We start from the raw sequence: 110,903 nt of genomic DNA, 5'->3' as shown, positions 1-110,903 counted from the left end.
CATGTCGATGCCGCGCGTCGACAACGTCGCCCTGAAGCTGAACAAGCTGCTCGGGCCGGAGCGGGGCTATGCGGCCACGCGCTTCAAGAACATCTGGATGGAGCGCGGCGTCATCGTCGCGCTCCGACGCTTCCCGAACGCAGGGCGCAAGTTCATCCGCCACGACAACGCCAAGCGCCTGCCCAAGGGGTACGACGTCGACAAGCACTTCAACCCGCCGTACAACCCGTGGGACCAGCGGCTGTGCCTGGCCCCGGACGGCGACTTCTTCGAGGTCATCAAGAAGGGCGACGCGTCGGTGGTGACGGACCGGATCCTGCGCTTCAGTGAGCGCGGCATCGTCCTGGAGTCCGGCGAGGAGCTGGAGGCCGACATCATCGTGACCGCCACCGGCCTGAACATGCAGCTCTTCGGCGGCATGCCCATCACGGTCGACGGCGCGAAGGTCGACCTCGCCGACACCGTCGCCTACCGCGGCATGCTGCTGAGCGGCATCCCGAACTGGGCGATGGCGATCGGGTACACGACCTCGTCGTGGACGCTCAAGATCAGCCTGATGTGCCGCTACTTCATCGACCTGGTCAAGCACATGGACAGCAACGGCTACATCGACGCCGTCGCCGTCGCCGATCCCGGCATGGAGCACCGACCGGTCATGGACCTCCAGTCCGGCTACGCCCAGCGGGGGGCGCCGTACCTGCCGAAGCAGGGGCCGTCCGCTCCCTGGCGGATGGCGATGTCCTACCAGGAGGACGCGAAGGCGCTGCGGGGCCCGGTCTTCGACGAGCACCTCAGGTTCGGCGTCCGGCGACGGGCGTCCGCGGGCTCGAGCGACAGGACCCCGGCCAATGTCTGACGAGAACCCGGCCCCCGACCAGTTCACCCAGCTCGCCTCGGGGATCCGCATCTGCTTCCGCGACCACGGCTCGGTCACCGACCCGGTGATCCTGCTCGTCGCGGGCATGGGAGAGGACCAGACCTTCTGGGGCGACGCGTTCGTGTCCGCCCTCGTCTCGCGCGGCTACCGCGTGATCACGATGGACAACCGCGACGTCGGCCAGTCCACGTTCATGGCGGCCCCGCCGCCGGCCGTCTGGCGCCAGCTCCTCGCGCGCCCCCGCAAGGACGCGTACTCCCTGTCCGACATGGCCCAGGACTGCATCGGTGTCCTGGACCACCTCGGCATCGAGGGTGTGCACGTCGTCGGCCGCTCCCTGGGCGGCATGATCGCCCAGACCGTCGCCGCGGCCCAGCCGGCCCGGGTGCTGTCGCTGACGTCGATCTTCTCGACCACGGGCTCGACGAAGGTCGGCCAGCCCGCGAAGTCGACGCTCGGCATCCTGGCGCTCACCCCGCAGGCCAAGACCCGCACCGACGCCGTGCGCGCGCACCTGCGGATCACCCGGCACATCGCCGGTACGTCGTACCCCATCGACGACGCGGCGGAGGCGGCGATCGCCGCCGCCGCGTGGGATCGCAGCGCGGGCGAGCCGGCCGCGGGCGCGGCTCGCCAGATCCAGGCGATCCAGGCCTCCGGGGACCGGACCGCCCAGCTGCGCCGGATCACGGCGCCCACCCTCGTCATCCACGGCGACCGCGACCTGCTGGTCGCGCCCAGCGGCGGCGTGGCCACCGCCGCCGCGATCCCGTCGGCGCAGCACGTCGTGATCCCGGGCATGGGCCACCACATCCCCGACGGACTGGTCGACCCGATCACCCGTTACATCTCAGGACACGCGGACCGCGTGAGTGCAGGAGGAAGTCATGTCGAGATCTCTTGAGGCGAGCGCCGTGCGCACCCGCGTGGACGTCGTGGTCGTCGGAGCAGGATTCGCCGGCCTGAGCGCGGCCGAGCGGCTGACCAGCATGGGAGCGTCCGTCGTGGTCCTCGAGGGCCGCGACCGTGTGGGCGGGCGTTCCTTCTCCGGGGAGGTCGCCGGCGTCAAGGTCGACCTCGGGGCCACCTGGGTGTCCCCGCGTCACACCGCGATCCGCGAGCTCGCGAGGCGGGTCGGGTGCACGACCACACCCCAGTTCGCACAGGGACGCAACGTGCTGTGGATGGACGGCCGCCGGCGTACCTACAAGACGACGATCCCGCCGGTCTCGCCGGCGGGCCTGGTCGACATGGCCCGCGTGCAGATGGCGCTGGAGAAGCTGGTCGCCACGATCGACCCCGACGCCCCCTGGGCCTCACCGGACGCCGAGAGCCTGGACGCCATCTCCTTCGGGGAGTGGCTCGACCACAAGCGTGCCGGCGCGAGCACGCGCGCACTGATGACCATCGTCAGCAAGGTCCAGTGGGGTTGCACCCCCGGTGACGTGTCGATGCTGCACGTGCTGCGCTACATCCGTGCCGTCGGCGACATCGACCACATGCTCGACGTCGAGGGCGGACAGCAGCAGGACCGGATCACCCAGACCACCCAGGAGATCGCCAAGCGCGTGGCGGCCGGGCTCGGCGACCGCGTCGTCGTCGATGCGCCCGTCCGGCGGATCTCCCAGGACCAGGACGGAGTCACCGTCAGCACCGACGCGGTCACGATCGACGCCTCCTACGCCATCGTGACCACGGCTCCGGCGCACCGTGCCGACATCGAGTTCGAGCCCGCCCTGCCGGAGTCGGCCCAGGGACTGATCAGGACCTGGCGGATGGGTGCGCTGAGCAAGGCGTTCGTGGCCTACGACAAGCCGTTCTGGCGGGTCAACGGCCTGTCGGGTGAGTCCGTCACGGACACCGGCGTGGTGTTCGTCACCTTCGACGTCTCACCGGAGCCCACCGGTCCGGGCATCCTGATGACCTTCTGCGATGCGCGGACGTTCGACGCCTTCGACCCGGCCATGCGTCGCAAGCTGGTCCTGAAGCAGCTCGTCGACCTGTACGGCCCGCAGGCGAACGACCCGATCGACTACGTCGACCACTGCTGGGGCACCGACACCTTCGCGCCCGGCGGCCCCAACCCGGCCGTCGCCCCGTACGCCTTGACGACCTACGGGCATGCCCTGACCGAGCCCTTCGGGCGCATCGACTGGGCGGGCACCGAGACGGCCGGCGAGTGGGCCGGCTGCATGAACGGCGCGGTCCTGACCGGGCAGCGGGCCGCCGAGCGGATCGGCGCCCGACTCCGCTCCCAGGAACCGATGCTTGTCTGAGGTCGCCGGGCCCTCCGGATCACGGCACACTGGCGCCATGGACCGACTGTGGCCTGAGCCGAGCCCGGAGGCCGCCGACGTGATCCGGTCGGTGAGCCAGCGGCTCCTGACGGACGCCGAGGAGCTGACCGACACACTCACCGGTCCAGCGCGCACGGCCCAGAACGACCCCGCGCTCTTCGCCGACGCGTCGTTGGCCAAGGAGGACCGCCAGCTCAACCGGTCGGACCTGGTCCAGTGGCTCACGACGAACATCCAGCGACCGGGCAGCCGGGTCGAGCCCTACTTCGGGGCCAGGACGACGGAGTACATCCGTGACCTGGCCTCCCGCGGCATCGCTCCCGACTTCGCCGGGGGCTGGAGAGCGGCGCTCGGCGTCGCCTGGCGGCGCTGGCTCGAGGAGTGCCTGGCGCTGTGCTCGGATCCGGCGCTGCTCGCGGAGATCCTCGACATCTCGGCCCAGTCGATGGCTCAGTACGCCATCGACTGGGTCACCGCGCTGCAGGAAGCCAGCGTGGACGATGCCATGAGCAACGCGAACTCCGGCGCGATCGCGATGATCCAGCTCCTCGCCAGTGGGGCGTCGATCCCGGCCGACTTCGCGGAGAGCCGGCTGAACTACCGGCTTGCGCGATGGCACCGGGCGTTGGTGCTGTGGACCGACGACGTCGACCATCTCGCGGCTCTCGACGAGCTGGTCGCGGCTGTCCGCTCACCCCTGCCGGGCCGCAACTCGCTGGTCGCGCGCGGCAGCGCCACCTCCCGCTGGGTGTGGCTGTCGGGCGCCGCCTCGCCGGACCTGCACCACGTGGAGAAGACGGTGGCGAAGGCCGACGGCGTGCAGGTGAGCCTGGGGCGCGCGGGCCAGGGCCTGGAGGGGTTCCGGTCCTCGCACCAGGAGGCCCTGGCCGCGCAGGCGATGATCGTCCGCCTCGGATCGCAGCGTCGGCTCACGGCGTACGCCGACGTGGAGCTCATCGACACGCTGACCAAGGACCGGGCGAGCGCCCAGCGGTTCGTCACCCACACCCTCGGGCCGCTCGCCGAGGCGGACGAGTCCCTGCGGGAGGCCCTGCTGACCTACGTCCAGTCCGGCTTCAACACCACGCGGGCCGCGGCGACGCTGTACGCCCACCGCAACACCGTGGAACGCCGGGTGTCCCGCGCGAACGAGCTGTCCACGATCAAGGTCGAGGACAACCCCGCCCACGTCGCGGCGGCGCTCCTCGTCCTCGAGGTCGCACCGGACATCACCGTCGCGCCGGGCTCTGCCTAGGCCACGCTCTCCGCGTGCGGCTCCTGCCGGTCGAGTCGCTGGTACCAGCGCAGCGCGGGCATGGTCAGGGCCGTCACCCCCGCCAGGACGACGAAGGCCGTGGCCGAGTGCGTCACCAGGCTCCCGATCACGACCGCGATCACGACCCCGCCCAGGTTGCCGGCCAGCCAGATGAGGCCGGCGGCGGTCCCCTCAGCCTCGGGAGCGTGCTGCTCGGTGAGAGCGAGCACGATGGGGAGGGCCGGGAGGAGCACGAACCCGACGGCGATCAGCATGATGTAGGCCAGGGCCGTGCTCGGGATGATCGCAAGGTGCAGGCATGCCCCTGCCGTGATCGCGATGCCGAGACCCATCAGCTGCACCTCGCGGTGGTGGCGATCGGCCCAGACGGGAACGACCGCACATCCGATGACGCCCGCGATCAGGGTGAAGGCCAGGATCAGGCCCGCGCTCGACTCGGAGACCCCGGCGGGCTCGAGAAGCGGCTGGGCGTAGGTGGCCAGCGCGATGAACGTGCCCATCGGAATCGTCACGGCGACGCACAGCCGGCGGAGGCGACGGTTGCCGAACGCCGCACGGAGGGCGCGGATCCCGTTCGTGGCGGGGATGGAGTCGGCCCCCTGCAGGGGCCGCACGAAGTGGAGCGCGCCGAGGAAGCAGAACCCCGCGTCCATGGCGAGCATGGCGGTGATCAGCGTGAGGGTGTGGATGTGCTGCTGGCCCGGCAGGCAGGCGCCGAGGACGTATCCGACGACCATGCCGGCGAAGGTCGCCGCCGAGGCGATCGCGATCCCCGCGGTGCGGTCCTTGGCGGCCAGGTACACGACGACCAGTCCGGTGATCCCGTTGAGGACGAAGGGCTGCCCGAGGGCCGCGACGACCTGTCCGATCAGGGCCCACGAGTAGTCGTCCGCGACGAGCCTGAGGAACGCACCGGCCGCAGTGAGGACCGCGCCGATGACCAGCGCGGGGCGGAAGAAGCGGTCGAGGACGAGTCCCACCGGGATGGCCAGGATGACGTAGACCAGCGGGAAGACCTGGGACAGCCATCCGATCGCCGCGACGGAGACGCCGAAGTGCAGCGCCGCGTCGTGGGTCACCGGGGCGTAGTTGACCAGGAGCGCCTGCGTGGCGGCGGCCATCACTCCGTACGCGAGGATGACCGACCAGCGGCTCCTGCCCCCGGGCGCGTCGGGAGCCTCCGCCACGGAGGACCCTGCCGGCGCGGTGACGACGGCCGCGGTCGGCGCGGGGCGAGGCCGGAGCCCGAAGGTCTCGTTGCGGCGCTGCGTGCTGCGCTTCACCACGACCGTCGCGACAGCCCCAGCGCCGGCGGCGGCGACCCTCCGGGAGCGCCGCTGGGTGATGGTCAACTGATTCGTCGTCATCTTGATCGTCCTTCCGCGTGACTGACATCACCACTGTCGCGACTCCGCACCGACCCGGCTACGACACCGTGCACCCCGATTCGGACCGGCGTGTGCACGGTGTCGATGGCGACCGGGCCATGCCTGCCGGCCACGGACCTCCGAGGACGTCCCCTGCCCGACCGGGCGGGATTCCGGGCCGGGGCCTTGACACCGAATTCGTACCCTGCGGAAACTGCGGTCATCCGACTCGATCATTTGAACAGATAGGACCACCGTGTCGAACGAGCGCATGCAGAACGACGTCGCCATCCTGGGCTGCGGCAACATGGGGGCTGCGTTCGCGCGCGCCCTTCTCGCGTCCGGACGGAAGGTGGCCGTGTGGAACCGCACCGAGTCCCGCGTCCAGCCCCTGGCAGAGCTCGGCGCAGACGCGCACTCCACCCCGGAGGGCGCAGCCCGCTCCTCCGCCGTGGTGATCGTGTGCGTGGCCACCGCCGCCGATGCGCGCGAGGTCATCGAGAAGGTCGGTGTCGATGAGTTCGGCGACCGGACCGTCCTCAACGTGACGAGCGGGACCCCCGACGAGGCTCGCGAGCTGGGCCGGTGGGCGACCTCGCACGGACTGCGGTACCTCGACGGCGCGATCCTCGCCTACCCCGAGCAGATCGGCGGCGAGAGCACGCGGATCCTGGTGGCCGGCAGCGACGCGCTCTGGCAGGAGAACGAGACGCTGATCCGGACGCTCGGCGGCCTCTCGGCGTACACCAGCGACGACTTCGGGTCCGCTGCCGTGGTCGACACCGGCCTGGTCGGCTCCTTCTACTTCTCGACCCTGGTCGCGTTCATCGAGGCGGTCCGGTACATGACCCACCGCGGTGTTCCGATCTCGCTCCTCACCGACATGCTCGGCGACACCACCACCACGCTGCAGCACCAGCTCGGGCTGCTCCTGCGCCGCATCGAGGCGGACGACTACACCACCGACGAGGCCACCCTGCAGGTCTACGCGATGGCCGCGCAGTCGTTCTCGGCCGCGATGGACGTCGATGGCGGAGCACCGATCTCCCGCCTGGCATCCGAGATCCTCACCAAGGGCGTCGAGGCCGGCTACGGCGAGGTCGACCTCGCGGCGATCTACCAGCTCTGATCCGTACGCCGGGCGGCGGGCGCGATCGTCGCGTCCGCGGCCCGGCTCACGCCGTCTTCTGGCGCTTCCGCCGCCGGAGATAGGCCTCGAGCATGTCGGCCCCCACCTCGGCGTGACGCAGCATCCCCTCGGGATCGGCCTCGGTGATCACCTGCATGGCCAGCCCGTCGACGATGGCCGTGAAGATGCGGGTGAACGACTCCAGGTCGTCCTCATCGGCGATCGTCCCCCGCACCCCACGGAAGACGTCCTTCCACGCGCCGACGAACTTCTCGTACGCGCGGCGCGCCAGCTCGGCGTCGTTGCGCTCCGCCCAGAGCCAGATCTCGAGCTGGGCCCGCGAGTGGTCGCGGTTGCGCAGGCCCCAGGAGACCGTCGCCAGCAGGAGCTGACGCGCCTCCGCGGCGAGGGACTGCCCCGGCCTCTCCAGGCTCTCGAAGTCGGCCCGGAGCAGCTCGGCCAGCTCCTCGAACACCGCCCAGAGCAGGTTCTCCTTGGTCTGGAAGACGTAGTGGAGGGTCGCCAGCGGCGCACCCGCCTGCTCGGCGATGCGCCGCGTGGTCGCACCGTCGACGCCTTCGCGAGCGATCACCTGGACGGCGGCTTCGATGAACTGCTGACGCCGGACGTGGGTCGGCACGTGAGCCACGGTTGCTCCCTTGGGTGACTTGATCACTTGAACAAGTCAGAGAGTAGCAGCAGCGTCTACTTGTCGAACTGCGCGTAGGAGTTGGTGACCTCGGCACCGTCCTGGAGCAGGAAGATCGGGTCGGCCATGGTGCCCTGGTACTCCACGAAGCCCGTGCCGGGCGCGCAGACCGACCAGCCGAGCAGACGCTGGATGTCCTCGTCGAAGCCCTTCACCACCTCGGTCGGGTAGGTCAGGTAGGCGTTCTCCTCCTGCCGCAGGAACCCCAGGTCGAGACCGATGGTGAGCCCGATCCGGTTGCTGTCCGAGGAGTTCGTCCCCCCACCGTGGAACGTGCCGCCGACCCAGATCAGCGCAGAGCCCGCGCTCATCTCCGTCGGGACCGCCTCCTCGACCTTGGGGCCCCGCTCGTCGTCCCACAGGTGACTGCCCGGGACGACCATCGTTCCGCCGTTCTCCGCGGTGAAGTCGGTGACGGCGACCATGATCTGCACCCGCGCCTGGCGGTAGCCCTCGGGGTGACGCCACAGCCACACGCCGTCGTCGCGGTGCAGCGGCTGGGCACCCTCGCCGGGGTGGATGTCGATGATCGAGCTGACCCCCACCTGGTAGCTCGGCGTCAGCTCCATCCGGTACTCGCCGATGTAGCCCGAGCGCGGCACCTCCAGGAAGCGGCTCGCGATGCCGGCGTACATCGGATGCCGTACGGCGGTCGCGGCGTGCCGGGTGTGCTGGAAGATCCCGTACAGCCGCTTGGTGCGGTGCCCGGAGAAGTCGTCCTGGCCCCACGACGCGGGCTCCATCGCGACGTCGATCTCCTTGCGCAGCTCGGCGACGGTGGCGCTGTCGAAGAAGTCCTTGATGATGACCCCGCCGTCGCGCTCGACGATCGCGACCGCCTCGTCGAGCGTCGCACTCGCGTCCAGGGTGGTGAGTCCGGTCATGGCACTGCCTTTCTTGGTGGGGTGAGCCCTCAGAGGCTCGGGAGGACCTTGGCGAACGCGTCCGCGGTCGCTTCGATGTCGTCGCGGGTGTGCGCGGTGCTGAGGAAGACCTTGCCGGGGGGCATGAGCAGGAAGCCCTGCCGCACCATCCCGTCGAGGATGGCGCTCCAGTGCCCGCCGGAGCCCTGCAGCCCGATGGCCTCGGACGCCGGGACGAACTGGAGGAGCGATCCGACGCGGTTGAACCGGCCCACGTCGGGCCGCTCCGCCAGCGCTCCGCCGACCAGTCGCTCGAAGTCGGCGGCGATCGTCTCGAGCTTGTCGTACACGGCCGGGTCGGCGAGCGCCTCCATCGTGGCTCGCACAGCCGCCATGGCGATCGGGTTGCCGTTGAACGTGCCCGCGTGGGTGACGCCCTCGGTGACCTGGTCGATCAGGTCGGCACGCCCCACCACCGCGCTCTGGGTGAAGCCGCCGGCCATGGCCTTGCCGAACACCGACAGATCCGGTCGTACGCCGAACCGCTCCGCCGCGCCGCCGCGCGCGACCCGGAAGCCGGCGATCACCTCGTCGAAGATCATCACCACGCCGTGGCGGGAGCAGCCCTCGCGCACCGCCGCCAGGAACTCCGCGGACGGGGCCTCGGCTCCGGCGTTGCTCATGATCGGGTCCAGCAGGACCGCGGCGATGTCGCGCTCGGCGGCCTCGCCGAGGAGGCGGGTGACCAGCTCGACGTCGTTGAAGCGTCCGATGACGAGGTCGTCGAGCACGCTCGCCGACTGTCCGCGGCTCGCCACGCTCAAGGGTCGGTCGACGTCGACGTCGGCCATGCCGGCGTACACCGAGTCGTGCCAGCCGTGGTAGCTCTTGGCGAACTTGAGGATCCTCCGGCGCCCGGTCGCGGCGCGCGCGAGCCGCAGCGCGACCTGGACCGCCTCGGTGCCGGTGTTGCTCCACAGCAGCTTCTCGCCGTGGGGCACGGCCTCCAGCACGGCCTCCGCGGCGGCGTACTCCAGGACGTGGCTCGTCCCGGCGGTCTGCATCCGCGTGGCGGTGTCCCGCACGGCCTCGACGATGCGGGCGTCGCCGTGGCCGAGGACCAGCGGTCCCCAGGCCATGACGTAGTCGACGTAACGGTCACCGTCCAGGTCCCAGACGTAGGCACCCCGTGCCTCGTGGATGAACAGGGGATGCGGCTGCATCTGGGCGCGCATGCCGGAACCGACGCCGGCGCCGATGCTGCGGCAGGCGCGCTCGTAGGCGATGCGGGAGGACTCGAGGGCCATGGGTCTTCGCTTTCGGATCGTGCTCGGGCTACTCGGCGTCCAGGCCGAGGTAGTCGCCGAGCTCGGCGTAGTCGACCTGCCAGAGGCCGGCCGAGCCGGTCGGGTACTGCGAGCGGAAGCCGAGGATGCGCTGGACGCGCGGGGAGAGCGTCCTCGCGATCTCCTTGTCGACCAGGAACGGGTAGGCCTCCTCGCCGGTGAGGTAGCCGGCGTTCAGCGCGAACGCGACCGCCCGGCGGTACTCGTCCTCGGTGCGGTTGGCACCGCCGCCGTGGACCGTCTTGCCACTGAAGAAGAGCGCGTCCCCGGCCTGCATCTCGGCGGGGATGGTGTCCGCAGGGGTGCCGCGGTCCTCGAAGTCGTCCCAGTGGTTGCTCCCCGGGATCACGCGGGTGGCGCCGTTCTCGTCGGTGAAGTCGGTGAAGGCGATCAGGAAGTTCACGATCGCCTCCGGACCGCTCGGTCCGAGACCGACGAACGGGAACCAGTTCTCCAGGTCGCGGTGGAGGAACTGCGCGTCGTTGCCCGGCCCGATCTCGATGACCTGGGCGGTCGTCATCCAGTACGAGCCCGACTCCTCGAGGAAGGTCGCATCGCAGAGGGCGTGGACCAGGTCGTGCTCGATGATCTCGGCGCGGAAGGTCGGGCTGAGGGTGACCAGGTTCGTCAGGCGCTTGGTGTTGCTGCCGTGGAACGCCGCGATCACCTCGTCCTCATGGGTGGACCCGGGCCGGAGGGCCTGCATCGCCGGCTCGACGTCGGCGTTGAACCGGTCGATCTGGTCCCTGCTCAGGAAGTTCTTGAGGATGACGCCGCCGTCGCGGGCGACGATGGCGAGGATGTCGGCGACCGGGGTGTCCGCCGGGACGGCCTGGAGTGCCGCCGTGGTCGTGCTGGTCATGTCGCTCGTCCTTCTTCCGTCCTCGGCGGTCAGCCGAGCTCGATCCAGGTGGTCTTGGTGGTCGTGAACTTCTCCAGGCCGTGCACGCTGCGGTCCGAGCCGTGGCCGGACAGCTTCTGGCCACCGAAGGGCACCGAGGAGTCGCCCTCCTCATAGCAGTTGACCCACACGAGCCCGGCGTTCACCCGCCGCGAGAGCCGGTGCGCGCGGCTGAGGTCGGCGGTCCAGATGGCCGAGCCGAGGCCGAAGTCGGAGTTGTTGGCGAGGGCGATCGCCTCGTCCTCGTCACCGAAGGTGAGGACGGACAGCACCGGCCCGAAGATCTCGTGCTGCGCGAGCCGGCTGTCGGGATCGACGTCGACGAACACGGCGGGGTCGACGTACAGGCCGTCGGTGCGCGCCTCCTCCGATCCGGCCACCAGGGTCGCACCGTCGGCGACCCCGCGGCGTACCTCGGCGACGACGTCGTCGCGGTGCGAGGCGTAGGCCAGCGGGCCCATCGTGGTGGCGGGATCCAGGGGGTCCCCGATCACGTGCTGGTCCAGGTGCTTGACCACGCGCTCGACGAAGTCGTCGCGGATGTCCTCGTGGACGAGCAGGCGGGAGCCCGCCGTGCACATCTGGCCGCTGTTGAACGAGATCGCCCACGCCGCCACCTCGGCGGCACGCTCCAGATCGGGTGCGTCGGGGAAGACGATGTTGGGAGACTTCCCGCCCAGCTCCAGCCACACCGGCTTGGCGTTGGAGTCGCCGGCGTAGTGCAGCAGCTGCTTGCCGATCTCGGTGGAGCCTGTGAAGGTCAGCGTCGCGACCTCCGGGTGCAGGGCGAGCGCGGAGCCCACGGTCGCGCCGCCGCCGGTGACGACCTGCAGGACGCTCGGCGGCAGGCCGGCCTCCGCGGAGATCCGGGCCGCGAACAGCAGCGAGAGCGGCGTCTGGGTGGCCGGCTTGACGACCACGCTGTTGCCCGCGACGAGCGCGGCGGGGAGCTTGAACATCGCCAGCGTCATGGGGAAGTTCCAGGGCAGGATCGCCCCGACGACGCCGACCGGCTCGCGGGTCACGAGCGCCAGGGATCCGGAACGTCCGCGCGGCGACTCGTCCATCAGCTTGTCGGCCAGCTCGCCGTACCAGCGGATGGTGTTGATCGCCGTGCGCAGCTCGACGTTCCACGCGACCGTGACCGGCTTGCCCATCTCGAGGGCGAGCAGCAGCGCCAGCTCGTCGCGGTGGGCGTCGAGCAGCTCGGCCCAGCGGATGAGGATCTCGCCACGGGCGCGCGGCTCCAGGCCCGACCACACCCCGCTGTCGAAGGCGCGGCGAGCAGCCGTCACCGCGCGATCCACGTCGCTCTCGTCGGCCCGGGCGACCTCCGCGACGGCGAGCCCGTCCCGCGGGCTCACCACCGCGCCGGTCCCACCTCGGCCCTCGGCCCATGCCCCGTCGAGCCACATCCCCTGCGGGATCTCGACGCGGGACCGGAGGTCGAGCCAGTCCTGGTGGGTCGTGAGGTTGCTGGTGCGCACGGCACTCATGCCCATGCCCTTTCGTTGGTGGAGGCGGCCCGCCGCTCGTGCGCGGCGGAGACCAGCCAGTCGATGATGGGATCGGGTTCGGTCGACCACTCCGGGTGCCACTGGACGCCGACGACCGGGCGGCCAGGGATCCCGATGCTCTCGACGACGCCGTCGGGCGTCCGGCCCATCACGGCGAGGTCGCGCCCGAGGGCGTCGACGGCCTGGTGGTGCCAGGAGTTGACGACCCGGGTGGCTCCGTAGACGTCGTACGCCAGCGAGCCGGGGACGAAGGCGACCTCGTGCGCGGCGTCGCCGGCGGACGGTGCCGCGTGCGGGGTGGCGTGGACGATCGGTCCGGCCTCGAGGTGCTCGATCAGGGTCCCGCCCAGGACGACGTTGAGCAGCTGGTGGCCGCGGCACACCCCGAGCAGCGGTACGCCGGCGGCCAGTGCGCCCTCGATCAGGCGCGCCTCGTGGTCGTCGCGCTCGGCGTCGTGCACGTCGTGGTCCCAGCGCGGGTTGGCGGCCGGGTCGACCGGCGCCCGCCCACCCCAGCGCGCGGGGTGGACGTCCTGGCCACCGGTGACCAGCAGCCCGTCGAGGCGGTCGACGACGCCGACCGTGCTCGACACGAACGGGAGCTCGACCGGGATGCCGCCCGCGCGGGCGACGTACTCGGCGAACGCGCTGTAGTAGCTGTCGATCCGCTGCTGACGGAAGCGCTGGTCCGTGCCGGCGAGCATGCCGAGCGTGAGCTGGCGGCCGGTGATGCCGATCAACGGCGCCATGTCACCGGCCCCCGATCCGTGCCACGACGCGGATCTCCGAGCCCGAGGCCAGCGCCTTGAAGCCCTCGTTGATCGTGTCGAGACCGAACTCGGCGGTGACCAGCCCGTCGAGGTCGAGGACGCCGATCCGGTTGAAGTGCGCGTAGAGCGGGATGTCGATCTTGAAGTGGTTCGACCCCATGAACGAGCCCTGGATGCGCTTCTCCTGCAGGAAGAGCGCCGGACCCGAGACCTGGATCTGGTGGGACTCCGGGATCATCCCCATGACGGTGGCCGCGCCGCCGGTCCGCAGCATGGCGAACGCCTGGCTGGCGGTGGCGCCCGACCCGACCGCCTCGAAGGCGTGGTGCACTCCCCCGCCGCTGAGGTCGATCACGGTCGCGACCGGGTCGACCTCGCGTGCGTTGACGACGTCGGTCGCGCCGAACGCGAGCGCCTGCCGCAGCTTCTCCGGTACGACGTCCACCCCGATGATCCGCGCAGCGCCGGCGAGCCGGGCGGCCTGGAGCGCGGCGAAGCCCACGCCGCCCAGGCCCACGACCGCCACGCTCTCGCCCGCGCGCACCCGCGCGCTGTGCAGCACGGCGCCCATGCCGGTGGTGACCGCGCACCCGAGGATGCTGGCGGTCGGGTCCGGCACGTCGGCCGGGATCGCGACGACGCTGTTGTGGTGCACGAGCACCATCTCGGCGAAGCCGCCGACCCCCGCGGTGGCCCGCACGGCCTCCCCGCGGGCGTTGGTCAGCCGGGGTCGCGGCCGGCCCTGCTGCAGCCGGAGCCGGTTCACACAGAGCGTCTGCCGGCCCTGCAGGCAGAGCTCACAGCTGCCGCAGAAGGCGGACAGGCACGTGACCACGCGGTCACCGACGCTGATGTCGACGACACCCCGGCCGACCTCGACGACCTCACCGACGACCTCGTGGCCGAGGACGATGGGGACGGTCGTGTCGAAGGTGCCGTCGATCTCGTGGAGGTCGGAGTGGCACAGCCCGGCGTACGCGACCCTCACCAGCACCTCGTCCGGGCCGGGGTCGTCGATGATCAGCTCCTCGATCTCGAGGACGCCCGGGGCGCGGTTGAGGACCGCGGCGGCGATGCGGGTGCTCATGCGAGCTCGAAGTAGCGATGGAACTCCCAGTCGGTGAGCCCCGCGTCGATGTCGCCCCCACCCATGGTGTGGAACGCCATCCACTCCCACCTGCGCGTGCCGAGCCAGTAGGAGACGAACTCCTCCCCCAGCACCTCGGCGATGAGCTCGTCGTGCTCCAGCGCGTCAGCGGCGCGCCCGATCGTCGTCGGCAGCAGCTCGACGTCGGCCGGGTTGCGCCACGCCATGCCGACGAAGTCCGCCGGCGGCTCGATCTTGTTCCTGACACCGAACAGGCCGGCGCCCAGCACGGCTGCGGCGACCAGGTAGGCGTTGGAGTCCGAGCCCGGCACGCGGTACTCGATGCGCGAGTACTTCGGGTGACCGACCACCGCACGGATCGCGGTGCTCTTGTTGCTGTATCCCCAGGTCACCGTCGTCGGCGGGCCCTCGAGGGGAACGAGGCGGCGGTAGGAGGTGATGAACGGCATCGCGATCGACGTCGTGCCGGGCATGGCCTGCATGACGCCGCCGATGAAGTGCAGCATCACCGGGGAGGCGCCGTCCGCGTCGTAGAACGCATTGCCGTCGGCGTCGGACAGGGAGATGTTGAGGTGCGCGGCCTGCCCCCAGGCAGCGGACCACTTCGCCATGAAGGTGACGGTCCGCCCCAGCTCGAAGGCGACCTCGCGCATGATCTGACGCGTGCGCGCCCAGCCGTCGGCCACCTCGACCACGCCACCGACAGCGACGTTGATCTCGATCTGGCCGGCCGCAGCCTCGTCGTTCCAGGCCTCCCATGCGACGCCCACGGCGCGCAGGCGTGCCTCGACGGCGCCCAGGTACTCCTTCCAGTCGGCCGACTTCGCCAGGACGTACGCCGATCCGGACGTGCCGCCCAACGGGGTGAGGTCGCGGTAGCCGCGAGCGCGCGCCTCCTGCACCGACTCCTCGAAGACGGTCGCCTCGATCTCGATGGCCGCCTTGGCCGTGTAGCCGAGGTCGGCGGCGTCGGCCGCGGCCTTGCGCAGGAGGTTCCGGGGGCAGACGGGGAGCGGCGTGCCCTCCTGGGTCCAGAAGTCGCCGATCACAGCGGCGACGCCGGGCGACCACACGCAGAGCGTGGTCAGGTCCGGCCGCAGGAAGATGTCGTCGAGCTCGCCCCGCCAGGACGGGAAGGCGAACCCCATCGACGGGAAGTTGCCGAGGTCGTTGCCGAACGCGACGTCGGCGAAGGCGTAGCCCTGGTCCAGACCGCCCAGGAACTTGCCGGGCGAGAGCGTCTTGCCCAGCAGCGTCCCGTCCAGGTTCGTGGCCTGGATCTGGATCGAGGTGATGGCGTGGTCCTCCAGCCACTGCTCGACGTCCTGCACCGTCATCTCAGTCATCGAAACGCACCTTCCAATGTGCTCCGCAGATCGCGGACATCTGTGCCGACCGGCCGACGATGGAGACGAAGCCGAGCGCGACGGCGTACAGGAAGTTGTCGCCGTGACCGCTCAGGACCGCCGCGAGCGCGTCCGAGCCTCCGTGGATCTCGAAGGTCTCCTCGCGGTCGCCGAAGCGGAGCTCGGCCCCCTCGTCCGAGCAGACGATCACGAGCCGGCTCGGGAAGCCGCGCGACTCGTGGTTGACCGCCCAGAAGCGGGCCGCTGCCTCCCGCCATCCCGGCAGGGGCGGCGAGAGGAGCCGGGCGGCGGCCTCCGCGAGGGGATCGGTCGTGTCCTCGAGCGTGTACTCGGGGTCGAACCTCAGGCCCACCGGCTCCACGCCCGCGGGCACACCGTGCGCCACGTGGATGGCGCCCTCCTCGAAGCTCAGCGTGGCGGCCTGGGCGTCGACGACCGACGCCAGCGCCAGCAGGCCGTTGCTCCGCTCCGCGAGGTCGCGGAGCTCCGGCACCGCGAGGCTCATGCGCAGGGTGCGCGCGAGCGAGCGGACGAGCGGCGTCGCATCGTCCTCGGTGGTGACCACCGGCGTCGTACTCATGCCTCACTCCCATGTTGGTCTCTCGGGCTGGTCATTCGGTCGCGTTCCATCCACGCGTCCGGAGCGGTCATCGCGGGGCCCTACCGGAATCGCAGGGCCGGGTCGTCCACCTCGGCCAGCAGGCTCTTGGTGGCCTCGTGCACCTGGGGGTTGATCCACGGCGCGTGATCGCCCTGGGCCGGGAACCGGTCCTTGTGGCGCAGCACGTAGCCCGCGGTCACCCCCTCCATCCAGGGCAACCGGGGCATGTCCGCCTCGTCCTCGCGCAGGACCGGGGTCACCTCGGTGGCGCCGAGCTCGTCCATCCGGGTGAGCAGTGCGCTCCAGTACCTGTTGACCAGCTCCAGGCGCAGCGTCCAGGAGGAGTTGAGGTAGCCGAAGGCGACGATCAGGTTCGGTACGCCGCTGTAGCCCACGCCCTTGTAGGTGAACGTGTCGGCGATGTCGATCGGGCGTCCGTCGCAGGACAGGGCGATCTTCCCGAGGTTGACGAGGTTCAGGCCGGTCGCGGTCACGATGACGTCGGCCTTGATCTCCTCACCGGACTCCATCCGGATCCCGGTCTCGGTGAACGTCTCGATCCGGCCGGTGACCACCTCGGCGTCGCCGGAGTTGATCGCGTGGAACAGATCGCCGTTCGGCACCAGGCACAACCGCTGGTCCCACGGCTGGTACGCCGGGGTGAAGTGCTTCTCACGCACCTCCGGACCGACGATCTCGTCGATCGCCTCGAACAGCACCGTCTTCACGCTGTCCGGATCGGCCCGGGCGATCTGGTAGCGCTCCTGCTGGTTGTTCAGGTTGCGGAGCCGGATCTGCTCGAACGCCGCGGAGTCCCCCACCTCGGCCCGGAGCCGGATCGCCTCCTCGTCGACGTCGGCGTCGATCGCGACGTACGTCGGCGAGCGCTGCACCATCGTCACGTGGGCGCCGGCCTCCGCGAGGGCAGGGACCAGCGTGATGGCGGTGGCCCCGGATCCGATCACGGCGACGTGCTTGCCGGCACACTCCAGATCCGCCGGCCACTCCTGCGGGTGGACCAACGTTCCGGTGAACCGCTCCGCTCCGGGGAATTCCGGTGCGTAGCCGCCGTCGTGGTCGTAGTAGCCGGCAGCGGAGTAGAGGAAGGAGCAGGTGGAGGTCTCGGGGCCGTCGGGGCCGTCGGCCTCCAACGTCCATCGGCGGGCCTCGCTGCTCCAGCTCGCGGAGCGGACCTTGCGCTGCAGGCGCAGGTACGGCGCCAGTCCGTACTCCTGCACCGCCTCGTCCAGGTAGTCCAGGATCGCATCCCCCGATGCGATGGACTTCTCGGCCACCCACGGCTTGAACGCGTAGCCGAGCGTGAACATGTCGCTGTCCGATCGGATGCCCGGATAGCGGAAGAGGTCCCACGTGCCACCGAGTCGCGCCCGCTGGTCCAGCACGACGAACGAGCGCTCGGGGTGGTTCGTCGTGAGCTCGACGGCTGCGGCGATTCCGGAGAGCCCGGCTCCGACGATGACGACGTCGGTGTGGCGGGGCTGGGATTCCATCGTCGATCTCCTCGTTCACGGGGGGGGATCAGGTCTCTTGCTCGGAGGACCGGAGTTCAACTACGGTCGAGCGACTTGATCATCTGATCGGCAATCCTATGACCCGGACCACACGGCCCACATCCCCCAACTGGAGGCGTTTTCCGATGTACAGCACCATGCAGGACGAGCCGCTCTCGCTGGCCCGGCTGCTTCTCCACGCCGCCGAGGCGCACGGCGACTCCACCGTCACGACGTGGACCGGGTCGACAGGGCGCAGCACGTCCTTCGCCACGCTCGTGGAGCGCTCGTGCCGGGTCGCGCACGCGCTGCGCGGCCTCGGCGTGGGCCCGTTCGACCGGGTCGCCACCTTCATGTGGAACAACAGCGAGCACATGGAGATCTACACCGCGGTCCCCGCCATGGGAGCGGTCCTCCACGCGCTGAACATCCGCCTCGCCGCCGACCAGCTGACCTTCATCGCCAACCACGCCGAGGATCGCGTCGTGTTCGTCGACGGATCCCTCATCATGTCGTTCGCACCGCTCCTCCCACAGCTCGCGACCGTGCGGCACGTCGTCGTGGTCAACGGCGACCCCGCGTCACTGGATGCACCGGCCGGAGTCACCGTGCACGCGTACGAGGAGCTGCTGAGCGGCGGGGGGACGACGTACGACTTCCCCCTGCTGGACGAGCGCTCGGCCGCGGCGATGTGCTACACCTCCGGCACCACCGGCAACCCGAAGGGTGTCGTCTACTCGCACCGCTCCCTGTACCTGCACGCGATGTACGCCACGACCCCGGCGGCCCTCGGACTCTCCTCGAGCGACACCTGCCTGGCGATCGTGCCGATGTTCCACGTCAACTCCTGGAGCCTGCCCAACGCCGCCCTGCTGTCCGGGGCGTCCCTGCTGCTGCCCGACCAGTACCTGCAGGCCGAGCCGCTCCTGGCGTTCATGGCGGAGGGCCGGCCCACCTGCGCGGCGGCCGTGCCGACCATCTGGACGGGCGTCCTGACCCGCCTCGAGCAGCACCCGCAGGACATCACCCACCTGCGCGACGTCGTGGTGGGCGGCGCGCCCGTCCCGCCCGCGATGATGAGGAGCTTCGAGGAGCAGCAGGGCGTCAAGATCCTGCACGCCTGGGGGATGACCGAGACCTCCTCCCTGGCCACGGTCGCGCACCCGCCAGCGCATGCGACCGGGGAGGAGGCGTGGCGGTACCGCATCACCCAGGGCCAGTTCCCGAGCCTGGTCCGCCACCGCCTGGTGGACGACGCGGGCAACGTCGTACCCCACGACGACCAGGCCCTGGGCGAGGTCCAGGTGCGTGGGCCCTGGATCACGGGCGCCTACTACTCGCCCGAGGGCCCCGTGGCGGACCCGGGCAGCTTCGACGACGGCTGGCTGCGCACCGGCGACGTCGGTCGGATCAGCCCGGACGGCTACCTCACCCTGGTCGACCGCGCCAAGGACGTCATCAAGTCCGGCGGGGAGTGGATCTCCTCGGTCGAGCTGGAGAACGACGTGATGGCGCACCCCGCCGTGGCCGAGGCCGCGGTCTTCGCGGTCCCCGACGAGAAGTGGGACGAGCGGCCCTGCGTCGCGGTGGTGCTCCGCGCGGGGGCGGAGGCGGACGCCACGGTCCTGCGGAGCCATCTCGCCCGTACCTGGGCCAAGTGGCAGCTCCCCGACCACTGGGCCTTCATCGCGGAGGTCCCTCGCACCAGCGTCGGCAAGTTCGACAAGCGGGCCCTGCGCCGTCAGTACGCCGCCGGAGAGCTCCACGTCGTAGCCGCCGACTGACCTCGTGCGCGCGCGACGACCCGTGGGTGGCCGACTCCCCCGATCAGCCGTATTCGCACGGCGGACGAGACCCGGCCGATCAGGCCTCGGCCACGCTGGCGGCGGAGCCCTGATGCGGTGTCGAGGAGGTCGGGTGAGCACGTACGCGGTGGTCGATCCCACGACGGGGAGGACCGTGAGGGAATACCCGCTCCTGACCGATGCGGCACTTGCGGCCAAGCTGGATCTGGCAGCAGCCACCCACCGCCGGTGGGGCACGGCCACGACACCCGCGGAGCGCGCGGAGCTCCTCCGGCGTGCCGCCGCCGCCCTGCGGGAGCGCCGCGAGGAGCTGGCCCTGATCATCAGCGTCGAGATGGGCAAGCCGGTGGCTCAGGGTGTCCGCGAGGTCGACCGGGCGGCCGCGGTCTTCGACCAATGCGCCGATGGCGCCGATTCGCTGCCGGCAGCCGACGGGCTCGCTCCGTGGACCGGCGAGAGCGTCACGATCGTGAGGCACGAGCCGGTCGGCGTGCTGCTCGGCGTGGTGCCGTGGCACTGCCCCTACTACGACGTCGCACGGATCGCGGCCCCCCACCTGGTGGCGGGCAACACGATCGTCCTCAAGCACGCGACGCAGTGCCCCGCGTCGGCCGCCGCGATCGAGTCCCTGCTGCTCGACTCCGGCTTCCCTCCTGGCGCCTACCAGAACCTGTACATCTCCTCGGTCCAGCTGGACGCGGTCATCGCCGATCACCGGGTCCGGGGCATCTGCGTCACCGGCACGGACGCGGCCGGTGTCCAGGCGGCCGAGACGGCGGGGCGTCACCTCAAGCGGGTCGTCCTCGACGTGGCGGGTCCTGATGTCCTCATCGTCCTCAGCACCGACGACCTCCCGGCGACCGTCGGGATCGCCGCGGCCCACCTGTACGTCGATCCCGAGCAACCGTTCGGGGCCCATCGATTCATCGTGGTCGATGAGCTCTACGACGAGTTCCTGGCGGGCCTGACCCGCGTGGCATCGCAGCTCCGGCCGGGCGATCCGTCGCGCGGGGAGACCCTCATCGGCCCGCTGCCCTCCTCTGCCCTCGCGGCCGGCATCGAGGACCACCTGCACCGCGCGGTCGAGCACGGCGCCCGCGTCGCCCACGGAGGCAGCCGCGACGGCTCCTTCTTCGAGCCGACCGTCGTCGTCGACATCACCGCCGACAACCCGGTCGCCCCGGAGGCCTTCGTCGGTCCCTTCGTCCTGCTCTTTCACGCGGCGGGCGAGGAGGACGCGATCCGCTTGGCCAACAACGGCCCGCACGCGCTCAGGCACTCCGTGTTCACCACGGACGCGGCGCAGGCGACCCGCGTCGCCGTACTTCTCGATGCCGGAACGGTGGACGTGAACCCGCGTCGCGCGGGCAGGCCGGAGCGCAGCCACCCGTGCGGCGAGGGGGGCGCGTTCCTCAACCACAAGCTGATCCGGATCGCGCCGTAGGTATCGATCGGTGACCTCGCGGGCGCGCTCGTCGACGGGACGCACCATCATCCGGTGCAGGGGTGAGGACGGCCACATCCTCGGTACAGTCGCCTTGCTGGCAATCAACAGGGCAGGCGACTAGGACTCCATGACCTCCTCATCCTCGAGCGCTCGTCTCCACCTGCCGGCCGAGCTGACGAGCTTCGTCGGGCGTCGCGGCGACGTCGCAGCGATCCGGCGCCTCGCCTCCACCTCCCGCATGGTCACCCTGACCGGCTTCGGAGGACTCGGGAAGACCCGGCTGGCGCTGCACGCCGCCCACGAGATGCGGCGAGCGTTCCGCGACGGCGTGTGCCTGGTCGAGCTGGCGCCGTTGAGCAGCCCGGACCTGCTGCCGCACACCGTCATCGACGCCCTGAGGATGCGCCGTCACAACCAGGACCCGCTCGACGAGCTGTGCGAGGAGCTGTCCCGTCGCAACATCCTCATCGTCCTGGACAACTGCGAGCACCTGATCGACGCCGCGGCGGACCTCGCGGCCGCCGTACTGGTCGCGGCACCCGAGGTCACGATCCTGGCCACCAGCCGGCAACCTCTCCGCATCCCCGGCGAGTACCTCTACCCGGTGGCGCCGCTCCCCCTCCCCGAGGACGACGCCGAGCTCGGACCCGGTACGGCCCTGCAGTACCCCTCGGTCGCACTCCTCGCCGAGCGCACCGCCGCGTCCGTGCCGGGCTTCACGGTGACTCGCGAGAACGAGGCTTCGCTGATCCGGTTGTGCCGTCAGCTCGACGGCATCCCGCTGGCCATCGAGCTGGCGGCGAGCCGCCTCCAGGTCCTCGACATCGACGAGCTCGTCGAGCGGCTCCGGGACCGGTCGGTCACCCTGCGCGAGCGCAACCGGAGCTTCCCCGAGCGACACCGCACGCTCGAGGCCCTCATCGACTGGAGCCACGACCTGTGCTCACCCGGCGAGCGGCTGCTCTGGGCGCGCGCGGCGACGTTCGCCGGCGACTTCAGCCTCCGCGCGCTCGAGGACATCTGCGCCGACGAGCAGCTTCCGGTCGCGGAGGTGGTGGACACCGTCGCGGGCCTGGTGGACCGCTCGATCTTCCTGCGCGAGGAGCAGGGCGGCCACGTGCGCTTCCGGATGCTCGACACCATCCGGGCCTACGGCAGGGACCGGCTGGATGAGGCGGGCGAGACCGAGGAGCTCGCACGACGGCACCGCGACTGGTACGCCCGGATGATCGAGCAGGCAGGTGCGGAGTGGGCCGGTCCGCGTCAGGGCGAATGGGCGCGCATCCTCCGGGTCGAGCACCCCAACGTCCGGGTCGCCCTGGCCTTCAGCATCTCTACCCCGGCCGACGCGGAGATCACGCTGCGCATGGTCGCGGTGACCTGGTTCTGGATGGCGATGGAGAACCACCACGAGGGGAGGCTCTGGCTGGGTCGCGCCCTCGCTGCGGCGCCCGTGCCGTCGCTCGCCCGCGCCTGGGCCCTGGGCACCGACGCCTACCTCGCGGCGTACCAGGGCGACGCGCAGGGCGCCGCGCTCCGCACCCTGGAGCTCGAGCGGGTCGCCGAGGCTCTCGACGACGACAGCGCGCGCGCCTTCGCGGCCCACATGCACGCGGTGCAGGCCAGCATCGGGCCCGAGCCCGCGCGATCCGTGCCGCTGTACCGCAAGGCGCGGGAGCTATACCCGCCCACTGTGGAGGTCCAGCACATCGACGGGCTGCTCGTCGAGATGGGCGCCGCCCTCGCCCTGATGGGCGCGACGGATGAGGCGCGCGGGATCTACGACGACCTCTACCTGCGCTGCTCGGACAACGGGGACCGCTGGCAGTTCAGCTACGCACTCTGGGGCCGCGCGCTGCTGCACCTGCTCGACGGGCGCGTCGCCGAGGCGGAGAGCGAGCTGCGGCAGTCCCTGCGGATCAAGCGCGACTTCCAGGAGACGTTCGGCTTCGCCCTCGTGTGCGAGCTGCTGTCCTGGGCAGCCGCTCTGGAGGGCGAGGACCCGCGCGCCGCTGAGCTCTTCGGCATCGCCAACACCTTCTGGGGCGCGGTGGGGTTCCGACAGCTGGCGGTCCAGCGGGAGCAGTACGAGTCGGCGGTTCGTGGGCGCCTGGGCACGGAGTCGTTCGCCAGGGCCGCAGCGCGCGGGGCCGCGCTGAGCCGGAGCGACGCCATCGGCTTCGCCCTGCGCGAGAAGGCGGAGCCGGCCCACGCCGACGAGGCGCCGACCAGCATCCTGACCAGGCGGCAGCGGGAGGTGGCCGAGCTGGTCGCCGAAGGCCTGCCGAACAAGGAGATCGCCACGAGGCTGGTGATCTCCCTCCGCACGGTCGAGGGACACGTCGAGTCGATCCTGACCAAGCTGGGCTTCAGCAGGCGTACGCAGATCGCGTCGTGGGTGCACCGGCAGTCCCAGGACCGCTGAGCCCCTGCTGCCGTACGGCGCCGCCGCCGATCAGGCCCAGCTCCTGCGCCCGGCTGGCGGCCTCGGCGCGGTTGCGCACCCCCAGCTTCCGGTAGACCGCGCTGGTGTGCTGCTTGACGGTGTGCCGGGAGAGGTTCAGGGTGCTGGCCGTCTCCGGGTTGCTCAGGCCGGCCGCCAGGTGCTGCAGGACGTCGAGCTCACGCCGGGACAGCTGCGTCTGCGGGGCGGGGGGACCCTTGGGGAAGACGCGCCCGCCCTCGGCGACCCGCTTCAGCGCCGCGAGCAGGGCACCGCGCGTCATGTTCTTCGACAGCGCACCCACCGCTCCGAGGGACGCGGCGACCGGTGCCGACAGCGGCCCCTCCCCCGACATCAGGACCACCCGGACGTACGGCATCGTGTCGCGCAGCACCCGGCACAGGTCCGGCCCGCTGCGTCCGGCGAGCGAGGTGCTCACCAGCACCACCTGCGGCCGGTAGCGACGGACGGCCTGCAGGGCGGCCTCCGCCGTACCGGCCACCAGGCACCCCTGCACCCAGGGCGCGGCGTTCAGGACCGACCGGAGGCCGGCCTGCATGAGCTCGAGCTCGTCGACGATCAGGACGCGTTGCGGCCGGCAGCCGTCCGCCCGCTCGTCTGCCGGCACAGCCTCGTGGGTCGCAGTCAGCGTCATGGTCCAGTCACCTCTTCAGCGCGATGTGCTCGAGTCCTTGCCGGACCAATGTCACTGAGAGGCGCACCACACCACACCCGTGGAACTACCCGTGTTCACCACCCGTGGCCGACACGGGTGGTGAGCACGTGGTCGACGGTGGGTCGGGCTACGGCTCCCGGCGCTCGCCGAGCCGGGCGGCGAGCCCGACGCCGATGATGAGCGCGCCACCGTTGACGAAGTTGGAGACGTAGGGCTGCACGCCGGCGAGGTTCAGGCCGCCGTTGAGGACCGCCAGGAAGTAGACGGCCACGAGGACGCCGCCGACGTTGTACCTGCCGGGCCGGATCGCCGCCGCGCTCAGGAAGGCGGCGGCCAGTGCGGGGAGCAGCAGCGGGTTCGCCAGGTTCGGGTTCGCGCCACCCGCCCGTGCCACCTGCAGGACCCCCGCCGCACCACAGAGCGCCCCGGCGAGGAGGAAGGTGCTGCCGATGACGAGCTTGACCCGGATCCCCGCGAGGCGCGCGGCGGAGCGGTTCGACCCGATCGCGTAGAGGTAGCGGCCGAAGGGCGTGTGGTCGACGACGTAGTACACGAGGAGCGCGACGGCGGCCAGGGCGTACACGCTGCGCGGGATCCCGAGCCAGTTGAGCGTCCCGAAGTCGGTCACGGACTGGGGGATGTTGCCGGCCAGCGTCACGCCGCCGGTCTTGAGGCTGATCAGCCCGGTGATGATGATCGAGGTGCCCAGCGTGGTGATGACGGCGTTGACCCCCATACGCGTGATCAGCACGGCGTTGACGATGCCGACGCAGAAGCCGATGGCGACGCCGGCCAGCAACGCGAGGAACGGGTTCATGCCGGCGGTCATGAATGAGGCGACGAACACCGAGCTCAGCGCCGCGGATCCGCCGATCGAGAGGTCCCACTCGTTGCAGATCAGCGGAACCAGCGAGGCCAGCGCGACGATCGCGATCACGGTGTTCGACCCGAACATGATCTGCAGGTTGGCGCTCGTGAGGAACGTCGCCGAGGTCTTGGACCACACGGCGAAGAAGACGAACGCCCCGACCAGGAGGATCAGGAACGCGTAGGCCTCCAGGAGCGAGCGCACGCTGCGTCGGGGACGACGCGGCGCTCGTTCGACGGCCACCCGGTCCTCGATCGTCGTCACACCGCCGGGGGCTGCGTTGTCGGAGAGGGAACTCATAGCGTCACTTCCTTCGATTGACCGTGAGCGAGGCGCTCGACACGACTGCTGGTGAGCTCGCTGCGCGGCACCTCGCCGACGATGCGTCCGTCCCTCAGGACGATGACGCGATCGCAGATCGCCGCCAGCTCTTCGCTGTCCGACGAGGCGACCAGGGCGACCGCGCCGGCCTCGACCGCAGTGCGGACGAGGACGTAGATCTCGTGGCGGGCGCCGACGTCCACGCCCTGCGTCGGCTCGTCGAGCAGCACGACCCGTGGGGAGCGACGGAGCCAGCGCGCCACGACCACCTTCTGCTGGTTGCCACCCGACAACGAGGCGAGCGGGTCCTCGACGGACTCCGCCTTGATGAGGAAGCGACCCAGCAGGCCGGTGGCATCGCGCCGTTGAAGACCGGACCGGACGCGTCCCAGCCTCCAGTAGTCCGGGATCACCGCCACCGAGAGGTTGTCGGTCACGCTCAGCTCGGGGAGTACGGCGTCCTCCGCACGGTTCTCCGGCACGTAGGCGATCCCGGCCCGCATCGCGGCGCGCGGGTTGGTCAGCGAGATCCGCTCCCCGTCGATGGACAGCGACCCCGACCGGAGCGGGAGGACCCCGAAGATCGACTTGAGCAGGCTCGATCGGCCGGATCCGACCAGGCCTGCGATGCCGACCACCTCGCCGGCACGGAGCCGGAGGTCGACCGGGCCCACCGGACCGGCGCAGAGCCCCTTGGCCTCGAGGATGACGTCGCCCGGGACGGCGGACTCGTTCGGGGCGATCTCCTCGATCGCCCGCCCGACGATGAGCTCCACGAGGTCCGACCGGGTGATCGACCCCGGCTCTACCTCAGCGACGAGCTCGCCGTTCCTGAGCAGGATGGCGTTGTCGGCGACGGCGAAGACCTCCTCCAGCCGGTGCGTCACCAGGATCACGGTCTGCCCGCGGTCCGCCTGCCGGCGTACGGCGTCGAGCAGGAGACGCACCTCGGTGTCGGGGAGCGACACGGTGGGCTCGTCCAGCACGAGGATCCCGTCACCCTCGCCGGACTCGAGGGCGCGAGCGATCGCGACCATCGCCTGACGGGCCGGGCCCAGCTCCCCGAGCAGCTGGTCGGGGTGCGCGTCGATCTCGTACTTGGCGAGCATCGTTGCGGCGGCCCGTCGCGCGGCCCGCCACCGCACCCGTCCGCCGGGCGCCACCGGGAAGCCCACGCCGCCGATCGCGAGGTTCTCGGCGACGGTCAGCTCGGGGAAGGTCGATCGCTGCTGGTGGACGAACCGGAACCCGGCCGCCGCGGAGCGCGTCGGCGTCATGTCGGTGAGGTCGATGGTCTGGCCACCGATCTCCACCGATCCGCCGTCGGCCTGCTCGACGCCGGCGAGCAGCTTGATCAGGGTGGACTTCCCCGATCCGTTGCCACCGAGCAGCGCATGGACCTTCCCGGCCGCCAGGGAGAAGCTCACGTCGGCGACGGCCCGGTTGGCGCCGAAGGCCTTGGTGGCATTCGTCAGCGACAGGGCGATGGTGCCCGGTTCAACGCTCACGGCGGTCCTCTCAGACGGTGCTGATCACGGTCAGGACGAGGATCACCGGGAACGCCCCCGGCGACGGGCCGTGAGGCCAACCAACACCCGACTGGGTGATCCGCGACACCGCCGTACCTGGCCCCGGACGTGACAGACGGCCCGCACGGGTGCGGGCCGTCTGTCACGTCACGGTGTCGGATCCGACCGGATCAGCTCAGGCCCCAGAGCTTGAGGTAGGCGGAGCGGAAGTCGATCGGAGGGTTGAACGGCTGACCCTCCGGCGGGAGGTTGTGGTCCTTGTCGCAGACCTGGATCCCGTTGCCCGTGTCGACCGCGTTCGGGTCCTGCTTCAGCAGGATGCGGGCGACCGCGTCGAGGGCGCTGTACGCCTCCCACTCCGCGGCCTGACCCGCACACGCCTGCTCACCGGTCCCCTTGCGGATCTGGTCGATGGCGGCTGCCCCGCCCTCGCCACCGCCGATGGTCAGATTGTGACTCCGGCCTGCGGCCTGGATCGCCTGGGCGCCGCCGCTCTGCGTCATCACCACGTCGTAGGCGGGGATGTACGCGTTCGCCTCGGGGTGCTGCACCAGTGCCTGCTGGATCTTCTGCTGCAGCGCCGGGCCGAGGTCGGTGGCGACGAACGGGGTGTCGACCGCGACGGAGCACTGCGGGCACTTGCTGATCTGGTCCTTGATGCCGACGCTGGCCCGCAGGATCGCCCACGAGTCGGTCTCGGTGTCCATGACGACGTCGGCCTGACCACCGGTCTTCGCGATCACCCAGTCGGCCTGGGCTCGACCCCAGTCCGTGACGTAGTCGGTGAAGGACTCGTGGTGGGCGTAGGTCACCATGTGCGTGAACAGCCCCGGGTCGCACTCCTTGTCCTCGATCCCGACGACAGGGATCCCCGCAGCCTTCGCCTGCTCCAGGCCGTTCTTGATGACCGGGCAGTCGATGGTCACCACCACGATCGCGTCGGGCTTGGCGACGACGGCCTGCTCGATCCCGGTGAGCATCTGGGTCGGGTCGAACTTGGCATCGAAGACGTGGACCGTCCAGCCGAGCTTGGCCGCAGCCTCCTGCGCCGCCGTCTCGGTCCGGGTCGCGTAGTCGCTTCCCAGTCCCGCCTCGACGAGCCAGATCGACGTACCGGACGGCGGCTGGATGGCCGGCCCCTGGGGCTCGGTGTAGGTGCCCTTGTACCAAGCATCGAGCGTCGCCTGGTACTTCGCCGCCTGGGCGGCGCTGACCGTGCCCTTCGCGGCTGATCCACCCTTCGACCCGCAAGCCGCCAGCGTCAGGGCGAGTGTCGTCGCGGCCAGGGCCGCAACGGCCCGTGACCATCGGTTTCGAGATTTCACGTTCTTCTCCTCGTCGGCCTCGTCGCGAGGTCCACACCCGGTGAGCGACCGCTGATCGATCGCGCTGATGTAGGGATCCCATGGATGCGGCCCGCCGCACGCGGACCGCCCGTGGGTTACGCCCGACTGGGGGAACACCGCGCGAGCGAGCCCTCCCCCGGCCGGGGAGGGATCACGCTGAGCGTGGCGGCTCGGCGAGGACGCGGTCGAGCGCCTCGGCCGTCGCGTCGACGTCGGACGCGGTGTGGGCGGTGGAGAGGAAGACCTTGCCCGAGGGCATGAACAGGAAGCCCTCGCGCAGCATGCCGGCGAGGATTTGGTCCCAGAGGCCGCCGGTCCCGTGCAGGCCCGTGCTCCCACCGGCGGGCACGTACTGGAGGAGCGAGCCCACCCGATGGAGCCCACCCCGCTCCTCACCCGCGGCGAGGACGGCGCCGACGCGCTGCTCGAACCGGGCCGAGACCTCGTCGAGCGACGCGTAGACCGACGGGTCGGCGAGTGCCGCCATCGTGGCCTCGACCGCTGCCAGGGCGACCGGGTTGGCGTTGAACGTCCCGGCGTGGACCACGCCGTCGGTGACCTGGTCGATCAGGTCGCTGCGGCCCACCACCGCGCTCTGGGTGAACCCGCCGGCCATCGCCTTGCCGAAGACCGACAGGTCGGGTCGTACGCCGTACTTCTCGGCCGCGCCGCCGCGCGCGATCCGGAAGCCCGCGATGACCTCGTCGAAGATGAGCACCACGCCGTGCCGATCGCACAGCGCGCGCAGGGTCGGCAGGAAGTCCGGCGACGGGGCCTCGACGCCGCCGTTGCTCAGGATCGGGTCCACCAGCACCGCGGCGATGTCACGCTCCACCGCCTCGCCGACCAGGCGCTCGGCCATCGCGGCGTCGTTGAACCGGGAGACCACGAGGTCGTCGAGGGCGGTCGACGACTGGCCCCTGGTGGCGGGGGCGGCCGGCCGGTCGCTGTCGGACTCGTCGAGGCCGGCGTACACGGAGTCGTGCCAGCCGTGGTAGCTCCTCGCGAACTTCAGCACCCGCCGACGCCCCGTCGCCGCCCGCGCCAGGCGCAGCGCGACCTGCACGGCCTCGGTGCCGGTGTTGCTCCACAGCAGCCGCTCACCGTGCGGTACGGCGTCCAGCACCGCCTCGGCGGCCAGGTACTCGAGCTCGTGGCCGGTGCCCACGACCTGCATCCGGGCGATCGCGGCCTGGACGGCCTCGACGATGCGGGGATCGCCGTGCCCGAGGACCATCGGTCCCCACGCCATCACGTAGTCGACGTACCGGTCGCCGTCGAGGTCCCAGAGGTAGGCACCTCGCGCCTCCCGGACGAAGAGGGGGTGCGGCCGCATGGAGGCACGCAGGCCGGAGCCGACGCCGCCGCCCACGCTGCGGCGCGTGCGCTCGAAGGCGTGACGGGATGACGCGAGGGACATGGAGCTCTCTTCCTGGATCTGGTCGGGGTGCCGCTGACGCCCGGATCAGCGGTCGTCGACGGCTCGCCTGAGGTTGCGCAGGCGGTACTGCGTGAGGAGCGCGTAGGACAGGGCGATGAAGCAGACCAGCCCGCCCGCGAGGATGAGCAGGTTGGTGCTGACGAAGACCCCTGAGCGGGTCAAGGCGGCCGAGGAGAGCTGACCCTGGGGCGACATCGCCGTCGCGACGCCGGGCTGGCCGCCGGTGAGCACGGCGGCGTCCGGCGCGGGTTGCGCAGCGCCGCCCGCCGACCCGGCCGGTGGCGCGCCGCCGGCCGAGCCGAGGCCCGCACCGGAGCCCGCACCGGAGCCCGCACCGGAGCCCAGGCTCGTCGTCCCCGCCGCGCTCGCGGTCGGAAGGCTGCTTCCATCCGTGCCCCGCTGGGTCGTGGTCGGCGTCGTCGACGCGCCTGACCCGCCGGTGCCGCCGGTGCCGGCGGCCGGGGCGGTCGAGGTGATCGGGATGCTGGCGATCGCGCTCGGCGCCGAGCCCTGGAGGTAGCAGCTCAGGTCCTCGGCGATGTTGCCGAGCGCCGTCTTGTTGTCCGCGACGCCGTTGAACGCGACGGTCGCCGGGCTCGAGGAGGCCGTGTTCGGTGCCCGTCGCTCGTTCCGCGGCAACGTGAGGGTCAGCGCACCCGAGGCGTTCGCGGGCACGGTGAACGACTGGAGCGTGATCGGAGCACTGATGACGACGGGATCGGTCCACGGGAACGGCGACGTCTGCCAGCGGTTCGCCGCGACGTCCGTGGTCCGGCCGTTGGCCGTGGTGGCCACGGACAGGGTGTTCGAGTAGCCGTCGGCCTCGGTCTCACCGACCTGCTTGCCCTCCTGGTACGCCTTCTCCGGGAACTGGAGGGTGGCCGTCCCCGACAGGGAGATCGTCTGCCCCGGCGCGACCGAGACCGGCGCGGTGAGGGAGATGCGCAGCGTGACGTCGTACGTCTCCGAGGGCAGGCCCTTCGGTTTCGACTGGCAGACGTAGGCGCCCTGACCGACGACTGTGCGGGTCGCCGTCGCATGGGTCGGCACGCTCCAACCGGCTGTGCTGACCGTGATGAGTGCCGCTGACGCAGTGACGACGGCGCCGTTCCTGATCGATGCCTTCATGGTGAACTCCGATGTGGGTGGGCTGGGCTACGGGGCCGGCGGGCTGGTGATCGCCTTCAGCCGACGGCGCTGTACGACGGCGTACGCGACCGCCGCGGCGGGGAAGACGGCGATGAAGAGGGCCAGGATCCAGCCCGGGACGAACGTCTGGTGGGACACCGTCGGGCTGGGGATCGGTGCGCTCGCCAGCTCGGAGGTCTGAGTGATGTCGCCCGGCGAGCTGACAGGGGATGGGGCGTCGCCCGGTGCAGCGGACGCGATGTCCGGGGCCGGCGACGGATCGAGGGGCGCGGACCCGGCGACGTCGGGTTGCGACGTCCCTGCCGGCTGGGCAGCGGGTGCCGGCATACCGCCGGACGCCGGCGGGTCGGTGTCGGACACCGGCCCGGACGACGCGCTCGTCCCCGAGCCGGAGGACGTGGTGAGCGGGACCCGGGCGATCGTCGCGTGACTCCCGAGGTCGTCGGTCCAGCACGCGTAGTCGCGGGTGGGCATCAGCGGGCTGTCCTGCTTCACCTGGGAGGTGAAGGTGACCTTCGCCGGCGCCCCGACGAGCGTCGCGGCCGCGTCCTCGGCCGACGGCATGGTCACGGTCACCGCACCGGTGGCCGAGGCCGGGATGTCCAGGTCCGGGTAGGACACATCGGCGGTCAGCGTGAAGGGCGAGGTGATCCTGGCGGGCGTGCTGATCACCGACGTGGGCTTGAGATCGACCGTCCGGCCCGCGAACGTGACGACGAGGTCGAAGTCGGTCGCGGCGATGCTCGCGTTGTTGGCGAGCAGCAGCTGGGACTCCTGGCGGTCGGTCTCGGCAAGGGTGATGCCGAGGTTCCCACTCAGGGCGAGGGTGTCGCCCGGTCGCACGGACGCCGGCGGGCTGATGAGCGAGAACGTCACCGGCGTCGGTGCGGCCTGGGTGTCGTTGCGGTCCTTGCACTGGTACGACGCCGAGCCGCCCGCCGCGGGAGTGGGAGTCCCGGTCGCGTGCGCCGAGCCGGCCACCACGCCGGAGACCGCGACGGCGAGCGAGCACGTGCCCAGCAGCAGCGCGACTCGTGAGCAGATCCGCAGGTGGTCCTTCACAGCTTCCTCCTTCATGCCTGGGACAGCGCCCGGGACGGCGGGATGTACGACGCGCGCTCGACGGGCACGAGGGCCGCGATCCGCACGGCGACGACCGTCAGCACCACGACGATCGCGATCGGGAGCACCGGGACGACCACGTGCGGCGAGAGCCCGATGGTGTGGGCGACCACGCTGCCGGCGACGACACCGATCAACCCTCCGACCAGGACGCCGAAGCAGGCCGCGACGGTCGCCACCACGGTGAGGCGGATCGCCAGCATCCGCGTGAGGCTGGTGCGCTCCAGGCCGATCGCCCGCAGCATCGCGTGCGTCCGGGCGCGCTCGTTGACCGACAGTGCCGCGGTCGCGGCGGCGCCGATCACGGCGACCAGCACCGCGATCGCCAGGATCGCGATGGCGGCGGCGCGCGCCGTCGCGAAGGCGCTCTCCACCCGAAGGTCCAGGATGGTCGCGCCGCTCACCTGCAGCTGACCGCCCAGGATCGCGATGCCGGTGACCTGGTCGAGCACCCGGGCGCGGTCCGCGCCGGCCGCGAGCTTGAGCCACACCTCGTTGACCGAGGTCGGCCCGGAGACCTTCGCCAGGGTCGCGCGGCTCACCAGGGTCGGCACCGGCAGGTCGTCGACGTACCGGACATGCAGGCCCGCGACGCGACCGTGCGGGCCCACCAGCGCGACGGTCTGCCGGGCGTAGAAGGGCGGGAACCCGCTGGAGAGGATGTAGATCGTGTCGTTGCGCACCGCCGGCACCGGCGAGCCGAAGGGCAGCCCGGCAGCCATCTCCGCGGCGCTGCCGCCGGCGGTTCCGGTCGTCAGCACCACGTGGCCGTCGCTTCCGCGACCCCGCACCGAGATGCCGCTGCCGAAGGTGACGGGGACCGCCGCCGCCACTCCCGGCACCGCGGCGAGCGTCGTGACGGTCTGCTGCGCGATCGGCGCCCCCGTGACGAGACCGACCATGAGGTCCGGCGAGGTCGACCTGTCGAGGCGCGCGGACGTGGCCGCCTGGACCGAGGCCAGGCACACCATGGACATGGCGATCATCCCCACGGCCAGCGTCACGGCGACGGCCTCGATGGTCGCTGCGCGGGGACGTCGTACGACGTCGAGGAGGCCCAGCCGCCGATCCGCTCCGGACACCGCGGTCACCGCGAGCCGCGCGACCCCCATGAGGACGACGGCCAACAGCAGGAGGAAGCCGACGAGCATCGCGACCACACCGAGAGCGGTCGCCGGCCCGGAGCGGGAGTGGGCGCCGACCAGGGCGGCCACCGCTCCCCCGACGGCCACGAGCAGCGCCACCACGATGCGGAGCCTCGAGGGCGGGGCCGCGCGAGGGGCGGTCGCCTGCAGCGCGGCCGAGGGCGGGATGCGCGCCGCGAGCCAGGCCGGCACCACGGCACCGGCCGCTGCCAGCGCGAGGGCGACGCAGAGGGGAACCCAGACCGCGTATCCCGGCACGGTGAACGACGCCGAGCGCAGCGCCGGCAGACCCGGAACGAGCCCGACCAGCGGCGCCGCCGCGCGGGCCAGGCCGACGCCGCCCGCGACCCCGATGACGCCTCCCAGCAGGCCGACGAGCACCGCCTCACCACTGACCATGCCGGCGACATAGCGACGGTCCGCACCGACGCAACGGAGCAGGGCCCAGCTGCGTCGCCGGGCCGCGAGGCTGGCGCCGGCGGTGGTCATCGCGGTGACCGCCGCCACCAGGGAGGCGACACCGGCGAGCCCCGCCACCACGGCGTTCATGGCGTTGATCTGGGTCAGGGCGAGGCTCTTGTCCGCGTTGAGGATGTCGGAGGTCGTCTGCGGAAGGCCGCGCGGTGCGACCGCGTTGATCCGGTTGACCAGCTCCGACATGTCGGTTCCGGGGCGACCCTTGACCAGCAGCAGATTGGGCGCGGAGAGCCCGGACAGGTGCCGGACGGCGCCCGCCGGGGCGACGCCGTACATCGTGCGCTGGTACTGCAGCGCACCCCTGGTGTCGACGACGCCGACGACCCGGAAGATGAACCGTCCGATGCCGGGCTGGCTGATCGCCACCTGGTCGCCGAGCCGGATGCCCAGCTGGCCCAGGGTGTAGGAGGTCAGCCCGATCTCGTCGGAGCTCTGCGGTGGCCGGCCCGATGACCACCCCTGCCACCGGAAGGCGGGGTAGGTGCTCGGCGAGTCGAGGGTGAGGCCGCGGGTCACGTCACCGACCTGGGCGACGGCCACCGAGGTGTACGACGTGCCGTACGCCGCGACCTGGGGCAGCCGACCGATCTTGTGCTGGTCGGTCGCCGAGAACCCCTCGGCGCCCGCGCCGCCCGTGCTGACCGCGTCCTGCCCCGTGGCGACACCCGCCTTGTCGACCACGTCCACGCCGGCGTACTCGACCGTGAGGCCGGTGTTGATCGCGGTCCGCATGCTCGCGCCGAGCACGAAGGCGGTCGCGAGTGCTGCCGCGCCCAGGGCGATCGTGCTCACGGCCACCACGGCGCGGGCGGGCCTTCGACGTACGTCGGCGAGCGCCACGTGCCCGAGCACGCGCAGGATCACGTCCCGGCGCGACGGCGCGGACCGCCCCGGGCTCATCGCGTTCCGTCCAGCGGTCCCATCGCGTGCGCCGGCGCCGTGCGTGCGCGCACCAGCGACAGCCGGCCGGCCGCCATGCGGTAGACCTTGTCGCCCGCCTGCTCCACCTTGGGGTCGTGGCTGATCGCGACGACGGCGTGCCCGTGCTCGTGGGCCACCTCCAGCATCGTCGCGATCATCTGGTCGCCCGACCGCGGATCGAGTGACGCCGTCGGCTCGTCGGCGAAGACGACCTCGGGATCCGACATCAGCGCCCGAACGACGGCGATGCGCTGCTGCTGTCCTCCCGAGAGCTGGGTCGGGTAGTGGTCCAGACGGTCCACCAGCCCGAGCGATGCGGCCAGGTGCTCCATCCGCGCCTGGTCGACCTTCCTCCCGTCGAGCTGCAGGGGCAGGCCGATGTTCTCCCGCGCGGTGAGCGAGTCGATGAGGTTGAAGGACTGGAACACGAAGCCCAGTCGGCGCCGGCGCATCCGGGAGAGCGTCCGGTCACCACCCTTGGTGATGTCCTGATCGCCGATGAAGACCACGCCGCTGTCGGGCCGGTCGAGTCCCGCGAGGACCTGCAGCAGGGTCGACTTGCCCGAGCCGGAGGGACCGGCGATGACGGTGAGCTCACCGCGGTGGACGTCGAGGTCGACGTCGTCGAGCGCATTGAACCGCGAGCCGTCGGGTGCGGTGTAGGTGCGGATCAGGCCGCGCGCCACGACGATGGCGTCGCCCGCCGCCTGGTCCGCATGCTCCGGGACGAGTGGCAGGATCGCGGTCCGGTCCCTGTCGTGCCTGTCGGCGTTCGCCACCGAGGACCGGTTGTCCGATCGGATCATCTGGTGAGGTCTCCTGTTCCAGCGGTGGGGGTTCTGAGCGCCCAGGGAGCGGGCCGGTCCGGTGTCGTCGTCGAGACGGGTCGGGTCAGTACTTGATGACCGAGCGGATGCCGATGCCGCGCTTCATCTCGTCGTAGCCGTCATTGATCTCCTCGAGACCGATCACCCGCGTGACCAGGCCATCGAGGTCGATGCGCTGGTGCATGTAGTGGTCGACGAGCTGCGGGAAGTCGATGGAAGGACGGCTCGATCCGTAGTTCGAGCCGATCAGCTTGAGCTCGGAGTCCGACATCACGAACGGGTCGATGGTGATCGTGAGGCCGTCCGGCACCTGGCCGGCCACGATGGCCCGCCCGCCCCGCGCGAGGGAGGAGTACGCCGCCTCGATCGTCCTGGGCAGGCCGATCGCCTCGATGGCGACCTCGACACCACGCCCGCCGGTGAGTGCCGCGACCCGCGTGGCGAGGTCCTCGGTCGCGGAGTTGATGACCTCGGTGGCACCGAAGTGGCGGGCCTGCTCGAGGCGCTCGTCGGACAGGTCGACGGCGATGATCGTGCGGGCGCCGACCAGACGTGCGCCCTGGATCGCGTTGAGGCCCACGCCGCCACAGCCGAGGACCAGCACGGTCTCGTCGGGTCGGACGTTGGCGGTGTTGATCGCGGCGCCGACCCCGGTGGTGACGGCGCAGCCGACCAGCGAGGCCTGCTCGAAGGGGGCGTCCCGACGTACCGGGATGGCGCCCGACTCGGGCACCATCGCGTACTCGCCGAAGGTGCCCGTGCCCGCGAAGCTGTGGATCTCCTCGCCGTCCAGGGTGGTGATGCGCGTCCGGCCGTCGAAGGACAGGTGGTTGGCGGAGTGCTCGGCGACCTTGTCGCACAGGACCGGCCGGCCGCTCACGCAGTAGCGGCAGCGGCGGCAGGGCGGCGTCCAGGTGAGGATGACGTGGTCACCGACGGCCACGTCGGTCACGCCCTCGCCGATCGCCTCGACGATGCCGGCGCCCTCGTGACCGAGGATCATCGGCGTCGGGACCTCCCACTCCCCGACCACGACGTGCAGGTCGCTGTGGCACAGCCCGCTGGCCTTCATCCGGACGAGCACGTCGCCGGGCGGAGGGGTCGAGGGGATGCGGACCGTCTCGATGCTCATCGGCTCGTGGGGACTGCGGAAGACGGCGGCCTTGAATTCGATCGTCATGATGCTGCCTTTCAGTGGGCGACGCGGATGAGCTTCTTGTTGGCGAACTCCTCGATCCCGAACCGACCGAGCTCGCGGCCCGAACCGGACCGCTTGATGCCACCGAAGGGCAGCTCGACGCCGTCGAGACCGACGCCGTTCACGAAGACCATGCCGGCCTCGATCCGGTTCGCGACCCGGATCGCCTGGTCGGCGTCGGTGGTGAAGACGTAGGAGCCGAGGCCGAAGGCGGTGTCGTTCGCCAGCGCGATCGCCTCGTCCTCGGACGAGGCGCGGTAGACCGTGGCCACCGGGCCGAAGAGCTCCTCCCGGGCCGAGGGCGAGGACGGCGACAGGTCGGAGAGGACGGCGGGCGGGAAGTGGGCGCCCTCGCGCTGGCCCGCGGTCACCAGCTTGGCCCCGTCGGCGACGGCTCGCTGGACCTGCTGCTCCAGACGCTCCGCGGCAGCTGCCGACGACAGCGGGGCCAGCCCGTCCGCGCGCTCCAGGACACCTCGGGTGAAGGCGTCCAGGAAGGCGTCATAGAGGTCGTCGGCGACGATGAACCGCTTGCCGGCGTTGCACGCCTGACCGGCGTTCTCCAGCCGCGCGTCGAGAGCGGCCTGGACGGTGGCATCGAGGTCGTCGGTGGAGAGGAGCACGAACGGGTCCGACCCGCCGAGCTCGAGCACCACCTTCTTCAGGTTGCGGCCCGCGGTCTCCGCGATCGCCGCACCGGCGCGCTCGGAGCCGGTGAAGGAGACGCCCTGGATCCGCGGGTCCGCGATCATGTCGGCGACCTGCCCGTTGGTGGCATAGACGTTGACGTAGGCACCCTCCGGGAAGCCGGCGTCGGCGAAGAGCTGCTCCAGGGCAGCGGCGGACTGAGGGCACTGCGGGGCGTGCTTGAGGACGATGGTGTTGCCGAGTGCGAGGTTGGGGGCGGCGAACCGCGCCACCTGGTAGTAGGGGTAGTTCCAGGGCATGACGCCGAGAAGCGGGCCGATGGCCTGGCGGCGGATGAGCGCGTGGCCCTCGCCGTCCAACAGTTCGATCGGCTCGTCGGCGAGGAACCTCTCGGCGTTGTCGGCGTAGTAGCTGTAGATCGCGGCGCTGAACTCGACCTCGCCGACCGCCTGGTCCAGCGGCTTCCCCATCTCGCGGGCGATGATCCGCGCCAGCTCGTGGCTGCGGGCCTCGTGCAGGGCGGCGACCTGGCGCAGAAGCGAGCTCCGCTGCTCGATCGTGGAGCCGGCCGACCAGCCCCGGAAGGCCTCGGTGGCCGCGGCGAGGGCGGCGTCCACGACCTCATCGGTCGCCCTCGGGTACTCCCGCACGACGACGCCGGTCGCGGGATCGGTGACGGCGTACCTCTCGCTGCTCATGGGCTTCCTCTCGTGATGCTGCCGGGTCCGCGGGGGCGGGCTCGTGTGGCGAACGAATGTTCGTTAGTATGTGAGAGGGAGCGCAGGCCGTCAAGAGGCAGATCGCCCCGACCATCCGACGGTCCGCTCCCGGCGGGCCGTAGCCTGTGCTCGATCGAGGGCCACCTGGAGGACAAGATGACGAGCACGCAGCGCCGACCGCCCGCCTCCGAGCGCCGGGAGAAGGCGGACGCGAGCCTCGACCGCGTCTTCGATCTCGACAACCCCCGCGAGCGGATCCTCGCGGCAGCGATCACGACCGTGGCGGAGCGCGGATTCGGCGGGCTCACCGTCAAGGAGGTCGCCCACGCCGCGGGCATCAAGGCGCCCGGCCTCTACAGCCACTTCCCCTCGCGGGACGCGATCCTCACCGAGGCCGTGTCCCGCGTGCTCACCGACTTCATGGACGCCATCTCCGCAGTGGCGGAGGACGACGCCGAGGCGGCCCTGCGGGAGACCATCCGACGCCACGTGCTCTACCAGATCGAGAACATGCAGATCGCGCGCGTGGCCGACCTCGTCCTGAACACCGCGACCGCCGGCCACTTCCTCTCCTCCGAGGAGTACGACTCACTGCTCGCCGTGCAGCGCTCCCACATCGCGCTGCTCTCCGCCCGGGCGGCCGCCTTCGCGCCCCACCTGCCCTCGAGCGAGGTCGACGTCGCCTCGCTCGCCATCGTCGCCATGTGCGATCGGGTCGCGAACTGGTTCAGCGCCGACGGGACGTACGACGCCGAGGAGCTCGCCGACCTGCACTGGCGGATGGCGCGCTCGATGCTCGCCGGCTGATCCTCTCCACCGCCGGTGTCACGGAGATCCGTTGACACCGTCCGGACGCGCGACTAGCGTCCAACGAACAAACATTCGTTCGCTGTCACGAAGAGGTCCGCCCATGAGCACCGATGAAGACCTGAACCTGCAGCGGCTCGGCTACACCCAGAAGCTCGACCGGGCCGTGACCCCCTTCGCCTCCTTCTGCGTCGGATTCGCGGTGATCAGCGCGACGACCGCCGTGTACGCCGGCTTCGGCTTCGGTCTCAGCAAGGCCGGGCCGGCGTTCGTCTGGACCGTGCCGGTCGTCTTCGCCGTCTTCGCGCTCTGGGCGGTGATCGCGGCGGACCTCGCCGTCAAGCTCCCCCTGGCCGGCTACGCCTACCAGTGGACCAGTCGACTCGTGTCGCCCGGCCTCGGCTGGTTCACCGGCTACCTGGGACTGATCGGGTTCATCTCCGGGTTCACCGGTGTCGCGTACACCTTCTCGCTGTACTTCGCGGGGCTCATCGGATGGGACGCGAGCACTCCCCAGCTGGTCGGCACCACCGCCGCGGTGCTGCTGGTCTGCGTCCTGATCAACGTGTACGGCATCCGTCTCGCGACCGCGATCAACAACCTCGGCGTACTCCTCGAGATCGTGCTGACCGTCGGGATCACCGCGTTCGTGCTCGTCTACGTGGTGCTCGTCAAGCACCACGGCCAGGCGGTCCACTACCTGACCACCCACGAAGGAGTCAGCTCACCCTTCGTCTGGGCATGGCTGGTCTCGAGCCTCGGCACGATCTTCGGTCTGCTCGGCGTCGAGGCCGGGGCGGACATCGCGGAGGAGACCAAGCAGGCGCGCCGCGTCATCCCGCGGACCATGTTCATGGCACTGGGGACGGCCGCCGTGATCGAGTTCTTCATGTACCTGACGTTCCTGCTCGCGACCGGGAACCCGAGCGACGTGAACAGCAGCGCGACGCCGATCCAGGAGATCATCGCCACCCAGATCTCACCGCGCTTCGCGGACCTCGTTGTCGCGATCGCGCTGACCAACATCCTGGTCTGCGTGCTGGCGAACATGCTGGTCGCCACGCGTCTGCTGTACGCCATGTCGCGGGACAACATGACTCCCCTCGCCCGGGTCTTCGGCACCGTGTCCGCCCGGCACAAGGTCCCGATCGCGGCGGTCTGGGGCGTCGGTGCCATCGCCGGCTTCTTCCTGATCACGGCGCTCTTCAGCGAGACCGCGTTCGCCTACATCCTCGGCATGGCCTCGATCGGCTACTTCGGGGTCTACATACTCACCACGATCGGGATGCTGGTGGCCGACGCTCGCGGCACGTTCCCACCGTCCGAGGCCGGCTTCTTCGACCTCGGTCGCCTCCGTCGACCCATCCACATCGTCGGCCTGGTGGCGTTCACGGCGGTGATGGCCGCGCTGGTACTGCTTCCGGACTTCCGGCCGAACGTCAAGCCGCTGCTGCTGTTGCTCGCCCTCGGATTCGCCTGGTGGCTGCTGGTGCTGCGCAAGCGGATCGCCGTCGGCGATGCGGGGCCGCGCGCCCGTGCCGATGCCGTCGCCTCCGAGCCGGCGACGCTGCCCTGATCGGAGTCGCCCCGGCGAGATCCGGGCCTCAACACCGCTGACCGCGGTTGTCGAGGATCACGACGCGTCCCTCCGCCCGGGCCAGCTGCAACCCCGCAGCGGCCTGGGCGGCCAGGTCGCAGACCATGTCGTGCGGGACGTAGATGGCCGCGCCGACGCTCGCCGTCACGAAGCAGGTCTCGGGATAGCCGCGTCCGGAGCCCAGGACGATCGGCGGGGACAGCTCGAACAGCAGCCGGCCGATCAGTGCGCGGAGCGTCGCCGCGTCGAGGTCGCCCGACGCGATGATGCCGAACAGCGACGGGCCCAGCCGCGCGACGCTGTCGTGGGCACGGACGGTCGCGGTCAGCCGCCGCGCGATCTCGACGTCGACGACCTCGGGCGAGACCGGGAGGCGGCCGCCCCGTTCGGGTTCGATGGTGTCGATACCGACGTGCATGAGGGCGACCGGTTCGTGGGTCCGTTGCGCGTGCTTCACCGCCACGTCGAGCCGGTCGCGGAACAGGTCGGGCCCTGGCAGACCGGTGGCGGCGTCGCGCATCTCGATCGCCTCCATCACACGAGCTCCGGGTCGAGGGAGTCCGGGCCCGCGGCGGTCCCCCGGGCGACCTGTCGCTCCTCGAGCACCTGGACCGGGCAGCCCGCGGTGCGGATCACCGCACGGCCGGTGCTGCCCAGGTGTCCCGAGGGGATCCCGTGGTGGCGCCGCACCAGGACGAGCAGGTCGACCTGCCGCGAGACGTCCTCGAGGACGCGTGCCGGTCGGCCGCGGATGAGCCGGATCGCCACGCCGGCGGAAGAACGGTCGACCCCCGCTCTCTCGAGCAGTCGCTCGAAGCGGGCACGCGAGCCGGCGTGCCCGGATCCGGCGCCGGGCCGGGTGGCGACGACGTCGGCGTAGGTCATCGGCAGCTCCCAGGCATGGACGACGTCCAGCGCCGCGTCGCGGTCAGCCGCGATCCGGAACGCCTGCCGTACCGCGTCCTCGGCTCCCTCCGGGTCCCGGACGGCGATCGCCACGCGGCCGTGGCGCACGCCGGCACGCCACGTATCCGGCACCACCACGAGGGGCACCGGTGCGATCCCGGCGAGAGCGGCGACCACTGAGCCGGTGAGCGCCCGCTCGGCCACGGTGCGCCGATGGTGACCGACGACGACGGCCGAGGCGCCGGAGCTGGCGTCGGCGAGTGCCCCCGCGGCGGGGCCGTCCAGGACCCGCGTCCGCACGTCCCAGCCGTCGCCGGCGACCTCGCGCGCCACGGTGCGCGCGTGGTTGAGCATCCGGGTGCTGATGACGCGGTGGTCCGGCGTGCTCACGCGGTACGCCGCCGCCAGCCCGAGCCCGAGCGGACCGAGCTGGGGGGCGGCGTGCACGAGCTCCAGCGCGACGCCGGTCCGCCGGGCCTCCGCCGCGGCGTACCGGACGGCGACGAGCGCGGCGTCGCTGCCGTCGACCCCCACCACGATCCGTGACCCACTCCTCACGGCGCACCCGGCCCGGGCTGGTGAGCGGGCACGCGGCACACCGAGCCGACGGCCTCGGGGCGCGCGAGCAGTGACATGGGGGCTCCTGGGGGGGCGTGGCGGGACTTCACCACTCCACCTCCAGCGGCGCCGCACCGCGAGGGCCCCGAGACCGTCGAGGAGCGGGACCTTCGCCTCTGCTTCACCGCGGCCGCACACGGTGGGCTGGGACCGAGATCCCGATCAAGGAGGAACCGCCATGAAGGCCGCTGTCGTCACCGGGTTCGACGCCCCGCTCACCATCGAGGAGCGCCCGATCCCCCAGCCCGGTCCGGGCCAGGTCCTCGTGCGGATGGAGACGTGCGGGCTGTGCCACACCGACATCCACGCCGCCCACGGGGACTGGCCGGTCAAGCCGGTCACCCCGTTCGTGCCCGGTCACGAGGGTGTCGGCATCGTCACCGCCCTCGGCGCGGGCGTCACCCACCGCCACCTCGGCGACCGGGTCGCCATCGCCTGGTTGGGGCACGCGTGCGGGCATTGCGACCACTGCATCAGCGGCTGGGAGACCCTCTGCGAGTGCCAGCGCAACAGCGGCTACTCGGTGGACGGTGCTTTCGCCGAGTACGCCGTCGCCGACGCCGACTACGTCGTCCCGGTGCCCGCCGGCGTCTCGTCGTTCGACGCCGCCCCCCTGACCTGCGCCGGCGTCACGACGTACAAGGCCGTCAAGGTGGCCCGGATCGTCCCGGGCGAGCGAGTGGCGGTGTTCGGCATCGGAGGACTCGGCCACCTCGCCGTCCAGTACGCCCGCCTCGTGGGCGCCGAGGTCATCGCGGTCGACGTCACCTCCGAGAAGCTCGCGATGGCACGCGAGCTCGGCGCGGACCACGTGGTCAACGCCAGGACCGAGGACCCGGTCGCGGCCATCGCCGAGCTCGGTGGTGCCGACGTCGCCGTCGCGCTGGCGGTGGACCCGCACTCGTTCGAGCAGGCCTTCTCCTCGCTGCGCCGCGGAGGCCGCCTGGTCTGCGTCGCGCTTCCCCCGGAGGCCGCCGGCCCCCTGCACCTGCCGATCTTCGAGCTCGTGCTCAAGGGGATCTCGGTGATCGGCTCGATCGTGGGCACGCGCGAGGACCTGGCCGAGGTGTTCCGCCTGCACGCGCTGGGCCGGACGACCGTCATCGCCGAGCCCCGCAGGCTCGACGACGCCAACGAGGCCATCGACGAGGTGCTGCACGGGAGCACGACCGCACGCCTGGTGTTCGAGTTCTGAGGCTGGAGGCGGTCACGATGATGTACGGCTACTACGGCCCGCACGCAGGGACCGGGGCATGGCTGGCGATGGCGGTGGTCGACCTCGGGTTCTGGGTGCTGCTCGTCGCCGTCATCGTCGGAGTGGTCCGGTCCGTGACGGCCAGGGGTCTCCACCACCCGGGCCGGGTGACGCCGAGCGAGGTGCTGGCCGAGCGCTTCGCCCGCGGCGAGATCGATGCCGAGGAGTACGTCGCCCGGCTGCGCGTCCTCGAGGGCCGGGAGCCCTGACATGGGCCTCGCCGCCCTGGTCGCTGTCGAGCGACATGCAGTGATCGTCGCGGGCGTGATCGCAGCCGGCCTCGAGCACGGAGGCGTCGCCACCCGGGTGCGCTGCCTGGACGGCCCGGCGTCGACGGCCCCGCAGGGCGCCGACCTGGTCGTGCTCGGTGCTCGGATCGGCGCGTACCGCTCGCGCGACGGCGGCGCTGTCCGTTCGTGGCTGACCGGCCGGCGTCCGGAGTCCGCGGCCCAGCTGGCCGCCCTGTTCGACGTACGGATCGGTGCCGTGGAGGAGGCCGGGAGCGACCGCGCAGCGCGCGACCTCCTGGTGGCGCACGGCTTCCGTCTGGCCCTCCCCCACGCCGGGTTCTCGGTGGCGGACCTGGCCGGGCGCCCCGGGCAGGACGAGGCCCTGAGGGCGCTGCGCTGGGGTACGGCGCTGGCGGCGATGGCCTACGAGTGCCACGCTGCCCAGGCATCTCGGGACCTTCGACCCTCCACGCGCGTCCGCGCAGCGGCGATGCTCGTCACGAGCCAAGGAGGATCAGGATGCCGGACCCCACCGACCACCGCCGCACCCGACAGGATCTCGCTGACCGGCTGATCCTGGAGTACGCCGGAGCCGTTCCCGCCGGCCAGGTCCTCGCGATCGTCGTGCGGACCGACCGCCTGCTGCGGACCTGCCACCCCGAGGCCTCCCGCGGTGCCGCGCTGTGCGAGGAGCTGGTGCGTCACCAGCTCGCCGAACACATCGCCGGGCGGCGAGGAGCAGCGCTGGCGCTCTCCTCTTGAGGCGTCGCCACGTCCCGGCGGCCACGGCGCCGTCCGGCACCCTTCCGGCCCACGACCGCTCAGGTCCGGCGCTCCGCGGCCGATGGACACCACAGGCAACGACGGACGGCAGACCCATGGCATCGCTGGAACGCACCCGCTCGGCGCCCACCGGCGCGCGCGAGCTCGAGCGCGCGGACCAGCAGGCCATCTTGGACAACCTGCCCGCGATGATCGCCTACTGGGACCAGGACCTGCGCAACCGGCTGGCCAACAAGGTCTACGTGGAGTACTTCGGCATGACCCCGGAGGAGATCTTCGGGCGCCACATCAGCGAGCTGCTCGGACCGGAGCTCTACCGGCAGAACCTGCCGTACCTGCAGCGGGCACTCGCCGGTCAACGGCAGGAGTTCGACCGCGAGATCCCCACGCCGAACGGCCCGCGGTACACCCAGGCGCTGTACCTGCCGGACATCCATGAGGGCGAGGTGCGCGGCATCTTCGTGCTCGTCACCGACATCAGCGCCCGGCGGCGTGCCGAGGTCGCCCTGACCAACGCGGAGGCGCGCTTCCGCACGTTGTTCGAGGCCGCTCCGTCCGCGACCCTGATGACCGACCTGGCGGGCACGGTCGTCGCCGCCAACCGGGCCGCCGGCCGGCTCTTCGGGTACGACGTCGCCACGCTCGAGGGCATGAAGGCGGCCGATCTGATCCATCCCGAGGACGTCGACTCCTCGGTCGCGATTCGCCAGCAGCTCTTCGACGGCGAGCTGACGCACTTCTCCGAGGAGCGCCACTACCGGCATGCGCTCGGGCACGACATCTGGGCGCAGGCCGATGTCACCCTGGTGCACGGCATCGCCGCCGACGACGACGCGCCGTACCTCCTCGCTCAGCTGCAGGACACCAGTGTGCGCAAGACCTACGAGCGCGAGCTCGAGCTGATGGCCCACCACGACCACCTCACCGGCGTACTGAACCGACGCGGGCTGACCCACGAGCTGGCGCGGTACGCCGAGCTCCCCACCCGGCGCGGGAAGCCGGGCGCCGTCCTGATCTGCGACCTCGACAGGTTCAAGGAGGTCAACGACGAGCTCGGCCACGCCGCAGGCGACGAGCTGCTGGTCCACGTGGCCCGGGTCCTGGAGCACTGCGTCCGCTCCGGCGACGTCGTCGGCCGCCTGGGCGGTGACGAGTTCGCCGTGCTCCTCCCCGGCATCGACCTGGCCGGCGCGCACGCCGCGGCCCGCAAGATCGAGCGCCGCCTGGCGAGCAGCGCTTCCGGTCAGCCCTGGTCGCACCTGGGGGTGTCGGTGTCCATCGGCGCCGCCGAGTTCCGGGCGGACCGGACCGTCGACCAGGTGCTCGGCGACGCGGACCGGGCCATGTACGCGCGCAAGGCGCAGCTCGGCTCCGGGCCGCGCACCCCGACCGACCCGACCCTCACCCGGCGGCGCAACCGCAGCTCGTAGCCGGAACACCCGTCACAGGAGGGACGTTCGATGACCTGGAACCCTTCAACCACGCCCGCCGTGCCGGCCGCGAAGCAGACCGCTCGGCGCGAGCGCCCGCGCTTCACGTTCGCCGGTGCGCTCGACGAGGTGCCGCCCGACATAGCCTCGACCCTCGCCGAGCTGACCAGCATGCTGCTTCGCCATGGCGATCGGCACGGTGGCCGGGGCGAGACCGTCCGGCTGACCCGCGAGTCCGACGAGGTCAACCTCTGGGTCGACGACCCGGAGTGCTCCATCGCGTGTCTGGAGCTGACCGGGCAGCTGCCCGCCATCACGGCCGCAACTGGTGCACCACCGGCCGCCGCACAGCTCGAGATGCGCGACGGGGACGGACTCAGCCTGCACTGGCGACTGGCCCTGCCGGACGCCGTCGCCGCCTACCGCGCCACCGGGTGACATCGCGGCCGGCGGCGCCGCAGGGACCGGCGGCCCCCCGCACGGCCCACCCGCCTCTCCCTCGCGAGCGCGCACCCGCCTGATGCGCCGGAGTACCGTGCGCGCGTGGGTGCGGCGAGATGCAGGGCACTGGTGCGGCATGACGCTCGACGATGAGTTCCGCGCCCGCCTCGAGGCCGCGCGCGAGCAGACGGAGCGGCGGCTCGCCGTCCTGACCGGGGAGTTCGATGCCGTGGTCGCCGCCTCCCTCGACACCAATGCCGACGACGAGCACGACCCGGAGGGGGCCACGATCGCGTTCGAACGGTCGCAGGTCGGCGCCCTGATCCGGCAGGCGCGCGCGAGTCTGGAGGAGGTGGACCTCGCCGTACGCCGTCTCGACGGCGGCACGTACGGACGCTGCGAGCGGTGCGGAGCCACCATCGACACCGAGCGGCTCCGCGCCCGGCCGGTGGCACGGCACTGCATGCTCTGTGCGACCGCCGCCGCTCACGACCGCCCCTGACCGCAACCGTGAGCCGCAAATGGCGACAGGGCCCCTTCCCCTCGGGTGAGGTTCCAGGACCCTGCTGCTCGGGTGGAGGTGAGGGGACTCGAACCCCTGGCCTTCTCGATGCGAACGAGACGCGCTACCAGCTGCGCCACACCCCCAAGCAGTGGGAAACGCTAGCACCCGCTGCGGGAGGTCCGAAATCCGGATCCCCTCAGTGGCCGGCGATCGCGGCGGCCACCGCGGTGTGGACCTCGGGGTGGAAGACGGTCGGGATGATGAAGCTCGGATTGAGCTCCTCGTCGGTCACGACGCCGGCGATCGCGGCGGCGGCGCGGAGCATCATGTCGGTGGTGACCTCCTGCGCGCGGGCGTCGAGAAGACCCCGGAAGACACCAGGGAACGCCAGCACGTTGTTGATCTGGTTGGGGAAGTCCGAGCGGCCCGAGGCCACGACCGCGGCGTACTTCGCCGCCTGGACCGGGTCGACCTCGGGGTCCGGGTTCGCCATCGCGAACACGATGGGATCGGCCGCCATCTCGGCGATCCACTCCGCGTCCAGGATGCCCGGGGCGGAGACGCCGATGAACACGTCGGCGCCCTGCAGCGCGTCACGGAGCGTGCCGGCGACCCGGCGGGGATTGGTGCGGGCAGCCAGGTCGACGTGCGCCGGAGACAGTCCCTCGGCGTCGGCCACCAGGCAGCCGGCGCGGTCGTAGACCACGATGTCGGTGACGCCGGCGGCGAGCAGCAGCCCCACGATCGCCGTACCGGCGGCGCCTCCGCCGGAGACCACCATCCGGGCGTCCGCGAGCTTCTTGCCCACCACCCGCAGCGCGTTGGTGAGGCCGGCGAGCGCGACGATCGCGGTGCCGTGCTGGTCGTCGTGGAAGACGGGGATGTCGAGCCGCTCGCGCAGCCGCGCCTCGATCTCGAAGCAGCGCGGAGCGGCGATGTCCTCGAGGTTGATGCCGCCGAAGCCGGGAGCGATGAGCTCGACGGCGCGCACGATCTCGTCGGTGTCCTGGGTGTCGAGGCAGATCGGCCAGGCGTTGATGTTGCCGAACTTCTTGAACAGCGCCGCCTTGCCCTCCATCACCGGGAGGGCCGCGCCGGGCCCGATGTTGCCCAGGCCCAGTACGGCGGAGCCATCGGTCACCACCGCGACGGCATTGCCCTTGATGGTCAGCCGCGACACGTCCTCGGGGCGCTCGAACAGCGCCTGCGAGACCCGGCCGACGCCGGGCGTGTAGGCCAGCGACAGGTCGTCACGCGTCTTGAGCGGCACCTTCGAGGCGACCTCGATGATGCCGCCGAGGTGGGTCAGGAACGTCCGGTCCGACACCTTGTGCACGGTCACGCCCGGGACGGCCTCGACCGCGGCCTGCAGCTCGAGCGCGTGGTCGGCGTCCGCGGACGAGCAGGTCACGTCGACCACGAGCCGGTCGTGGCGCGAGTCCGCGACGTCGATCGCGGTCACGACTCCCCCGGCCTCGGAGATCGCCGTCGCGACGGCTCCCACGACCTTGAAGTCGGGCTCGGTGTGGAGCCGCATGGTGACGGAGTTGGACGACGCGGTCACGGATCTGCTGGACACCCCCCGAGTGTCCCGCCGAGGGCCGGTTACTTGGAAGTATGCGCTGCAGTCCGGCCCCGACAGCGCGCCTGAGCGACCTCACGGCCTCCGCTGTGCAATAGCGTCATGGGGCATGAGCCGAGTCGATCGCTGGGAGCGGAAGTCCGACATTCCCCTCCTGTTCCTCGCAGCCGCCTTCCTCGTCGCCTATGCATGGCCGATCCTCGAACCGGGGGTGGATCGCGACATCCGCACCGACCTGTCCGCCGTCTCGTGGACGGTGTGGGCAGCCTTCGGGATCGACTTCACCATCCGCATCGTGCTCGCGGAGGAACGGTGGCGGTACGCGCGGCAGCACTGGTACGACGTCGCCCTCATCGCTCTGCCGATGCTCCGCCCGCTGCGCCTGCTCCGGCTCCTGGCGCTCGCCCGCATCCTCAACCGCGCGGCGGCACGCAACCTCGCCGAGCGCGTGACGGTCTACGTCGTCGGAACCGCCATCGCAGCGATCGGCCTGGGTGCGCTGGCGGTGCTGGACGCCGAGCAGACCGCACCCAACAGCAACATCCGAAGCATCGGTGACGCGCTGTGGTGGGCGACGACGACGGTCACCACCGTCGGCTACGGCGACCGCTATCCGGTCACGACCACCGGCCGACTCGTCGCGGTCGCGCTGATGTTCGTCGGGATCGCTCTCGTCGGGTCGGTCACGGCCGCCACCGCTACCTGGTTCGTGTCGAACCTCGACCGCGAACGATCCGGGTCCGGGAACGACCCGGCCTGAGAAGACGAAGCGGCCGGGGCATCAGCCCCGGCCGCCCCTGTGTGCGAGACCGATCAGAAGGAGCTGGTCTGCTCCTCGGACTCGGACGACTCGCTGGACTCGCCGTAGGACTCCTCGCCGGAGGACTTGTCGGAGGAGCCGTAGGACTCGCTCGACTCACCCGACTCCTCGGAGGAGCCGTAGGACGAATCGCCGGACTCACCCGACTCCTCGGAGGAGCCGTACGACGACTCGCCGGACTCGCTGCTCTCGCCGTACGACGACTCGCTCGACTCGCTCGACTCGCTCGACTCACCCGAGTCGTACGACGACCCGCTCGACTCGGCGGAGTCGCCGAAGGACTCCTCGCTGGAGCTGGACTCGCCGTAGGACTCCTGGCCCTGCTCGTCGCTCGAGCCGAACTGCTCCTCGCTGCTGCCCTGGTCGGAACCGTAGCTCTCCTGGGTCATGCTGGATCAACTCCCGAGAAATGCCTGGCCGGGACGGTCCCGGCCTCCACCCCGAGGTGGCACAGGTCCAACGCAAGGACCCGGGACGGGTTAGGCCACCCGGGATTCCCGGGCGTGTCGCGAGCTCGGTCGCGGGACGCTCGTCAGGAGGAGCGGCGCTTCTCGGCGGCGGCCTCGGCCGCCTGCTTCTCGCTACGACGCGACGCCTCGGCCTCACGGGCCAGGTCGGAGTCGCCGGCGTTGCGGCCCGAGCTCCACACACCGGTGGAGTCGAGGTCGATGGTGCGCACGGTGCGGGCGGCGGCGGCCTTGTCGACGTACGTCGGAAGCGTCACCGGGACCGGCTCCCAGGTGGCGGCCGAGGCGGGGCCGACGGCCGGGATCTCCTCGGTGTTGTCGGCGACCGGGGCGACGATCTCGTCCTCGACGACGATCTCCTCGGCGAGGGCCTCGTCGGCCAGGGTGGTACGCCGCTTCTTGACCATCCGGGTGCGGCTGGCGGTCTCCTTCTTGACCATCAGCCGGCAGGTGACGAGCCAGGCGGCGATGAGGACCACCGGAGCGGCGATCCAGATCTTCGCGATGCTGCCGGCGATCGCGGCGACCACGACGGCGGCCAGGACGAGCACCAGGGTGCCGAGCACGCGGCGGCGGCGCTCGGCCGCGCGGCGGGCGGCGGCCCGGCGCAGCCGGAGCTGGACCTTGGTGAGGCGGACCGGCTCGAGGACGTACTCGTCCTCCTCCACGTCCACCACATCGGGGGTCGCGACCTCCTCGACCACCGGCGGCGCGGGCGCCTTGCGCGGGTCGAGGACCCGCAGCCGGTCGGAGAAGCTCTCGACGGAGCGGACCGCGTCGGCGTCCTCCTGCTGCTTGAGCGCCTTCGGGACCAGGTAGACGGCCCAAGCCCCCGCCAGGGCGACGAAGATCAGTGCGCTCATGTCCACCCCTGCAGGTTAGGAGCGTTGGGGCGTGACGGGACGAATGTCAATCGGTGTGTCACGGATTGGTTCGTGTGACTCGTGTGATTTGCCGGAAGTTCACGGCTTGGCGAGGCGGGCGAGGACCCCGAGAGGTGCTTCCTCCTTGGTGATCGCGAAGATCCGGTGGTCGCGCCACTCCCCGTCGATGTGCAGGAACCGCGGCGCGTAGCCGACCTCGCCGATGCCCAGCTTCTCCACCACCCGCAGCGAGTTGGTGTTCTCGGGACGGATGCAGATCTCGAGCCGGTGCAGCCCGCCGCTCACGAAGGCGTGGTCGATGACCATCGCGACCGCGCGCGGGATGACGCCGCGGCCGGCGTACCTCTGGTCGATCCAGTAGCCGATCGAGGCGAACTGCGCGGAGCCCCGCACGATGTTGTTGATGCTCACCTGACCGGCGAACGCACCGTCGACCTCCACCACGAAGGGGTACGACGATCCCTGCCGCGCCGCCTTCCGCAGCCGGCGCACCAGGGCCCGGAACGTCGTGGGCCGCGCGTCACCGCCCGGCGGGACCGTCGCGTCCCACGGCGTCAGCCAGATGCGGTTGCGGCTGCGGACCTCGCGCCACGCCGACGCGTCGGAGACCCGGATGGGCCGCAGCGTCACGGTGGGGTCGGTGCCGGACATCAGCGTGTTCGGCCAGGCGCGGCCGGGGATCGACACCACCATCCGGTCGGCAGCCGGTCGGTTCAATGGTCGCTCCCGACGACCTGCTCGACCGCGTGCACCAGCACCGGCCGCAGCACCTCCAGCGCGTCCTTCACCCCGCCCCGCGAGCCGGGGAGGTTGACCACCAGGCAGTCGCCGCTGACGCCGGCGAGCCCGCGCGACAGCATCGCGGTCGGCACGCCCTTGGCCAGGCCGGCGGCGCGGATCGCCTCCGCGATGCCGGGGACCTCGCGGTCCAGCAGCGGGCGGGTGACCTCGGGCGTGCGGTCGGTCGGCGTGAGCCCGGTGCCTCCGGTGGTCAGCACCACCCGCGCGCCGTCCGCCACGGCCGCGGCGATCGCGGCACCCACGGGCTCGCCGTCGGGCGCGACCACGGGGTCGCCCACCACGAAGCCGAGCTCGGCGAGGGCGGCGACGATGAGCGGGCCGGTCGTGTCGGCGTACACCCCGGCCGCGGCGCGGTTGGACGCGACGACCACGGCCGCGGGCAGCCCGGCGCTCACCGCGCCCAGTCCCCCGACTTGCCGCCGGTCTTGGTCTCGACCCGGACGTCGCTGATGACGGCCGCCTTGTCGACGGCCTTGATCATGTCGACCACGGTCAGCGCGGCCACGGACACGGCCGTGAGCGCCTCCATCTCGACGCCCGTGCGGTCGGTGGTCCGCACGGTCGCGGAGATCTCGACGGCGTCGTCGGCGACGACCAGGTCGACCACCACCCCGGAGATCGCGAGCGGGTGGCACAGCGGGATCAGCGCGGGCGTCTGCTTGGCGCCCATGATCCCGGCGATCCGGGCGACGGCGAGCGCGTCGCCCTTCGGCACGCCCTCACCGCGCAGCAGGCCGATCACCGCCGGCGTGGTCAGGACGCGGCCGGTGGCGGTCGCCGTACGCGCAGTGACGTCCTTGGCCGACACGTCGACCATCCGCGCGGCGCCGGCGGCGTCGACGTGGGTCAGGCGCTGCTGCCCCTCAGGCATCGGGACCGGACAGGACCTGGCCGGACGGCACCCGCTGGGCCCCCTCGTCGCCGAGCTCGACCGCGCCCACGACCTGGACCCCGTTGCCGAAGGTCCAGTCGCCGTCGACGCGCAGCGAGGTCGCCTTCTGCAGGGAAGGTACGCCGTCGGGGAACCGCTGGTCGAAGTCGCGCACCAGCTTGTAGTGATCGGCGTCGAGGTCGACGTACGGGACCTCGGAGGCGACCTGCGAGAGCGTGAAGTCGGGGCGGATCTCGTAGACGTCGGAGCGCAGCACCAGCAGGTCGTTGGTGGTCTTGACCGGGATGAACCGGTCGCGGCCGACCTCGATCAGCCGCGCGCCGTCGAAGACCTCGATCGCGGAGCCCATCGCGGTCTCGATCTGCACCACCTTCGGGGTGGACGGGTCGGCCGGGTCGAGGGTCTTGACGTTGCGGATCATCGGCAGGCCGAGGATGCCGTCGCGCTCGTCGAGGGCGGCCTTCATGGCGTGCAGGTCGAACCACAGGTTGTTGGTCGAGCAGTACCGGTGCCGCTCGAGGTCGGCCAGCGCGGCCTTGTCCTCGTCGGCGGTCTGGGCGGTCTCGCGCAGCACGATGCGACCGTCGGCCTTGCGACGCGCGAAGTGGCCGCCCTTCTTGTCCGAGGCCGTACGCCGCACCGCCTCGATCGCGAACGGTGCGCCGCTCGTCGCGAACCAGCCCGCCACCCGCGGGTCGGGCACCGCGCCGAGGTTGTCGGAGTTCGACACGAAGGCGTAGCGGAAGCCCGCCTCGATCAGCTTGTCCAGGGTCCCGGAGCCGCGCAGCGCGGTGTAGATGTCGCCGTGCCCGGGCGGACACCACTCCAGGTCGGGGTCCTTCGGGAAGCTCGCCGGCACCAGCCCGTCGACCAGCAGCTTGGGCTCCTTGTTCTGCAGGAACTCCAGCGGCAGGCCGTCGATCGCGAGGTCCTCGTAGCGGCCCACGGCGTCCAGGGTGTCGGCCGAGGTGCGGAAGGAGTTCATGAACAGCAGGGGCAGCGGCGCGTCGTACTGCTGGCGCAGGTGGAGGATCTGGCGGGCCATGACGTCGAGGAAGGACAGCCCGCGGCCCACGCAGAGCAGCGACTTGGCGCGGTCCATGCCCATCGAGGTGCCGAGGCCGCCGTTGAGCTTGATGACGACGGTGTGCGCGATCGCGTCGGTCGCGTCGACGTCGGCGACCTCGACGTCGGCGAGGCGCTCCATGTCGATCGGCTCGATGGTGTCCTCGGGGATCAGTCCGGTCTCACCGCGCTCGAGCAGGTCGTAGTAATGGGCGAAGGTGGCGATCGCCACCTGGTCGACTCCGGCGGCACTCATCTTGGCGCGAGCCAGCGCCAGGCCGTCTTGACTGCTCAGCATGCGCTCGATCGTAGGCTGATCCGGTGCCCGAGGGACAACCGATGCCGTCTGCCGGTCCGGCCAAGGTCGCCGCGCGCGACCAGCTGCTGACCGCGCGCCGCCGCCGTCCGCTGCTCGAGGTGGGCGAGGACGCCCGCGCGATCGCCCGGGTCGTGCTCGCCGCTCCGGAGGTACGCCGGGCCGCGACCGTCGCCTGCTACGTCTCGCTCGGCACCGAGCCGGGCACCACCGCGCTGCTCGACGACCTGGTCGCCGCGGGCAAGCGCGTCATCGTGCCGATGCTGCTGCCCGACAACGACCTGGACTGGGCCGTCTACCGCGGCGCGGACTCGCTCGCCCCCGCCCGCCGTGGCCTCCTCGAGCCGGCCGGGCCGCCGCTCGGGGTCGACGCGATCGCCACCGCCGACGCCGTGCTGGTGCCCGGCCTGGCGGTCTCCCCGACCGGCCTGCGGCTGGGCCGGGGCGGCGGCTCGTATGACCGCGCGCTCGGCCGGGTGCCGGTCGGCACCTTCACCTGCGTGCTCCTGTACGCCGCGGAGGTCGGCGCCGACGTACCCTCCGAGCCGCACGACCGGCCGGTCACCGCGGCCGCATCCCCGGCGGGCCTGGTGCGGTTCCAGGGTTAGAGGGAACATCGGCTCGTCGAGTATTGTTGGCAGTCGCGAAACGAGAGTGCTAACGCTCGCAGGAGAGACCGATGCCCACCTATCAGTACCGCTGTGCCGACTGTGGCCACTTCTTCGAGATCGTGCAGTCCTTCTCCGAGGACTCGCTGACCGAGTGCCCCGAGTGCACCGGCACGCTCCGCAAGGTGTTCAACGCCGTGGGCGTGGTCTTCAAGGGCTCGGGCTTCTACAAGAACGACTCGCGCGGCAAGTCCTCCAGCTCGGAGACCGCGGCCTCCACCACGTCGGACAGCACCCCGAAGACCGAGAAGAAGGCCGAGTCCAAGCCGGCCGCCACCGCCGCGAAGGCCGACTGACCCCTCCCTCGCCGGCGGGCTGTGGACAACCCGCGACGCCCCTGGAAGCGGTACGCCGGGCGGCCTAGCGTGCCGCGCATGGACCCTCGGACCCCTCCCTCCCGCCAGCCCTTCGGTCAGTCCTCGCCGGGTCGCCGGCTCGGCTCCGCCGTCACGCGGGTACGCCGCCTGGTGCTGCGCCGGCGCCGTGTCCTGGCCGCCGGGCTGACGGCCGTGGCCGTCGGCGGCGCGCTGCACACCCTCGCTCCCCCGGCGCCCGCCAGCACCGCCGTCACGGTCGCCGTCCGCGACCTCCCGGCCGGCGCGACGCTGACCGCCGCGGACGTGGCGACCGCCCACCTCCCGCCGGACGCGGTGCCCGACGGCCTCGCCGTCACGACGACCGGCCGCACCCTCGCGGCGCCGCTCACCCGTGGCGAGCCGATCACCGAGCCGCGACTGGTGGGCGCCGGGCTGGTCGGCGCGGACCCCGGCACCACTGCGGTCGCGGTGCGGATCTCGGACCCCGGCCAGGTCGCGCTGCTCACCGTCGGCGATCGCATCGACCTGCTGGCCACCGATCCCCAGCACGCCACGACGAGCACCCTGGCGAGCGACGTCACCGTGCTCGCCGTACCTCCCGAAAGCCCGGACACGGCCGGCGGCGCCCTCACCGGGCGGCTCGTGGTGCTCGCGATCCCCGCATCCGAAGTGGAGGATGTCACGGCCGCGTCGGTGGCCGCGTTCGTGACGTATGCGTGGCACAACCAGTAGATTCAGGAGACGAAAGCCCCCATAAACCTCGGTAAATAGGAGCGGTACGTGACCGGATTCAAGAACTTCCTGCTGCGCGGCAATCTCGTCGAGATCGCCGTCGGCCTGATCATGGCGACCTCGTTCGCCACTGTGGTCTCGACCTTCACTGCGACCCTGATGGGCTTCGTCGGCAAGATCGGCGGCAAGCCGGACTTCGCCAGTGCAGAGATCGCGGGCGTCAACGTCGGCCTGTTCATCAACGCCGTCATCGCGTTCATCATCCTCGCCGCGGTCGTCTACTTCCTGGTGGTGACGCCGTACACCCGTGCCAAGGACAAGTACTTCCCCGACGAGGCCGGCGGCCCGTCGGAGGTCGAGCTCCTGGCCCAGATCCGCGACCAGCTGGCCGCTCGCCCCTGAGTCCGGCAACACCTGACAGGTGCCGTCTCACCCTCCGTGGTGGGGCGGCACCTGTGATTTGAGCCAGCGGTCGGACGCGCTCTCGCGGTCGGCGGACGTGCCCTCGTCGCGGTCGTCCCGCGTGGACGAGGGCAGTACGTCGCCGAACACCTCGGCCAGCCGGCGCTTGCGCTGCCAGTCGGTCTCGGGCTGGTCGTCCTGGCTCACGTGCACAGCCCTGCGTTCTCCCGCGCGCTCTGCGAGAGACCGCCGGAGGACGATCCGCCCGAGGAGCCGGTGGTCGGCGTGGAGCTCGAGCCGGCCGACGGCGACTTGGTCCCGCCGGTGGAGGTGGGCGGCGTGACGCTGCCGTTGGGGTTCTCGTCGGCGCTGATCGACTCGCTCAGGAACTGCTTGGTCAGCGGCTTGTCGTGAGCGGCGAGGCTGAACAGGGTCTGCGCCGACGGCAGCCACTGCACGCGGTTGGGGTCGCTGGGAGCCAGCTCCCAGGGGGTCGTGACGAACTTGATGTCGTTGAGCCCGACGCCCTTGGCGGCCTCGGCGACCGACGCCATCTGGGCGATGTTCTTGAAGTCGGTCTGCAGCGAGCTGGTCAGCGCGTTGAGGAACTTCACGACCCGGTCGGGGCGGGCGAGGGTGCCGGCGGAGACGACCTTCTTGATCATCGAGGCCATGAAGGCCTGCTGCCGCTTGATCCGGCTGGTGTCCATGCCGTCGGCGATCCGGTAGCGCAGGCGCACGTAGCTGAGCGCCTCCTGGCCCTTGATCTCCCGGGTGCCGGGCATCAGCTTGATGTTGTGCTGGGTGTCGTCGATCTCCTCGGGGATGCAGACCTCGACGCCGTCCAGGGCGTTGACCATGTTCTTGAAGCCGTTGAAGTCGACCACGACGTAGTTGTCGATGCGGATGCCGGTCAGCTGCTCGAACTGCTGGACGGTGCACGCCGCGCCGCCCACGGAGAACGCGTCGTTCCACATGACGTTCTTCTCGGCCGGGATCGCGGCGCCGTCGGCCTTGTAGCAGGTCGGCCGATCGACGAGGGTGTCGCGCGGCACGGAGATGCCGTAGGCGAACTTCCGGTCGGCGGAGAGGTGGAACATGATCGTGGTGTCGGACCGCTCACCGATGTTCTTCATGCCGTCGATGTTGTCGCCCTTGCCGGCGCGGCTGTCCGAGCCCATCACCAGGATGTTCAGGGCACCGGGACGCAGCTCCGCGGGGCGGTTCTTCAGCTGCGCGGAGATGTCGGTGTGGGTGAGGTTGCCGTTCCAGTGGTCGTAGGCGAGCACGACGCCCGCACCGGTCACCAGGCCGAGCACCAGCAGCGCCGCCACGATCACCTTCGCCACCACACGGCCGGGCCGCACCGCCTTGCGCCGGCCCCCACTCGGGGGCGGCGTCTCGGACCCGGCCGCGATCGACGTACCGACCCGGCGGGCACGGCGGCCTGCTGCGGGTTCGGGAGCTTCGTTGGTCATCGATCACCTGGTGGTCGCCCGCTGTGCGCGGGATCGGTCCGAGAACGGTCGAAGAAACGGTACGGGAACCAGCCAACCCTCGCACCATCCCCGTGCGCCCGACCTGCGACAATGGGCGACGGCCTGCTCGTCGAGCGGCCCACCCGCCTCTGTAGCTCAGTGGATAGAGCGTCGGTTTCCTAAACCGTGCGTCGCAGGTTCGATCCCTGCCAGGGGCACCCACGATTCGCATGGAAATGCCCGAAGGACCGTGGGCCCGAGCCCACGGTCCTCCGTGCTGCGGTGGTGTCAGCCGATCAGCGGTTGATCCGGATCGTCAGCGTGGCCGCGTTGGTGTCGTCCGTGGCCGGCATCGAGAACACCAGGGTGTTCGCGGCCTTGGGCAGCTTCAGGCCCGACCAGACGGCCTTGCCGGTGCTGCTCAGGGTCTTGGTGGCGATGGTCTTGCCGTCGAGGACGGCGTGGACCTTGCCGACCGCGTAGTAGCCGGCGCCGAGGGTGGCGGTGACGGTGACCGTCGTCTTCCCGCCGACGACCTTGGTGTGGGTCGCCTTCAGGGTGATCGAGGCCTTGGTGGCGCCCTTGATGGTGCCGTCGGCGCGCAGCAGCGTGGTGCCGTAGCGCGGGTGGGCGAAGTCGAACATGTCGTTCAGCGAGCCCGCCGACGCGTCGAAGCTGCTGTCACCGACCTGTGCGAGGGAGAAGTTGTCCTCGACGAACTTCAGGATCGAGGACTGCGTGGTGGGCGTGTTGCTCACGTAGTTGCGCTTCGCGAACGGCGAGATCACGACGAGCGGCAGCCGCTGCGACGGGCCGCACCGGTCCTGGTAGCCGCCCAGCGGGGCCGCGGCGTTCGTGGCGCTCGTGCAGACCGCCTGGTTGTCGACGTTGGCGCCGGTGAAGCTGGAGCCGTTGATGATCGTCGGGGCCTGGTGGTCGTACCAGCCGTCGGAGTCGTCGTAGGCGATGATGATCGCCGTCGTCGACCACTCCGGGGACTGCATGACCGCGTTGACCGTGCGGGTCAGGAAGCGCTGCTCGTCGAGCGGGTCGGAGTTGGCCGGGTGGCCGTCCTCGGCGTAGATCGCCTTAACGTAGGACACCGACGGGAGCTGGTTGTTCTCCAGCGCGTCGTAGAAGACGCCCAGGTCGTACTGGTGGTTGGCGCCGGTCTTCGTGGTGTCGTTCGTCGGGTCCGTCGTACCGATCGCGACGCCGGGGGTGCCCGGGTAGTGGTGCGGGTTCGAGGTCGACTTGTAGTAGGCGAACGGGTTGTGGTGCGGGTTGTAGTCGAAGCCCAGCGTGTGGGTCAGGTTCGAGCTGAGCGCGTCGCACTTGGCGTAGGTGCCGGCCGTGCCGTTCCACGGCGTGGTCGGGTTGAACCCGCCCGCGAAGTAGCCCCAGCTGACGCCCTTGTCGTTGAGCAGGTCACCGACGTTCTTGTTGGTGTCGGCCATGCCCGCCAGGTTGCTGGTGGAGGTGTGGTCGAGGTCCGCGCAGTCGTCGTACACCGGGTCCGGGTCGCCGATGACGGTGCCGACGCCGTTCGCGTCGTTGGCCGAGATGGCGCTGTTGTCGGCGGGCGTGGCGACCGGCGTCGGGTTCTCCACGTCGGCGGTGCTGGCGTAGGTCTTCGCACCGTGGGTCTGGCCGGAGACCAGGTTGAGCGCGCCGACCGTGGACGGGCCGAAGGTGTCGGCCCAGTTGTTCTCGCTCATCGCGTAGCGCTGGGCGTAGTTCCACAGGCCCGTGACGGTGTTGCCGTCGTAGTAGCCCATCGTCTCGCCGGCGGTGTTGAGCGGGCCCGCGCCGCTGCCGGTGCAGGTGTCGCGGCTGACGCTCTCGGGGAACTTGTCCATGGCCCCGCCGTCGACGGCCTTCTGCTCCGCGGCGTAGCTGTGGTTCTGCGAGCAGGTCCACGCCTGCTCGTGGGTGAGCCGGAACGGAGCGACGCTGTTCGGGTTGTTGGTCAGCAGGTCCGGGTGGCCCACGTAGTTGTTGAGCGCCTGGCCGTCGCTGGTCCGCGGGGCGGTGGCCGACTTGGTGAACGCCGAGCCGTCGCCACCCGCCTGGGCCGCGCCCATCGGGTACTTCACGTTCGGGTAGGTGCCGAAGTAGTGGTCGAAGGTCTCGTTCTCGTCGAACAGCACGACGACGTGCTTGATCGGCGTCGTCGTCGAGACCGCGGCGGCCGACGTCGCGGCGTCGCCGTCTGCGGCGTGGGTGAGGCCGGCGGTGACCAGACCCGCGCACGCCAGGGCGATCCCGGCGCCCTTCCATGCCCGCGGGATGCGGGCGCTGATGTTGCTCACGTGGTTCCCCTTGTTCGGTGCTGATGGATTGCTGATGGATGCGATGAGGCTCAGGCGAGGAGGTCTCGTCCGAGCCAGTCGTCCTGCCCCTGAACTCCGGGCAGGGCGAAGAAGTAGCCGCCGCCGAACGGCGAGATGTAGTCCTCGAGCGGCTCCCCGGTGAGCCGCTTCTGGACCGCGACGAACTGCCGGTCGAGATCGGCGTTGAACGTCGTGAAGATCAGCCCCTGGTCGAGCTGGCCGTTGGCGTCGACGCCGGCGTCGTAGTTGTAGCCGCGGCGCAGCATCCGCGACCGGTCCGCCGACCCGTCGCGCGGGTTGGCCAGCCGGATGTGGGCGTCGAACGGGATCACGTCACCGGTCGAGTCGCGCTCGTAGGAGACCGGGTCGGTCTCGTGGGTCATCGTCAGCGGCGCGCCGGTCACCCGGTCGCGGCCGATCATCCGCTGCTGCTCGCGGATCGAGACCCGGTCCCAGAACTCCACGAACATCCGGATCAGCCGGACCACGTGGTAGCTGCCGCCGACCGCCCACGCCGGCTCCCCCGCGTCCGCGCCCACCCACACCAGCCCGTCGGTGAGCTCGGGGTCGTCGAGGATCTCCGCGTTCGCCGTACCGTCCTTGAAGCCGAGCAGGTTGCGCGGAGCGCCGTCGGGGCGCGACGGCGAGACGAAGCCGTCCTGGCGCCAGCGGACCGCGAGCGAGCCGCGGGTGTGCCGCAGGACCTGGCGCAGAGCGTGCAGCACCGTGTCCTGGTTGTCCGCGCAGATCTGCAGCAGCAGGTCGCCACCGGTGCGCGCCGGGTCCGGGCGGTCGTTGTCGAAGACGTCCATCGCGCGCAGCTGCTTCGGTTCGCGTCCGGCCAGGCCGAAGCGGTGGTCGAACAGGCTGGCACCCACGCTCACCGTGACGGTCAGGCCGTCGGCGGGCAGCTGCGGGCCCAGGACCCCGTTGTCGTCGCTGGTCGCGACGAGCCCGTCGTCGGGCGGGGTGCCACCGGCGGTGAGCAGCCGGAGGTCGGCGGTCAGGGTGCGCAGGGCCTGGGCGAGCTGGGGTCGCGTGGCGGCGGTGACGTCGAGGGCGACGTACGCCGCCGAACGCTGGGCGGGGGTGAGGATGCCGGCCTGGTGCGGGCCCTCGAAGGAGTACGCCGCCGGCGTGCTCGTCTCGTCGGCGCGGGCCGCGTCGAGGCCGAGCATCCCGGCCCCGGCGAACGCTGCGGCTCCGCCGAACAGGCCGCGCCTCGACACTCCCGTCATCGGACAGGTGCTCATGCGGACTTCCTCGGATCGGTGATCACGGCCACCCGGGACAGCAGCTCGACGGCCTGCTCCACGCGCGCGTCGAGGGTCTCCCGCCGGCGGCGGTCGAGCCGCTGGAGCGGCACCCAGCCGGCGTCGCGCCGGTAGCCGCGGACCAGTGCCTGGGTCCCGTGCAGCCAGCGCAGCGTCGCCCTCAACTGCGGGTCGCGGGAGCGGAGCAGCGGCCGGAGGCCGTCGAGCGCGGCCCAGGTGCCGTCGATGTCGGCGTCGAGGGTGGCGAGCGAGGTGTGGCTGCCGGCGTCGTCCGCGCCGGTGAGCACCTGCTGCACGGCGTCCTCGAGGATCTCGTGGGAGCGCAGGCCGACGTCGATGGGCTGGATCGCGTCCTGGCTCGCGAGGTCGCTGCGGAGGTTCCCCTCCGCGCGCACCAGGCGCTCCGTCTCCCCCACCAGGCCGGCGGCGTGCCCGCCCCACAGGAGGGCCTCGATCTTGTGGAAGCCGTGCAGGTGCGGGTCGCGGGCAGGAGCCGCGGTCGTCGAGGGCAGGCCGTCGATGGCCGTGTCGTCGTCGCCGAACGCCCCGTACGCCGCCCCCAGCCGCTGGTAGGCGAGGTGGGCCGTGAGCCAGTCGCGCTTGGCGGCGCTCAGGTCACCGGCGCGTACGTCGGCGGCGAGCCGCCGGGTCTGCGCGATCAGACCGGGCAGCCGGCGGCGTACCCATGCCTTGTAGTGGCGGACCACCGGGGCGAGGTCGTTCTCGGTGATCGGCACGACACCGGCCGTGAGGTGGGCCGGCGCGGTGCCGGTCACCTGCTGCACCGGGCCGGTCACGGGCGACCCCTCGGCCGGCAGGCAGACGAAGGCGTAGCGGCCGGGGCCGAGGGTCACCTGGGCCGAGCGGGTCGCGCCGGTGCCGAGGTTCTCGACGTCGAGGTAGACCTTCTGCGTGCGGACGTCGCGCAGGTAGACCTCGACCGGGTTGTTGGAGGAGTTCCAGACCGCGAAGGTCAGCGCGCCCGCCGCGCCACCGCTCCAGCCCTCGCCGCAGCCGGTGTCACCGGCGGAGACGGGCGTGCCGGCCACCGCGGCGTCGCCGTGCGGGGCCGGCGCGTTGGTGCTGGAGGCGCGGTCACGGCCGGCGTTCCAGGCGAGCAGCGCCCCGAGCAGCAGGATGCAGGTGATCGCGACGAAGCCGCTCGAGCGCGCCGTCAGGCGCACCGTCCTCATCGCCACGTCTCCCCCGCCTCACCCGGACCAACCAGCGGGCCGAGTTTGGTTGCGGCATGCAACGAGCGGAGGTGCGCGAGGTGGACGGACGGCGAACAGCGCGTGAGCCTCCGTCGCGCTCACGCGGCGGGCTCAGGAGAGGGCGAGCGCCACCGCGCCGGCGTACCCCTCGGGGACGGTGACGTCCCTGACCTCCCACCCGTCGATCACCCGCGTGGGCACCTCACCCGAGCCGAGGTAGTCGATCTGCGGGTCGCGGCCCAGGCCCACCCCGAGCCCCTTGAGGTAGGCCTCGGTCCGCGTCCATGCGCGGGTGAAGCGCTGTGCGGCCTCCTCGGGGGTCTCCGCGGCGGCGACCTCGGCCGCCTCGTCGGGATGCAGTACGCCGACCAGGCCGGTCAGGCCCTCGGGCTCCGGGCACCGCTCGGCGTCGATGCCGACCGGCGCGTCGGCGAGGGCCACCAGCACCAGCCCGGGCGTGTGGCTCAGCGAGAACTCCAGGTCCGCCCCCTCGACCCGCGGCCGGCCGTGCGGCTCGCCGCAGCGCGGGCAGGCGTGCCGTCCCCAGCGCACCGACTCCGGTGCGACACCCAGGGCGGCACCCACGATCCGCCGCGCCGCCGCGTGCGCGATCTCGTAGGGGCGGCGCAGCTCGGCGCGGACGTAGGAGGCCGCCTGGGTCAGCTCGTCGGTGTCCAGCCACTTCCGGGCCTCGACGAGCTCGGGCTCGGGGATCGACGCGGTCGTCAGGGACCAGACCGTGGCGCTGCCCGGGATCCCCGCCACGTCGTACGGCGGGAGGTCGAACAGGCTCTCCATGACCAACGGCTCGAGCGGCGTACTCACACGCATGGCGACGACTCCACGCCCCCACCTTGCCTCATCGGCCTAGGAATCGCTCCCCGCGGCCTCCTTCGCAGCCTTCCGCGCGGCCTTCGCGATGGTGTCCTCGACCAGCGAGTTGAGGCGCGCGCCGTGCGGCCAGCCCGCGTAGTGGCAGACCAGGATGACCAGCTCGCGCAGCGCGTCGTCGTCGAGCTCTCCGGCCGTGTGCGCGGCGGGGACCTGGATGCCGAGGACGTCGTGCTGATTGCCGCCGACGAGCATGCCGATCAGCAGGAGCCGGCGGTCGCGGTCGGACAGTCCGGGGCGCTGCCAGATGTCGCCGAAGAGGTGCTCGACGGTGTAGCGGAGGAAGTCGCCCTCACCATCGGTCATCTCGAAGCCGTAGACCTGCTCCATCTTCTCCAGGCCCTTGCGGCGGATCTCCGGAAGATCGTCGAACTTGCTCATGAGAGGCCCAGCCCCCTTCCCATTCGTGGCAGCGCCTCGCGCGCCAGCGGTACGTCGACGCCGAGCTCGTCCGCGAGCGCGATCGCGTAGGTGAGGTCCTTCTCCCCCAGCGCGCGCACGTGGTCGAAGACACCGTGCCAGAAGTCGTCCTCGGGGATCGGGGCCGTGGTGGCGCGGTACATGATCGCGCCGGGGCCACCGGTGATGGCGTCGGTGTGCCGGACGACCTCGCCGAGCTGCTGGAGGTCGAGGCCGGAGGCCTCGGCCAGCCGCTGGGCCTCGGTGACGGCCGTGAACGCAACGAAGTGGATCAGGTTGCGGGCCAGCTTCATCCGGGTGCCGGCGCCGAGCGGGCCGGCGTGGACGACCTTGCTGCCCATCTGCTCGAGTGCGGGCCGGGCCGCGTCGAACGCCTCCGCGCCGCCCCCGACCATGATCGCCAGGCTGCCGTCGGCCGCACCCATCGGGCCGCCGCTGACCGGGGCGTCGAGGACCGTGTGACCCATCGCGGCGAGCTCCTGCGGCGTCGTCGGCGCGACCGTCGAGTGGATCACCAGGACGGTGCCCGGCTTGGCGTCGGCCGCCACCGCGCGGACCTGGTCGTCGTCGCGGACCATCACGCAGAGGACGTCGACGTCCATCTCCGCGACGGAGACCGCGGCGCTCGCCCCGGCGGCGACGAGCTCGGCGACCGGGCCGGGTGCGACGTCGTACACCTGCAGGTCGAGGGCCTCGGCCCGGGCGAGGCGGAGCGCCATCGGCCGGCCGATGTTGCCCAGGCCCACGAACCCGACCCTCATAGCCGGAACGTCTGTCCGCCGTCGACCGCCAGGATCTGGCCGGTCACCCAGGACGCGTCGTCGGAGAGCAGGAACAGCAGCGCGCCGACCATGTCGTCGACGCTGCCCATCCGCTTGATGGCCAGGCTGTTGCGGACGATGTCCTTCGCCGCGTCGCCGGCCTGGGTGCGGGTGGCCTCGGTGTCGGTCGGGCCCGGCGCGATCGCGTTGACCCGGATCCGCTGGCCGCCGAGCTCGTGCGCGAGCTGCTGGGTGAGGCTGTTGATGCCGGCCTTGGCGAGCCCGTAGAAGCCCGAGTAGAGGTACGCCGCCGTGCTCGACTGGTTGACGATCGCGCCCCCGCCGCGCTTGGCGATCTCGGGGTAGACGGCGCGGGTCATCACCAGCGCGCCGTTGAGGTTCACGTCCATGAACCTCTTGTAGTAGTCCCAGTCGACCGAGATGAGGAGGTTGAACTCCATCGCCCCGTAGATGGCGGCGTTGTTGACCAGGTGGTCGATGCCGCCGTACTCCTCGACCGTCCGCTGCACGAGCGCCTCCGCCGACTCCGCACTCGAGACGTCGCACGCCACGAAGATCGCCCGGCCTCCTGACTCGTTGATGCCGGCCGCGACCTTCTCCCCCGCCTCGGGGTTGAGGTCGGCGACCACTACGGCCGCTCCCTCGCGCGCCAGCGCCTCGGCGTACGCCTGACCGATGCCCTGGGCCGCGCCGGTCACGACGACGACCTTGTCCTTGAACCTCATATCCATCCCTTTCGCGAAACGTCACTTCTGCATCTGCGAGGCGTCACATCTGCACCCTCGAAGCGTCACTTCTGCACGGCAGACCGAGTCAGATCTGACCTCTCGCAGGTGCAGATGTGACGCCTCGGCATCTCAGGCGGGCTCCGCGATCGTCTTCATCTCCAGGTACTCCTCGAACCCGGCGACACCCATCTCCCGGCCGATGCCGGACTGCTTGTAGCCCCCGAACGGCGCATCCGGGCTGAACCAGACCCCGCCGTTGACGGCCAGGGTGCCGGTGCGGATCCGTGCCGCGACGGCCCTCGCGCGCTCCAGCGAGGCCGAGTCGACCGACCCCGAGAGCCCGTACGCCGAGTCGTTGGCGATCCGGACCGCGTCGTCGTCGCCGTCGTGCGGGATGACCACCAGCACCGGGCCGAAGATCTCCTCCTGCGCGAGCCGCGAGGAATTGTCCAGCCCGGCGACGACGGTGGGCTGCACCCAGCTGCCCGGCCGGTCGATGATCGCGCCGCCGGTGGCGAAGGTGCCGCCCTCGGCCTCGGCGATCGAGAAGTACGCCGCCACCCGGTCCCGCTGCGCCGCCGAGATGACCGGGCCGCAGATCGCGCCCGGGTCGGCCGGGTCCTTGGCGCCGATCGACTCCATCGTCTGCGCGGCGACGGCCACCGCCTCGTCGTACCGGTCGCGCGGGACGATCAGCCGGGTCGTGATCGCGCAGCCCTGGCCGGCGTGGATGCAGGCGGCGAACGCCGTACCTGCGGCGACGGCGGCCACGTCGGCGTCGTCCAGCGCGATCGCGGCCGACTTGCCGCCGAGCTCGAGGAAGACCTTCTTCAACGTCGGCGCTGCCGCCGCCATGATCGCCCGGCCGACCGCCGTGGAGCCGGTGAAGGACACCATGTCGACGCGCGGGTCGGTGGAGAGCACGGAGGCGACCTCGTTCGACCGGGGCGTCACCACGTTGAACACCCCGGGCGGGATGTCGGTGTGCTCGGCGACCAGCCGGCCGAGCTCGGCCGCCACCCACGGGGTGTCCGGCGCGGGCTTGAGCACGACGGTGCAGCCGGAGGCCAGGGCCGGGCCGACCTTCGCGAGGTTGATCTGGGTGGGCACGTTCCACGGGGTGATCGCCGCGACCACACCGACCGGCTCGCGGCGGACGGTCCGCCGCGAGGGGATACCCATCGGCGCCGCCACCCCGAGGTCGGTCTCGAAGGCGTAGGTCTCGGCCAGGTCGGTGACCCACCGCAACCCCTCGACCGGTACGTCGAACCCCGCCGCGCCCATCATGAAGTCCGGCATCCCGACCTCGGCGCGGGTCAGCGCGCGGAAGTCGTCGGCGCTCTCCAGCAGCGCGGCGTGCAGCTGGCGCAGGCAGCGCACCCGCAGCTCGCGGTCCGTCGACCAGGACGACTCGTCGAAGGCGCGGCGGGCGGCGGCGATCGCCGCGTCGACGTCGGCGGCCGTGCCGTCCGGCGCCACCCCGATCTCCGATCCGTCGGCGGGGTTGAGGATCGGGTACGTCGTACCGTCCGAGGCCGGGACCAGCTTGCCGTCGATCAGCTGCTGCGCGGGGACCCAGGTCATCGCGGAGCCGCCTGGGTCACGAAGTCGCCGCGCTCCACCGGCGGCGGCCACACGGTGCTCGGCAGGTCCTTGAGCCGGTAGTGCCCGGGCACCCCGTGGCCGGTCACCGACATCCGCTTCAGCAGCGTGTCCGGCGCCTTGCCGGCCTCGATGATCTGCAGGAAGGTGTGCGCCGTCGAGGGCATGTCGAACCAGTCGCGCTGCCAGTCGATCTTGACGCCCTCATCGGTCCGCTTCAGGCCGAACCACGAGCCGCCCAGCCCGAGGATCTCGTACTCCTTGCCGGTGTCGTCGAGGATGCCGGAGCGCTGCTTCCAGAAGCCGACGACCATCGCCTTCTGCTCGTCGATGACGGTGCACACGTAGTCGTAGTGCCAGCCGTCGAGGCCGTCCATCTCGATGCCGATCGCCCAGTCGCGGATCTGCTCGCGACCGACCGCCATGAAGTGCTCGTCGGGCGAGTACATCCAGCCGTAGGTGGCGTCCTCGGCGTACCACTCGGCCATGGGGCGCCAGTCGCCGGACGCCTCGACCTTGCGGTTGATGTCGAGCCAGGAGTCCCAGAACTCCTCGATCTCGGCGCGGGTCAGCTCGGTCATTCTTCCTCCAGGGAGAGTGCGAATGCGGGGCAGTACCGCACCGCTGTCTGTACGTCGCTGCGCAGCGACTCGTCCGGACGCTCGTCCAGCACGACCACCACGTCGGCGTCCTCGTCGAACCCGAAGACCGTGGGCGCCTCGCCCTGGCAGAGCTGGTGGCCCTGGCACACGCCGGTGTCGGCGCGGACGACGTAGCCGCTCATCGGACCCGCCTCCGGTAGCGGACGCGGGCGGGCTGGGCGAGCTGGATGACCATCTTGGAGACGTCGTCCCGGTAGTCGTCCAGGGGTTGTGCGGCCTCGAAGGCGAAGTCGCGCAGGATCACGGAGAAGATCGCCTTCATCTGCATCATGGCGAAGGCGTTGCCGACGCAGCGGTGCTTGCCGGCCCCGAACGGGATCCAGGTCCAGCGGTTCTGCAGGTCCTCCTGGCGCGGGTCCAGGTAGCGCGCGGGGTCGAACCCGTCGGCGTGGGGGAAGTCGTCCTCGATCCGGTTGGAGACGCGGGGCGACGCGGCGACCAGGGTGCCGGCGGGGATGGTGTGCCCGAGCAGCTCGAAGTCCTCCTGCACCAGCCGCATCAGGATGACGAGTGGCGGATGCAGCCGCAGCGTCTCCTTGAGCGCCGACTCCAGCACCGGGATGGAGCGCAGCGCCTGGAAGGAGACCTCGCTGCCATCGGCGTACAGGCTGTCAAGCTCCGCGACGACACTTGACATGACGTCGGGGTGCCGCAGTAGCTCGATCATCGCCCAGGACGCCGTGCCCGAGGAGGTGTGGTGGCCGGCGAACATCATCGAGATGAAGATGCCGGTGACCATCTCGGCGTCGTACCCGACCGCGATGAGGACGTCGAGCAGATCCCTGTCCTCGCGCGGGATCTCGCCCATCGCCACCCGCGCGGAGATGATCGCCTGCACCTTCGCGACGAGCTCCTCGCGCGCCCGGTCGCGCACCCGGAAGGACTCGATGTCGGCGTACGGATCGACGTACGCGATCGCGTCGGTGCCGTGCTCGAGCCGGTGGTAGATCTCGGCGAACGAGCCGTCCAGCTGCTCGCGGAACGGTCGTCCGATCAGGCACGAGGAGGTCGTGTAGATGGTCAGCTCGGCGAAGAAGTCGAGCAGGTCGATCTCGCCCTCGTCGCCCCACGACGCGACCATCCGCCGGATCTCGGCCTCGATCGTCTGCGCGTGCCCGCGCATCATCTCGCCGCGCAGCGCCTGGTTCTTCAGCATCTGCTGCCGCTCCTCGGGCGAGGCGTCGAAGACCACGCCCTTGCCGAAGATCGGCGTCATGAAGGGGTACGCCGCCGCCTGGTCCAGCACGTCCTCGGGCGCCCGGAAGAAGGCCTCGTTGGCCTCCGCGCCGGTCACCATCACCACGTCGCGCTCGGCCAGCCGGAAGCGGCCGATGTCGCCGCACTCCTCGCGCACCCGGTGGAACAGCCCGATCGGGTCGACGCGCATCTCGGGCAGGTGCCCGGTGCCCTTGATGATCGCGGGCACGCTCGGGTCCTGGTCGTCGAGGACCGTGGAGACCTCGGGGATCTGGTCGAGACTCACAGCGCCTCCTTCTCGGGCGGGGTCGTCAGGCTGACACCGGCCTCTGGGCCGGTGTCAGCCTGACGACCCGCGATGGGTGCTTCGGGGTTCACGTCGACGGGGCTGAGGTGCACGCCCCGCGGCGCGGAGACGACGGTGGCGATGGCGTCGGCGACGGCGCGCGCCTTGAGGAAGTGCGAGTGGCGGGCATGGCCCCACTTGACCCACTCGGTGAGGACCTTGGCGCCGGCCTCGGCGTCCCAGTCCGAGCCCATCTCGGACCACGTCGGCCCGGGGCGTACGACGGACGCCCGCACGCCCGAGCCCTCCAGCTCCATCTGCAGCGCCTCCACCAGCCCCTCGAGCCCGGACTTGGTGGCGCTGTAGCCGCGCATGAACGGGCGCGCCCGCAGCGCGGTGTCGGAGGAGACGAAGACCAGGTCGCCGCGCTGTCGCGCCACCATCCCCGGCCCGAAGGCCCGGATCAGCCGGTGCGCGCCGAGCACGTTGACGTCGAACTCGGCGGCGAGCTGCTCGGTCGTGGCGTCGACGATCGCGCCGGGGGCGAGCAGGCCGGCGTTGCTGACCACGACCTCCACCTCGCCCAGCTCGGCGGTGACGGCAGCCGCGAACTCCTCCACCGACGCGGTCGAGGCGACATCCAACCGGCAGGCGAAGGCCTCGCCCCCAGCGGCCCGGATCTCCGCCGCCAGCTCCTCGACCCGCTCCCCGCGGCGCGCCCCCAGCGCGACCGGGAAGCCCGCCTCGGCCAGGGCGCGGGCGGTCTCGGCGCCGATCCCGGACGAGGCGCCGGCCACGACCGCGGGGCGCCGCTCGGGATGCATCGGCCGGCCCATCACGACCTCCAGTCGAACGTCACGGGCAGCTGCGCGAACCCGCGCACGCTGGTCGAGTGGACCCGCACGGCGCGGTCGGCGTGCACGGTGAAGCCGCTGACCCGGCGTACCAGCTCGGTGAGCACGACGCGTGCCTCCAGCCGCGCGAGGTTGGCGCCGAGGCAGAAGTGCCGCCCGGTGCCGAAGCTCAGGCTCTGCGCGAGCTCGTCGCGATCGCGGCGGATGTCGAACACGGTCGGCGAGGAGAAGACCCGCTCGTCGCGGTTGGCCGAGCCGAGCAGCACCAGCAGCTTGGACCCCTCGGGCACCGTCACGCCGGCGATCTCCACGTCACGGGTGACCAGCCGCGCGAGCATCTGGCTGGAGGTGTCGAAGCGCAGCGTCTCCTCGACCCACACCGGCACCAGGTCGGGGTCGGCGAGCACCGCCGCCTGCTGCGACGGATGGGCGGAGAGGTGCAGCAGCGCGTTGCCGAGCAGCTTGGTCGTCGTCTCGTTGCCGGCCACGATCATCAGGAGCAGGAACGCGATCACCTCGTGGTCCTCGAGCCGGTCGCCGTCCAGCTCGGCCTGCAGCAGCGCCGAGGTCAGGTCGTCAGCGGGGTTCGTACGCCGCTCCGCGACCAGGTCCCCGAGGTAGCCGAAGATCGCGATCGCGGCCTCCATGCCCGCAGGCGGCACGTCCCGTACGCCGGCCTCCCGGTGCACCAGCAGGTCGGCGAGGCGTCGTACCTCGTCGCGGTCGGACGCGGGGACGCCCATCATCTCGGAGATCACGTCCATGGGGAGCCGGCCGGCGAGCTCGGCGATCCAGTCCGACTCCTCCGGGCTCGCGGCCATCCGGTCCAGGTAGTGCTCGGCCATCGCCTGGATCCGCGGTGTCAGCTCGCCGACCCGGCGCGGCGTGAAGGCCTTGGAGACCAGCCGGCGGATGCGGCTCTGCTCGGCGCCGTCGAGGGCGAGGAAGCTCATCACCCGGTGCGCGTCGGGGCTCCAGGCGCTGGCGTCGAGCGAGACACCCATCCGGTTGGAGAACGCGGCGTCGTCGCGCAGCACCGCGAAGACGTCCTCGTGCCGCGAGACCACCCACAGGTCGTCGACGGAGCGATGGATCGGAGCCTCGTCGCGCAGGCGGGCGTAGAGCGGGTAGGGGTCCTCGTGGAAGTCGTAGTCGTAGGGGTCGAAGACGAGCGCGCTCATGCGTTCCCTCGCAGGATCGTGGCGACGACGGCGTCCATCCGTTCGCGCATCGCCGGGTAGGTCAGCAGGTCCATGCCCACCTGCAGCAGGGCTCCGGTGAACGCCAGCACGAGCGCCTCGACGACGGTGGGGTCCGTCCCCGGGCCGAGGGCGGTGCTGAAGCGGCGCAGGATCTCGGCGCCGATCTCGAGCCGCAGCTCGGCCACGCCGTCGTCGCTGCCGAGTAGCGCGCTGGTCGCGCCCGCCGAGAGCCGCGGCTCGGTGGCGAGCGAGTCGACGAGCTGGCGGGTCACGGCCTGCACGCGGGCGACCGGATCGGCGCCGGACACGTCCGCATCGGGCTGCTCCACGAGGTGGGCCAGGAAGAGCTGGGCGATCAGGTGCTGCTTGGAGGCGATGTAGGTGTACGCCGTCGCCGGCGACACCCCCGCGCGCTCGGCGACCTGCCGCACGGTGAGCGCCTCGTGGCCGACCTCGGCGAGCTGGGCGCCGCCGGCCTCGAGCAGCCTGCGGACGGTGCCGGCCTGGCGCGGGCCGAGGTCGAGGCCCCGCATGCGGACAACTGAACTGGACACCTGTCCAACTTAGAACCTGTTCTAGTAGTCTGGCAAGCGTGTCCGCCGAGGTTCTCCGTCACATCCCCAGCAGCTTCACCCGGCTCAGCCGCGCGCAGCTGGCCGTCGTCGTACCGGAGCTGCTGCTGATCGGGCAACTCATCGACCGCTCCGGGATGGCGTGGTGCATCGCTGCCTTCGGGCGCGAGGAGATGGCCCAGATCGCGATCGAGGAGTGGGCGTCGTCCTCGCCGATCTACACCCGCCGGATGCAGGCCGCCCTGGGCTACGCGCCGGAGGAGCCCGGCCGGGGCGACGTGGTCACGATCTTCAAGGGACTTCAGCTCGACATCGGCGCGCCGCCGCAGTTCATGGACTTCCGGTACGTCGTCCACGACCGCTGGCACGGGGAGTTCCGGCTGGACCACTGCGGCGCACTGATGGACGTCGAGCCGATGGGCGACGACTACGTGCGCTCGATGTGCCATGACATCGAGGACCCGACCTTCGACGCCACCGCCGTCGCGACCAACCCACGGGCCCAGGTGCGGCCGATCCACCGGCCGCCCCGCGTGCCGGGGGCAAGCGGCGCGCACTGCGCGTGGACCGTCGTCATCGACGAGTCGCACCCGCCGGTCGCAGGCATCCCGGCGCTGGCGGTCAACGAGCGGTCGGCCGCCGCCACGCTGGAGCTGGCGCCCATCGACCCCACCGACGAGGGCGCCTCGGACTACGCCGGACCGCTGCTGTCCGACGTCGACTTCGCCGCCTTCTCGCACTCCGCGCTGGTGCGGATCGCCGACGAGGTCTGCCTGCAGATGCACCTGCTCGACCGCGGCTTCGCGATGGCCGTCGCCGCCCGCGCCTCCTCCCCCGAGCAGGCCCTCGAGATCCGGCGGAACCAGCTGACCGGGATCGCCGGCATCGCCGCCGAGCGGCTGGCGCGGGCCCTCGCGATCAGCCCCGACGAGGTCGGAGCCCGCCGGCTGCTCACCCTCCACCCCCTGCTCAACCCCGTCGCGTACGTCGAGCCGCGTGAGCTGACGTCCGCCATCGCCCTGCCGGGACGCTCCCCCGCAGAGGACGACGAGGCCTGGATCTCGCTGTGCGGGCCGTCGTACCCCGACGCCCTGCGGGCCATCACCCGAGCCCTCGACCCGCACCTCGACGTCGAGGTCACCGGGGTCGCCGACGCGCTGGGCGGGGGCTGGTTCGTCGACGTCGTACGTCGTGAGGAGCCGCTCGACGAGGACCCGGCCGTTGCCGTGGTGCGGTTCAGCACCGGGGCGGGCTTCGCGTTCCAGCCCCGCCGCTCGCTCCCCATCACCCCGGTCTGACCCGACACAAGGGAGTCCTCCCGGCGCCACGCGCCGGGAGGACTCCGCGTTGATGCTGCTCAGACGGCCGGAGGAGCAGGCGGCACCTCGGCCGCGTGGTTGCCCTTGGTGTCGGCCGCCAGCTGGTCGAGCCAGGTCTCCCAGCGGCTGCGCATCGGGACGATCAGGCCGCCGCCGACCCCGACCACGAGGATGCCGCCGATGGTGCCGAGGACCGCGATCAGCACGGGCAGGGTGACCGAGAGGCCGATCCCCACCTGGTTGAGCGCCGCGATCACGCCGAGGGCGATGATGAAGATCGCGGCGATCCTGGCGAGCAGGCCGCCGTACGAGACGCCGCCGAGACTGGCGCTCAACAGGTCGCGGACGGCGTTGGCCACCGCCCCGGCGATCACCACGATGACGATCGCGACCAGTGCCTTCGGCAGCCAGTTGACGATGTCGTTGACGATGGCGCTGACCGGGTTGGTCGGCCCGAACGCGCTCAGCGCCAGCTGCAGCGCGATGAGCAGCACGAAGTAGTAGACCAGCTTCGTGATCAGGTCGATCGGCTTGATCTGCGCCGAGGCGAGCGCCTGGTCGGCACCCGCCTTCGCGAGCAGCCTGGTGAAGCCGACCCGCTGCAGCAGCAGGCCGAGCCCCTTGGCGACGGCCTTGGCGATCAGCCAGCCGATGAAGAGGACGACCAGGAAGACGATCAGCTTCGGAACGAAGTTGATGACGTTCTTCAGGTTGTCGCTGAAGATCCCGCTCCAGTCGATGGAGAGGGGCGCGAGAGATGGAGTTGTCATGAGGTTCTGCCTTCCCGAGATGGAGACGATCCTTACCGGGTCAACGGCCGAACCTCGTCCAGGTCATGCCTGGCCCCGATCAGCGCCTCTCGAAGGAGATCCCCGCGGCGACCAGCCGGGCGAGCAGCGCATCGCCCATCGCGGTCGCCGTCGTCACCTGCCCGGCGGACTCCGGGAGGTCGTCGAGCGCCAGGCAGAGCGCCGACTCGGCGATCATCTTGGCCGTCTCGGTGTAGCCCGGGTCGCCGCCGGACACGCGGGTCCGCACGGTCACCGGCTCCCCCGCCGACGGCACCGTCGAGGCGACGAAGTCGACGGTGAACCAGGACTTCTCGCGCTGCTCCTCGCTCGGTCCGCTGCCCTGCGGCACGCGGCGCTTGAGGAACTCCCGCACCGGCGGCACCTGCGCGGCGAGGGCCAGCGCGCTCACGCCGGCGGCACCGCCCGCGGCGAAGTGCAGCGTCTTGGTGCCGGCGAAGTGGGAGTACCCGAAGTCCGGTCCGTACGCCGACAGCGCGGCCCCGCTGCGCGCGACCATGAACGGGTCGATGGTCGGCATCGGCAGCAGCCAGTAGCCCAGCTCGCGGTCGCGACCGGGCTTCCCCGCGATCGTCCGCGACCGCCGGCCCTCCGGCCGGGGCTCGATCCGGCGCCGCGCCTGCATCGCGTCGCGCATCTGCTTGGCGCGCGAGAACGCCGTCATCGCGGAGTGGAAGGTGCCGCCGGAGAAGCCCGCCCCGGCACGTACGACGCCGCGCATCCGGACCGGGTCGGTGACCTCCCCGCCGAGCTCGTCGGCGAGCGCCTTGATCGTGTAGTAGGCGCCGAGGTCGTGCGGGATGGAGTCGAAGCCGCAGGCGTGCACGATGCGGGCGCCGCTCTTCTCGGCGGTCGCGTTGTGGGCGACGTACATCTTGTCGACGAACTCGGGCTCGCCGGTGAGGTCGACGTAGTCGGTGCCCGCCGCGGCGCACGCCGCGACCAGCGGGCCGCCGTGCTGGAGGTACGGGCCGACGGTCGTCGCGACGACCTTCGTCTGCGCGGCCACCTCGGCCAGGCGCGACTCGTCGGAGGCGTCCACGACGAGCAGCGGCAGGTCGGCGAGGGACGGGTCGATCCCGGTCAGGCGGTCCCGCACGGCCTCCAGCTTGGCCTGCGACCGGCCCGCCAGCGCCCAGCGCAGCCCGGCGGGGGCGTGCGCGGCGAGATAGTCGGCGGTGAGTCCTCCGGTGAAGCCGGTGGCACCGAACAGGACGACGTCGTAGGACCGGGATGCACGGTCGGCGGCAGCAGCCATGGGAAGAATCGTGGCACTTCCCCGGTGAGGACGGAACCAGGGTCCAGGGTCGCCGCGTCGTAGGGGTGGAAGCACGCAGAGCAGGGGGACCGGTGGACCAACAGGACGAGGCGCTCTTCACGGCGTACGCCGAGAAGGCGTGGCCGACGCTCGTGCGCGCCGCCGTCTTCCTCGGCGCCGGTCCGCACGAGGCCGAGGAGCTCGCCCAGCAGACGCTGGTGCGCTGCTACGGCGCGTGGGCGCGGGTGAGCGCCGCCGACAACCGGGACGCCTACGTCTACCGGATGCTGCTCAACTGCCTGCGCGACCAGCGCCGCAGCCGATGGTGGAAGGACCGGCGCGACGCGACCGACGAGCGGCTCGACCGGCCGACCCCGGACCGCACCGACGCGGTCGCCACCGCCGACGCCATCCACCGGGCGCTCGCAGGCCTGACCAAGCAGGCGCGCGACGTGGTGGTGCTGCGCTACTTCGTCGAGCTCTCCGAGGCCCAGACCGCCGAGGCCCTGGGCATCCCCGCCGGCACCGTCAAGAGCCGGCTCTCGCGCGCGCTGACCCAGCTCGCCGCCGACGACCATCTCCTCGACGTCCGGAGCATGTGATGACCGATCTCGAACGACTCTGGGACGACATGCCCATCGGGCCGGCCCCCACCGACGCGATCCTCCGCGAGGCTCGCCGTGCCGAGCTCCGGCAGGAGGCGGCCCGGGACGCCACCGCCGCCGACGTACGCCGAGCGCGCCGGCGCCGCCTCGCCGGCCGGCCGCTGGTCGTGGCGGGCGCCCTCACCGGCCTCGCCGCGGCGTTCGTCGTGGGGGCCGACCTCGGCGGCGGGGGCGCGGGCAGCGGTTCCGGCGGGTCCCCGGTGGCGCAGCCGGCCGCGTTCCGGGCCGACCTCAGGCCGGCGGCGTCCTGCGACGAGCTGCTGGCCAGCTATGTCCGGCGGGGGTTGAAGCTGGTCGGGGCGTACGGGTGGCAGTCGCCGTACCCCTACTACGGCAGCTACCGCGAGGCCTCCCTCGGCGATCTCGGCGGCATGGTGCGCGACCTCCACGCGGCCGCCCCCTACACCGACGCCGTGCGCGCCCAGAACGGCACCTACGACACCGCCGCGAAGACCGTCCGCCAGAACAGCAGCGCCACCGGCACCAACGTCCAGGAGGACGGCGTCGACGAGCCCGACACCGTCAAGACCGACGGGAAGGTCCTGGCCCAGGTCCACGACGACGAGCTGTGGCTCTACGACGTGGCCGGGAAGGACGTCACCCGGCTGTCCTCGCTGCCGGTCGACGAGGTCGCGAACGCCGAGCTGCTGCTCTCCGGCGACACCCTGGTCGTCCTCGGCGGCGACGCCGACGCGCAGCGCCCGGAGGCCACGACCCGCGTCCTCACCATCGACATCTCCGACCCGCGCAACCCGAAGCAGACCGGCGACGTGGCCTATTCAGCGGCCCTCGACTCGGCCCGCCAGCACGGCGCCTCCATCCGGCTGGTGCTCGACAACGGCCTGCCGCAGCTCGGCTTCGTCCAGCCCCACAAGGGCCTGGGCTACCGCGAGGCGGTGGCGAGGAATCGCGCGATCGTGCGGAAGTCCACCATCGACGACTGGATCCCCACCATCGCCAGCGACGGCGCCGCGCCCAGCCAGCTGATCGACTGCACCGCCATCGCGATCCCCAACAGCCACGTCGGCCTCGACACCGTCGGGATCGTCGGCTTCGACGCGAGCACCCCGACCGACGTGAACGCGATCGGCCTCGCCGGCGCCACGGACGTCGCCTACGAGTCGACCGACAACCTCTACCTGGTGGCCAGCCCGGCGTCGTACGGCTGCCGGTTCTGCCTCGATGACCGCGTCATCGACTACAAGAGCCCCGACGGCGGCCTGCGCGGCCCGACCACGGGCGGCACCAGCTACCTCTTCGACTTCGCGCTCAACGGCGACCGCGCCGCCCACGTGGCGTCCGGTGAGGTCGAGGGGCGCATCGACGACCGCTGGGCGATGGACGAGGTCCGCGGCGTCCTCCGCGTCGCCGTCTCCCCGACCTCGGAGACCGGGACCTTCAACTCGATCGTGACCCTGCACAAGCTCGGGCAGAGCCTCGTCCCGCTGGGCCGGATCGACCACCTCGGCCGCAACGAGGACATCGAGTCGATGCGCTGGTTCGACGACCTGGCGATCCTCGTCACCTATCGCCAGGTCGACCCGATGTACGCCGTCGACCTCTCCCACCCCGCCCACCCGGCGCTGCTCGGGAAGCTGCGGCTCCCCGGCTACTCCAGCTACCTGCATCCGCTCGGCGCGCGGCGCATGCTCGGCGTCGGCACCGGCCCCGCCGGCAACACCCAGATCGGGCTGTTCGACACCGAGCACCTGCGCCACCTGAAGCGGATCGACGACATCCGGTTCCGCGGCACCGACCCGCTCGCCGCCCAGGACCCGCGCGCGTTCACGTGGGTGCAGCAGTCCCGCACCGCACTCACCGTCCTCGAGCGGTGGGCCGGCACCCGGGTCGGCTACCTGGCGAGCGTCGCGGTCCGCGACGGGCACCTGATCAAGCACCGCACCCAGGTGGAGTACGGCGCCGACGTGAGCCAGGTGCGCGCCGTACCCCTCGGCGACGGTCGGGTCGTGCTCGTCACCGGCGACGCCGCCCGGTTCCTGCACCTGCTTCCCAACGACTGAGCGCGACCGAGCACGTACGCTCGGAGCATGTGCCGCAACATCAGGCCGCTGAACAACTTCGAGCCCCCGGCGACCTCCGACGAGGTCACGGCCGCTGCCCTGCAGTTCGTCCGCAAGGTCAGCGGCACGACCAGGCCGAGCGCCGCCAACCAGGCGGTGTTCGACCGCGCGGTCGCCGAGATCGCGCACATCACCGAGCACCTGCTCGCGGACCTGGTCACCGCCGCCCCGCCGAAGAACCGCGAGATCGAGGCGGAGAAGGCACGACAGCGCGCCCGGCTGCGCTACGGCGCCTAGTGGACGCGCTCGCGCTCCTCGCCGAGCGCCGCCTCGTGGTGCTCACCGGCGCCGGCCCGAGCACCGACTCCGGCATCCCCGACTACCGCGGCCCGGGCGCGCCGGTGCGGATGCCGATGACCTTCCAGGAGTTCGTGTCCGGGCCGCAGGCGCAGCAGCGCTACTGGGCGCGCAGCCACCTCGGCTGGTCGCGGATGCGCCATGCCGAGCCGAATGCGGGGCACCTCGCGGTCGCTCGGCTCGGCGCCGACCTGGTCATCACCCAGAACGTCGACGGCCTGCACGAGCAGGCCGGCACCCCGCACCTGGTCGCCCTGCACGGCCGGATCGCCGACGTGATCTGTCTCGGGTGCGGTCGCGTCACCGCGCGCGCCGATCTGCAGCAGCGGCTCACCGAGGGGAACCCGGGCTGGGCCGAGCAGCACGCCGACGTCGCCGTGCGCCCCGACGGCGACGTCGCGCTCGAGGAGACCGACGGGTTCGTCGTACCGGCCTGCGAGGTGTGCGGCGGCGCCCTCAAGCCCGACGTGGTCTTCTTCGGCGAGAACGTCCCGAAGCCGCGCGTCGCGCGGTGCTACGCGGCCCTCGACGCCCTCGGCGACGACGGCGCGCTGCTCGTCGCCGGGTCCAGCCTGACCGTGATGAGCGGCCTGCGGTTCGTACGCCGGGCCGCGCGACTCGGGGTTCCCGTCGTGATCGTCAACCGCGGAGCCACCCGCGGCGACGACCTCGCCACCGTGCGGGTCGACGCGGGCACGAGCGACTGGCTGCCGCTGCTGGCCGGGCTGCGCAGCGAGGACCAGGACCTTCTGCCCGCCTGAGTCCGGTGGTTTCCGGCATACGCTGAGGCATGGTCCTCCGCCCCCTCGGAAACGCCCTGATCGCCACGACGCTCGCGTTCGCCGCCTGTGCCGGCACGACCTCGGCCGGCCCGTCCGGCACGCTCACCACCGCGGCCGAGACCACGGCACCGCGAACGACCTACCCCGGCTGGTGGGGCTATCACGGCGGCGGCAAGCACCGCGGCGTCTCGACCTCGATGCCGCCGGCCGGCGCGTTGACCGTCGTCGCGCGACGCCAGCTCGACGGTGCCGTCTACGGCTCGCCGATCGTCGCCGAGGGGGTCGTGGTCGCCGCGACCGAGAACGACTCGGTCTACGGCTTGGGCACGGGCGGCCGGATCCTCTGGCGCCAGCACCTCGGTACGCCGGTCCGGCTCTCCCAGCTGCCCTGCGGCAACATCGACCCACTCGGCATCACCGGGTCACCGGTCTACAGCCCGACCACGGGAGCGGCGTACGTCGTCACCGAGACCCCCACCAGCACCGGCGGCGTGCGGCACACCCTGGTCTCGCTCGACGTCGGCTCCGGGCACGTCAACTGGCGGCGCTCGGTCGACTTCCCCGGCGTCGAGACCCGCGCCATGCAGCAGCGCGGCGCTCTGGCCGTCGCCGGCGGCCGCGTCTGGGTGCCGTTCGGCGGGCTCGCGGGCGACTGCGCCGGCTATCGGGGCCGCCTCGTCGGCGTACCTCTCGGCGGGCAGGGGACGGCGGTCCGCTACACCGTGCCGACGACCCGCGAGGCCGGGATGTGGCAGACCTCCGGGCCGGCCGTCGACTCGCGCGGCCACCTCCTGGCCGCCGTCGGCAACGGAGCGGCGGGGCCGGGCGACCGCTACGACCACAGCGACTCGGTCCTCAAGCTCGACACCCACGCCCGGCTGCTCGGCTTCTTCGCCCCCAGCAGCTGGGCGCAGGACAACGCCGGCGACGTCGACCTCGGCTCGATCGGACCGGCCCTGGTCGGCACCCGCTGGCTGGTGCAGGCAGGCAAGTCGGACCGCGTCTTCGTGCTGCGCCAGGACCGCCTCGGCGGGATCGGCGGACAGGTGTCGGTGCTGCGCGTCGGCGCCCCGTCCTTCGGAGGTACGGCGGTCAGCGGCTCCACGGTCTACCTGCCGGCCACCGACGGCCTGCGCGCGCTGCGCGTCGACAGCACCGGCCACCTGCACGTGCGGTGGCGGGCGGCCTCCTCGATCATCGGCTCGCCGGTCGTCGGCGGCGGCCGGGTCTGGTCGCTCGACCCGTACGCCGGCGTACTGCAGTCCCTCGACCCGGCGACCGGCCACTCCCTCGGCCATGTGGCGGTCGGCGTGACCAGCCGCTTCGCGAGCCCGGCCCTCTACCGCGACCGGGTCATCGTGCCCACGATGACGGGCATCACCATCGTCCGCGAGTGAAGTGAGCGACGAGCAGACGTCCCTACGTAAGGCTTGCCGCCAGGCGAAGGCAGGACCTACGGCAGCCAACTGCGCGAAGGTGCGTGCGCGGCAGCGCGGCGCCGCAGGCGCCGGTTGCGAGGCGCGCGGCACGAGGCGACGCAGGGAGCGCCAGCGACCGGAGGAGCCGAGGGTCGCAAGCCGAGCAAGGCGCCGACCGCGGCGACGCGCTCGCGCTAGAGCACCTTCACGAAGATGTGGTCCGCGGCCTCGGGGAAGATCTCCGCGGTCTCCCCGCCCGACCCCACCAGCACGCCGTCCTGGGTGGCCTGGATCGTGATCGTCTTGTCGGGCAGGGCGCCGACCCGGCGCATGGCGCTCATCAGCGACTCGTCCTTCTGCATCTCCTCGGAGATCCGGCGGACCAGCGCGCGGGCGACCTCGGGGCCGGCGGCCTTGGAGAGCGGGACGACGTCGGCCATGAAGCTCTCCGCGACCCGCTCCTGGCCGAGCTCGGCCAGGCCCGGGATGGGGTTGCCGTACGGCGACTCCACGGGGTTGCCGAGCAGCTCCAGGAGCCGGCGCTCGACGTTCTCCGACATGACGTGCTCCCAGCGGCACGCCTCCTCGTGGACCAGCTCCCAGTCCAGGCCGATGACATCGGTCAGCAGACGCTCCGCGAGCCGGTGCTTGCGCATGACCCGGACGGCGAGGTGACGGCCCTCGTCGGTGAGCTCCAGGTGGCGGTCGCCCTCGACGGTGAGCAGGCCGTCGCGCTCCATCCGGGCGACCGTCTGCGACACCGTGGGCCCGCTCTGGTGCAGCCGTTCGGCGATCCGGGCGCGCAGCGGGACGATGCCCTCCTCGATGAGCTCGTAGACGGTGCGGAGGTACATCTCGGTGGTGTCGATCAGGTCGCTCACCCCGACATTCTCCCTGTCCCCCGCTCCGGCTGCGAGTCCGGTCCGCGGCGCGGAGTGGGACCACGGGACCGTGGACATTCCGACCCGGTGGTATGTAAGGTGACCGAGATCACTTTCCTATGCCCGACAGAAAGGGCACGCCCGTGACCTCGACCAGCACGACGAGCGACTCCCCCCGCTACCGCGCGCCCCGGCGCGCGCTGTTGTGGACCGAGCAGCTCCGCGCCTCCGCGGAGGCCACGGCCTTCTGCGCCGCGCTCCCCCAGCTCCTGACCGGCCCGCACGGCGACGGTCACCGCGTGCTCGTCCTGCCCGGCTTCCTGGCCGACGACGCCAGCACCCTGGTGCTGCGCCGGGTGCTGCGCGCGCGGGGCTATCGCGTCTACGGCTGGGGCCTGGGCCGCAACATCGGGCCGAGCGAGCGGATCGTGACCGGCATGGTCGAGCGCCTCGCCGACCTGCACGGGCGCGACGGCCGGCCGGTCAGCCTGATCGGCTGGAGCCTGGGCGGCATCCTCGCCCGCGAGCTCGCCCGCCTCTCCCCGGAGCAGGTGCGTTGCGTGATCACCCTGGGCAGCCCGTTCCGGCTGACCTCCGAGGACGACCCGAGCACGACCCACCCCGGCCGGCTCTTCGAGGCACTGCGCCCCTGGCACTCCGACCTGCTGGCCGACCGGCCGGCCGAGGAGGATCGCCCGGCGCTCCGGGTGCCCGCGACCGCGATCTACTCCAAGCTCGACGGCATCGTGCCGTGGCAGACCTGCATGGACCTGCCCGGCGAGCAGCGCGAGAGCGTCGAGGTCACCGCGAGCCACCTCGGCATGGGCGTCCACCCGCACGTGCAGGCGATCGTTCTGGACCGCCTCCAGCAGCCCGTCGGCGGCTGGCAGCCCTACCAGCGCCACTCCGTCGCCGCCTGAGCGATCCGCCGGCCCGTCACCTCACCAGCCATCACAGCCAAGGAGCACAACCCGATGGTCGATCAGCTCAGCAGCATTGACGCTTCCTTCCTGCACCTGGAGACGGCGGAGACGCCGATGCACACCGGCGGCCTGATGCTGGTCGACCTCCCCGAGGGGTACGACGGCGACTACTACGAGGACGTCAAGAGCCTCTTCGCCGAGCGCCTGCACATGTCGCCCGTCCTGCACCGCAAGCTCGCGACCATGCCCTTCGAGCTCGCCGAGCCGGTGTGGATCGAGGACGACGACGTCGAGCTGGACTACCACGTGCGGCATGCGACGCTGCGGACCGGCAGGTTCGAGGAGCTCGAGCTGCTCGTCGCCCGCCTGCACGCCTCGCTGATGGACCGCAGCCGGCCGCTGTGGGAGATCTACGTGATCGACGGCCTCGAGAGCGGCCAGATCGGCATCTACCAGAAGACGCACCACGCGGGCGTCGACGGCAAGGGCAGCGTCGAGCTCGCCAAGGTCCTGTACGACGACGAGCCCACCGGCCGGAAGATCCCCGCGCCGCGGCGCCGGCGCGGCAAGGAGAGCTACCAGCTCGGGGTGACCGAGATGCTCGAGGCATCCGCGACGAACGCGCTCTCGCAGTACCGCAAGATCGCCGAGCTGATCCCGACCGCGGGCAAGGCGATGCTCGCGGCCGCGAAGGTCACCAGCAGCCAGCGCACCCCGCGCGGCGAGCGGAACCTGGTGCTCGGGCTCGCCCCGAACACGATCTTCAACGACACGATCACGAACCAGCGCTCGTACACGACGATGTCGACCGACCTCAACGACATCAAGGCGCTGGGCAGGCGCGTCGGCGGCACGGTCAACACCATCGTGATGGCCACCTGCTCGATCGCCCTCGAGCGCTTCCTCGACGAGCGCAACCTGCTGCCCGACAAGCCGCTCATCGCGATGGTCCCGGTCAGCCTGCGCACCGAGGGCGACAACTCGGCGAACAACCAGGTGTCCTCGGTGCGGGTCGATCTCGCCACCGACATCAAGGACCTGCCCGAGCGGTTCAAGGCGATCCACAACTCCTCCGAGGCCGCCAAGGCCGTCGTACGCGAGCTCCGGCCGGTGCTGGGCGTCGAGGTGCCGATGACCGGGACGCCGTGGTTCATGACCGGCATGGCCCAGCTGATCGGCCGGTCGAACATGATCAAGCGGATGCCCGCCGCGGGCAACGTGCTGATCTCCAACGTGCCGGGCATGCCCACGCAGATGTACTTCGCCGGCGCGACGATCCTGCACACGTTCCCGGTGTCGATCCCGTACCACGCGAACGCCCTCAACATCACCGTGGTCAGCTACAACGGCAAGCTCGAGTGGGGCATCACGGCCGACCGCCGGATCCTGTCCCAGGACGAGTCGCACGAGATCATCGCGCTGATGAAGGACGCGCTGCACGACATCGGCGAGCTCCCCTCGGTAGCGAGCTGAGGCGGCGCCGTCAGACGTCGGAGAGCGCGGTGTTGTAGCGCGCGAGTGCCGCGACGAAGTCGTTGAGCTCGCGGGCCGACCAGTCCGACATCTTGGCCTGCAGCAGGTCGCGTCGTACGGCGGCGATCCGGTCGAGCTGGGCGCAGCCGTGCTCGGTCGCGGTCAGCAGGAACGCCCTGCCGTCCTGCGGGTCCGGCTGCCGCTCGACCAGGTCGAGGTCGATGAGCTGCTGCACGTGCCGGCTGATCGAGCCCTTGTCGATCGCGAAGACCTCACCGATGTCGGTGGCACGCACGGGCCCGTTGTTGCGGACGTAGCCGAGGATCAGGTAGGAGCCCGCCTGCAGCTCCGGGTGCAGCATGCGCGCGCGCTCCGCAACGACCCGGCGTGCCCTGCCGAGCAGAGCCCCGATCTCACTCTCGAGCGCCCCCAGCGCCTCGTCGCGGTTGTTCATCCCTCGAACCGTATCGCTTCCGGGACGCGGACGACCCGCAGGCGTGGTCGGTGAGACCTGGCCGGAGGACGATCCGGGGCGCCTGCGGGTCGGGTGACTGCGGTGGATTCGCCAGCAGCCGAACTGCTGGGCCGCTCAGCGAGCAGCCACCTCACGCGTCCGATGGGAACTCATTCTTCGGACCACCTCCTTTCCCGTGTGCGTCAACGGTAGGTCGTGTCCGGCGCGCTCACAACGGCTTTTCACTCAGGCGTCGGCGAGGGCGCGGTTGTAGCCGGCGAGCCGGGTCGCGAGGTCGTCGAGGTCGTCGGCGGTCCACCCCGCCAGGCGCGTGCCCAGCTCGCGCGTGGCGCTGGTGTCGACGTCGGCCAGCCGGACCCGGGCTCCCGCGGTGACGCTGACCAGGGTCGCGCGCCGGTCGCAGGGATCCGGCGTGCGCTCGACCAGGCCGAGGTCCTCCAGGTGCTGCAGCTGCCGGCTCAGTGCGCCCTTGTCGCAGCCCAGCGCCTCCACGATCCCCGAGGCGCGCAGCGGCGCGCGCCCGGCGAGCCACTCCAGCAGCAGGTACGACGCCCCCTGCAGCCCCGGGTCGACCGCGTGCGCCCGGTCGCCGACGGACCGCTTGGCGCGCTGGAGGACCGCGCGCAGCTCCTGCTGCACCCGGTCCAGCGCGACCTCGCGGGCCCGCTCGCTCATCGCCGGGTCAGCTCCCCGATCTCGAGCTCGGCGGCGAGGTCGAGCGCCACCTCCGGCTCCTCGATCGTGTCGAGGGTGGTCCGCAGGCTCTTCTCCTTGATGAAGAGGACCGCCACCAGGGCCAGGACCGCGCACGGCACGGTGAACAGGAAGATGTGGCCGGTGGCGTCGCCGAAGGCGGACTCGAAGAGCGCGCGCAGCGGCGCCGGCAGAGCGCTGATCTGCGGTACGTCGCCGCCCGCCAGCGCCTGGGCCTGGCCCGGGGTGACCTGTCCGCCGGCGACCAGCTGGGCGACACCGGTCTGGACGTGGTCCCCGACGCGGTGCGACAGGACCGCACCGAAGGCGCTCACGCCGACCGCGCCGCCGAGGGTCCGGAAGAAGGTGACCACCGAGGAGCCCGCACCGATGTTGGCCTGGTCGACGTTGTTCTGCACCGCGAGGATCAGGTTCTGCTGGGTCGCGCCGAGGCCCGAGCCGAAGACGAACATGAACACGCCGATCAGCCAGATCGGGGTCGTGTGGTCGATCGTGGCCAACAGCGCCGCCCCGATGACGACGGCGACCATCCCGCCCACCAGCCACGCCTTCCAGCGTCCGGTGGCGCTGATGACCCGGCCGGAGACGATGCTGACGATCATCAGGCCTAGCACCATGGACAGCGACATCAGGCCGGCCACGGTGGGCGACATGCCGCGCGAGTTCTGGAAGTACTCCGAGAGGTACGTCGTACCGGTCAGCATCGCCACGCCGACGAGCACCGCTGCGACCACGGCGAGGGTGATCGTGCGGTCGCGGAACAGCTGCATCGGGATGATCGGCTCGGCCGCGACGCGGGCCTCGACGTACAGCGCCGCACCGAGGAGCACCGCGGCGCCACCCAGCATCAGGGCAGTGGTCGTGGACCACCAGCCGAAGTAGCCCGCCGTACCGGCGAGGGAGACCCAGATCAGGATCAGGCTGACGCCGCTCATGAGCAGCACCGAGCCGGCGTAGTCGACCTTGACCGGCCGCTTCACGGTGGGCAGGTGCAGCTTGAGCTGCAGCACGACGAAGGCGAGCAGGGCGAACGGCAGGCTGACGTAGAAGCAGCCCCGCCAGCCGAGCGGGCTGTCGACGATCACGCCGCCCACGAGCGGGCCGACCAGGGTCGCCAGGCCGAAGGACGCGCCGATGTAGCCGGAGTAGCGACCGCGCTCACGCGGGGAGACCAGCGAGGCGATGATGATCTGGATCAGCGCCATCACGCCGCCGACGCCGAGGCCGGTGATCACCCGCGCGCCGATCAGCCAGCCCATCGAGGGCGCGAGGCCGGCGAGGGCGGAGCCGCTGAGGTAGACGACGAGGGCCAGCTGCATGAGCAGCTTCTTGGGGAAGAGGTCGGCGAGCTTGCCCCAGATCGGCGTGGTGGCCGTCATCGCGAGCATGGTCGCGACCAGCACCCACGTGTAGCCGGTCTGGGTGCCGTGCAGGTCGTTGACGATCCGCGGCAGCGCGTTGGTGACGACGGTGCTGGACAGGATGGCGACGAACATCGCGATCAGCAGGCCGCTCATCGCCTCGAGCACCTCGCGGTGCGTCATCTGCCCGCTGCTCTCGACCGCCGCGGATTCGGGTTGGGACATGTGCGCTCGCCTCGTCTGGAGTGACTGGTTTTGGTTGATAGAGGCAACTTTATCGTTCTTTGTTGACTCCTGCAACTAATGTGGGCGGAGACACATCGGGGATCGGCTGCAACCGGACCCGGTCGGGCCGCGTCGACCGAGGCATGAGCACGACCCCCACCAGGTCCGCCGCGGCGACCCTGCTCGCCCTCGGCGCCCTCAGCCTCCTGTCCGCCTGCGGCAACACCGGGAGCGGCGCAACCGCGGCGGAGGACCCGGCCACGCCCGCCACCAGCAAGCCCACGAGCAGGATCTCCCAGGACCCGGATCTGGTCATCGCTCCCGGCCGTCTCGGCCCGGTACGGGCCGGGATGACGAAGGCCGAGTGGACCCCCACCGGCATGATCGCGAAGGGCGGCATCGTGTGCCCGGGCGAGGTGGTCCACTGGAGATCCGACCCGGCCGGCGACCGCGTCTTCGTGTACACCCGCGGCACCACCATCACCCAGCTCTCCGTCATGGCACCCGGCCCGCACACCGCGAAGGGCATCCAGGTCGGATCGACGTACGCCGATCTCGAGCGGGTCTACGGCAGCGAGCTGTCGGCGCCCGCCCACGACGGCTGGCCCGGCAGGACCCAGGTGTACGTCGAGGCCGACGGCGACCCCAGCCACACCTTCCTGGCCTTCCAGCTGAAGGGCGGGCGACTCACCGACCGGTCCGTGGTCAACGAGATCGCGGTGACCGACGGCGAGCGCGCCGGCTTCCGGTACGACTGCTGAGCCGCCGCCGGCCTCAGCCGACCGCCGCCGCGGCGAACTGGGCCGCGTGCAGCCGCGCGAACGCGCCGTCGGCCGCCAGCAGGTCGGCGTGCGAGCCCTGCTCCACGATCCGTCCGCCCTCCATCACCAGGATCAGGTCGGCGTCGCGGATCGTGGACAGGCGGTGCGCGATGACGAACGAGGTCCGGTCGGTGCGCAGGGCCGCCATCGCGTGCTGCAGCAGCAGCTCGGTGCGGGTGTCCACCGACGAGGTCGCCTCGTCCAGGATCAGCAGCGCCGGCCGCGCGAGGAACGCCCGCGCGATGGTGATCAGCTGCCGCTCGCCGGCCGAGAGGTTCGCGCCGTCGTCCTCCAGGACGGTGTCGTACCCGTCGGGCAGGGAGTGGACGAAGCGGTCGACGTACGTCGCCCTCGCGGCCTCGAGGATCTCCTCCTCCGTCGCACCGGGCCGGCCGTAGCGGATGTTGTCGCGGATGGTGCCCTCGAACAGCCAGGTGTCCTGCAGGACCATCCCGACCCGGCTGCGCAGGTCGGCGCGGCTCATCGCGGTGATGTCGACGCCGTCCATGGTGATCCGGCCGCCGTCGAGCTCGTAGAACCGCATGATCAGGTTCACCAGCGTGGTCTTGCCGGCGCCCGTCGGGCCCACGATCGCGACCATCTGCCCCGGCTCGGCCACCAGCGAGAGGTGCTCGATCAGGGGGTTGGCGGGGTCGTAGGAGAAGGACACGTCCTCGAACGCGACGCGGCCCTTCACCTCGCCGGGCGAGACCGGACGGGAGCCGCCGGCGTCCGGGATCTGCTCCTCGGCGTCCAGCAGCTCGTAGACCCGCTCCGCGGAGGCGACCCCGGACTGCAGCAGGTTCGCCATCGAGGCGATCTGGGTCAGCGGCTGGGTGAACTGGCGGGAGTACTGGATGAACGCCTGCACGTCACCCAGCGACAGCGACCCGTGGGCGACCCGGAGCCCGCCCACGACCGCGATCACGACGTAGTTCAGGTTCCCGACCAGCATCATCACCGGCATGATCAGGCCGCTGACGAACTGCGCCCGCCACGCCGAGTCGTAGAGCGACTCGTTGTGCTCGGCGAAGGTCGTCTCGACCTCGGCCCGGCGGCCGAAGACCGACACCAGCGCGTGGCCGGAGATGGCCTCCTCGATCTGCGCGTTCAGCTTGCCGGTCTGCCGCCACTGGTTGATGAACTGCGACTGCGACCGCTTCATGATCCGCGCCGTCACGATCATCGAGATCGGCACCGACACCAGCGCGATCAGCGCCAGCACCCAGCTGATCCAGAACATCATCGACAGCACCGCGACCACCGACAGCAGCGAGGTCAGCAGCTGGCTCATGGTCTGCTGCATGCTCTGGGCGAGGTTGTCGATGTCGTTGGTGATCCGGCTGAGCAGCTCGCCGCGCGGCTGGCGGTCGAAGTAGGCCAGCGGCAGCTGGTTGACCTTGTCCTCGACGTCGGAGCGCATCCGGCGGATCGAGCGCTGGACGACCCGGTTGACCAGGAAGCCCTGGCCCCAGGCGAGCAGCGAGCCGACGACGTACACCGCCAGCACCAGCAGCAGGATGTGGCCGACGGCGGTGAAGTCGATGCCGACCCCCGGGATGACGTCCAGCCGGCGCAGCATGTCGGCGCGGGCGTGGTCGCCCTGCGCGTCGGCCTGCGCCGCCAGCTGCTCCTTGGTGAAGCCCGCGGGCAGCTTCTGGCCGAGGAAGCCGTTGAACACCTTGTCCGTCGCATGACCGAGCAGTCGCGGGCCCAGCGCCATGAGGACCGCGGACCCGATCGCCAGGACGAGTACGCCGTACAGCATCCCGCGCTCCGGCGAGAGGTCGCGCAGCAGCCGCTTGGCCGAGCCCTTGAAGTTGTCGGCCTTCTGGCCGACCATCGCGCCGCCGCCCATCGGGCCGCGACCCGGGCCGGGTGCCGCGTTGACGACCCGCTCGGTGGTCTTGAGCGTGCCACCGGTGGCCGAGGTCGTGGTGCTCATGCCGCCACCCCCTCGTCCTGGCCGATGCCCTGCGAGGCCGCGATCTCCTGGTAGGTCTCGTTGGAGGCCATCAGCTCGTCGTGCGTGCCGCGGCCGACCACGGCCCCGTCGTCGAGCACCAGGATCAGGTCGGCGTCGCGGATCGTGGCGATCCGCTGGGCCACGATCACCACCGTCGAGTCACGGGTCTGCGGCTTGAGCGCCGCACGCAGCCGCGCGTCGGTGGCGAGGTCGAGCGCCGAGAACGCGTCGTCGAACAGATAGATCTCGGGGCGGCGTACCAACGCCCGGGCGATGGCGAGGCGCTGCCGCTGGCCGCCGGACACGTTGGTGCCGCCCTGGGCGATGGGCGCGTCGAGCTGCTCGGGCATGGCGCGGACGAAGTCGGCGCCCTGGGCGATCTCGAGGGCGGCCCACAGCTCCTCGTCGGTGGCGTCCGGCTTGCCGTGCAGCAGGTTGGACCGGACGGTGCCGGAGAAGAGGAAGGCCCGCTGCGGGATCAGTCCCAGCCGCGACCAGAGCAGCTCCTCGTCGAGGTCGCGGACGTCGACGCCGTCGACCAGCACCCGCCCCTCGGTCGCGTCGAGCAGCCGCGGCACGAGGTTGACCAGCGTGGTCTTGCCCGCGCCGGTCGACCCGATGACCGCGACCGTCTGGCCCGGCCGGGCGCTGAAGCTCACCTGCCGCAGCACCGGCTGCTCGGCACCCGGGTAGGTCAGGGAGACACCTTCGAGGTCGAGGTGCCCGGCCACGTCCACGGAGGTCACCGGGTCGGCCGGGGGCGTCACCGAGGAGTCGGTGCCGAGCACGCCGCCGATCCGGTCCGCGCACACCGCGGAGCGCGGCACCATCATCAGCATGAAGGTGCTCATCATGACCGACATGACGATCTGCATCAGGTAGGAGAGGTACGCCGTGAGCGCGCCCGGGAGCATGGTCCCGTCGGCGACCCGGTGGCCGCCGAACCAGATCAGCGCGACGCTGCCGCCGTTCGCCACGACCATGACGATCGGGAACATCGCGGCCATCCAGCTGCCGGCCTTGAGCGAGACGTCGGTGAGGGCGTCGTTGGCCACCGCGAACCGCTCGGTCTCCAGCGGCTCGCGGACGAACGCCCGCACCACCCGGATGCCGGTGATCTGCTCGCGCAGCACCTTGTTGACGCCGTCGAGGCGCTCCTGGACCTTGCGGAAGTAGGGCACCATCCGGCTGACGACGAAGCCCACGAGCACCGCCAGGGTGGGGACGACGGCGGCGACCAGCCACGACATCCCGAAGTCGACGCGCATCGCCATGATGATGGCGCCGACCATCATGATCGGGATCTGCACCGCCATGGTGCAGGTCATCATCGTGAGCATCTGGACCTGCTGGACGTCGTTGGTGGCGCGGGTGATCAGCGAGGGCGCCCCGAAGGCGGCCACCTCACGGGCCGAGAAGCGGCCCACCCGGCCGAAGACCTTCGCGCGCACGTCGCGCCCGAACGCCATCGCGATGTGCGAGCCGAACCAGGCGGCGCTCACCGAGCACACCGCCTGGGCGAGCGAGATGGCGAGCATGAGCGCGCCGGAGCGGACGACGTACCCGGTGTCACCGAGCACCACGCCCTTGTCGATGATGTCGGCGTTCAGCTTCGGCAGGTACAGCATCGCCACGGTCGAGGCGAGCTGCAGCAGCACGACCGCGGTCAACCAGCCCCGGTAGGGGCGCAGGTGCTCGCGCATGAGTCGCAGGAGCATCAGGGTTCCTCCCTCTTCACGGCGCCGTAGAGCACCGTCTCGACGATCTGCTCCGGCGTGAGGATCTCCCCGCCGGACAACTTGGGGTGGCTGCCGGAGAACGCCAGCATCCGCAGCAGGTGGACCAGCCGCATCGGCTCCATGGTCAGCGCGGCGGCGTCCTGCTCGATCACATCGAGCATCGCGCTCTGGTTCGCCTGGACGCGCCGCTCGTGCGCGACCGGGTCGCCGAGGTCGGGAGGCCCGACCATGCCGATGGCGTGCATGAGCGTGAACAGCTCGACGAACCTGTCCTGGAGGACGGTGACCATGCGGACCGCCCGCTCGTAGAGCGGCAGGTCGCGCGGGATCGCGTCGAGCCGCGCGATGACGTCGCCGGACTCGAAGGCCCGCCCGATCGCCGCGTCGACCAGCTCCTCCTTGGACCCGAAGACCCGGAAGATCGTGCCCTCCGCCACGCCCGCCGCCTCGGCGATCTGCTTGGTGGTGACCGACCGTCCGTGGTCGCTGAGCAGCGGGACCGTGGCCTCGATCAGCGCGGCCCGACGTTCCTCGGGCGACATCGGAGCAGCACGGACCATGTCGAGCATGGTAAATGAGTGAGTACTCACTCACAAGTGAATTTCCGGGGTCCCCGGACGGGGCGACGGCGCCGTGACACGATTGGGTGGAAGGCGACTCGGCGCCGGAATCTCGAAGGTCGGCTCACCTGAGGAGACGTGGTCTGGTGCTGGGTTCGTTGCGCGCTCTGCTCGATGCGGAGGAGCCGCGCCTGCTGCCCCCGGAGCGGGCGCTGGCGATCCTGGGCGCCCTGTCCGACACGCTCTTCCCGGTGCACGCGGCCGGCCGGGCGCACGGCGCGTTCAGCCCGGAGACCCTCCGGATCGACAGCGGGGTCGACGGCGACACGGTCACGATGACCGACGAGGCCCCCGATGCGGCGTACCTCGCCCCCGAGGTCCGCGACGGAGGCGAGCCCACGCCCGCCGTCGACGCCTACGCCTTCGCGGCCCTGGCCCACCTGCTGCTCGCCGGGGACGCGCCCGCGTTCGAGGGTGACGGGACGCCGCTGCCCGTGGCCGCCCGGCACCCCGGCTTCCCGGCCTTCGCCGGTGAGGCGATCGCCCGCGGACTGCAGAAGGACCCCGCCTCCCGCCCGCTGCCCAAGGTGCTGTTCACGCTGCTGCGGGTGGTCCCTGTCGACCGCTGGCCCGCCTCCTCCCAGCCCGAGCCGGTCGTCGAGGAGCCCCTCGTCGAGCAGCCGGTCGTCGAGGAGCCCGTGGCCGCGGAGCAGGTCGTCGAGGAGCACCACGTCGGGGAGCCCGTGGCCGCGGAGGCGGCGGCCGAGGAGATCGCCCCGCAGCCCTCCCCCGACCCCCTCGAGCACCACGAGTGGCACGCGGCCTTCGCGCCGGTGCAGGACGTGCCGTCCATCGACTGGCGGGCCGACGAGGACCCCACACGTCCCAGCCACGAGGTGCCCGCCATCGACTGGGCGCACACCGACGAGGCCGCCGAGGAGGCCCCTGAGGTCGAGTCCGCCACCGACACCCGGGAGCAGCCGGCGATCCGGGTCGACGACGCCACCTTCCTGCATGACTTCATGGACGCGCTGCGGGCACCCGCCGACGTACCCTCCATCGAGCCGCTCGACCACGCCATCCCCGAGGAGCAGCTCGAGCACCGCCCCGGCCGGCGCGTCCGCCGCAAGCACCACGAGCGCTCACCCGAGCGCACCCAGAAGGTCGTGCTCGTGCTGATCCTGCTGGTCCTGATCGCCGTGGGCGCGGCGTGGGCGCTGACCCACAAGGACGGGCCGCGGTACGACCCGAAGCTTCAGGGCGCGAGCCTGGTCCTGTCCCACCCGGCGCCGGCGCGCACGTAGCGCAGCCGGTCGTGCAGCCGGCCCTGTCGGCCCTGCCAGAACTCGAAGACCTCGGGCCGCACGCGGTAGCCGCCCCAGCCCTGCGGCACCGGCACCTCGCCGTCGCCGAAGCGCGCCTCGGCCTCGGCGTAGCGCCGCTCGAGCTCCTCGCGGCCCGCCACCACCTCCGACTGCGGTGAGGCCCACGCCCCCAGCTGGGCTCCGCGCGGCCGGGTCGAGAAGTACGCCGCGACCTCCGCATCGCTCAGCGGTACGGCGCGCCCCTCGACCCGGATCTGCCGCTCCAGCGGGTGCCACGGGAACAGCAGCGCGCACCGGTCGTCGCCCGCCAGCGCGCGGCCCTTGCGCGAGGCGGTGTTGGTGAACAGCGTGAAGCCGTCGTCGGGCGGCTCCGGGGCGATCCCCTTGAGCAGCACCAGGCGCGCGGACGGCCAGCCGTCGGGGTCGACGGTCGCGAGGACCATCGCGTTGGGCTCATGGATCCCGCCCACCGCGGCCTCGCCGTACCAGCGCTGCCACAGGGCCCACGGATCGTCGCCGGCGTCCTTCTCGGACAGCCCGCGCTCGCCGTACTCGGTGCGGAGCGCCGCCAGGTGCTGGGCGGCGGAGGATGCGTCCATCCCCCCAACATAGATGCGCTCTACTGCCGAGTAGGTCGGTGCGGCAGAATGCCGGAGGTTGCGGGGGCGGCCTGACCTCGCCCGCGCGGACCGCACGAGTCCACCGACGAAGGAGTCCCGATGACCGAGGTTCACCACGGACTGGAAGGCGTCATCGCCTTCGAGACGCAGATCGCGGAGCCCGACAAGGAAGGCTCGGCGCTGCGCTACCGCGGTGTCGACATCGAGGACCTGGTCGGCCGGGTGCCCTTCGAGAACGTCTGGGGCCTGCTGATCGACGGCAGCTACACCCCGGGCCTCCCGCCGGCGGAGGCGTTCAACCTGCCGTTCCACACCGGCGACGTACGCGTCGACCTGCAGTCCGCGATCGCCGCTCTGGCGCCGGCGTTCGGCTTCAATCAGACCTACGACTCCACCACCGAGGAGACGCGCGCCGATCTGGCCCGCGCGGCCGTCATGGTGCTCTCGTACGCCGGCCAGTCGGCCCGCGACATCCACCAGCCGATCGTGCCCCAGCGCGAGGTCGACAAGGGCCAGACGCTCGCCGAGAAGTTCCTCATCCGCTGGCGCGGCGAGGCCGACCCGAAGCACGCCCACGCGATCGACGCCTACTGGTCCTCGGCCGCCGAGCACGGCATGAACGCCTCCACCTTCACCGCCCGCGTCATCACCTCGACCGGCGCCGACGTCGCCGCGGCGCTGTCCGGCGCGATCGGCGCGATGTCCGGCCCGCTGCACGGCGGCGCCCCGTCGCGCGTGCTCGGCATGATCGAGGAGGTCGAGAAGTCCGGCGACGCGCGCGCCTACGTCAAGGGCCTGCTCGACTCCGGCGACCGGCTGATGGGCTTCGGCCACCGCGTCTACCGCGCCGAGGACCCGCGCGCCCGGGTGCTGCGGCGCACCGCCCGCGAGCTCGGCGCCGCGCGCTACGAGGTGGCCGAGGCGCTGGAGCAGGCCGCCCTGGCCGAGCTGCGCGAGCGCCGCCCGGACCGTGTCCTGGAGACCAACGTCGAGTTCTGGGCCGCGATCGTCCTGGACTTCGCGGAGATCCCGGCGCACATGTTCACCTCGATGTTCACCTGCGCGCGCACCGGCGGCTGGTCGGCGCACATCCTGGAGCAGAAGGAGACGGGTCGCCTGATCCGCCCCTCCGCCATCTACACCGGGCCCCCCACCCGCCCCGCCGACTCGGTCGAGGGGTGGGAGCCCGCCTGGGGCAAGTAGCCCCCGCGGGAGCGCGCTTGTCTCAGTAGACGACGTGGTCCAGCAGCACCTCGGCCGCGGCCGAGGCGGCAGCCGGGTCACCGGCGCGGATGGCGGCGGCGACGGCGACGTGCTCCGCGGTCAGGTGGTCCCGCACGTCCGGATCGATGCTGGCCGCCACGGTGCCGACCAGGCCCGCATAGAGCTCGCTGAGCAGCGGGTTGTGCGCGGCCGCGACGACGGCGGCGTGGAAGTCCACGTCGGCCCGCACGAACTCCTCGCCGACCACGGCCTCCCGGCGGGCCAGGATCGCCTCCATCGCCCCCAGGTCCGCGTCGGTACGCCGCTGCGCGGCCAGCCCTGCCGCCGAGACCTCGATCATGTGCCGGACCTCGAGCAGGTGGCCGATCTCGACGCGGTCCAGCTGCCGGCGCATCAGAGCCTGCACCTCGGTGGTCGCGACGACATAGGTGCCGTCGCCGCGGCGTACCTGCAGCAGACCGAGGTGGGCCAGCGCCTTGACCGCCTCGCGCACGGTGTTGCGGCTGACCGCGAGGGCCGCGGCGAGGGCGGGCTCGGGAGGGATGCGGGCGCCGACGGCCCACTCCCCGCTGTCGAGGAGCCCGCGCATCCGGTCGATCGCCTGATCGACGAGCGAAGCTGTCGCTGCGGGGGCGAGCGGCATCAGATCCTCCGGTTTCATCCAATCATCCGATGTCTGGCATCCTAGGGGTGTGACGACCTCCACTCCAACCGCAGCGCCGCCCGACCGGGTCCCGTCCCGGGTCCGGACCGGAGCCGGGCTGACGGCGGCGGTCCTGCTGATCGCGCTGAACCTGCGCATCGCGGTCACCAGCGTGGGCGCGCTGATGGACCGTCTCGGCGACCAGGGCGTCCCGACGGCCACCCAGAGTGTGCTCACCTCGCTGCCGGTGCTCTGCTTCGCGGTCGTCGGCGCCACCGCCCTCGGCGTGACCCGCCGGCTCGGCATCCACCGCGGCCTGGAGGTCTCCCTCGTCGCGCTGGCCCTGGGCCTGGTCCTCCGGGTCCTGGACGGTACGCCGGCGCTGATCCTCGGGACGCTCGTGGCCTGTGGCGGCATCGCCCTGGCGAACGTGCTCATCCCCGCGGTCGTCAAGGAGCACTTCCCCGACCGGGTCGGCGTGATGACGGGCGCCTACAGCTCCGTCCTGTCCATCGGATCGGCGCTCGGCGCGGCCGTCACGGTCCCGATCGCGGACGCGGGCGGCGGCTGGCGGATCGGCCTCGGCGCGTGGGCGCTGGTCGCCGTCGCTGCGGCGGTCGTGTGGGCGCCGTACGCGCGCGGCCGGGACCACACCCGCTCGACCGAGCGCGGCGCCGTCCTGTGGCGCAACCCCACCGCCTGGGCGGTCACCATCCTGTTCGCCACCCAGTCCACCTACGCCTACGTGATGATGAGCTGGCTACCGAGCATGTACGCCGCCGCCGGGTTCAGCGAGCAGAAGTCCGGCCTGCTGCTGGCGATCAGCATCCTGATCGGGGTGCCGTTCTTCATGCTGGCGCCGACCGTGGCCGGCAAGGTCCGGCACCAGGGACACCTGGTCGCGGCGCTGACCGCCATCACCGCCGCCGGATTCGCCGGCATGTGGCTCGCGCCCGCCGAGGGGGCGTGGCTGTGGGCGGCGCTGCTCGGTGCCGGCGGCGCGGTCTTCCCGGTGACGCTGTCGTTCTTCGGGCTGCGCACCACCACGGCGGCCGACACCGCCGCGCTGTCGACGATGGCGCAGAGCGTGGGCTACCTGCTGGCCGCGAGCGGCCCGTTCCTGGTCGGCGTGCTGCACGACGCGAGCGGCAGCTGGTCGCTGCCGTGCGCGCTGCTGGTCGGACTCGGCCTGGTGCAGGCGACCGCCGGCTACTTCGCCGGGCGCCCGGTGACGATCGGGAGCGAGCGCTAGAGGCGCTTGCCGAAGGCCCGCAGCGTGGGGTACTCCGCGTAGTGGCCGAAGCCGGGGATCGCCACGTAGCCGCACGCCTCATAGAGCGCGATCGCCTCGGGCTGCCGGGGTCCGGTGCTCAGCACCGCGACGTCGTGGCCCGCCGCGGCGGCGGTCCGCTCGAGCTCGGCGAGGACCCGGCGCGAGTAGCCGAGGCGGCGGGCCTCGGGGACGACGTACATCCGTTTGATCTCGACCGCGCTCGTGCCACCGAGCTCGCGGTTCTCGGAGATCCGCCACGCCCCCGTCGCGATGGGTACGCCGTCGGCGTACCCGACCAGGAACAGGCCGGTCGGCGGGTCGAACTCGGCCGGGTCGACGTGGCTCTCGTCGGGTGATCCGTAGCGGTCGACGTACTCCTGCTGGACGCGCGCGACCAGCGCCGCGGCGTCGGGGTGGGCGTAGCCCGTGACGCGCAGCTCCAGCTCAGCCGAGCGAGGCGCCGCAGCTGTCACAGAACTTCGCCGAGTCGTCGTTGCGGGTGCCGCAGGCGCGACAGAACGGGCCGGTCGCCGTCGTGGCGCCCTGGCCGCCGGTCAGGTACCCCAGACCGTCCTTGGCGACCGGAGCGAGCTCACCCACGGCGTAGCGCGCCCCCACGCCCATGAACCCGGCGCGGGCCATGCCCATGCCGAGCGCGAAGACCACGAAGCCGCCCATGAACATCGCCATCTGGCGCAGCGGCGCGGTGTCTCCGTCGTACTTGGTGAAGGAGACGAAGCCGCTGATGCAGACCACGATGCCGACCACCGCCAGGATCGGTCCGACGATCCGGAAGGTCGTCCGGACGCCTGCCTGGTTGCTGAGGCCGGGGTTGGTGCTCATGGGGCTCTCCTGGAGAGAAGGGGGTGTCGGCGAGGATATGCCCCGCGCGTCCGGCGTTCAGACCTGGTCGCCGGAACCTTTTTCGGGCTGTCAGACTTGGGCCCGTGACCGAGATCCAGATCCCTGCAGAGCTCAAGCCCGTCGACGGCCGGTTCGGTGCGGGTCCGTCCAAGATCCAGACCAGCCACCTCGACGCGCTCGCCGCCACCGGCGACCAGCTGATGGGGACCTCGCACCGCCAGGCGCCGGTCAAGAACACGGTCGGCCGGGTCCGTGAGGGGCTCGCCGCACTGTTCGACCTGCCCGAGGGCTACGAGGTCGTCATCGGCAACGGCGGCGCGACCGCGTTCTGGGACATCGCGGCCTTCGGCCTGATCGAGAAGAAGTCGCAGCACCTCACCTTCGGCGAGTTCTCCTCGAAGTTCGCGTCCTCGGTCAAGGCCGCCCCGTGGCTGGACGCGCCCTCGGTCATCTCCTCCGACCCGGGCTCGCGGCCCGACGCGGTGGCCGAGGCCGGCGTCGACGTCTACGGCTGGGCGCACAACGAGACCTCGACCGCCGTGATGGCGCCGGTCGTCCGCCCCGCGGGCGCCGACGAGGGCTCGCTGGTCCTCATCGACGCCACGTCGGGCGCCGGCGGCCTGCCGGTCGACCTGACCGAGGCCGACGTCTACTACTTCGCGCCGCAGAAGTGCTTCGCCTCCGACGGCGGCATCTGGTTCGGCCTGTTCAGCCCGGCCGCGATCGAGCGCGCCGAGCGCATTGCCGCCTCGGACCGCTACGTCCCGCCGTTCTTCGACCTGAAGACCGCGATCGACAACAGCCGGCTCAACCAGACCTACAACACCCCGTCGGTCGCCACGCTGTTCCTGATGGCCGAGCAGCTCGACTGGATGAACGCCAACGGCAACCTCGCGGGCATGGTCAAGCGGACCACGGAGTCCTCGAACGCGCTCTACGGCTGGGCCGAGCGGACGTCGTACACCACGCCGTACGTCGCCGACCCGAGCCACCGCTCCCTGGTCATCGGCACCATCGACTTCGACGACTCGATCGACGCGGCGCAGGTCGCGAAGGTCCTGCGGGCCAACGGCATCGTCGACACCGAGCCCTACCGCAAGCTCGGCCGCAACCAGCTGCGGATCGCGATGTACCCGGCGGTCGACCCGTCCGACGTCGAGCAGCTGACGAAGTCGATCGACTACGTCGTCGGACAGCTCTGATCTGACTTAGCCTTCGGGCATGCCGCTCTCCCGCCGTTCCCTGTTGACGGCGGGAGGCGCCGTTTTTGCAGCAGGTACGGCGGCCGGCTGAGCTTGTTCTTCGGGGCTGGCGTGGGCGGCCGCACCTTAGCTCGCCGTCCCCCGCCGTCAAGGACGCCTTCGGCGCCGCTGCGCGGCCGCTGCGCGGTCCTTGACTGCGGGTCCCGGACGACGAGCTGGACGGCGCGACAACGGCACGGGCTTCGCCCGCGCCGCCGCTCCGCGGCCGCCCACCAAACGTGCTCTGACCTGGGATTTTGTTCGGTTTCAGGGTACCGAAAGCGTTCGAACAGGTGTACCATGGAAGGCAATTGATCAGTCCGTCTCGGGGAACTTCTCATGGTCGCAGGAACGGTGTCGTTGCACCCGATCCTCGCGTGCGCGCGGTCTCTTCAGAACGACCTCGCGGCAGTCTCGAACATGCCGGCCGACTACCTCCGCACCCGCGACAAGGCAGACCTCCTCACCGACCTCGCCCGCGTGGAGAGCCAGCTCGCCGAGCTGAAGCTCCGCGTCCTCGCCGCTGCCGCGGATGTGGCCGAGGAGCACGGGTCCCGTGACGCCGGCTGCTGGCTCGCCCACACCACCCGCATCACCTCCTCCGCCGGCCGCGCCCAACTGCGGCTGGCCGAATCGCTCGAGCAGCACCCGCTCACCGCCGCCGCGATGCGCGAAGGCTCAGTGAACGAGGCCCAGGCGAGGGTCATCATCCGCGCTATCGACAAGCTCTCCGACGCCGTCGACGAGCCAGTCCGCCTGCAAGCCGAGCAGCACCTGATCGAGCTGGCCGCGATCTATGACCCGAAAGACCTCCAGGTGCTCGGCACCAAGATCCTCGAAGTCGTGGCACCCGAGGTCGCCGAGGCCGAGCTCGGCAAGGCGTTGGAACGTGAGGAGCAGGCCGCACGGGACGAGGTCGCCATCCGGATCCGGAAGCGTGGCAACGGGATCACCCGCTGGATCTGCGACCTCCCCGACTCCGTCTCCGAACGAGCCCTCACCTACCTCGAAGCCGAAGACTCACCCCGCGTCACCCAGACCCGAGCCCGCAACAGGGGCGAGGCGTTCTGCCGACTCCTCGAACTACTCGACCCCAACAGGCTCCCCGACCACGGCGGAGACGCCACCACCGTCATGGTGACGGTCCCCTTCGAGACCCTCGCCAAGGAGCTGGGGGCCGCGATGCTGGGCGACACCGTCATCTCCGCCAGCGACGCACGGCGGCTCGCCTGTACCGCGAAGATCATCCCCGTCGTCCTCGGCGGGAAGTCCGAACCCCTCGACCTCGGCAGAGCACGACGCCTGTTCGAACCACCCCAACGCAAAGCCATGCGACTACGCGACAAGCGCTGCCGCGCCGAAGGGTGCTCGATCCCGGCAGCCTGGTGCGAAGCCCACCACTTGAAGCCCTGGTCCGAGGGCGGGAGGACCGACCTCGCCGACGGCGCACTCCTCTGCTCCCACCATCACCACCGGGCCCACGACACCCGCTACGCGATGACCAAGCTCGCCACCGGCGACTACCGGTTCCACCGCCGGACCTAGACGCCCCGGGGCGCATGGTCGGATGCCGCTCGTGACGACGGGTCAGGTGACCCATCGTCCGTAGCGCCCTGCGCGACCCCCTCGACGAGTGCGGGCACTGGTTCGCAGTACAAGATCGCCCACACGAGCGAAGTTCGCGGGCAGGACGGCCTGAAACACGTCGAAGATCGCCCACGCAGGCGATCTCGGCCCCGCGGCACAAGACGAATCGCCCTGGCGGCCGCGAAGCGGCGGCGCGGGCGAAGCCCGTGCCGTTGTCGCGCCGTCCTGCCGCCCGGTCGGGACCCCGGGTCAAGGACCGCGAAGCGGCCGCGCGGCGGGGCGAGCGCAGCGAGCATCCTTGACGCGGGGTGCCGGGTGGCTAAGGTGCGGCCGCCACACACCCGGCCCGCACCAACCCCGCGTCACACCAACGACAGGGCTACCCGGCAGGCGTCCCCCACCTCGAGCCCGTTCGCGGCCCGCACCGCCTTCTTCACCGGCAGCACGTAGGTCTTCTCCTCGGCGCTGGGGAAGACCGAGGTGCGCCAGGTCGACGTACCGATGGCGACCTCGACGCGCACGCTGCCGAAGCCCTTGCCCGGCCCGGCCACGGCCTCGATCTCGTCAGCCACGTCGAACGGCAGGCTGAGGAAGATCCAGCTCTCTTGGGCCTTCCACCGCCACAGCTCCGCCTCGAACTCCCACGCCATGCCCCGATCATCGCGCGAGGAGCCGCAACGTGGCGCGTTCCAGCCCCACCTGCCGCTCGTCGGGTCCGGGGTAGGAGCGGCGGACGGCGGCCCGGATGGTGCGGCCCTCCTCGTAGAGGTCGACCACCCGCGGGTCGACGTACGCCGAGCGGGCGAGCGCGGGGGTGTTGCCGAGGTAGTCGGCCACCTCCCGCATGGCGGAGGCGACCGCGCGCTGGACCGCCCGCCGGGACGTGGGCTCCGGCGCCTCCGCGAGCGCCGCGGCGGCGAGGACCGTCCCGTGCCAGGTCCGGAAGTCCTTGGCGCTGGCCTCCATCCCGGCCACCGAGCGCAGGTAGTCGTTGACGTCGGCCGGTGTCAACGGGCGCCACGACCGGCCGTCGCGCCAGGCCAGCAGGGCGAGGTCCTCGGCGCGGCGGCGGCGCATCCGCTCCACCACCTCCACGACGCACGGGTCGTCGATCTCGACGTGGTGCTCGACCCCCGACTTCCCGACGAAGTCGAACGCGAGCACCCCGCCGCGGCGCCGCACGTGCCGGCGCTCAAGGGTGGTGAGACCGAACGAGCCGTTCTCGGCGGCGTACACGTCGCTCCCGATCCGGAAGCAGCCCAGGTCGAGCATCCGCACCGCCACCGCGCACACGGCGGGCTCGTCGAGCCGCCCGGACGCCAGGTCCTCCCCCACCCGCGCCCGCAGCGCCGGCAGCCGCCGGCCGAACCGCATCACCCGCGCGTGCTTCTCCGCGGACCGCTGCTCGACCCAGCGCGGGTGGTAGAGGTACTGGCGCCGGCCGGCGTCGTCGACGCCGACCGCCTGCAGGTGCCCGTTCGGGTGCGGGCAGATCCAGACGTCGCGCCAGGCCGGCGGGATCACCAGCTCCCGGCACCGCTGGACGTCGGCGGACTCCAGCGGGACCCCCTCCTCGTCGAGGTAGACGAACCCACGCCCGCAGCGGCGCCGGGTCCAGCCCGGCTGCTGTGGCGACGTACGACGAAGGCGACCCGGCACGGACCTGCAGTACCCCGAACGTGGCGCAACTACGGGAGGTACGACGAAGCGCGCGATCGTGCCGGCAGCACGACCGGCCACCGGGTGCCCACGCACACCGGGACGGCACTCACACTGGTGTGGCGGTCGGGGCGGGCCTCAGGCTGCTGAGCCGCTCACTTCCGGACGCGTACGGCGATCCCGCCGGCCACCGCGGCCACCACGACCCCGCCCGCGACCCACGGCCACCACGGCGTCGGGTCGCCGGTCGGGGTCACGGAGCCGAGGCAGCAGCGGGGCGCGGTACCCGCCAGCGCCTTGCGCACCGCGGCCGACAGGTGCAGTTCCAGCACCGGTGCGTGCACCCCCTCCGAGGACAGGTAGATCCGCCCGTCGCCGGCGACCGCGATCCCCTCGCCCTGGCGCTGGCTGGGCAGGTCGATCCGGGCGACCTCGGTGAGCGCCGGCCAGGTGTAAATGACCGCCTGGCCGTAGTTGCGCAGGATCAGGTGCTGGCCGTCGGGGAAGAACGCGCCGTCGGTCGCGATGCCGAGCACCGTCCGGCCCGCCACGAGCCGGTTCGGGCCCGCGTGCAGGTGGCGCGGGGCGGCGTAGATCCGGCCGACGAACTCCTTCGACACCACATACAGGCGGCCGGTCACCGGGTTGCGCAGCAGCGTCTCCGCGTCGTGCGAGCCGTCGGGGTAGACCAGCTCGTGGATCTCGCCGGGCACCGTCCGCTCGCCACGACCGACCGGCACCTTGGCGACCGTGATCGACGAGCGCGTCTCGAGGTTGTCGCCGGTGTCGCCGACCCAGACGTACCCGGGGCCGGCGGGCGCGAGCGACTCGTCGTCGATGGCGTCCGCGCTCCAGCGGGTCACGCCGACCGTGGCACAGGTCCGCGGGTCGACCGCGAAGACCCGGGCGCTGTCGCCGGAGTCGTTCATCGTCACGAACAGGCCGCCGGTGCGCACCAGCCCGCTGGCCTCGGTGATCGCCGGGTCGGTGAACGAGCAGACCGTCGTGCCACCCGCCGGTCCTGCGGCCGAGGCGCCGACGAACGCGCCCGCCAGGAACGGCGCCACGACCAGCCCCGCCGCGAGGCGCTCGCGCCAGCGCATCAGCCGTCGACCCCGAGCAGCTCGCCGAGCTTCGGGTGGATCCCCCAGGCGGCCGTGAGGTCGGCGTACTCCTGCAGTGCGGTGGGGTCGGCCTTGCCCCGGACCGCGCGCAGCATGGTGTTGCGCGGGGTGTGCTGGGACTCGACGAACTGCACGACCTCCACCCGGTAGCCGCGCGAGCGCAGCAGCAGCGCGCGCAGCGCGTCGGTGAGCGTGTCCGCGAACCGCTCGCGCAGGATGCCGTCGCGCACCAGCGAGGAGTACGCCGGCGGCGGGGTCGCGCGGCGCAGCTGGGCCGCGATGTCGTGGTGGCAGCAGGGTGCGGCGAGGACGAGCGGGGCGTCCCACCCGACCGCGCGGGCGAGGGCCTCGTCGGTCGCGGTGTCGCAGGCGTGCAGCGCGAGGACCACGTCCGGGGCCTCGACCTCGGCGGACCCGATGGTGCCGACCACGAACTCCGCGTCCATCCCGAGCTCGGCCGCCAGCCGGGTGTTGTGGTCGCGCGACTGCTGCTTCACATCGACGCCGATCAGCCGCACCGGCAGCCTGCGGACGTCGGTGAGGTAGCGCTGCGCGGCGAAGGTCAGGTAGCCGTTGCCGCAGCCGAGGTCGGCGATCCGCAGCGGCCGCTCGGCGGTGGGCCGCCGCACCACCCCGGCCGACATGGCCTCGCGCAGGGCGGAGTCCAGCAGCCGCAGGAACTCCTCGACCTGGCGGTACTTCGCCTGCCGCGACGGCTTGATCCGCCCGTCGCGCCCGGCCAGGCCGAGCGCCGCGAACACCGGGTCGTCGTCGGCGAGCAGTCGCTCCTTGTCGCGGTCGTGGCCGCGATCGGCCACCGCGCCCGCCGCGGCGCCGGAGCGGGCCAGCAGCGGCTCGCCCTTCTTGGTGTGGCGCAGCTGCAGGGTCGCGTCGGTCGTCTCGACGTGCCAGTTGCCGAACGGCTCGGCGAGCAGCGCGTCGACGGCCTCGGCCGCCTGCTGACCGGCCGCGAAGTTCGCGGTGTGGGCCTGCGTCGCGTCGTACCGGACGACCTGGAGGTGGCGGCCGGCCTTGAGGTCCACCCAGCGCAGCTCGACCCGGCGGTGCTCGGGCGCGGGCAGGCCGCGGCGGCGGCCGGACACGACCGCGCGCACCAGCCGCTCCTCGTCGAGGACGGCGGTGCGGAGCTCGGCGACGGGGTCGCCCGGGCGGGTCATCGGTGCTGCAGTGCCGCGATCACGACGATCAGCAGCAGCGCCACCAGTGCGACCGGGATGACGAGTCGGCGGTGGCGCGGGTTCACCCTGCGAGTTTAGGGGCGAGCAGCTCGGCGAGGTGCATCGACCGCACCCCGGCCAGGTCGTCGAGCTGGAGCGCGCAGGACAGCCCGTCGGCCAGTACGACGGTCGCGGGGTCGGCCGCGAGCGCGCTCCGCACGGCCGGCAGCAGATGGGTCTCCGCCACCGCGACCGATGTCTCGTAGTGCCCGCGCTCGACCCCGAAGTTGCCGGCCAGCCCGCAGCAGCCCGGTACGACGGTCACCTCCGCCCCCGCCCGCCGCAGCAGCGCGAGGTCGGCGTCCCAGCCGAGGACCGCGTGGTGGTGGCAGTGCGGCTGGGCCACGACCCGGGTGCCGGTGAGGTCGGGCAGCGGCAGGTCGAGCCGGGTCACGAGCTCGGCGAAGGTCACCAGGCCCGGTACGTCGTGCTCGCGCAGCTCAGCCAGGCAGGACGGCTCGAGCCCGAGGATCGGCCGGTCGGCGTACCTCTCCAGGACGGCGACCGCCCGCCCCCGGATCGCGCTCGCCGCGTCGAGCTGACCGGTCGTGGTCCAGGTGAGCCCGCAGCAGGCCCGCTCGTCGATCACGCCCACGGTCACGCCCACGGACTCCAGGTACGCGACCGCCGCCTTGCCCGGCCCGGTCCGGAAGTGGTCGGTGAACGAGTCGGCCCACACCCACACGTCCGGGCTCTCCGGGGCGGGGCGGCCTCGCCGTGCCCATCGACGGAACGTCACCGGAGCGAACACCGGCAGCGACCGCCGCCGGTCCACCCCCGCCACCGCCTTCGCGGCCCGCGCCACCGGCCCGATCCGCAGCGACACGTTCGCCAGTACGGCCACCGGCGCGGTCAGCCTCGCCCACCGCGGCAGCCGCCCCAGCGTGTAGTGCGCGCGCGGCCGCCGGCGGCCGCGGTAGGTCGCGTCCAGCACCTGCGACTTGTACGCCGCCATGTCCACCCCCGTCGGGCAGTCCGACGCGCAGCCCTTGCAGGACAGGCACAGGTCGAGCGCCTCGTGCACGGCCGGGTCCGCGAGCCCGCTGAGACCGCCGGTGACGGCCTCCTGCAGCACCCGCGCCCGGCCGCGCGTCGAGTCCTTCTCATCCCCGGAGGCCAGGTACGACGGGCACATCACGCCGTTCGTCGCCGGCGCCACGCACTTCCCGACACCGGTGCAGCGGTGCACCTCGGCGCCCAGCGCGTCGAGGCCCGCGACGATCGGCAGCGCCGGACGCAGGTCGGCGTCGAGTGGCGCCGGGTCGACCAGCACACCGGGGTTGAGCAGCCCGTCCGGATCGGCCGCGTGCTTGATCGCGCCGAAGAGCGCGATCGACCGCTCGTCGTACATCAGCGGGAGGAGCTCGGAGCGGGCCCGGCCGTCGCCGTGCTCGCCCGACAGCGAGCCGCCGTACTCCTGGAGCGGGCGGGCCGCCGCCTCCACGAACTCCCGGAACCGCCGGCCGCCGTCGGCGAAGTCGAAGTCGATCCGTGCGTGCACGCAGCCGTCCCCGAAGTGCCCGTAGGGCACGGTCTCGAGCCCGTGCTCGCCCAGCAGCGCCTCGAAGTCGCGCAGCCACGCGCCCAGCGCGGCCGGGGGTACGGCGGCGTCCTCCCAGCCGGAGTACGCCGGTCGCCCGAGGCTCCGGGCCGCGAGCCCGGCCCCGTCCTCGCGGATCCGCCACAGCGCGGCCGCCTCAGGACCCTCCTCGACGACCCGGTGCGCCAGCGCTCCGGCGGCGGCGACCAACGGCGCCAGCAGATCGGCGCGCCCCTCGCCGGCGACCTCGACGAAGAGCCACCCCTCGCCCCGCGGCAGCTCCGGCACGGCCGCGCCGCGCGCCCGCACGAGGTCCACGATGCGCGAGTCGAGCCCCTCGCAGGCGACGAGCCGCCCGACCGCCAGCAGCGCCGGCACCGCGTCGGCCGCCTCCGCCATCGACGGGTAGCCGAGCACCAGCAGGGTCCGCGCCTCCTCGGGCACGAGCGACACCGTCAGGGTGCGCGCGACCCCGAGCGTGCCCTCGGACCCGGCGAGGAAGCGCGGCACGGAGAGCCGCTCGGGCAGCAGGTGCTCCAGCGAGTAGCCGCTGACCTGGCGGCCGAAGCGGCCGAACGAGGTCCGGACGTGCCCCAGATCGCCGGCCACGACCGCCGCCAGCCGCGCCTCGACCTCGGCGGAGGAGGCCGACCGGTCGCCCCAGAGCACGTCGGCGTCCACGATCGTGTCGGCGGTCCGGCCGTACCCCAGCGCCCGCGACCCGCAGGCGTTGTTGCCGACCATCCCGCCGATCGTGCAGCGCGTGTGCGTGGACGGGTCCGGCCCGTACCTCAGCCCGTACGGCGCCGCAGCCGCCTGCAGCCGGGCGTGGACGACACCGGGCTCCACCACGGCGGTGCGGGCGTCCGGGTCCACGGACAGGACCCGCGAGAGCCGGCGCGTGTCGACCACGAGCCCCGGCCCGACCGCGTTGCCCGCGATGGAGGTGCCCGAGCCGCGCAGGGTGACCGGCACCCGGGCGGCCGCGGCCAGGTCGAGGATCGGCTCCAGCTCGTCGCGGTGCCGGGGGCGCGCGACGGCCTGCGGCAGCACCCGGTAGATCGAGGCGTCGGAGGAGTAGAGCGCCCGCGTCAGCGCGCTGTCGGACGCGTCGACCCCGGCCCGCCGCAGCTCGGCGAGGAGGTCAGCGGTCACCAGTGCTCCAGCGAGCCCCGGATGACGCCGGCCAGGTCGTCACCGGTCACCGCCTTGGGTGCGGTCGCGAGCAGCCGCTGCTGCTTGAGCGCGCCCTCGACCAGGTCGTCGACGTCGCCCTCGCCGTACCCCACCTCGCCGAGCCCGTTGGGCAGCCCGAGGTCCTGCATCAGCGTGGTCAGCACCCGGGGCAGCACGTCCGGCCCGTCGCCCGCCGCGGCGGGGTCGAGCAGCCGCGCGGCGCGCAGGTGCCGCTCCGGTGCGGCGTCGAAGGTGAACCGGAACGCCTCCGGTGCGGTGAGCGAGACGGCCATGCCGTGCGGCACGATCGGCCCGCCTGCGGCCGGGTAGTCGGGGGCGACGTACGACCTCACCCGGCCGGCGATCGGGTAGGCGTTGGCGTGCGGGATGTGCACGCCCGCGTTGCCGAAGCCCAGGCCGGCGAAGGTCGCCGCCATCGCCATCTCCTCCCGGGCGAGCGCGACGTCCTCGTCAGCGCCAGGCCGCACGGCCCGGCGGAACGCGCCGGCCAGCAGCCCCAGCGCCCGCTCCGACCAGAGGTCCGCGATCGGGTTGGCGCCGCAGTAGGGCACCCGCTGCTCGGCGGTCTTGGCGTCGAAGGAGCCGAACCAGCGGGCCGTGTAGCTCTCCAGCGCGTGGCACAGGATGTCCATCCCCGCCGCCGCGGTCACGCCCGACGGCTGCGTCGCGGTCAGGTCCGGGTCGACCACGGCCAGCTTGGGCCGCAGCGCCGGGTGGCTGATCCCGGTCTTCACCTTCAGCGCCAGTACGTCGAGCACGCAGATCGTCGTCGACTCCGACCCGGTCCCGGTGGTGGTCGGCACGGCGACCAGCGGCAGCAGCGGCACCATCGGTGCCCGTGCCTTCCCGACCGGGGCGTTGATGTAGTCCATCAGCCCGCCCGGATTCGTCACGAGCAGGGCCACCGCCTTCGCGGTGTCGATCGAGGAGCCCCCGCCCACCGCCACGACCCCGTCGAACGGGCCCTCCGACCGCGCGAACGAGATCGCCTCGTCCAAGGACGCGTCCGTCGGCTCCACGCGTACGCCGTCGAAGACCACCGCATCCAGCCCGGACGCCGCCAGCGACTCCCGCACCGTCTCCGCGTGTCCCGCGGCCGCCACGCCCGGGTCGGTCACCACGAGCACCCGGTGGACGCGTCGCTCGCGCCCGGTGACGAGCTGGGCGACGTCGTACCCGATCTCGCGGACGGCTCCGCGGCCGAACTTCAGGGCAGGTGCGGCATAGGTGAAGACGGTCTCCGACACGCCCCCGACCCTAGTCGTCAGTCGCCCGCGGCGGCGATGGCGTCCTTGACCGAGCGGTAGACCGGCAGCCGGTCGGCCAGGATGTCGGCGATCGGCACCCAGGCCACCGCCTCCGTCGTACCGCCCACCTCGACGACCCGCGGCTCGCCGTCCTCGACGGTGGCCCGGTAGATCACGCCGATCGCGTGGAAGTCCTCCTGGCGGCCGCTGGGAGCGGTGCCGGTGAAGTGGTGGTCGAGCACGGTGAGCAGCGGACCCGCCTCGCCCTTGAGCCCGGTCTCCTCGGCCAGCTCCCGCACGACGGTCTCGGCCGGCGACTCGCCGTGGTCGATCCCGCCGCCGGGCAGGTGCCAGGTGCCGGGGTCCGGCGCGAGGTCGGAGGTCTTGGTGAGCAGCAGGGCGCCGTCCCTCACCACATAGGCGTACGCCGCCGCCCGCTGCCGCTTCTCGATCCGGTACGCCGCCAGCGCCTCACCGACCACCCCGACCGTCGGCACGACGCCCGACAGCACGTCCGCGATCGGCTTCCACGCCGCCTCCGCGGTCGACCCGTCGACCTCCACGACGTGCGGCTCGGGCGAGTCGGCCGGCACCCAGCCCTCGTACACGATCCGCACCGAGTGCGCGTCGACCCGCTTGCCGCGCCGCCAGGAGTCCTCGACGTGCTGGGAGAAGACGTGGGCCGTCTCGCCGACGGTGGCATGCAGCCCCGACTCCTCGTAGACCTCGCGCACGACCGCGTCGCGGGGGTCCTCGCCGTGGTCCACACCGCCGCCGGGCAGCGACCACAGCTCGTTGCGGGTGACCTTCTCGGAGAGACGTGACAGGAGGATGTCACCGCCGCGCACGATGACGGCGTACGCCGCCAGCCGCTGCATCCGTGGTGGCACCGGGTCACCTCCTGTTCCGACGGGGCCCGGATTCACCCTAGTGGCTCGACCTCACTGGTCCAGACCACCTGGGTCAGTCGAAGAGGGGACGCTGTTCCCGGGCGAGCGACTTCCGCCCGGCCCACCGCCACACCCGGGCGGCCCGGTCCCGGTCCTCGTCGGTGACCAGGTTGCCCATCCAGCGCAGGGCGAGCGTCATCAGCAGGTCCGAGCGCATCCCGAGCGGCCCGAGCACGGGCAGCACCCGCGGCACCGTCACCAGCGCGGCCGCCCGGCGGGCGATGGAGAACGCCTCGCCGTAGTGGTCGCGCAGCAACGCGGGCCAGACCACCGACAGGTCGGCGTCCGGCGACTCGGCCATCACCTCGGCGACGACCCGGCCGGTCTCCAGGCCGTAGTCGATGCCCTCGCCGTTGAGCGGGTTGACGCAGGCCGCGGCGTCGCCGATCAGCGCCCAGTTCGGGCCGGCCACGTTCGAGACGGCGCCACCCATCGGCAGCAGGGCCGACGTGGGCGCGCGCAGCTCCGCACCGAGCCCGAAGGCGGCGCGCTGCTGGTCGGCGTACAGGCTCATCAGGGGCTTGATCGCGACGTCGGCGGGCCGCTTGGCGGTGGCCAGGGTCCCGACGCCCAGGTTCATCTCGCCGGCCGCCGCGCCGAGCGGGAACAGCCAGCCGTAGCCGGACAGGATCTCCCCGCCCTCGCCACGCAGCTCCAGGTGGGAGCTGATCCACGGGTCGTCGGCCATCGTCGAGGTCACGTAGCAGCGCCCGGCCACGCCGTAGACGGTGTCGCGGTGCCACTCGCGCCCGAGCAGCTTGCCCAGCGGCGACCGTACGCCGTCGGCGACGACCAGCCGCCGGCACGCGATCTCGAACCGCTCTCCCCCGCGCCCGCCGGTCTCGAAGGTCACCGTGGCGACCCGCCCACCCTCCAAGCGTACGTCGACCGCGCGGGCGCCGTCGATGCCGACCGCACCCGCCTTGAGGGCGGTCGTGCGCAGGTGGTCGTCGAGCTCGGTACGCGGGATCGCGCTGCCCCAGTCGGGCAGGCTGCCCCCGGGCCAGGGCAGGTGCAGCGTCTGCCGGAAGCCGTGGGCCCGCAGGCCCTGGTTCACCGTGTGCGCCCGCACCCAGTCGCGCAGGCCGAGTCGCTCCAGCTCCCCGATCGCGCGCGGGGTGAGACCGTCGCCGCAGGTCTTGTCGCGCGGGTAGACGGCCGCGTCCGCGAGCACCACGTCCAGTCCGAGCCGGGCGGCCCAGGCGGCGGCCGATGCGCCGGCCGGTCCCGCACCCACGACCAGGACGTCGGTCTGCTGGGGGATGCTCGGGCTCACCCGAGCATCCTCCCAGACGGCCGTTGTCAGGGTCGCTGGTAGGCGGTGTGGCTCAGCAGGTGGACCGCGGTGTTCGAGCAGGCCGTCCCGGACTTGGCGATGAACTGCGACCGGGTCGAGTTCGGCACGTAGACCCGGAAGCCGTCGACGTGGACGGGGCGGCAGTAGGACCGGTCGTAGGGGCCGGTGCTGGTCTGGGTGACCGCGCTGACCAGTCGCTGGCCGGGCTGCAGCACGTAGCTGCGCGAGGTGCCCTCACGGTCCGCTGCGGCACCCACCTGGGTGCCGTTGCCGTGACCGACGAAGGACAGGCCCCCGAACCCGCCGGTGTGGCAGGCGTGGTCGGAGACGTTCTTCAGGGCCAGGTTCCAGTACGTGTGGCTCATCCCGGACCCGTCGTAGTGGTAGCTCGCGTGCAGGTCGGCGTTGCGGCACTGCGGCACGACGGGGTCGTTGCCGCCCGCGTGGGCGGCAGCGGGGACGAGGAGGGCGGACGCCGCGGCGAGGCCGGCGGCGACGAGCCTGATCTTGGGGCTGATCGTGGTGTTCATGCCCCGTCTGACGCGGTCGGGTCGGGGTTGGTTGCAGCCCGCCGGGAGTCGGCCCTCAGGCGCCCTGCTCCGAGGCGGGCGGGAACCTCCTCGGCGCCTCGTCGTAGCCCGGCTCGTCGGTGAACATCGCCTTCTCGGCGTCGAACTCGCGGTGGGTGTTGTCGACCTCGCTGTTCTCGGGCCGGGCCTCGGGCGCCAGTCGCTCCTCGCGGTCCTTGAGGATGTCGGCGACCGGGGAGCCGTCGTACCCCACGCCGTCCGGGGGCGGGTTCTCGGACCGTCCCCTGGCCATCGGCTCGGGCGCGTCGCCGACCTTCGGCTCCCGCCCGGTGCTCTCTTCGGTGCTCTCTTCGGTGCTCATCGGGTCACCTCCATGAGTGGATCTGGCTGCAGTACCCCGTCGCGCCGTTCTCAGTGATCGGCGGCGACCTCCAGGCCGGCGGCGATGGCGCTCACCCGGGCCGCGAGGTCCAGGTCGCGCTGGGTGATGCCGCCGACGTCGTGGCTGGTCAGCAGGACCCGGACCGACGGATAGGTCAGGGTGAGGTCCGGGTGGTGGTCGGCCGCCTCGGCCGCCTCCCCCACCTCGTTCACCAGGCGCAGCCCGGTCGCGAAGTCACCCGTCGCGTACGACGCCACCAGCGCCTCGCGCTCGACCCGCCACCCCTCCAGCCCGGCGGCGGCGATCTGGTCCTCGGTCAGCAGTGTCTTGGGGTCCATCCCTCCACCCTGCCACTCGCCGCGCCCCGACAAAACGGCCGCAGCCCCCGCACCCGGAGGTGCGAGGGCTGCGTCCTGACTGACTCAGTTCTGGTAGGAGCCGAAGTCGAAGTCGTCCAGCGC

108 protein-coding genes and 2 tRNA genes (2 of these 110 cut by a window edge) are annotated in these 110,903 nt (G+C 71.7%); 37 read left to right on the top strand and 73 right to left on the bottom strand.

Going from position 1 to position 110,903, the window contains the following annotated elements; translation table 11 throughout:
* The 4 genes in view from ACYU8V_RS14370 to ACYU8V_RS14355 are tightly spaced (at most 37 nt apart) and all read left to right on the top strand, a layout consistent with a single transcriptional unit that may run on beyond the window.
* Positions 1-856: the 3' portion of a flavin-containing monooxygenase gene (locus ACYU8V_RS14370; protein WP_460848301.1), read on the top strand. It extends 677 nt beyond the left edge of the window; 856 of the gene's 1,533 nt are visible here — the last part of the coding sequence; its start codon lies off the left edge, out of view; its stop codon occupies positions 854-856.
* Entirely contained in the window at positions 849-1,781 is a 933-nt protein-coding gene (locus ACYU8V_RS14365; RefSeq protein ID WP_460848300.1) for an alpha/beta fold hydrolase, read from the top strand. Before ACYU8V_RS14370 ends, ACYU8V_RS14365 begins: the two co-directional genes overlap by 8 nt.
* A complete protein-coding gene (locus ACYU8V_RS14360) occupies positions 1,765-3,153 on the top strand; it encodes a flavin monoamine oxidase family protein (RefSeq protein ID WP_460848298.1) in 1,389 nt (462 codons plus the stop codon). The genes ACYU8V_RS14365 and ACYU8V_RS14360 overlap by 17 nt, the downstream gene beginning before the upstream one ends.
* A 37-nt stretch (positions 3,154-3,190) precedes the next feature.
* Positions 3,191-4,429, top strand: coding sequence for a PucR family transcriptional regulator (locus tag ACYU8V_RS14355; RefSeq protein WP_460848297.1), 1,239 nt, complete (start codon positions 3,191-3,193; stop codon positions 4,427-4,429).
* On the opposite strand, the gene ACYU8V_RS14350 is transcribed toward ACYU8V_RS14355, so the two are convergent.
* The gene (locus tag ACYU8V_RS14350; protein WP_460848296.1) at positions 4,426-5,817 is read right to left on the bottom strand and encodes an MFS transporter; all 1,392 of its coding nucleotides are present in this window, start codon (positions 5,815-5,817) and stop codon (positions 4,426-4,428) included. The genes ACYU8V_RS14355 and ACYU8V_RS14350 overlap by 4 nt on opposite strands.
* 256 nt (positions 5,818-6,073) lie before the next feature.
* On the opposite strand from ACYU8V_RS14350, the gene ACYU8V_RS14345 reads away from it, so the two are divergent.
* A complete protein-coding gene (locus ACYU8V_RS14345) occupies positions 6,074-6,946 on the top strand; it encodes an NAD(P)-dependent oxidoreductase (RefSeq protein ID WP_460848294.1) in 873 nt (290 codons plus the stop codon).
* 46 nt (positions 6,947-6,992) lie between these two features.
* Here ACYU8V_RS14345 and ACYU8V_RS14340 read toward each other — a convergent pair whose 3' ends face one another.
* From ACYU8V_RS14340 to ACYU8V_RS14295, 10 genes are all read right to left on the bottom strand, one after another.
* Positions 6,993-7,595 (bottom strand): TetR/AcrR family transcriptional regulator, encoded by a 603-nt coding sequence (locus ACYU8V_RS14340; protein ID WP_460848292.1) that lies wholly within the window; start codon positions 7,593-7,595, stop codon positions 6,993-6,995.
* Between the two features lie 56 nt (positions 7,596-7,651).
* Positions 7,652-8,539 carry a phytanoyl-CoA dioxygenase family protein gene (locus ACYU8V_RS14335; protein ID WP_460848291.1) on the bottom strand — a complete coding sequence of 296 codons (888 nt, stop codon included), beginning with the start codon at positions 8,537-8,539 and terminating at the stop codon, positions 7,652-7,654.
* Positions 8,540-8,568: 29 nt separating this feature from the next.
* Positions 8,569-9,825 carry an aspartate aminotransferase family protein gene (locus ACYU8V_RS14330; protein WP_460848289.1) on the bottom strand — a complete coding sequence of 419 codons (1,257 nt, stop codon included), beginning with the start codon at positions 9,823-9,825 and terminating at the stop codon, positions 8,569-8,571.
* A 28-nt stretch (positions 9,826-9,853) separates the two neighbouring features.
* Positions 9,854-10,726 (bottom strand): phytanoyl-CoA dioxygenase family protein, encoded by an 873-nt coding sequence (locus tag ACYU8V_RS14325; protein ID WP_460848286.1) that lies wholly within the window; start codon positions 10,724-10,726, stop codon positions 9,854-9,856.
* 29 nt (positions 10,727-10,755) lie between these two features.
* The gene (locus ACYU8V_RS14320; RefSeq protein ID WP_460848283.1) at positions 10,756-12,261 is read right to left on the bottom strand and encodes an aldehyde dehydrogenase family protein; all 1,506 of its coding nucleotides are present in this window, start codon (positions 12,259-12,261) and stop codon (positions 10,756-10,758) included.
* Complete coding sequence (locus ACYU8V_RS14315) at positions 12,258-13,031, bottom strand: gamma-glutamyl-gamma-aminobutyrate hydrolase family protein (RefSeq protein ID WP_460848282.1); 774 nt, start codon at positions 13,029-13,031, stop codon at positions 12,258-12,260. Before ACYU8V_RS14315 ends, ACYU8V_RS14320 begins: the two co-directional genes overlap by 4 nt.
* Position 13,032: 1 nt before the next feature.
* Positions 13,033-14,139, bottom strand: a complete 1,107-nt coding sequence (locus ACYU8V_RS14310; protein WP_460848281.1) for a zinc-binding dehydrogenase — start codon at positions 14,137-14,139, stop codon at positions 13,033-13,035.
* The gene (locus ACYU8V_RS14305) at positions 14,136-15,506 is read right to left on the bottom strand and encodes a glutamine synthetase family protein (protein ID WP_460848280.1); all 1,371 of its coding nucleotides are present in this window, start codon (positions 15,504-15,506) and stop codon (positions 14,136-14,138) included. Before ACYU8V_RS14305 ends, ACYU8V_RS14310 begins: the two co-directional genes overlap by 4 nt.
* Entirely contained in the window at positions 15,499-16,107 is a 609-nt protein-coding gene (locus ACYU8V_RS14300; RefSeq protein WP_460848279.1) for a hypothetical protein, read from the bottom strand. The genes ACYU8V_RS14305 and ACYU8V_RS14300 overlap by 8 nt, the downstream gene beginning before the upstream one ends.
* Positions 16,108-16,187: 80 nt before the next feature.
* Positions 16,188-17,639, bottom strand: a complete 1,452-nt coding sequence (locus ACYU8V_RS14295; RefSeq protein ID WP_460848278.1) for a flavin-containing monooxygenase — start codon at positions 17,637-17,639, stop codon at positions 16,188-16,190.
* Between the two features lie 146 nt (positions 17,640-17,785).
* On the opposite strand from ACYU8V_RS14295, the gene ACYU8V_RS14290 reads away from it, so the two are divergent.
* The 3 genes from ACYU8V_RS14290 to ACYU8V_RS14280 all read left to right on the top strand — a co-directional run bounded on the left by ACYU8V_RS14290 (position 17,786) and on the right by ACYU8V_RS14280 (position 23,316).
* Positions 17,786-19,423, top strand: coding sequence for a fatty acid--CoA ligase (locus ACYU8V_RS14290; RefSeq protein WP_460848277.1), 1,638 nt, complete (start codon positions 17,786-17,788; stop codon positions 19,421-19,423).
* Between the two features lie 133 nt (positions 19,424-19,556).
* Positions 19,557-20,888 carry an aldehyde dehydrogenase family protein gene (locus ACYU8V_RS14285; RefSeq protein WP_460848275.1) on the top strand — a complete coding sequence of 444 codons (1,332 nt, stop codon included), beginning with the start codon at positions 19,557-19,559 and terminating at the stop codon, positions 20,886-20,888.
* Between the two features lie 130 nt (positions 20,889-21,018).
* Positions 21,019-23,316: an ATP-binding protein gene (locus tag ACYU8V_RS14280; protein WP_460848274.1), complete on the top strand. Its 2,298-nt coding sequence runs from the start codon at positions 21,019-21,021 to the stop codon at positions 23,314-23,316.
* Here the strand turns inward: ACYU8V_RS14280 and ACYU8V_RS14275 are convergent.
* The 11 genes from ACYU8V_RS14275 to ACYU8V_RS14225 form a co-directional block, all read right to left on the bottom strand.
* On the bottom strand, positions 23,261-23,989 hold the full coding sequence (locus ACYU8V_RS14275) for a response regulator transcription factor (RefSeq protein WP_460848273.1): 729 nt from the start codon (positions 23,987-23,989) through the stop codon (positions 23,261-23,263). The genes ACYU8V_RS14280 and ACYU8V_RS14275 overlap by 56 nt on opposite strands.
* A gap of 148 nt (positions 23,990-24,137) precedes the next feature.
* Positions 24,138-25,178, bottom strand: a complete 1,041-nt coding sequence (locus ACYU8V_RS14270; RefSeq protein ID WP_460848271.1) for an ABC transporter permease — start codon at positions 25,176-25,178, stop codon at positions 24,138-24,140.
* Positions 25,175-26,707, bottom strand: a complete 1,533-nt coding sequence (locus tag ACYU8V_RS14265) for a sugar ABC transporter ATP-binding protein (protein ID WP_460848270.1) — start codon at positions 26,705-26,707, stop codon at positions 25,175-25,177. Before ACYU8V_RS14265 ends, ACYU8V_RS14270 begins: the two co-directional genes overlap by 4 nt.
* A gap of 191 nt (positions 26,708-26,898) precedes the next feature.
* Positions 26,899-28,053: a sugar ABC transporter substrate-binding protein gene (locus ACYU8V_RS14260; RefSeq protein ID WP_460848269.1), complete on the bottom strand. Its 1,155-nt coding sequence runs from the start codon at positions 28,051-28,053 to the stop codon at positions 26,899-26,901.
* 172 nt (positions 28,054-28,225) lie between these two features.
* Positions 28,226-29,494, bottom strand: a complete 1,269-nt coding sequence (locus ACYU8V_RS14255; protein ID WP_460848268.1) for an aspartate aminotransferase family protein — start codon at positions 29,492-29,494, stop codon at positions 28,226-28,228.
* 45 nt (positions 29,495-29,539) lie between these two features.
* On the bottom strand, positions 29,540-30,643 hold the full coding sequence (locus tag ACYU8V_RS14250) for a DUF6801 domain-containing protein (protein WP_460848267.1): 1,104 nt from the start codon (positions 30,641-30,643) through the stop codon (positions 29,540-29,542).
* Between the two features lie 27 nt (positions 30,644-30,670).
* The gene (locus ACYU8V_RS14245; RefSeq protein ID WP_460848265.1) at positions 30,671-31,726 is read right to left on the bottom strand and encodes a hypothetical protein; all 1,056 of its coding nucleotides are present in this window, start codon (positions 31,724-31,726) and stop codon (positions 30,671-30,673) included.
* 11 nt (positions 31,727-31,737) lie between these two features.
* Entirely contained in the window at positions 31,738-34,308 is a 2,571-nt protein-coding gene (locus tag ACYU8V_RS14240) for an FtsX-like permease family protein (protein WP_460848262.1), read from the bottom strand.
* Positions 34,305-35,135 carry an ABC transporter ATP-binding protein gene (locus ACYU8V_RS14235; protein WP_460848261.1) on the bottom strand — a complete coding sequence of 277 codons (831 nt, stop codon included), beginning with the start codon at positions 35,133-35,135 and terminating at the stop codon, positions 34,305-34,307. The genes ACYU8V_RS14240 and ACYU8V_RS14235 overlap by 4 nt, the downstream gene beginning before the upstream one ends.
* A gap of 85 nt (positions 35,136-35,220) precedes the next feature.
* Entirely contained in the window at positions 35,221-36,336 is a 1,116-nt protein-coding gene (locus ACYU8V_RS14230; RefSeq protein ID WP_460848259.1) for a Zn-dependent alcohol dehydrogenase, read from the bottom strand.
* An 11-nt stretch (positions 36,337-36,347) separates the two neighbouring features.
* Positions 36,348-37,700 carry an aldehyde dehydrogenase family protein gene (locus ACYU8V_RS14225; protein WP_460848258.1) on the bottom strand — a complete coding sequence of 451 codons (1,353 nt, stop codon included), beginning with the start codon at positions 37,698-37,700 and terminating at the stop codon, positions 36,348-36,350.
* Positions 37,701-37,877: 177 nt separating this feature from the next.
* Here ACYU8V_RS14225 and ACYU8V_RS14220 point away from each other — a divergent pair, with 177 nt between their 5' ends.
* Together ACYU8V_RS14220 and ACYU8V_RS14215 are read left to right on the top strand one after the other, a co-directional pair.
* Positions 37,878-38,528, top strand: a complete 651-nt coding sequence (locus ACYU8V_RS14220) for a TetR/AcrR family transcriptional regulator (RefSeq protein WP_460848257.1) — start codon at positions 37,878-37,880, stop codon at positions 38,526-38,528.
* Between the two features lie 103 nt (positions 38,529-38,631).
* Positions 38,632-40,104, top strand: coding sequence for an amino acid permease (locus ACYU8V_RS14215; RefSeq protein WP_460848255.1), 1,473 nt, complete (start codon positions 38,632-38,634; stop codon positions 40,102-40,104).
* 28 nt (positions 40,105-40,132) lie between these two features.
* On the opposite strand, the gene ACYU8V_RS14210 is transcribed toward ACYU8V_RS14215, so the two are convergent.
* Positions 40,133-40,660 carry a diguanylate cyclase domain-containing protein gene (locus tag ACYU8V_RS14210; protein ID WP_460848252.1) on the bottom strand — a complete coding sequence of 176 codons (528 nt, stop codon included), beginning with the start codon at positions 40,658-40,660 and terminating at the stop codon, positions 40,133-40,135.
* Positions 40,660-41,568 carry a universal stress protein gene (locus tag ACYU8V_RS14205; protein ID WP_460848251.1) on the bottom strand — a complete coding sequence of 303 codons (909 nt, stop codon included), beginning with the start codon at positions 41,566-41,568 and terminating at the stop codon, positions 40,660-40,662. Before ACYU8V_RS14205 ends, ACYU8V_RS14210 begins: the two co-directional genes overlap by 1 nt.
* 259 nt (positions 41,569-41,827) lie before the next feature.
* Between ACYU8V_RS14205 and adhP the strand changes: the two genes are divergently transcribed.
* From adhP to ACYU8V_RS14170, 7 genes are all read left to right on the top strand, one after another.
* Positions 41,828-42,844, top strand: a complete 1,017-nt coding sequence (gene adhP / locus ACYU8V_RS14200) for an alcohol dehydrogenase AdhP (protein WP_460848249.1) — start codon at positions 41,828-41,830, stop codon at positions 42,842-42,844.
* A gap of 17 nt (positions 42,845-42,861) precedes the next feature.
* On the top strand, positions 42,862-43,113 hold the full coding sequence (locus tag ACYU8V_RS14195) for an SHOCT domain-containing protein (RefSeq protein WP_460848247.1): 252 nt from the start codon (positions 42,862-42,864) through the stop codon (positions 43,111-43,113).
* Position 43,114: 1 nt separating this feature from the next.
* Positions 43,115-43,708: a hypothetical protein gene (locus tag ACYU8V_RS14190; RefSeq protein WP_460848246.1), complete on the top strand. Its 594-nt coding sequence runs from the start codon at positions 43,115-43,117 to the stop codon at positions 43,706-43,708.
* Complete coding sequence (locus ACYU8V_RS14185; RefSeq protein WP_460848244.1) at positions 43,654-43,896, top strand: hypothetical protein; 243 nt, start codon at positions 43,654-43,656, stop codon at positions 43,894-43,896. Before ACYU8V_RS14190 ends, ACYU8V_RS14185 begins: the two co-directional genes overlap by 55 nt.
* Positions 43,897-44,012: 116 nt before the next feature.
* Positions 44,013-45,347 (top strand): sensor domain-containing diguanylate cyclase, encoded by a 1,335-nt coding sequence (locus ACYU8V_RS14180; RefSeq protein ID WP_460848242.1) that lies wholly within the window; start codon positions 44,013-44,015, stop codon positions 45,345-45,347.
* 30 nt (positions 45,348-45,377) lie between these two features.
* Entirely contained in the window at positions 45,378-45,785 is a 408-nt protein-coding gene (locus ACYU8V_RS14175) for a hypothetical protein (protein ID WP_460848240.1), read from the top strand.
* A gap of 139 nt (positions 45,786-45,924) precedes the next feature.
* Positions 45,925-46,290 carry a TraR/DksA family transcriptional regulator gene (locus ACYU8V_RS14170; RefSeq protein ID WP_460848238.1) on the top strand — a complete coding sequence of 122 codons (366 nt, stop codon included), beginning with the start codon at positions 45,925-45,927 and terminating at the stop codon, positions 46,288-46,290.
* A 73-nt stretch (positions 46,291-46,363) separates the two neighbouring features.
* Here the strand turns inward: ACYU8V_RS14170 and ACYU8V_RS14165 are convergent.
* A tRNA-Ala gene (locus tag ACYU8V_RS14165) sits at positions 46,364-46,436 on the bottom strand.
* Positions 46,437-46,489: 53 nt separating this feature from the next.
* Positions 46,490-47,830: a malic enzyme-like NAD(P)-binding protein gene (locus ACYU8V_RS14160; protein ID WP_460848456.1), complete on the bottom strand. Its 1,341-nt coding sequence runs from the start codon at positions 47,828-47,830 to the stop codon at positions 46,490-46,492.
* Positions 47,831-47,984: 154 nt separating this feature from the next.
* Here ACYU8V_RS14160 and ACYU8V_RS14155 point away from each other — a divergent pair, with 154 nt between their 5' ends.
* A complete protein-coding gene (locus ACYU8V_RS14155; protein WP_460848236.1) occupies positions 47,985-48,635 on the top strand; it encodes a potassium channel family protein in 651 nt (216 codons plus the stop codon).
* 53 nt (positions 48,636-48,688) lie between these two features.
* Here ACYU8V_RS14155 and ACYU8V_RS14150 read toward each other — a convergent pair whose 3' ends face one another.
* From ACYU8V_RS14150 to ACYU8V_RS14125, 6 genes are all read right to left on the bottom strand, one after another.
* Positions 48,689-49,084, bottom strand: coding sequence for a hypothetical protein (locus ACYU8V_RS14150; protein ID WP_460848234.1), 396 nt, complete (start codon positions 49,082-49,084; stop codon positions 48,689-48,691).
* A gap of 143 nt (positions 49,085-49,227) precedes the next feature.
* Positions 49,228-50,025 carry a divisome protein SepX/GlpR gene (gene sepX, locus ACYU8V_RS14145; RefSeq protein WP_460848232.1) on the bottom strand — a complete coding sequence of 266 codons (798 nt, stop codon included), beginning with the start codon at positions 50,023-50,025 and terminating at the stop codon, positions 49,228-49,230.
* 99 nt (positions 50,026-50,124) lie between these two features.
* Positions 50,125-50,763 carry a GNAT family N-acetyltransferase gene (locus tag ACYU8V_RS14140; protein ID WP_460848231.1) on the bottom strand — a complete coding sequence of 213 codons (639 nt, stop codon included), beginning with the start codon at positions 50,761-50,763 and terminating at the stop codon, positions 50,125-50,127.
* On the bottom strand, positions 50,760-51,242 hold the full coding sequence (locus ACYU8V_RS14135) for a MogA/MoaB family molybdenum cofactor biosynthesis protein (RefSeq protein WP_460848229.1): 483 nt from the start codon (positions 51,240-51,242) through the stop codon (positions 50,760-50,762). Before ACYU8V_RS14135 ends, ACYU8V_RS14140 begins: the two co-directional genes overlap by 4 nt.
* The gene (gene moaC / locus ACYU8V_RS14130; RefSeq protein WP_460848228.1) at positions 51,239-51,718 is read right to left on the bottom strand and encodes a cyclic pyranopterin monophosphate synthase MoaC; all 480 of its coding nucleotides are present in this window, start codon (positions 51,716-51,718) and stop codon (positions 51,239-51,241) included. The genes ACYU8V_RS14135 and moaC overlap by 4 nt, the downstream gene beginning before the upstream one ends.
* Positions 51,711-53,102: a UTP--glucose-1-phosphate uridylyltransferase gene (locus ACYU8V_RS14125; RefSeq protein WP_460848227.1), complete on the bottom strand. Its 1,392-nt coding sequence runs from the start codon at positions 53,100-53,102 to the stop codon at positions 51,711-51,713. Before ACYU8V_RS14125 ends, moaC begins: the two co-directional genes overlap by 8 nt.
* A 41-nt stretch (positions 53,103-53,143) precedes the next feature.
* Here ACYU8V_RS14125 and ACYU8V_RS14120 point away from each other — a divergent pair, with 41 nt between their 5' ends.
* The 4 genes from ACYU8V_RS14120 (at position 53,144) to ACYU8V_RS14105 (ending at position 55,239) form a co-directional block, all read left to right on the top strand.
* A complete protein-coding gene (locus tag ACYU8V_RS14120) occupies positions 53,144-53,728 on the top strand; it encodes a 5-formyltetrahydrofolate cyclo-ligase (RefSeq protein ID WP_460848226.1) in 585 nt (194 codons plus the stop codon).
* Positions 53,729-53,799: 71 nt separating this feature from the next.
* Positions 53,800-54,084 carry an FmdB family zinc ribbon protein gene (locus tag ACYU8V_RS14115; RefSeq protein WP_460848224.1) on the top strand — a complete coding sequence of 95 codons (285 nt, stop codon included), beginning with the start codon at positions 53,800-53,802 and terminating at the stop codon, positions 54,082-54,084.
* A 78-nt stretch (positions 54,085-54,162) separates the two neighbouring features.
* The gene (locus tag ACYU8V_RS14110; RefSeq protein ID WP_460848222.1) at positions 54,163-54,837 is read left to right on the top strand and encodes an RcpC/CpaB family pilus assembly protein; all 675 of its coding nucleotides are present in this window, start codon (positions 54,163-54,165) and stop codon (positions 54,835-54,837) included.
* A gap of 48 nt (positions 54,838-54,885) precedes the next feature.
* Complete coding sequence (locus ACYU8V_RS14105; RefSeq protein WP_460848221.1) at positions 54,886-55,239, top strand: MscL family protein; 354 nt, start codon at positions 54,886-54,888, stop codon at positions 55,237-55,239.
* A gap of 27 nt (positions 55,240-55,266) precedes the next feature.
* Here ACYU8V_RS14105 and ACYU8V_RS14100 read toward each other — a convergent pair whose 3' ends face one another.
* Entirely contained in the window at positions 55,267-55,446 is a 180-nt protein-coding gene (locus ACYU8V_RS14100) for a hypothetical protein (RefSeq protein ID WP_460848220.1), read from the bottom strand.
* Positions 55,443-56,717: an LCP family protein gene (locus tag ACYU8V_RS14095; RefSeq protein WP_460848219.1), complete on the bottom strand. Its 1,275-nt coding sequence runs from the start codon at positions 56,715-56,717 to the stop codon at positions 55,443-55,445. Before ACYU8V_RS14095 ends, ACYU8V_RS14100 begins: the two co-directional genes overlap by 4 nt.
* Positions 56,718-56,862: 145 nt before the next feature.
* Here ACYU8V_RS14095 and ACYU8V_RS14090 point away from each other — a divergent pair.
* Positions 56,863-56,935 (top strand) — tRNA-Arg (locus ACYU8V_RS14090).
* Between the two features lie 78 nt (positions 56,936-57,013).
* Here ACYU8V_RS14090 and ACYU8V_RS14085 read toward each other — a convergent pair.
* The 14 genes from ACYU8V_RS14085 to ACYU8V_RS14020 all read right to left on the bottom strand — a co-directional run bounded on the left by ACYU8V_RS14085 (position 57,014) and on the right by ACYU8V_RS14020 (position 70,695).
* Positions 57,014-59,029: a phospholipase C gene (locus tag ACYU8V_RS14085; protein ID WP_460848217.1), complete on the bottom strand. Its 2,016-nt coding sequence runs from the start codon at positions 59,027-59,029 to the stop codon at positions 57,014-57,016.
* Positions 59,030-59,079: 50 nt separating this feature from the next.
* On the bottom strand, positions 59,080-60,303 hold the full coding sequence (efeB, locus tag ACYU8V_RS14080) for an iron uptake transporter deferrochelatase/peroxidase subunit (protein ID WP_460848215.1): 1,224 nt from the start codon (positions 60,301-60,303) through the stop codon (positions 59,080-59,082).
* Entirely contained in the window at positions 60,300-61,517 is a 1,218-nt protein-coding gene (locus ACYU8V_RS14075) for an imelysin family protein (protein ID WP_460848214.1), read from the bottom strand. Before ACYU8V_RS14075 ends, efeB begins: the two co-directional genes overlap by 4 nt.
* Positions 61,518-61,649: 132 nt before the next feature.
* Entirely contained in the window at positions 61,650-62,369 is a 720-nt protein-coding gene (locus ACYU8V_RS14070; protein ID WP_460848213.1) for a 4'-phosphopantetheinyl transferase family protein, read from the bottom strand.
* 36 nt (positions 62,370-62,405) lie between these two features.
* Complete coding sequence (locus ACYU8V_RS14065; RefSeq protein ID WP_460848212.1) at positions 62,406-62,810, bottom strand: carboxymuconolactone decarboxylase family protein; 405 nt, start codon at positions 62,808-62,810, stop codon at positions 62,406-62,408.
* On the bottom strand, positions 62,807-63,610 hold the full coding sequence (locus ACYU8V_RS14060; protein WP_460848211.1) for an NAD(P)-dependent oxidoreductase: 804 nt from the start codon (positions 63,608-63,610) through the stop codon (positions 62,807-62,809). Before ACYU8V_RS14060 ends, ACYU8V_RS14065 begins: the two co-directional genes overlap by 4 nt.
* Positions 63,607-64,356 (bottom strand): SDR family oxidoreductase, encoded by a 750-nt coding sequence (locus tag ACYU8V_RS14055; protein ID WP_460848210.1) that lies wholly within the window; start codon positions 64,354-64,356, stop codon positions 63,607-63,609. Before ACYU8V_RS14055 ends, ACYU8V_RS14060 begins: the two co-directional genes overlap by 4 nt.
* A gap of 132 nt (positions 64,357-64,488) precedes the next feature.
* The gene (locus ACYU8V_RS14050) at positions 64,489-65,943 is read right to left on the bottom strand and encodes an aldehyde dehydrogenase (protein ID WP_460848209.1); all 1,455 of its coding nucleotides are present in this window, start codon (positions 65,941-65,943) and stop codon (positions 64,489-64,491) included.
* Complete coding sequence (locus ACYU8V_RS14045) at positions 65,940-66,542, bottom strand: nuclear transport factor 2-like protein (RefSeq protein WP_460848207.1); 603 nt, start codon at positions 66,540-66,542, stop codon at positions 65,940-65,942. The genes ACYU8V_RS14050 and ACYU8V_RS14045 overlap by 4 nt, the downstream gene beginning before the upstream one ends.
* Complete coding sequence (locus ACYU8V_RS14040) at positions 66,539-66,745, bottom strand: ferredoxin (protein WP_460848205.1); 207 nt, start codon at positions 66,743-66,745, stop codon at positions 66,539-66,541. Before ACYU8V_RS14040 ends, ACYU8V_RS14045 begins: the two co-directional genes overlap by 4 nt.
* Positions 66,742-68,106, bottom strand: coding sequence for a cytochrome P450 (locus ACYU8V_RS14035; RefSeq protein WP_460848203.1), 1,365 nt, complete (start codon positions 68,104-68,106; stop codon positions 66,742-66,744). The genes ACYU8V_RS14040 and ACYU8V_RS14035 overlap by 4 nt, the downstream gene beginning before the upstream one ends.
* On the bottom strand, positions 68,103-68,942 hold the full coding sequence (locus ACYU8V_RS14030; RefSeq protein WP_460848202.1) for an SDR family oxidoreductase: 840 nt from the start codon (positions 68,940-68,942) through the stop codon (positions 68,103-68,105). The genes ACYU8V_RS14035 and ACYU8V_RS14030 overlap by 4 nt, the downstream gene beginning before the upstream one ends.
* Positions 68,942-70,141 carry a cytochrome P450 gene (locus ACYU8V_RS14025; RefSeq protein WP_460848201.1) on the bottom strand — a complete coding sequence of 400 codons (1,200 nt, stop codon included), beginning with the start codon at positions 70,139-70,141 and terminating at the stop codon, positions 68,942-68,944. The genes ACYU8V_RS14030 and ACYU8V_RS14025 overlap by 1 nt, the downstream gene beginning before the upstream one ends.
* Positions 70,138-70,695, bottom strand: coding sequence for a TetR/AcrR family transcriptional regulator (locus tag ACYU8V_RS14020; protein ID WP_460848198.1), 558 nt, complete (start codon positions 70,693-70,695; stop codon positions 70,138-70,140). The genes ACYU8V_RS14025 and ACYU8V_RS14020 overlap by 4 nt, the downstream gene beginning before the upstream one ends.
* Positions 70,696-70,754: 59 nt before the next feature.
* Between ACYU8V_RS14020 and ACYU8V_RS14015 the strand changes: the two genes are divergently transcribed.
* A complete protein-coding gene (locus tag ACYU8V_RS14015; RefSeq protein WP_460848197.1) occupies positions 70,755-72,032 on the top strand; it encodes a hypothetical protein in 1,278 nt (425 codons plus the stop codon).
* Positions 72,033-72,091: 59 nt separating this feature from the next.
* Here ACYU8V_RS14015 and ACYU8V_RS14010 read toward each other — a convergent pair whose 3' ends face one another.
* Both ACYU8V_RS14010 and ACYU8V_RS14005 read right to left on the bottom strand, forming a co-directional pair.
* Positions 72,092-72,823, bottom strand: coding sequence for a mechanosensitive ion channel family protein (locus ACYU8V_RS14010; RefSeq protein ID WP_460848195.1), 732 nt, complete (start codon positions 72,821-72,823; stop codon positions 72,092-72,094).
* Between the two features lie 79 nt (positions 72,824-72,902).
* On the bottom strand, positions 72,903-74,120 hold the full coding sequence (locus tag ACYU8V_RS14005) for a saccharopine dehydrogenase family protein (RefSeq protein WP_460848193.1): 1,218 nt from the start codon (positions 74,118-74,120) through the stop codon (positions 72,903-72,905).
* Positions 74,121-74,212: 92 nt separating this feature from the next.
* Here ACYU8V_RS14005 and ACYU8V_RS14000 point away from each other — a divergent pair, with 92 nt between their 5' ends.
* From ACYU8V_RS14000 to ACYU8V_RS13980, 5 genes are read left to right on the top strand one after another with little or no spacing between them, the layout of a single operon-like run.
* Entirely contained in the window at positions 74,213-74,722 is a 510-nt protein-coding gene (locus tag ACYU8V_RS14000; RefSeq protein ID WP_460848190.1) for a SigE family RNA polymerase sigma factor, read from the top strand.
* A complete protein-coding gene (locus ACYU8V_RS13995; RefSeq protein WP_460848187.1) occupies positions 74,722-76,806 on the top strand; it encodes a beta-propeller domain-containing protein in 2,085 nt (694 codons plus the stop codon). Before ACYU8V_RS14000 ends, ACYU8V_RS13995 begins: the two co-directional genes overlap by 1 nt.
* A gap of 27 nt (positions 76,807-76,833) precedes the next feature.
* Positions 76,834-77,103 (top strand): DUF2277 domain-containing protein, encoded by a 270-nt coding sequence (locus tag ACYU8V_RS13990; protein WP_460848186.1) that lies wholly within the window; start codon positions 76,834-76,836, stop codon positions 77,101-77,103.
* Positions 77,103-77,924, top strand: a complete 822-nt coding sequence (locus ACYU8V_RS13985; RefSeq protein ID WP_460848185.1) for a Sir2 family NAD-dependent protein deacetylase — start codon at positions 77,103-77,105, stop codon at positions 77,922-77,924. Before ACYU8V_RS13990 ends, ACYU8V_RS13985 begins: the two co-directional genes overlap by 1 nt.
* A 29-nt stretch (positions 77,925-77,953) precedes the next feature.
* The gene (locus tag ACYU8V_RS13980; protein WP_460848183.1) at positions 77,954-79,342 is read left to right on the top strand and encodes an outer membrane protein assembly factor BamB family protein; all 1,389 of its coding nucleotides are present in this window, start codon (positions 77,954-77,956) and stop codon (positions 79,340-79,342) included.
* Between the two features lie 215 nt (positions 79,343-79,557).
* Here ACYU8V_RS13980 and ACYU8V_RS13975 read toward each other — a convergent pair whose 3' ends face one another.
* On the bottom strand, positions 79,558-80,244 hold the full coding sequence (locus ACYU8V_RS13975; RefSeq protein ID WP_460848182.1) for a metal-dependent transcriptional regulator: 687 nt from the start codon (positions 80,242-80,244) through the stop codon (positions 79,558-79,560).
* Between the two features lie 143 nt (positions 80,245-80,387).
* Between ACYU8V_RS13975 and ACYU8V_RS13970 the strand changes: the two genes are divergently transcribed.
* Both ACYU8V_RS13970 and ACYU8V_RS13965 read left to right on the top strand, forming a co-directional pair.
* Entirely contained in the window at positions 80,388-81,164 is a 777-nt protein-coding gene (locus tag ACYU8V_RS13970) for an esterase/lipase family protein (protein ID WP_460848181.1), read from the top strand.
* 54 nt (positions 81,165-81,218) lie between these two features.
* A complete protein-coding gene (locus tag ACYU8V_RS13965; RefSeq protein ID WP_460848179.1) occupies positions 81,219-82,640 on the top strand; it encodes a WS/DGAT/MGAT family O-acyltransferase in 1,422 nt (473 codons plus the stop codon).
* A gap of 10 nt (positions 82,641-82,650) precedes the next feature.
* Here ACYU8V_RS13965 and ACYU8V_RS13960 read toward each other — a convergent pair whose 3' ends face one another.
* The 3 genes from ACYU8V_RS13960 to ACYU8V_RS13950 all read right to left on the bottom strand — a co-directional run bounded on the left by ACYU8V_RS13960 (position 82,651) and on the right by ACYU8V_RS13950 (position 85,415).
* Positions 82,651-83,094, bottom strand: coding sequence for a MarR family winged helix-turn-helix transcriptional regulator (locus ACYU8V_RS13960; RefSeq protein ID WP_460848178.1), 444 nt, complete (start codon positions 83,092-83,094; stop codon positions 82,651-82,653).
* A 246-nt stretch (positions 83,095-83,340) separates the two neighbouring features.
* Positions 83,341-83,790: a MarR family winged helix-turn-helix transcriptional regulator gene (locus tag ACYU8V_RS13955; RefSeq protein ID WP_460848177.1), complete on the bottom strand. Its 450-nt coding sequence runs from the start codon at positions 83,788-83,790 to the stop codon at positions 83,341-83,343.
* Positions 83,787-85,415 (bottom strand): MDR family MFS transporter, encoded by a 1,629-nt coding sequence (locus tag ACYU8V_RS13950; protein ID WP_460848176.1) that lies wholly within the window; start codon positions 85,413-85,415, stop codon positions 83,787-83,789. Before ACYU8V_RS13950 ends, ACYU8V_RS13955 begins: the two co-directional genes overlap by 4 nt.
* Before the next feature lie 143 nt (positions 85,416-85,558).
* On the opposite strand from ACYU8V_RS13950, the gene ACYU8V_RS13945 reads away from it, so the two are divergent.
* Entirely contained in the window at positions 85,559-86,176 is a 618-nt protein-coding gene (locus ACYU8V_RS13945; RefSeq protein WP_460848175.1) for a hypothetical protein, read from the top strand.
* Positions 86,177-86,189: 13 nt separating this feature from the next.
* On the opposite strand, the gene ACYU8V_RS13940 is transcribed toward ACYU8V_RS13945, so the two are convergent.
* Genes ACYU8V_RS13940 through ACYU8V_RS13930 form a run of 3 tightly spaced genes read right to left on the bottom strand, consistent with a single transcriptional unit; the run spans position 86,190 to position 90,501 of the window.
* Positions 86,190-88,181 (bottom strand): ABC transporter ATP-binding protein, encoded by a 1,992-nt coding sequence (locus tag ACYU8V_RS13940; protein WP_460848174.1) that lies wholly within the window; start codon positions 88,179-88,181, stop codon positions 86,190-86,192.
* Positions 88,178-89,920, bottom strand: coding sequence for an ABC transporter ATP-binding protein (locus ACYU8V_RS13935; protein ID WP_460848172.1), 1,743 nt, complete (start codon positions 89,918-89,920; stop codon positions 88,178-88,180). The genes ACYU8V_RS13940 and ACYU8V_RS13935 overlap by 4 nt, the downstream gene beginning before the upstream one ends.
* Complete coding sequence (locus ACYU8V_RS13930) at positions 89,920-90,501, bottom strand: TetR/AcrR family transcriptional regulator (RefSeq protein WP_460848171.1); 582 nt, start codon at positions 90,499-90,501, stop codon at positions 89,920-89,922. The genes ACYU8V_RS13935 and ACYU8V_RS13930 overlap by 1 nt, the downstream gene beginning before the upstream one ends.
* Before the next feature lie 146 nt (positions 90,502-90,647).
* Between ACYU8V_RS13930 and ACYU8V_RS13925 the strand changes: the two genes are divergently transcribed.
* Positions 90,648-91,805: a serine/threonine-protein kinase gene (locus tag ACYU8V_RS13925; protein WP_460848169.1), complete on the top strand. Its 1,158-nt coding sequence runs from the start codon at positions 90,648-90,650 to the stop codon at positions 91,803-91,805.
* On the opposite strand, the gene pdxH is transcribed toward ACYU8V_RS13925, so the two are convergent.
* On the bottom strand, positions 91,757-92,425 hold the full coding sequence (pdxH, locus tag ACYU8V_RS13920; RefSeq protein ID WP_460848168.1) for a pyridoxamine 5'-phosphate oxidase: 669 nt from the start codon (positions 92,423-92,425) through the stop codon (positions 91,757-91,759). The genes ACYU8V_RS13925 and pdxH overlap by 49 nt on opposite strands.
* Positions 92,426-92,545: 120 nt before the next feature.
* On the opposite strand from pdxH, the gene ACYU8V_RS13915 reads away from it, so the two are divergent.
* On the top strand, positions 92,546-93,649 hold the full coding sequence (locus ACYU8V_RS13915; RefSeq protein ID WP_460848166.1) for a citrate synthase 2: 1,104 nt from the start codon (positions 92,546-92,548) through the stop codon (positions 93,647-93,649).
* A 22-nt stretch (positions 93,650-93,671) separates the two neighbouring features.
* Here ACYU8V_RS13915 and ACYU8V_RS13910 read toward each other — a convergent pair whose 3' ends face one another.
* Positions 93,672-94,331, bottom strand: coding sequence for a FadR/GntR family transcriptional regulator (locus ACYU8V_RS13910; RefSeq protein ID WP_460848165.1), 660 nt, complete (start codon positions 94,329-94,331; stop codon positions 93,672-93,674).
* A gap of 31 nt (positions 94,332-94,362) precedes the next feature.
* On the opposite strand from ACYU8V_RS13910, the gene ACYU8V_RS13905 reads away from it, so the two are divergent.
* A complete protein-coding gene (locus tag ACYU8V_RS13905) occupies positions 94,363-95,565 on the top strand; it encodes an MFS transporter (RefSeq protein WP_460848163.1) in 1,203 nt (400 codons plus the stop codon).
* On the opposite strand, the gene ACYU8V_RS13900 is transcribed toward ACYU8V_RS13905, so the two are convergent.
* Together ACYU8V_RS13900 and ACYU8V_RS13895 are read right to left on the bottom strand one after the other, a co-directional pair.
* Complete coding sequence (locus ACYU8V_RS13900) at positions 95,562-96,059, bottom strand: GNAT family N-acetyltransferase (protein ID WP_460848162.1); 498 nt, start codon at positions 96,057-96,059, stop codon at positions 95,562-95,564. The genes ACYU8V_RS13905 and ACYU8V_RS13900 overlap by 4 nt on opposite strands.
* Positions 96,031-96,429, bottom strand: coding sequence for a zinc ribbon domain-containing protein (locus ACYU8V_RS13895; RefSeq protein ID WP_460848160.1), 399 nt, complete (start codon positions 96,427-96,429; stop codon positions 96,031-96,033). The genes ACYU8V_RS13900 and ACYU8V_RS13895 overlap by 29 nt, the downstream gene beginning before the upstream one ends.
* 104 nt (positions 96,430-96,533) lie before the next feature.
* Between ACYU8V_RS13895 and serC the strand changes: the two genes are divergently transcribed.
* Positions 96,534-97,652 carry a phosphoserine transaminase gene (serC, locus tag ACYU8V_RS13890; RefSeq protein WP_460848158.1) on the top strand — a complete coding sequence of 373 codons (1,119 nt, stop codon included), beginning with the start codon at positions 96,534-96,536 and terminating at the stop codon, positions 97,650-97,652.
* A 378-nt stretch (positions 97,653-98,030) separates the two neighbouring features.
* Positions 98,031-99,236 carry an HNH endonuclease signature motif containing protein gene (locus ACYU8V_RS13885; RefSeq protein WP_460848156.1) on the top strand — a complete coding sequence of 402 codons (1,206 nt, stop codon included), beginning with the start codon at positions 98,031-98,033 and terminating at the stop codon, positions 99,234-99,236.
* Positions 99,237-99,640: 404 nt separating this feature from the next.
* Here ACYU8V_RS13885 and ACYU8V_RS13880 read toward each other — a convergent pair whose 3' ends face one another.
* The 12 genes from ACYU8V_RS13880 to ACYU8V_RS13825 all read right to left on the bottom strand — a co-directional run.
* Positions 99,641-99,928 carry a DUF1905 domain-containing protein gene (locus ACYU8V_RS13880; protein WP_460848155.1) on the bottom strand — a complete coding sequence of 96 codons (288 nt, stop codon included), beginning with the start codon at positions 99,926-99,928 and terminating at the stop codon, positions 99,641-99,643.
* Between the two features lie 7 nt (positions 99,929-99,935).
* Positions 99,936-100,937 (bottom strand): DNA topoisomerase IB, encoded by a 1,002-nt coding sequence (locus tag ACYU8V_RS13875; RefSeq protein WP_460848152.1) that lies wholly within the window; start codon positions 100,935-100,937, stop codon positions 99,936-99,938.
* Between the two features lie 155 nt (positions 100,938-101,092).
* Positions 101,093-102,040, bottom strand: coding sequence for a hypothetical protein (locus tag ACYU8V_RS13870; RefSeq protein ID WP_460848150.1), 948 nt, complete (start codon positions 102,038-102,040; stop codon positions 101,093-101,095).
* Positions 102,040-103,239: a class I SAM-dependent methyltransferase gene (locus tag ACYU8V_RS13865; protein WP_460848149.1), complete on the bottom strand. Its 1,200-nt coding sequence runs from the start codon at positions 103,237-103,239 to the stop codon at positions 102,040-102,042. The genes ACYU8V_RS13870 and ACYU8V_RS13865 overlap by 1 nt, the downstream gene beginning before the upstream one ends.
* 82 nt (positions 103,240-103,321) lie before the next feature.
* Positions 103,322-105,994, bottom strand: coding sequence for an FAD-binding and (Fe-S)-binding domain-containing protein (locus tag ACYU8V_RS13860; protein ID WP_460848148.1), 2,673 nt, complete (start codon positions 105,992-105,994; stop codon positions 103,322-103,324).
* On the bottom strand, positions 105,991-107,283 hold the full coding sequence (locus ACYU8V_RS13855) for a hydroxyacid-oxoacid transhydrogenase (RefSeq protein ID WP_460848146.1): 1,293 nt from the start codon (positions 107,281-107,283) through the stop codon (positions 105,991-105,993). The genes ACYU8V_RS13860 and ACYU8V_RS13855 overlap by 4 nt, the downstream gene beginning before the upstream one ends.
* Positions 107,284-107,300: 17 nt before the next feature.
* Entirely contained in the window at positions 107,301-108,173 is an 873-nt protein-coding gene (locus tag ACYU8V_RS13850; RefSeq protein ID WP_460848145.1) for an NUDIX domain-containing protein, read from the bottom strand.
* 73 nt (positions 108,174-108,246) lie between these two features.
* Entirely contained in the window at positions 108,247-109,509 is a 1,263-nt protein-coding gene (locus tag ACYU8V_RS13845) for a geranylgeranyl reductase family protein (protein WP_460848144.1), read from the bottom strand.
* Between the two features lie 26 nt (positions 109,510-109,535).
* A complete protein-coding gene (locus ACYU8V_RS13840; protein WP_460848142.1) occupies positions 109,536-110,060 on the bottom strand; it encodes a DUF4232 domain-containing protein in 525 nt (174 codons plus the stop codon).
* 55 nt (positions 110,061-110,115) lie between these two features.
* On the bottom strand, positions 110,116-110,421 hold the full coding sequence (locus ACYU8V_RS13835; RefSeq protein WP_460848140.1) for a hypothetical protein: 306 nt from the start codon (positions 110,419-110,421) through the stop codon (positions 110,116-110,118).
* A 50-nt stretch (positions 110,422-110,471) separates the two neighbouring features.
* Positions 110,472-110,780 carry a 4a-hydroxytetrahydrobiopterin dehydratase gene (locus ACYU8V_RS13830; RefSeq protein ID WP_460848139.1) on the bottom strand — a complete coding sequence of 103 codons (309 nt, stop codon included), beginning with the start codon at positions 110,778-110,780 and terminating at the stop codon, positions 110,472-110,474.
* An 84-nt stretch (positions 110,781-110,864) separates the two neighbouring features.
* Positions 110,865-110,903 carry the 3' portion of a DNA-directed RNA polymerase subunit beta' gene (locus tag ACYU8V_RS13825; protein WP_460848137.1) on the bottom strand. It continues 3,792 nt past the right edge of the window, so the window shows 39 of its 3,831 coding nt (coding positions 3,793-3,831); the start codon falls outside the window, past its right edge — the gene reads right to left on this strand; it ends in the stop codon at positions 110,865-110,867.

Source organism: Nocardioides ultimimeridianus (assembly GCF_054777895.1).
This window is presented reverse-complemented; position numbering and strand designations above follow the sequence as displayed.

What these genes read in the sequence shown, in the direction of transcription:
- ACYU8V_RS14365 (WP_460848300.1), top strand. Translation starts at nt 849, where the DNA reads ATGTCTGACGAGAACCCGGCCCCCGACCAGTTCACCCAGCTCGCCTCG.
- ACYU8V_RS14360 (WP_460848298.1), top strand. Translation starts at nt 1,765, where the DNA reads ATGTCGAGATCTCTTGAGGCGAGCGCCGTGCGCACCCGCGTGGACGTC.
- ACYU8V_RS14355 (WP_460848297.1), top strand. Translation starts at nt 3,191, where the DNA reads ATGGACCGACTGTGGCCTGAGCCGAGCCCGGAGGCCGCCGACGTGATC.
- ACYU8V_RS14350 (WP_460848296.1), bottom strand. Translation starts at nt 5,817, where the DNA reads ATGACGACGAATCAGTTGACCATCACCCAGCGGCGCTCCCGGAGGGTC.
- ACYU8V_RS14335 (WP_460848291.1), bottom strand. Translation starts at nt 8,539, where the DNA reads ATGACCGGACTCACCACCCTGGACGCGAGTGCGACGCTCGACGAGGCG.
- ACYU8V_RS14330 (WP_460848289.1), bottom strand. Translation starts at nt 9,825, where the DNA reads ATGGCCCTCGAGTCCTCCCGCATCGCCTACGAGCGCGCCTGCCGCAGC.
- ACYU8V_RS14325 (WP_460848286.1), bottom strand. Translation starts at nt 10,726, where the DNA reads ATGACCAGCACGACCACGGCGGCACTCCAGGCCGTCCCGGCGGACACC.
- ACYU8V_RS14320 (WP_460848283.1), bottom strand. Translation starts at nt 12,261, where the DNA reads ATGAGTGCCGTGCGCACCAGCAACCTCACGACCCACCAGGACTGGCTC.
- ACYU8V_RS14315 (WP_460848282.1), bottom strand. Translation starts at nt 13,031, where the DNA reads ATGGCGCCGTTGATCGGCATCACCGGCCGCCAGCTCACGCTCGGCATG.
- ACYU8V_RS14310 (WP_460848281.1), bottom strand. Translation starts at nt 14,139, where the DNA reads ATGAGCACCCGCATCGCCGCCGCGGTCCTCAACCGCGCCCCGGGCGTC.
- ACYU8V_RS14305 (WP_460848280.1), bottom strand. Translation starts at nt 15,506, where the DNA reads ATGACTGAGATGACGGTGCAGGACGTCGAGCAGTGGCTGGAGGACCAC.
- ACYU8V_RS14300 (WP_460848279.1), bottom strand. Translation starts at nt 16,107, where the DNA reads ATGAGTACGACGCCGGTGGTCACCACCGAGGACGATGCGACGCCGCTC.
- ACYU8V_RS14295 (WP_460848278.1), bottom strand. Translation starts at nt 17,639, where the DNA reads ATGGAATCCCAGCCCCGCCACACCGACGTCGTCATCGTCGGAGCCGGG.
- ACYU8V_RS14290 (WP_460848277.1), top strand. Translation starts at nt 17,786, where the DNA reads ATGTACAGCACCATGCAGGACGAGCCGCTCTCGCTGGCCCGGCTGCTT.
- ACYU8V_RS14280 (WP_460848274.1), top strand. Translation starts at nt 21,019, where the DNA reads ATGACCTCCTCATCCTCGAGCGCTCGTCTCCACCTGCCGGCCGAGCTG.
- ACYU8V_RS14275 (WP_460848273.1), bottom strand. Translation starts at nt 23,989, where the DNA reads ATGACGCTGACTGCGACCCACGAGGCTGTGCCGGCAGACGAGCGGGCG.
- ACYU8V_RS14270 (WP_460848271.1), bottom strand. Translation starts at nt 25,178, where the DNA reads ATGAGTTCCCTCTCCGACAACGCAGCCCCCGGCGGTGTGACGACGATC.
- ACYU8V_RS14255 (WP_460848268.1), bottom strand. Translation starts at nt 29,494, where the DNA reads ATGTCCCTCGCGTCATCCCGTCACGCCTTCGAGCGCACGCGCCGCAGC.
- ACYU8V_RS14250 (WP_460848267.1), bottom strand. Translation starts at nt 30,643, where the DNA reads ATGAAGGCATCGATCAGGAACGGCGCCGTCGTCACTGCGTCAGCGGCA.
- ACYU8V_RS14240 (WP_460848262.1), bottom strand. Translation starts at nt 34,308, where the DNA reads ATGAGCCCGGGGCGGTCCGCGCCGTCGCGCCGGGACGTGATCCTGCGC.
- ACYU8V_RS14235 (WP_460848261.1), bottom strand. Translation starts at nt 35,135, where the DNA reads ATGATCCGATCGGACAACCGGTCCTCGGTGGCGAACGCCGACAGGCAC.
- ACYU8V_RS14230 (WP_460848259.1), bottom strand. Translation starts at nt 36,336, where the DNA reads ATGACGATCGAATTCAAGGCCGCCGTCTTCCGCAGTCCCCACGAGCCG.
- ACYU8V_RS14225 (WP_460848258.1), bottom strand. Translation starts at nt 37,700, where the DNA reads ATGAGCAGCGAGAGGTACGCCGTCACCGATCCCGCGACCGGCGTCGTC.
- ACYU8V_RS14220 (WP_460848257.1), top strand. Translation starts at nt 37,878, where the DNA reads ATGACGAGCACGCAGCGCCGACCGCCCGCCTCCGAGCGCCGGGAGAAG.
- ACYU8V_RS14215 (WP_460848255.1), top strand. Translation starts at nt 38,632, where the DNA reads ATGAGCACCGATGAAGACCTGAACCTGCAGCGGCTCGGCTACACCCAG.
- ACYU8V_RS14210 (WP_460848252.1), bottom strand. Translation starts at nt 40,660, where the DNA reads ATGGAGGCGATCGAGATGCGCGACGCCGCCACCGGTCTGCCAGGGCCC.
- adhP (WP_460848249.1), top strand. Translation starts at nt 41,828, where the DNA reads ATGAAGGCCGCTGTCGTCACCGGGTTCGACGCCCCGCTCACCATCGAG.
- ACYU8V_RS14195 (WP_460848247.1), top strand. Translation starts at nt 42,862, where the DNA reads ATGATGTACGGCTACTACGGCCCGCACGCAGGGACCGGGGCATGGCTG.
- ACYU8V_RS14190 (WP_460848246.1), top strand. Translation starts at nt 43,115, where the DNA reads ATGGGCCTCGCCGCCCTGGTCGCTGTCGAGCGACATGCAGTGATCGTC.
- ACYU8V_RS14185 (WP_460848244.1), top strand. Translation starts at nt 43,654, where the DNA reads ATGCCGGACCCCACCGACCACCGCCGCACCCGACAGGATCTCGCTGAC.
- ACYU8V_RS14180 (WP_460848242.1), top strand. Translation starts at nt 44,013, where the DNA reads ATGGCATCGCTGGAACGCACCCGCTCGGCGCCCACCGGCGCGCGCGAG.
- ACYU8V_RS14175 (WP_460848240.1), top strand. Translation starts at nt 45,378, where the DNA reads ATGACCTGGAACCCTTCAACCACGCCCGCCGTGCCGGCCGCGAAGCAG.
- ACYU8V_RS14170 (WP_460848238.1), top strand. Translation starts at nt 45,925, where the DNA reads ATGACGCTCGACGATGAGTTCCGCGCCCGCCTCGAGGCCGCGCGCGAG.
- ACYU8V_RS14160 (WP_460848456.1), bottom strand. Translation starts at nt 47,830, where the DNA reads ATGCGGCTCCACACCGAGCCCGACTTCAAGGTCGTGGGAGCCGTCGCG.
- ACYU8V_RS14155 (WP_460848236.1), top strand. Translation starts at nt 47,985, where the DNA reads ATGAGCCGAGTCGATCGCTGGGAGCGGAAGTCCGACATTCCCCTCCTG.
- ACYU8V_RS14150 (WP_460848234.1), bottom strand. Translation starts at nt 49,084, where the DNA reads ATGACCCAGGAGAGCTACGGTTCCGACCAGGGCAGCAGCGAGGAGCAG.
- sepX (WP_460848232.1), bottom strand. Translation starts at nt 50,025, where the DNA reads ATGAGCGCACTGATCTTCGTCGCCCTGGCGGGGGCTTGGGCCGTCTAC.
- moaC (WP_460848228.1), bottom strand. Translation starts at nt 51,718, where the DNA reads ATGCCTGAGGGGCAGCAGCGCCTGACCCACGTCGACGCCGCCGGCGCC.
- ACYU8V_RS14125 (WP_460848227.1), bottom strand. Translation starts at nt 53,102, where the DNA reads ATGCTGAGCAGTCAAGACGGCCTGGCGCTGGCTCGCGCCAAGATGAGT.
- ACYU8V_RS14120 (WP_460848226.1), top strand. Translation starts at nt 53,144, where the DNA reads ATGCCGTCTGCCGGTCCGGCCAAGGTCGCCGCGCGCGACCAGCTGCTG.
- ACYU8V_RS14115 (WP_460848224.1), top strand. Translation starts at nt 53,800, where the DNA reads ATGCCCACCTATCAGTACCGCTGTGCCGACTGTGGCCACTTCTTCGAG.
- ACYU8V_RS14110 (WP_460848222.1), top strand. Translation starts at nt 54,163, where the DNA reads ATGGACCCTCGGACCCCTCCCTCCCGCCAGCCCTTCGGTCAGTCCTCG.
- ACYU8V_RS14095 (WP_460848219.1), bottom strand. Translation starts at nt 56,717, where the DNA reads ATGACCAACGAAGCTCCCGAACCCGCAGCAGGCCGCCGTGCCCGCCGG.
- efeB (WP_460848215.1), bottom strand. Translation starts at nt 60,303, where the DNA reads ATGAGCACCTGTCCGATGACGGGAGTGTCGAGGCGCGGCCTGTTCGGC.
- ACYU8V_RS14075 (WP_460848214.1), bottom strand. Translation starts at nt 61,517, where the DNA reads ATGAGGACGGTGCGCCTGACGGCGCGCTCGAGCGGCTTCGTCGCGATC.
- ACYU8V_RS14070 (WP_460848213.1), bottom strand. Translation starts at nt 62,369, where the DNA reads ATGCGTGTGAGTACGCCGCTCGAGCCGTTGGTCATGGAGAGCCTGTTC.
- ACYU8V_RS14065 (WP_460848212.1), bottom strand. Translation starts at nt 62,810, where the DNA reads ATGAGCAAGTTCGACGATCTTCCGGAGATCCGCCGCAAGGGCCTGGAG.
- ACYU8V_RS14060 (WP_460848211.1), bottom strand. Translation starts at nt 63,610, where the DNA reads ATGAGGGTCGGGTTCGTGGGCCTGGGCAACATCGGCCGGCCGATGGCG.
- ACYU8V_RS14055 (WP_460848210.1), bottom strand. Translation starts at nt 64,356, where the DNA reads ATGAGGTTCAAGGACAAGGTCGTCGTCGTGACCGGCGCGGCCCAGGGC.
- ACYU8V_RS14050 (WP_460848209.1), bottom strand. Translation starts at nt 65,943, where the DNA reads ATGACCTGGGTCCCCGCGCAGCAGCTGATCGACGGCAAGCTGGTCCCG.
- ACYU8V_RS14045 (WP_460848207.1), bottom strand. Translation starts at nt 66,542, where the DNA reads ATGACCGAGCTGACCCGCGCCGAGATCGAGGAGTTCTGGGACTCCTGG.
- ACYU8V_RS14040 (WP_460848205.1), bottom strand. Translation starts at nt 66,745, where the DNA reads ATGAGCGGCTACGTCGTCCGCGCCGACACCGGCGTGTGCCAGGGCCAC.
- ACYU8V_RS14030 (WP_460848202.1), bottom strand. Translation starts at nt 68,942, where the DNA reads ATGGGCCGGCCGATGCATCCCGAGCGGCGCCCCGCGGTCGTGGCCGGC.
- ACYU8V_RS14025 (WP_460848201.1), bottom strand. Translation starts at nt 70,141, where the DNA reads ATGAGCGCGCTCGTCTTCGACCCCTACGACTACGACTTCCACGAGGAC.
- ACYU8V_RS14020 (WP_460848198.1), bottom strand. Translation starts at nt 70,695, where the DNA reads ATGCGGGGCCTCGACCTCGGCCCGCGCCAGGCCGGCACCGTCCGCAGG.
- ACYU8V_RS14010 (WP_460848195.1), bottom strand. Translation starts at nt 72,823, where the DNA reads ATGACAACTCCATCTCTCGCGCCCCTCTCCATCGACTGGAGCGGGATC.
- ACYU8V_RS14005 (WP_460848193.1), bottom strand. Translation starts at nt 74,120, where the DNA reads ATGGCTGCTGCCGCCGACCGTGCATCCCGGTCCTACGACGTCGTCCTG.
- ACYU8V_RS13995 (WP_460848187.1), top strand. Translation starts at nt 74,722, where the DNA reads ATGACCGATCTCGAACGACTCTGGGACGACATGCCCATCGGGCCGGCC.
- ACYU8V_RS13990 (WP_460848186.1), top strand. Translation starts at nt 76,834, where the DNA reads ATGTGCCGCAACATCAGGCCGCTGAACAACTTCGAGCCCCCGGCGACC.
- ACYU8V_RS13980 (WP_460848183.1), top strand. Translation starts at nt 77,954, where the DNA reads ATGGTCCTCCGCCCCCTCGGAAACGCCCTGATCGCCACGACGCTCGCG.
- ACYU8V_RS13965 (WP_460848179.1), top strand. Translation starts at nt 81,219, where the DNA reads ATGGTCGATCAGCTCAGCAGCATTGACGCTTCCTTCCTGCACCTGGAG.
- ACYU8V_RS13960 (WP_460848178.1), bottom strand. Translation starts at nt 83,094, where the DNA reads ATGAACAACCGCGACGAGGCGCTGGGGGCGCTCGAGAGTGAGATCGGG.
- ACYU8V_RS13955 (WP_460848177.1), bottom strand. Translation starts at nt 83,790, where the DNA reads ATGAGCGAGCGGGCCCGCGAGGTCGCGCTGGACCGGGTGCAGCAGGAG.
- ACYU8V_RS13950 (WP_460848176.1), bottom strand. Translation starts at nt 85,415, where the DNA reads ATGTCCCAACCCGAATCCGCGGCGGTCGAGAGCAGCGGGCAGATGACG.
- ACYU8V_RS13945 (WP_460848175.1), top strand. Translation starts at nt 85,559, where the DNA reads ATGAGCACGACCCCCACCAGGTCCGCCGCGGCGACCCTGCTCGCCCTC.
- ACYU8V_RS13940 (WP_460848174.1), bottom strand. Translation starts at nt 88,181, where the DNA reads ATGAGCACCACGACCTCGGCCACCGGTGGCACGCTCAAGACCACCGAG.
- ACYU8V_RS13935 (WP_460848172.1), bottom strand. Translation starts at nt 89,920, where the DNA reads ATGCTCCTGCGACTCATGCGCGAGCACCTGCGCCCCTACCGGGGCTGG.
- ACYU8V_RS13930 (WP_460848171.1), bottom strand. Translation starts at nt 90,501, where the DNA reads ATGGTCCGTGCTGCTCCGATGTCGCCCGAGGAACGTCGGGCCGCGCTG.
- pdxH (WP_460848168.1), bottom strand. Translation starts at nt 92,425, where the DNA reads ATGGACGCATCCTCCGCCGCCCAGCACCTGGCGGCGCTCCGCACCGAG.
- ACYU8V_RS13915 (WP_460848166.1), top strand. Translation starts at nt 92,546, where the DNA reads ATGACCGAGGTTCACCACGGACTGGAAGGCGTCATCGCCTTCGAGACG.
- ACYU8V_RS13910 (WP_460848165.1), bottom strand. Translation starts at nt 94,331, where the DNA reads ATGAAACCGGAGGATCTGATGCCGCTCGCCCCCGCAGCGACAGCTTCG.
- ACYU8V_RS13895 (WP_460848160.1), bottom strand. Translation starts at nt 96,429, where the DNA reads ATGAGCACCAACCCCGGCCTCAGCAACCAGGCAGGCGTCCGGACGACC.
- ACYU8V_RS13885 (WP_460848156.1), top strand. Translation starts at nt 98,031, where the DNA reads ATGGTCGCAGGAACGGTGTCGTTGCACCCGATCCTCGCGTGCGCGCGG.
- ACYU8V_RS13880 (WP_460848155.1), bottom strand. Translation starts at nt 99,928, where the DNA reads ATGGCGTGGGAGTTCGAGGCGGAGCTGTGGCGGTGGAAGGCCCAAGAG.
- ACYU8V_RS13870 (WP_460848150.1), bottom strand. Translation starts at nt 102,040, where the DNA reads ATGCGCTGGCGCGAGCGCCTCGCGGCGGGGCTGGTCGTGGCGCCGTTC.
- ACYU8V_RS13865 (WP_460848149.1), bottom strand. Translation starts at nt 103,239, where the DNA reads ATGACCCGCCCGGGCGACCCCGTCGCCGAGCTCCGCACCGCCGTCCTC.
- ACYU8V_RS13840 (WP_460848142.1), bottom strand. Translation starts at nt 110,060, where the DNA reads ATGAACACCACGATCAGCCCCAAGATCAGGCTCGTCGCCGCCGGCCTC.
- ACYU8V_RS13835 (WP_460848140.1), bottom strand. Translation starts at nt 110,421, where the DNA reads ATGAGCACCGAAGAGAGCACCGAAGAGAGCACCGGGCGGGAGCCGAAG.
- ACYU8V_RS13830 (WP_460848139.1), bottom strand. Translation starts at nt 110,780, where the DNA reads ATGGACCCCAAGACACTGCTGACCGAGGACCAGATCGCCGCCGCCGGG.